Below are 110,891 nucleotides of genomic sequence, written 5' to 3'. Positions count from 1 at the left end.
TCCGAAACGCGGAGCGCTCTTGGCTGGGACAAGCAGGTCCCTGACGAATTCGCCGTGGTCTCGCGGGCGCCGCTGGCGCTGCCGCCCGATTACAGCTTGCGTCCGCCGGCTCCCGGGGCGGTGCGCCCGCAGGAAGGCACGGCGCGGGACATGGCCCGCCAGAGCCTGCTCGGCCGTTCCCTGGGGCCGACCACCCAGATCGACCGTGCCGGGCGTTCCGCAGGCGAGATCGTGCTGCTGCGCCAAGCCGGTGCCGACCGTGCCGATCCGGAAATCCGCAGCTTGGTGAACCGCGAATCCGCCGCCCTGGCAGCCGCCAGCGAAAGCTTTACCGACCGCCTGCTCTTCTGGCGTGACCCCGCCCCCGCTGGCGTCGTGGTCGATGCCGCCGCCGAAGCCCGTCGCCTGCGCGAGAACCAGGCCCTCGGCCGTGCCGTCAACGAAGGCGACACTCCGATCATCCAGCGCCGTCAGCGCGGCCTGCTGGAAGGTCTGTTCTAACAGGCTGTCCTGCACCGCATCGTCACCCCCGCGAAAGCGGGGGTCCATGTGGGGGCTTGTAGAGATGCGAGCCGCTCAATACCGATGCCGCGGCAGCATGGATTCCCGCTTTCGCGGGAATGACGATGAAAGCAGGAGTTTTTCTGCATCAGGTTTCGTGATCACGGCAGGGTGACGTTTGCAGCGTTGCCCAGCCGCCGTCTTCACCTTATATCCCGGCAAACATCACCGCCGGGAGGATGGGATGATCCCCAGTTTGCTTGCCCGCGTGGTTCTGCTGGCGACCCTTGTGGTCGGTCTGGCAGGCGCCGCGCGTGCCCAGGTCTTCAACCCCGAAACCTTCACCTTGGATAACGGCATGCAGGTCGTGGTGGTGCCCAACCACCGCATGCCGGTCGTCAGCCACATGGTGTGGTATCGCGTGGGCTCAGCCGACGAAGAGCCGGGCAAGACCGGGTTGGCGCATTTCCTCGAACATCTGATGTTCAAGGGCACCGAGGAGGTCCCCTCGGGCGAGTTCTCCCGTATCGTGGCCCGCCATGGCGGGCGCGATAACGCTTTTACCAGCTACGACTATACCGGCTATTTCCAGAACATCGCCGTCGAGCATCTGGAAATGGTCATGCGGATGGAAGCCGACCGCATGACCAATCTGCGCCTGGACGAGAACGAGGTGCTGACGGAACGGGACGTGGTGCTGGAAGAGCGCCGCTCGCGCACCGACAACAATCCCAGCGCCCTGCTGTCCGAGCAGAGCAACGCCGCCCTCTATCTGCTGCATCCCTACCGCAATCCCATCATCGGCTGGGAGCGCGATATCCGTGGTTTGAGCCGCGAGGATGCGCTGGCCTTCTATGAACGCTGGTATGCCCCAAACAACGCCATCCTGGTGGTGGCCGGCGACATCACCGCCGAGCAATTGCGCCCCCTGGCCGAACGGACCTACGGCCGCATTCCGGCGGGCGAGGTGCCCGAGCGCATCCGTCCCAGCGAGCCGCCCCATCTCACCGAGCGGCACCTGGTGATGCATGATGAACGCGTGCAGCAGCCGTCCTGGTCGCGGCGCTATATCGCGCCCAGCTACAATACCGAAGACAGCGACCTCGCCTATCCCCTGCAGGTCCTGGCCGAGGTGATCGGCGGCGGCAGCACCAGCCGGATCTATCAGTCGCTGGTGGTGCAGCAGGGCTTGGCCGTCTCGGCGGGGGCCTGGTACAACCCGACGGCGGTGGATACCGGCTCCTTCGGCGTCTTCGCCAGCCCGCGCCCGGGCATTGAGATGGACCAGCTGGAAGCGGCCATGGACGAGGAATTGCGCCGCATCCTGGTCGAGGGCCTGCCCGACGGTGAGATCGAGCGCGCCAAGACCCGCCTGCGCGCCGCCGTCGTCTATGCCCGCGATTCCCTCCATACCGGTGCCCGCGTCCTGGGCGAGGCCCTGGCGACCGGCCAGAGCGTCGAGGATGTGGAAGCCTGGCCCGAACGCATCGCCGCCGTGACCGACGAACAGGTGATCGAGGCCGCGCGCCGCGTTCTCGAACCGACCCGTTCCGTTACCAGCATCCTGCTGCCCGCACGGGCGCAGCAGGCCGGCGAAACCGATGAACAGGGCTGAGGGAGGGATGACGATGTTGAAGAAAGCCTTTTTCGCCCTCGTCCTGCTGTTGCTGCCGGTGCTGCCCGCCCAGGCCGCCGTCCAGGTGGAACGTGTTACCAGTCCCGGCGGCATCGAGGCCTGGTTGGTGCGCGACCATACCAATCCCATCATCGCCGTCGAGTTCGCCTTCCGCGGCGGTGCGGCGCTGGATCCCGAGGAGAAGGCCGGTTTGGCCAATATGGTTTCCGGCCTGCTCGACGAAGGCGCGGGGGACATGGATTCCCTGGCCTTCCAGCGCCGCCTGGAAGACCTGGCGGTGCGTCTCGGTTTCTCGGCGGGGCAGGATAATTTCACCGGCCGCTTGCAGACGCTGACCGAGAACCGCGACGCCGCCTTCGAGATGCTGCGCATGGCCCTGACCGCGCCGCGTTTCGATGCCGAGCCGGTCGAGCGCATCCGCAACCAGATTCTGGCCGGGCTGCGCCGCGAATTGCAGGACCCGAATACCGTGGCCTTCCGGGAATGGTACCGCGTCGTCTTCCCCGGCCATCCCTATGGCCGCCCGGTGCGCGGCTCGCCGGAAACCGTGCAGGCCATCACCGCCGACGACCTGCGCCAGTTCGTCAGCCGCCAGTTCGGCCGTGACAATCTGGTCATCGGCGTGGTCGGCGACATCACGCCCGAGGATCTGGGGCCGCTGCTGGATGCCACCTTCGGCGACCTGCCGGCCGAGGTCAGGCCCGCTTTGGCGCCGGAGGTCGAGCCGCAGCTCAGCGGCGAGGTGACGGTGATCCAGCGCAACATCCCGCAAAGCGTCGCCGTCTTCGGCGAAGAGGGGATCGACCGCCAGGACCCGGACTTCTACACCGCCTATCTGCTGAACTACGTCATGGGCGGCGGCAGCTTCTCGTCCCGCCTGATGGAAGAGGTCCGGGCCAAGCGCGGTTTGGCCTATTCCGTCTACACCTATCTGCAAAGCATGGACCGGGCGGCCATCATGGGCGGCGCCGTCGCCACCGCCAATCCGCGTCTTGCCGAATCCATCGACCTGATCCGCCAGGAATGGCAGCGCATGGCCGAGCAGGGGGTGAGTGAAGAGGAACTCGAGAACGCCAAGACCTACATCAAGGGCTCCTTCCCGCTGCAACTGGACAGCACCGGCAGCATCGCAAGCATGCTGGTCTCGATGCAGATCGACGACCTGGGCATCGACTACCTGGAAAAGCGCAACGAATATTTCGATGCCGTCACCCTGGACGACATGCGCCGAGTGGCCCAGCGCCTCTATCAGCCCGAACGGCTGACGGTGGTGGTGGTGGGCGACCCGGAAGGCCTGTCCGCCGCCGCGCAATAACGGCAGAAGAGGGGCGGGCCTTGCGGTCTCGCCCCTCTTTCGGAGCGATCCGAAGAAAAAATCGCAGCCCTTGCGAAAAGGGCTTGTGGAGGGCAAATGGCCTTGGTATAAGGCGCCTCCCTTGCACGGGGGTGTAGCTCAGTTGGTTAGAGCGCTGGCCTGTCACGCCAGAGGTCGCGGGTTCGAGCCCCGTCACTCCCGCCACTTTCCAGGCCTTGCTGGCTCAAGGCTCGTTGCATGCAACTCCGGCCGTTGGCCCCGCCGCTGCGCCCGTGCTATGTAGACGGCTGCTTTCCGCCGATACACTGACAGCACCTTGAGCAAAATTCCTCTGGACCATTCCACGCATCTTCTGGTGCGCCGCCTCTTCGCCGAGGGCATCCGCCCTTATGTCGGCAAGATTCTCCTCGCTTTTCTGTGCATGGCCCTTGCCGCCGGTTCGACCGCGGCCACGGCCTGGCTGATGGACCCGGTGGTCAACAAGGTCTTCGTCGAGCGCGACGAGGCCATGCTGTGGCCCGTGGGCGGGGCGGTGATCCTCACCTTCCTGATCAAGGGCCTGTCGACCTACGGCCAGTCGGTCCTGATGTCCCAGGTCGGCCTGCGCATCATCACCGACATGCAAAAGCGGCTGTTCAGCCATCTGCTGCAGATGGATCTGGCCTATTTCCACGCCACGGCGACGGGCAAGCTGATCGCGCGCCTGACCAACGACATCAACATGATGCGCGGCGCCGTCTCCAATTCCCTGACGGGGCTGGGCAAGGACGCGCTGTCGGTGATCTTCCTGGTCGCCGTGATGTTCTACCAGGACTGGGCGCTGGCGGCCGTCAGCTTCTTCGTCTTCCCGCTGGCGATCCTGCCGATCCAGCGCCTGGGCCGCCGCATGCGCCGCGTCACCGCGAATACCCAGGAAGAGGTCGGCCGCTTCATGACCGCGCTGGAGCAGAGCTTCCAGGGCATGCGCGTGGTCAAGGCCTATGGCATGGAAGCCTATGAGCGCAGCAAGGTGGGGTCGCTGATCGACACCATCTTCAAGCTGACCTATCGCGCCTCGCGGACCCGTGCCGCGTCGAGCCCGATCATGGAGACGCTGGGCGGGCTGGCGGTTACCGTGGTCATCGTCTATGGCGGCAGCCGCGTCATCGCCGGAGAGACGTCGGCGGGTGCCTTCTTCTCCTTCGTTACCGCGCTGATGCTGGCCTATCAGCCCCTGAAGTCGCTGGCCAACCTCAACACCAGCCTGCAGGAAGGCCTGGCCTCGGCGCAGCGCGTCTTCGAGATGCTGGACCTGAATCGGAACATTACCGAGAAGGCGGATGCCAAGCCCCTGGTGCTGAAGGGCGGGGCGGTTTCCTTCCGCGACGTCTATTTCGGTTATCGCGGGGCGGAGGACGAGCGTCCGGCCCTGAACGGCCTGTCTCTCGAGGTGCCGGCCGGGCGCACCGTGGCCCTGGTGGGGCTGTCGGGGGCGGGGAAGTCGACCGTCCTCAACCTCATTCCGCGCTTCTATGACGTCAACAGCGGTTCGGTGACCATCGACGGCCAGGACGTGCGCGACGTCACCCTGAACTCGCTGCGCGAGGCCATGGCCCTGGTCAGCCAGGAAATCACCCTCTTCGACGATACCGTCCGGGCCAATATCGCCTATGGCCGCCCCGGGGCGACGGAGGCCGAGATCGAGGAGGCCGCCCGCCATGCCGCCGCCCATGACTTCATCATGGCGCTGCCCCAGGGCTATGACACCATGGTCGGCGAGAAGGGCATCAACCTCTCGGGCGGCCAGCGCCAGCGCTTGGCCATCGCGCGCGCCATGCTGCGCAACGCGCCGATCCTGCTGCTCGACGAAGCGACCTCGGCGCTGGACACCGAGTCCGAGCGCCATGTCCAGGCGGCCCTGGACGCCTTGATGAAGGGCCGCACCACCATCGTCATCGCTCACCGCTTGTCCACCGTGGTCGGCGCCCATATCATCCACGTGATGGATCAGGGCCGTGTGGTGGAAAGCGGCAATCACGAGGAATTGCTGGCCAAGGGCGGCGTCTATGCCCGCCTTTACTCCCTGCAATTCGCCGCCGAACCGGCTCCGTCGGAGGGCTGAGCCGTGTTGAAGAGGATGCTGAAGACGTTCACGCGCTCGGACGGCGTTCGTGCCGCCTTGTGCTGGTTGGGCTCGCTGTATATCCGGCTGGTCATGAAGACGGGGCGCTGGGAGGTGGTGAACGGCCATATCCCCGCGGCCTATTGGGATGCGGGCAAGCCCTTCATCCTGGCTTTCTGGCATGGCCGCATCTTGATGATGCCCTATAGCTGGCGCCGGGGCGTGCCGATCAACATGCTGATTTCCCAGCATCGCGACGGCCAGCTGATCGCCCGCACCGTCTCGCATTTCGACATCGACACCATCGCCGGTTCCAGTTCCAAGGGCGGCAGCGGCGCCTTGCGCGCCATGCTCAAGGCGCTGAAGGCCGGGCAATGCGTGGGCATCACGCCCGACGGTCCGCGCGGGCCGCGCATGCGGGCCTCGGCGGGGATCGTCAATATCGCCAAGATGGCGGGCGTTCCCATCATCCCCGCGACCTTCTCGGCCAAGCGCAGCCGCGTTCTGGGCAGTTGGGACCGCTTCATGGTGGCGCTGCCCTTCTCGAGGGGCGTCTTCGTCTGGGGCCGTCCGTTGGAGGTGCCGCGCGATACCAGCGAGGCCGGGCTGGAAGCTCTGCGCGAGGAGGTGGAGGGACGGCTCAACGCCATCACCGCCGCGGCCGACCAGCGGATGGGGCATGAAGCCGTCCTGCCCGCCGAGAAGGTGCAAGAGGCCGGAACGTGATCCTGTCGCTCTATCGCGGCTTGACGGAATTGGGGGCGCCGCTGCTCTCCCTCTACCTCAACCGCCGTCTGGCGCGGGGCAAGGAGGATGCGGCACGTTTTCCCGAAAGGCTGGGCCAGCCAAGCCTGCCGCGCCCCGAGGGGCGGCTGGTCTGGCTGCATGCCGCCAGTGTCGGCGAAAGCCTGTCGGTGCTGCCGCTGATCGAGCGCCTGACGGCCGAGCGTGGCCTTTCGGTGCTGATCACCACCGGCACCGTGACCTCGGCCCGGCTGATGGCCGAAAGGCTGCCTGCCGGGGCACTGCATCAATATATTCCCGTGGACCGGCGCGCCTATGTGGCGCGTTTTCTCGATCATTGGCGGCCCGACCTGGCGCTGTGGGCGGAATCCGAACTGTGGCCCAACATGTTGGCCGAAGCGCGCGCCCGTCGCCTGCCCATGGTGCTGATCCAGGGGCGGATGTCGGCGAAATCCTTCCGCAACTGGCGCCGTGCGCCTTCCTTCGCCGCCGAGATGCTGTCGTCCTTCGCCCTGTGCCTGGGGCAGACGCCGGAAGACGCCGCCCGCCTGCGCGAGCTGGGCGCGCGGGAGGCCGATTGCGTCGGCAACCTGAAACATGCCGCCCCGCCCTTACCGGCCGAGGAGGGGGCGCTGGCGGAGGTGCGGCGCCTTCTCGGTGGGCGTCCGGTCTGGCTGGCGGCCAGCACCCATGACGGCGAGGAGGCCCTGGCCGCCCGCGTTCATCGCCGCCTCGCCGCCCGTCATCCCGGCCTGCTGACGGTGGTGGTGCCCCGTCATCCCCAGCGCGGCCCGCGCATCGCCGAGGACTTGGCGGCGCAAGGCCATGCCGTCGCCCTGCGCTCGTCCGGCGCGGCCGTGGAGGCGGGGACGGAAGTCTACCTGGCCGATACCCTAGGCGAATTGGGCCTGTTCTACCGCGCGGTGAAGCTGGTCTTCGTCGGCAAGAGCCTGGGGGCGTCCGGCGGGCAGAATCCGCTGGAACCGGCACGTCTGGGCTGCGCCGTGCTGTTCGGCCCGAACATGGGCAATTTCGCCCCTGCGGTGAAGCTGCTGCTGGACCGGGGGGCGGCCTGCCAAGTGGCGGACGAGGCGGCCCTGGCCGAGGCCCTGGACCGCCTGCTGGCCGACCCGACGCAAGCCGCGGAGATGGGCGAGCGCGGCCGCGAGGCCGGTCTTGCCGAGGCCGGGGCGCTGGACGCCCTGCTGGCCCGGCTGTCGCCCTGGCTCGACGGCCTGGAGGAAAAGGCGGTCCATGCGGGCACCTGACTTCTGGGCGCGTGACGGCGCCTTGCCTCGCCTGCTGTCGCCGCTGGGCTGGCTTTATGGAACCGCCGGGGCCCTGCGCCAAGCGTCCGCCACGCCCCTGCGCCTGGACGTTCCGGTGATCTGCGTGGGAAATATCACGGCCGGCGGGGTGGGCAAGACACCCGTCGCCCTTTCCCTGGCGCGTCTGCTAACGGATTCGGGGCGGAGGCCACATTTCCTCTCGCGCGGCTATGGCGGGCGTCTGGCCGGGCCGGTGCGGGTCGATCCACAAATCCATGGCTATCGCGATGTAGGCGACGAACCGCTGTTGCTGGCCCGTGCAGCCCCCTGCTGGATTTCCCGCGACCGCGCCGCCGGAGGCCGCGCCGCCCAGGAAAACGGGGCGGGCGTGGTGATCATGGATGACGGCTTCCAGAATCCGTCCCTGGCGAAGGACCTGTCTCTGGTGGTGGTGGATGGTGCCACGGGCTTCGGCAATGGGCGGGTGATTCCCGCCGGTCCCCTGCGCGAGCCGGTGGCGCGCGGCTTGTCCCGTGCTTCCGCTTTGGTGGTGGTGGGACCGGACCGCTGCGGCCTTGCTGCCCTGGCGCGGCATGCCGGGCTGACGCTGCTGCGCGCCGGCATGGTGCCGGGCCCGGAGGCCGCGGCCCTGGCGGGCAAGCGCGCCGTCGCCTTCGCAGGGATCGGCCGCCCGGCCAAGTTCTTTGACACCTTGCGCGGACTGGACGTCACGCTATTGTCCTGCCATGCCTTCGCCGATCACCATCCCTTCACCCGTGCCGAGATCGAGACGATCCTGGAGGAAGCCCGCAGCCAGGAGGCCATCGTCTTGACCACGGCCAAGGATTTCGTGCGCCTGCCTCAGGATCTGCGCCCGCATGTGGGGGTGCTGGGGATCGAACTGCGCTGGGAAGACGAGGCGGCATTGCATCATGTGTTGAGGAAAGCCTGGGAGAGAGACGGGAATGAATAAGGGCGGCTTGCGCAATTTCATGCTGGCCGTGCTTGGGGTCGTGGGCTATGGGCTGTTCCGCATTCTGCCGCTGGACTGGGCCTCGGCCCTGGGATCGGCCATCGGCCGTCATATCGGCATGCGGATGAGCGTGACCCGGCGCGCGCGGCGCAATCTGGCGCGCGCCTTTCCCGAGAAAAGCGAGGCCGAGCGCGAGAAGATCGTGCGGGATATGTGGGACCATCTCGGCCGCTGCCTGGGCGAATTCTCCCAGATCGATCGCATCCTGAAATCCGACCGGGTCGAGATCGTCGGGGCGGAATATCTGGAACAACTCCGCGACGACGGCAAGCCGGGGCTGATCGTCTCCGGCCATATCGGCAATTGGGAGGTGGGCGCCAACCTGCCTCACCAGCGTTACGGCCTGCGTCTGCATTTCATCTTCCGGGCGGCCAACAACCGCTGGGCCAAATGGCTCTACGAGCGCCGCACCGTGGAAGATGCCGGCGAGATGATTCCCAAGGGATCGAGCGGGGCAAGGCGGGCGGTGCAGCTGCTCAAGCAGGGCGAGCATATCGGCATGCTGGTGGACCAGAAGATGAATGACGGCATTCCCGTTCCCTTCTTCGGCCGCGACGCCATGACCGCCCCGGCCCTGGCGCAGTTCGCCTATAAATTCGATTGCCCGATCCTGCCCGCCCGCATGGAACGCCTGGGCGGCGCCCGTTTCCGCTATACCATCTTCCCGCCCATGGACCTGCCCCATAGCGGCGACCGCCATGCCGATATCCTGGCGGCCATGACCCAGGTCAACGCCACGCTGGAAAGCTGGATCCGGGAGCGCCCGGATCAATGGCTGTGGCTGCACCGCCGCTGGCCGGATTGAGGTCTCCGGAGAGGAGCCTTGGATCCCTTCTCGCCCATGGTCCGTATCCGCAAGGCGCGTCCCGCAGACGCGGAACGGCTGCCCGAGGTGGAACGTTCGGCCGGCAAGGCTTTCCTGGCCATCGCCGATCTGGCCTGGATCGCGGATGACGAGGTGCAGTCGGCCGAGCGGCATCTGGAACTGATCGCCGGGGGCTTTTCATGGGTCGCGTTCGACGGGGAGGATGTCCCGGTCGGTTTTCTGAGTGCCGAGAAGTGCGGGAACCGGCTGCATCTCTGGGAGCTTGCCGTCGCACAGCGGCATCAGGGACAGGGGATCGGCCGCAGGCTGCTCCAGCAGGCAGTCGAGGCGGCAAGATCAGATAGCCTCGAAGCCGTGACCCTGAGCACCTTCCGGGACGTTCCATGGAACCGGCCCTTCTACGAAAGGCTCGGCTTCCGGACATTGGAGGCGGGCGAGATGCCTGCCGCCCTTCAGGCCGTTCTCGACGAGGAAGTGGCGCGCGGTCTTCCCGGCGAAAGACGATGCGCCATGATGCTCGCCCTGCGCTAGGTCCCCTGTTTCCCTAATGGGTGGCGGGGGAAGGGAGATACTGGCCGATATCCACCTCGTCGATCTGTTCGGGGGCTAGGAATTTCTCCGCATATTCCTTATAGACGCCGGAGGTCAGGAACAGCGCGAACAGGTCCGGGTCGATATGCTGGTCCTTGCACATGAAGGACATGATCCGGATGCTTTCGCTCAAGGTCTTGGCCTTCTTATAGGGGCGGTCGGCGGCGGTCAGGGCCTCGAAGATGTCGGCGATGGCCATGATGCGTGCCGGGATGGAAAGCTGCTCGCGGGTCAGGCCCTTGGGATAGCCGGTGCCGTCCATTTTCTCGTGATGGCCGCCGGCATATTCCACCACGCGCTTCATACCCTTGGGGAAGGGCAGTTGGGAGAGCATGTCGATGGTCACGACGATATGGTCGTTGATGATCTTGCGCTCTTCATCGGTCAGGGTGCCGCGCGCCACCGACAGGTTCTTGACCTCGTCCTCGGTCAGCAATGGGGCTTCTTCGCCATCCGGACTAGTCCAGCGCAGGGCGGCGATGCGATTCAGGCGTTCCAGCTTGTCGGGGGCCATGAACTCGCCGCCGATATTGATGGTCCGCAGGAAAGTGCAATCTGCCTCCAACTCGGCCAGATGGGTTTCCAATCCGGCCTTCAGGGCTTCGGCATCGCCGCCCTGGGCGAGGGCTTTCCAGTATTCCGCCTCGGCCCGGGCCTTCAGCACCTCGAAGCGTGTGGCGACCTCGTGAATGCGGTCGTGGACGGTTTCCAGCTTGGTGGATTTGTCCATGACGTGGTTGGGGGTGATCAGCTTGCCGCAATCGTGCAGCCAGCCCGCGATATGCAGTTCGTACCAGCCTTCGGCGTCCAGGTCGAAATCGGCGCAGAGCCCGTCCTTGGCCTCGACGGCGGCGCGGGCCAGCATCTCGGTCAGTTGCGGCACGCGCTGGCAATGGCCGCTGGTATAGGGCGACTTGGCGTCGATGGCGTGGGCGATGACCTGGATGAAGGAATCCAGAAGGTCGCGCTGCCCCTGGATCAGGTATTGGTTGTCGAGTGCCACGGCGGCTTGCGAGGACAAGGCTTCGATCAGCGGCACGAAGGCGGGGTCGAAGGGAATGACCCGGTCGAATTCGTCGCGTGCATTGATCAGCTGAAGGACGCCGATCACTTCGTTCTTGTGGTTGCGAAGAGGCACGGTCAGGAAGGATTGCGAGCGGTAGCCGGTGCGCTCGTCGAAGGCCTTGGTTCCCGAGAAGTCGAAATCCTCGGCCGAATAGGCATCGGCGATGTTGACGGTCTTGCCGTTCAGCGCCGTATGGGTGGCGACATTGTGATGGTTGGGTCTGCCCTCGGCATCGAACAGGGACAGGGGCGGGTAGGGGATCTCGGCCCCCGTGGTCCCGCCCATGGCGATATTCAGGCTGTCGTTGCGCATGATGGCGAAGCGCAGCCCCTGCTCGTCGTCCGTGCGAAGATAGAGCGTGCCGCCGTCGGCCCGCGTCATCTCCTTGGCGCCCATCAGGATCGTCTCGATCAGGCGGGCCTTGTCGCGCTCGGCGGAGAGCGCGATGCCGAGTTCGATGACCTTCCGGTAATGCTGGTCCGGATCAAGAAAAAGCCGCGCCTGTGCCGTCATGCCCCCAGTCCCCCCTCTGCAAACCCTGGAGAGGAAGAGTAGCGTCAAAAGTGAGGAACAGGAAGCCACCTAGAGATGATAGTTTCGCCGCATCAATGGCTTGACGGCGGCGGCTATCGCCGCTTGATTGGCGCGGGAACAAGAGAGCGGATTTTTCCATGCCCTATTCTTCGCTGCGCGACTTCATCGACCGTCTTGAGCGGGATGGCCGTCTGGTCCGGGTTTCGGCGCCGGTCTCGCCGGTGCTCGAGATGACGGAAATCCAGACGCGCCTGCTGGCCGAAGGCGGCCCGGCGGTGCTGTTCGAGGATGTGCGCCGTCCCGACGGCAGCGCCTATGACATGCCGGTCCTGGTCAACCTGTTCGGCACGGTCGAGCGTGTCGCCTGGGGCATGGACCGCGAGCCGCATCAGTTGCGCGAGGTGGGCGAGACCCTGGCCTTCCTGAAGCAGCCCGAACCGCCGGGTGGCTGGCGCGAGGCGGTGGAGATGCTGCCGCTGCTCAAGACCGTCATGTCCATGCGGCCCAAGACGGTGTCTTCCGCGCCCTGCCAGGAAGTGGTGCTGACCGGCGACGACGTGGATCTGTCGCGCCTGCCCATCCAGAGCTGCTGGCCGGGCGAGCCCGCGCCGCTGATCACTTGGCCGCTGGTGGTGACGCAAGGCCCCAATCCCAAGGGCAACCGCTCGGACGCCTTCAACCTGGGCATCTACCGCATGCAGGTGACGGGGCGCAACACCACGCTGATGCGCTGGCTGAAACATCGCGGCGGGGCCCAGCATTACCAGCGCTGGGCCAAGGAAAAGCGCGAGCCCTTGCCCGCCGCCGTGGTCATTGGCGCCGATCCGGGCACCATCCTGGCGGCCGTCACGCCGGTTCCCGATACCTTGTCGGAATACCAGTTCGCGGGATTGCTGCGCGGCCGCAAGGTCGAGCTGGTGGATTGCAAGACGGTGCCGCTGAAGGTGCCCGCCACCGCCGAGATCGTGCTCGAAGGCCATGTCATGCTCGACGAGTTCGGCGACGAGGGCCCTTATGGCGACCATACCGGCTATTACAACTCGGTCGAGCCCTTCCCGGTCTTCCGCGTCTCGGCCATCACCATGCGCCGCAAGCCGATCTATCTGTCCACCTTCACGGGCCGTCCGCCGGATGAGCCCAGCGTGCTGGGCGAGGGACTGAACGAGGTCTTCATTCCGCTGCTGACCCAGCAATTCCCGGAAATCGTGGATTTCTGGCTACCGCCGGAGGGATGTTCCTACCGCATAGCGGTGGTCTCCATGAAGAAGGCCTATCCCGGCCATGCCAAGCGCGTGATGATGGGGGTGTGGTCGTTCCTGCGCCAGTTCATGTACACGAAATTCGTCATCGTGGTGGATGACGATATCAATTGCCGCGACTGGAAGGAGGTCATGTGGGCGGTCTCGACCCGCATGGACCCGGCCCGCGACATCACGGTGATCGAGGGCACGCCCATCGATTACCTGGATTTCGCCTCGCCGGAATCCGGGCTCGGCGGCAAGCTGGGCATGGATGCCACCAACAAATGGCCGCCCGAAACCCATCGGGAATGGGGCGAGAAGATCCGCATGGACCAGGATGTGATCGACGAGGTCAGCCGCAAATGGTCCAGCTATGGTTTGCCCGGCAGCGGCAAGCCGATCTGGAAGGATTAGAAAGTGGCCGCCCGGCGGGAGGCGTGATACCGTCGGGCGTTCAGTTTCCTCTCTTGGGCAACCACCAGTCCTGCGGCCCGATGGCTCTGGTGCTGTTGCATTTCCTGTTCGGGTCCTAACCTATTTTCGGAATGGAAGGAGTCCGAGACATGAGCGCCGATTCGCTGAACCTGCTGACCGACCTGATTGCCAAGGCCCGCGCCCGGGGCGCCGATGCCGCCGATGCGGTGCTGGTCAATTCCGCCTCCATGTCCCTGGCCTGGCGCCTGGGCAACATGGAACGCCTGGAACGGGCCGAATCGGGCGATTTGGGCCTGCGGGTCCTGATCGGCAAGCGCCAGGCCATGGTATCCTCGTCCGACCGCTCGGCGGCGGCCCTGGACGAGCTGGTGGACCGTGCCGTGGCGATGGCCAGGACGGTGCCGGAAGACCCGTTCTGCGGCTTGGCCGAGCCCGAGCAATTGGCCCGCGACCTGCCCGACCTGGATAGCTGCGATCCCCACGAGCCCTCGGCAGAGGAATTGGTGGAATGGGTGCGCACGGCCGAGGATGCCGCCCGCGCCGTGCCCGGCGTGACCAATTCGGAAGGCGCCGAGGCTGGCTGGGGCCGCTCGAACGTGGCCGTGGCTGCCAGCAACGGCTTCGCCAATGCCTATTCCGTCTCGTCCTGTTCCTACAGCGTCTCGGTGCTGGCCGGCGGCGGCGAGCAGGGGATGGAGCGCGATTACGACTATTCCGGCGCCGTCTATGCCTCCGACCTGCGCGACCCGGAAGAAGTGGGGCGCAATGCCGGACATCGCGCCGTGCGCCGCCTGGGCGCGCGCAAGATGAAGACCTGCACCGTGCCGGTGGTCTACGACCCGCGCGTGGCGCGCGGCCTGCTGAGCCATCTGTCCGGCGCCATCAGCGGTTCTGCCATCGCGCGCGGCACGTCCTTCCTGAAGGACAAGCTGGGCAAGAAGGTCTTCTCGGACCTGATCACCGTGGTCGATGATCCTCACCGCAAGCGCGGCCTGCGTTCGAAGCCCTGCGACGGCGAAGGCCTGCCCAACAAGCGGCGCAACATCATCGAGAAGGGCGAGCTGACCACCTGGCTGCTGGATCTGCGCTCGGCCCGCCAATTGGGCATGGAAAGCACCGGCCATGCCTCGCGCGGCACTGCCTCGCCGCCTTCGCCCTCGCCGACCAATCTCTATTTCGAGCCCGGTCAGGTGACGGTGCAGGAATTGATCGAGGATATCGCCCAAGGCTTCTACGTCACCGAATTGTTCGGCATGGGCGTCAACGGCCTGACCGGCGACTATTCCCGGGGCGCGGCGGGCTTCTGGATCGAGAATGGCGAGATCGTCTATCCCGTCAGCGAGGTCACGGTGGCGGGCAACCTGAAGGACATGTTCCTCAACATGTCGGCGGCCAACGACCTCGTCTTCCGCTATGGTTTCGACAGCCCGACGGTGCGCATCGAATCCATGACGGTGGCGGGGCTGTAGAGTTCCGGCTGGATAGAGAAAGGGGGGCGGAAAATTTCCCGCCCCCCTTTTTCATGGGTCGCCGCGCCAGCGGCGTCTCGAAGCTTGGGCAAGCGCCCGGGCTATTCCTTCACGGCCTCTTCGCTGCGGGTCCGGGCCCAAACGCTGTCCTCATAGGCGATGTAGCAGTCGATCATGGCGCGATAGATCGCTTCCATCAGGTCCGGATCGGCCTTGTGGCTTTCCGCCAGGCCGCGCACGCGGGTGGCGATGGCTTCGATGCGTTCGGGGACCACCACATTGGCGCGCGTTTCCTTGAAGCCGGCGGCCTGATGGACATAGCCGCTACGTTCGGACAGCAGCGCGACGATCTGGTCGTCCAGACGGTCGATATTGTCGCGAATCTCTTGCAGGCTGTTGCAGATCTTGGCGTTGCCGGGGGCGGCCGTCATGGGGCGGTCTCCTTTGGGGTCAGTAGGCAAGTTCGCGGAAGACGGGATCGACGCTTTCGTTCCAGCGGCCTTTCCAGGCTTCGATCAGTTCTTCGGCCGGGGTGATGCCGGTTTCGGCGGTGTGGCGCAAGGTCTTGAGGAAGACGGTCTCGTCGCGGTCGGTGCTGTTGAGGCGGTTACGGCGGCGCAGGCCTTCTTCCGAGATGTCCAGCACGCGCAGGGCGATGTCCTTCAGGCTGCCGTTGCGGAAGGGCGTCTGCAGGGCGCGGCGCGGAACCTCGCGGCGCAGATGGTCGTGCTCTTCCGGCGTCCAGTCCTTGACCAGGTCCCAGGCGGCGTCCAGGCAGTCCTGGTCGTAGAGCAGGCCGACCCAGAAGGCGGGCAGGGCGCAGAGCTTGCGCCAGGGGCCGCCGTCGGCGCCGCGCATTTCCAGGTATTTCTTCAGCCGCACCTCGGGGAAGACGGTGGTCAGGTGGTCCGCCCAGTCGCCCAGGGTAGGGATTTCGCCGGGCAGGCCGGGCAGGCGTCCTTGCATGAAGTCGCGGAAGGACTGGCCCGAGACGTCGATATATTTCCCGTCGCGATAGACGAAATACATCGGCGTATCGAGGACGTAGTCCACATAGCGCTCGAAGCCCATGCCCTCTTCGAAGACGAAGGGGATGATGCCGCAGCGGTCGGGATCGGTGTCGGTCCAGATATGGCTGCGATAGCTGAGGAAGCCCGACGGCTTGCCCTCGAGGAAGGGCGAACTGGCCCACAGCGCCGTGGCGATGGGCTGCAGGGCCAGCGAGACGCGGAACTTCTTCACCATGTCCGCTTCGGAGGCGTAATCCAGGTTCACCTGCACGGTGCAGGTGCGCAGCATCATGTCCAGTCCCAGCGAGCCGCGCTTGGGCATGTAGTCGCGCATGATCTTGTAGCGGCCCTTGGGCATCCAGGGCGTGTCCTCGCGCGTCCATTTCGGCTGAAAGCCCATGCCCATCAGGCCGATATTCAGGGGCTGGGCCACGGCCTTGATCTGGCGCAGATGCTCGTTCACCTCGCGGCAGGTCTCGTGGATGGTTTCCAGCGGCGCGCCGGAGAGCTCCACCTGACCGCCCGGCTCCAGCGTGACCGAGGCACCGTCGGGGCGGGTCAGGGCGATGGGATTGCCGTTCTCGAAGACGGGTTCCCAGCCGTATTGGCGCAGGCCTTCCAGCAGCGCCCTCACGCCGCGCTCGCCCTCATAAGGCAGCGGACGCAGGTCGTCCAGGGTATAGGCGAACTTCTCGTGTTCAGTGCCGATGCGCCACGAATCCCGGGGCTTGTTGCCCGATTCCAGGTATTCGACGAGTTGCGCCTTGCCGGTGATGGGCTCACCGCTCGGTTTGGCCGGTGCGGACATAGGGGTGCAAAGACCTGTCTTATTGCGATCAGCGGAAAGCGGGACGATCACGCCAGTCGCCGCACCAGGCCTGGAGACAGGCCAAAGCCGCGAGGGCAGCGGTATCGGCACGCAGAATGCGCGGTCCCAGACCGACCGCGGTAGCAAAAGGCAGATCGCGCAAAGCGTCAAGCTCGGATTTGGCGAAGCCCCCTTCGGGGCCGACCAGGACGGCCAGGGATTGGCCGTCCAGCCCGCTTGCCACCTCCGCAATCGGGGCGCCGCCGCCGGTTTCGTCCATGTAGAGAAGGCGGCGCGTGGGGTCCCAATCCGCCAGCAGCTTTTCCAGGGATTCGGGAGGCAACAGCCTGGGAATGCTCAGCCTTTCGCATTGTTCGGCGGCTTCCCTGGCATTCGCAGCCAGACGCTCGGAATTGACCCGCTGGGCGACGGTGTGGCGGGTGAAGACGGGCCCCAGGGCGGAGACGCCGAGTTCGGTCGCCTTCTCTACCACGAAATCGGTCGCATCCTTCTTCAACGGCGCGAAAAGCAGCCACAAATCGGGCTCGGGGCGCTGGGGGCGCAATTGCTCGGCCGGGTGCAGGCTGCCGCCCGATTTCGTCAAAGCGGCGATCTCGGCCCGCCATTCGCCGTCGCGGCCGTTGAAGACCGCCACCTCTTCCCCGGCCTTGGCACGCATGACGGTGTTCAGCCAATGGGCCTGGTCGCGCCCCAAGGCCACTTCCATCCCTTCGGAGAGGGGGGTATCGACGAAAAGACGAAGTTTTGGAGAGGTCTGTGCCATTGGTATCGCTTGAGCCGGTTGCGGAGCCTCCGCTATGTATAGCGTCATGAGCGGCACAAGAACATTGCGCGGCGACATGCCGCTGGACGGCTGGGTCGACCGCTGGGCGCCCGCGCCCCTTCGCCCCTATCTGAAACTGATGCGCCTGGACCGGCCCATCGGGACATGGCTGCTGCTGTTTCCCTGCTGGTGGAGCATCGCCCTGGCCAGTCAGGGAATGCCGGATCTGTGGCTGATGGCCCTGTTCGGCATCGGCGCCCTGATCATGCGCGGCGCCGGCTGCGTCATCAACGACATCGCCGACCGCGATTTCGACGGCAAGGTGGAACGCACCGCCGCGCGCCCGATTCCCAGTGGCCAGGTTTCGGTGAAGCAGGCGCTGGCCTTCCTCGTCCTGCTGCTGCTGCTGGGCTTGCTGATCCTGGTGCAGCTCAACCCCTTCGCCATCGCCCTGGGGGCGGCTTCGCTGCTGCTGGTGGTGCCTTATCCCTTCATGAAGCGCATCACCTGGTGGCCCCAGGCCTGGCTGGGCCTGACCTTCAACTGGGGTGCCCTGCTGGGCTGGGCGGCGGTGACCGGCGGGCTGGGCTTTGCGCCGCTGCTGCTTTATATTGCTGGCCTCTTCTGGACCCTGGGCTATGACACCATCTATGCCCATCAGGACAAGGACGACGACGCCCTGATCGGCGTGAAGTCCTCGGCCCGCAGGTTGGGCGAGGCGACCATGCCCGCCGTCACCGTCTTCTATCTGGTGGCGCTGGCCCTGATCGCCGCCGCCGGCTGGGTTGCCGGGCTGTCCTGGGTCTTCTTCGTCTCCCTGGCGCCCGCCGCCGCCCAGCTGATGTGGCAGGCGCGTACCATGAAGATCAACGATTCGCCCGATTGTCTGGCGAAGTTCAAATCCAACCGATTGTTCGGCTGGCTGCTGCTGGCGGCCATCCTGGCGGGGAGCCTTATTTGACCATTGCCGATCCGGCGGAGTTCATCCGCAGCCATACCGTCGTGCTGGCGCCGCCGGCCGTGCCCGAGATGCGCCTGCATCTGGCGACCGAGCTTACGCCCCTGTGGCTGGCGACCGAAGAGGAGATGGAGACCCAGGGGCTGCCGCCGCCCTATTGGGCCTTCTGCTGGCCGGGAGGGCAGGCCCTGGCCCGGCATATCCTCGACCATCCCGAACTGGTGCGCGGGCGCAAGGTGCTGGACTTCGCCGCCGGCGGCGGGGTCTGCGGCATCGCCGCCGCCCTGGCCGGGGCCGACCGCGTGGATGCCGCCGAGATCGACGGCTTCTCCGTCGCCGCTTTGCGCCTGAATATGGCGTTGAACGACGTGAAGCTGAACATCCTGGCGCAGGATGTGATTGACCAATGGGGAAGCTGGGATGTCATCCTGGCCGGGGATATCTGCTACGAGCGTGCCTTGGCCGACCGTGCCATTCCCTGGCTGCGCAGCCTTGCGGCGCGCGGCGTGCCGGTGCTGCTGGCCGATCCCGGGCGGGCCTATCTGCCCCATCAGGGGCTGGTCGAGCTGGGGCGCTATGCCATTCCCACCAGCAAGGAAGTGGAAGACCGCGAAGTTTGCGACACGAAGGTCTATCGCCTGATGCCGTGACCGTTCGGGGCGGTTGTGACAAAAGGCGGGCATGGCTTGACCCTGGGCCCTTTGTCATCAAAATCGTGGTTCATTTATTCCTTAGAGGAAGCACGATGACCTTGTCCAAGCGCGTTACCGCCCCCCTGGCCGCTCTCTCTCTGCTGGCCCTTGGTGCCTGCTCGAACATGAGCGACATGGAACAGCGGATGTTGTCCGGCGGTGCCCTGGGCGCGGCCGGCGGCGCCGCCGTTACCGCTGTGGCCGGCGGCAGCCTGGTGGGCGGCGCCATCGTCGGCGGTGCCATCGGTACGGCGGCCGGTTACCTGACGGCACCGAAGAACCAGCGCCGCTGAGAATAGGATGCCGAGGGCTCTGCCCTCGGCGCTCCCGTCAAGAGGCATGGCCTCTTGGAATTCCTTAAATCTATTCGTCACCCCCGCGAAAGCGGGGGTCCATGCTGCGGCGCAATGGATTCCCGCTTGCGCGGGAATGACGACTCAAAAAGGGGATACAAGGGCCGAGGCCCTTGGCGGGCCTGGGCAGAGCCCACATTTTTCCGCTTACTGTCCCACCACCGGCAGGACGTCCAGCACGGTTTCCGGGTCCAATCGGACATCGCCCAGGGTCACGCCCCAATGCAGATGCGGTCCGGTGGCGCGGCCCGTGGCGCCGATGGCGCCGATGACCTCGCCGCGCGCGACATGCTGGCCTTCGGTAACAGTGATTTCCGAAAGATGGGCATAGACGCTGTTCAGGCCCTGGCCGTGATCGATCAGCACGGTCATGCCGGTATAGAACAGGTCGGGATGGGCCATCATCACCACGCCGGGGGCGGCGGCGAGGACCGGCGTGCCGGTGGGGGCGGCGATGTCGACGCCGGAATGGGGCGCGCGGGGTTCGCCGTTCAGGATGCGCTGGCTGCCGAAGACGCCCGACCGGCGGCCCTCGGCGGGCTGGGCGAAACCTTCCTGCCAATAGGCGGTATCGACGCTTTGGGCGCGGGCCTTGGCGACCAGGGCGGATTCCGCGCGGATGCGCTTCAGCAATTCGGGATCGGGCGTCACCTGGGATTGCGGCAGGCCGTCGATGCGCTGGATGTCCCAGTCCCGTTTGGCGATGGTCAGTTCCACGCGTTCGGGCGGCTGGCCGGGAGGGGTGATTTCCAGCACGGCCTGGGGCGCGGCATCACGGGCGAAGCCCAGCAGGAAACGGCCGTCCGGCCCCACCGTCACGGGTTTGCCGTCCAGATGGACCTGGGCGGCGGGATCGGTCTGGCCCACTAGCAACCCGCCCTGCTCGGCCCGCCCTTCCAGCACGGGGGCCGCGAAGGCGGGCGCGGCGGCGAGAAGGGCGAGGAGTGCAAGGCCGGTCGTCTTCATCATAAAAGGCTTCCCTGATCGTCGTCCGAGGATGTGCTGCTCTTGCCGCGCCGGGGCCGCTTGAGCGGCGCCGAGGACTGGACCAGGACCGGCAGCGAACCGTCGCTGAAATGGACGGTCAGCGCCGAACGGCTTCCGGCATCGGCCCGTGTGGTCACGGCCTGACCGTCGTTATCTTCCACATAGGCGAAGCCACGCGCCAGCACCCCTTTGTAGGAATAGCTTTCCAGAAGTTTACCCACGCCCGAAAGCGCGGCCTCTCTGTCCGAAAGAAGGCGCCGGGGGCTGTTTTCCAGCCGCCCGCCTAACTGGTCGAGATGCAGGCGGAAGCGTTCGATATAGGCCTCGGTGGCGGCGCGCTTGGCCTTCAGGGCGGCATCCATGGCCGCCGACAGGCGTTCCAGCTTGTGCGTCGCCTCGGCCAGCTGCTCGCGCGGATGCTTCAGGTGGGCGCCCAGCCGCTCGACCTCGGTCTGGCGGCGTTGCAGCAGGTTGGGCATGGCATTGGCCAGGCGTTCCGTGCGATCGTCCAGGCGCTGGGCCATGTCCTCGATGATGCGGCGGGGATTGGGCAGGCCGCGCGCCAGCCCTTCCACCCTCAGGCGCCGCTGGTCGAGGCCGCGTCCCATGCCGCCGGTCAGCCGCGCGCCCAGGTCGCCGACCTGGGCCAGCAATTCCAGCCGCACCGGCACCGCCTTTTCCGCCGCGCCGGTGGGCGTCGGGCAGCGCAGGTCCGAGGCGAAGTCGATCAGCGTGGTGTCGGTCTCGTGCCCCACGGCCGAGATCAGCGGGATCTCCGATTCGGCCGCCGCCCGCACCACCACTTCCTCGTTGAAGGCCCACAGATCTTCCAGGCTGCCGCCGCCGCGCGCGACGATCAGCACATCCGGACGCGGCACCGCGCCGCCCGGCGGCAGGGCGTTGAAGCCGCGGATGGCGGCGGCGACCTGTTCCGCCGCGCCCTCGCCCTGCACGGCCACCGGCCATAGCAGCACATGACGCGGGAAGCGGTCGGCCAAGCGGTGCAGGATGTCGCGGATCACCGCCCCGGTGGGCGAGGTGACGACGCCGATGACATTGGGCAGGAAGGGCAGGGGACGCTTGCGCGACGGGTCGAACAGGCCTTCGGCGGCCAGCTTGCGCTTGCGTTCCTCCAGCAGCTTCAGCAGCGCGCCTTCGCCCGCCAGTTCCATGCTCTCGATGACGAGCTGGTATTTCGAGCGGCCGGGATAGGTGGTCAGGCGGCCCGTGACCACCACCTCCATGCCGTCCTCGGGCTTCAGCCCCAGCCGCATGGCCTGGCCGCGCCAGCAGACGGCGTCGATCACCGCGTCGGCGTCCTTGAGGCTGAGATAGAGATGGCCCGAGGAATGGCGCTTGAAGCCGGAGATTTCCCCGCGCACGCGGACATGGGCGAAGCGGTCCTCGACGGTGCGTTTCAGCGCCTGGGACAACTCGCTGACGGAAAGGGCCGGCTGGTTGTGCTCGGCCTGGGAGGGGATTTCATTTCGGGTCATGATCTCGCCCATATTTATGGTACAAACCGCCCGAGCGATACAATGGAGTTCCTGGGATGAAAGTGCTGGTGGTCGGTTCGGGTGGCCGTGAACATGCCTTGTGCTGGGCGATCAAGTCCTCGCCCCTGTGCGAAGAATTGTTCTGCGCCCCCGGCAATGCCGGCATCGCCGATGTCGCCACATGCCTGCCGGTCAAGGCCGAGGATGTGGACGGGCTGGTCCGTCTTGCCAAGGACAAGGCCATCGATTTCGTCGTCGTCGGCCCCGAGGCGCCGCTGGTCGGCGGCCTGGTGGACCGGCTGGAGCAGGAAGGCATCAAGGCCTTCGGCCCGCGCGCCAATGCCGCCATCCTGGAAGGCTCGAAGGGCTTCACCAAGGACCTTTGCGCCAAATACGACATTCCCACCGCCGCCTATGGCCGTTTCGACAGCGCCGAGGCCGCCAAGGATTTCATCCGCCGGAAGGGCGCGCCCATCGTGGTCAAGGCGGACGGCCTGGCTGCCGGCAAGGGCGTGATCATCGCCCAGAATGTGGACGAGGCCCTGGCGGCGGTGGATGCCATCATGACCGAACGCAGCTTCGGCGAAGCCGGGGCGGAAGTGGTGGTCGAGGAATTCCTGGACGGCGAGGAGGCCAGCTTCTTCGCCATCGTGGACGGCGAGACGGCCCTGCCGCTGATCGCCGCCCAGGACCACAAGCGCGTCGGCGACGGCGATACCGGCCCCAATACCGGGGGCATGGGCGCCTATTCTCCGGCGCCGGTGGTCGACGACGCCATGCAGGCCCGGATCATGGACGAGATCATCCTGCCGACCGTGCGCGGCATGGCGGCCGAGGGGCGCCCCTTCAAGGGCGTGCTGTTCGCCGGGCTGATGATCAACGACCAGGGGCCCAAGCTGATCGAGTTCAACACCCGCTTCGGCGACCCGGAATGCCAGGTGCTGATGGCGCGGCTGAACTCCGACCTGCTGCCGGTTCTGATCGCCGCCGCCGAGGGCCGCCTGGGCGAGGTCGAGCTGAGCTGGTCCGAGCATGTGGCGTTGGTGGTGGTGATGGCCGCCAAGGGCTATCCCGGCAGCTATGAGAAGAACACGGTGATCGGCGGGCTCGACGCCGCCGGTGCGGTCGAGGGCGTGACCGTCTTCCATGCCGGTACGGTGCGCGGCGAGGACGGCTCCATCCGGGCCGTCGGCGGGCGTGTCCTGGGCGTGACCGCGATCGCTTCGACCGTGGCCGAGGCCCGAGAACAGGCCTACAAGGCGGTGGACCTGCTCGACTGGCCGCAGGGCTTCTGCCGCCGCGATATCGCCTGGCGCGCTTTGGAGCGCGACCGGGGCTAAGGATTCAGGTCCTTCTGCATCGCCCAGAGATGGGCGGCGATGAGGGCGCGCCAGGGGGTAAAGGCGGAGAGCCATTCTTCCGCCTGATCCTGGGTGATCTTTTCCGGAGCCCCCAGCAGCGCCTGCAGGTTGCGGCGGACGGCGACATCGCCGTGCAGCGAGCCGTCCAGCCAGCCGAAGCCGCGCAGCAGCGCGTAATTGATGGTCCAGGGACCGATACCGCGCAGGAGCGAAAGCTGCGCGCGGATTTCCTCGACGGGCAGATGACGGAGCCAGCGATCCAGGGGCAGCGCTTCGTCGCGGACCCCCTGGCTGAGGGCCAGCAGCGTCCTGGCCTTGGCCTGCGAATAGCTGGCCTGGCGCAGGTCTTCCTCGCTCATCGCCGCGATGTGGACGGCGTCGGGATGACAAAGCAATCCGCTCGAATGCCGCAGGCCGGCGCGCTGGATCAGCTTGCGGCGGAGCGACAGCGCCGCGCCGACGCTGATCTGCTGGCCGGAGATGGCCCAGGTCAGGGCCTCGAAGGGCGTGGCGGCAAGGGGGACCCGCAGCCCGGCATTGCGCGCGACCAGGGGACCGATCTGGGGATGGGCGCGGAAGGTCGCCTCGAAGTCCTCGACCCGCTGCGTCAGGCCCAGCATGCGCCGGACCATGCCCTCCAATGCCGCCGGGTCCTCGTCCCTGGGCGGGCCGTCGACGGACAGTTCCGCCTCGGCCTGATCGGGATGTAAGCGGATCGTCAGGCAGGCGGGCCGTCCGGTCCAGGTCAGGCCTTTCCGCAGGACGTCCCCGTCGACCCTCTCGGCCAGCATGAGCGGGTCCCGCCTGTGAAAGGCGAGGATGTCGTTCGGGCGGAAGCCCGGCGGAAGCTCGACGGTTATTCTCATCCCCGTGCCTTCTATTCCTCGGCTTCCCGTTCCAGCAGGCTGCGCTTGCGCTCGACGCCCCAGCGATAGCCTGACAATTCGCCGTCGTTGCGTACCACGCGGTGGCAGGGAACCGCCACCGCCAGGGGATTGGAGGCGCAGGCGCTGGCGACGGCCCGCACCGCCTTGGGCGCGCCGATGCGTCGGGCGAGTTCGGTATAGCTGACGGTTTCGCCCGGCGGAATATCCCGCAAGGCCTGCCAGACGCGCTGCTGGAAGGCGGTGCCGCGCAGATCCAGCGGCAGGTCGAGGCCGAGCCTCGGGGCCTCGACGAAGCCCACCACCCTGGCCACCACCTCCGCGAAGGCCGGATCATCCCCGGTCAAATGAGCGAAGGGGAAGCGGTCTTGAAGATCGCGGGCCAGGGCATCGGGGTCGTCCCCCATCAGGATGGCGCAGATGCCGCGCTGGCTCTGGGCCACCAGGATCGCGCCGAGGGAGCATTGCGCGATGGCGAAGCGGATCTGCATGTCCCGTCCGCCGTCGCGGTAGCGCCGGGGCGTCATGCCGAGGATCCGGTCCGCTTCCGCATAGAAGCGACCGCTGGAATTATAGCCCGCATCATAGATCGCCTCGGTCACCGTGCCGCTCCGCCCCAGTTCCGCCTGGAGGCGTTTCTGGCGGGCCGCCGCCGCATAGGCCCGGGGCGTCAGTCCCGTGACGGCCTTGAAGAGGCGGTGGAGATGGGACGGGCTCATCGCGGCCTGTTTCGCCAGCTCCGCGAGGCGGGGCATCTCGTCCGCCGCTTCGATCCGCCGGCACAGCGCGGCGATCCGGGCGGCCTGCAGGGCGGATAAGGGGGGCTGATCCGGGCGGCACCGCTTGCACGGGCGGAAGCCCGCGGCCTCGGCCGAAGCGGGCGTCGGATGGAATTCCACGTTCTCGGGCCGGGCCGGGCGCGCCGTGCAGGAGGGGCGGCAATAGATACCCGTCGTCCTGACGGCATAGACGTAGCGGCCGTCCGCCCCCGGATCGCGGGCCATCACTTCCGCCCAGCGGGGATCGCTGCTGGTCTGCGTAGCGCGGCTTTCGCTTCTCTGGGCCATGGTCTTGCGTCCTTCCAACCTTCAGGGAAATCACCAGGGAAAGGCTAGCCCGCCCGGACGCCGGGGACACTCCGAATCTTGCTTTCTAATCCGGCCGTGGCCGCCGTCTTGCCCCCAAGCGGGGAGCGGTCATCTTAACCTTTCGTGAAAATGGTTTTTTATCCACTCCATTTGTACGGTTTTGCTTTTCCATAATGTCTCTAAGGTCTATCCTAAGGGTGCGGGGGTCCCCGCCCATCCTGACCATTCCGGCTATTCCGAACCGGCAGGATCAGGAACCCGAAGGTCATTTCCTCCCTAGGCCTTTGGATTAAGAGGAGATCGAAATGAGACACCTGATCGCATCCTGTCTCGCCATGGTGATTGCCTTCCCGGTTGCGGCCTATGCGCAGCCGGATTTGCGGGCCCAGGCACAGGATTTCTTTGAACCGATTCCGACCTCCCTCCCGGAAGTGGCTGGCAATGCCATGACCCCCGAGAAGGTGGAACTGGGGTTGAAGTTGTTCTTCGAGCCGCGCCTGTCGCGTAGCGGCATCATCAGCTGTAATACCTGTCATAGCGTCGGCACCGGCGGCGCCGACAACGTGCCGACCTCGATCGGCCATGGCTGGCAGAAGGGGCCGCGTAACGCCCCGACCGTGCTGAACGCCGTGTTCAACACCGCCCAGTTCTGGGATGGCCGCGCCGAGGACCTGCGCACCCAGGCCGCCGGCCCGATCCAGGCCAGCGTCGAGATGAATTCCACCCCCGAACGGGTGATCACCACGCTGAAGAGCATCCCGGCCTATGTGGAAGAATTCTCCCGCGCTTTCCCGCGTGACAAGGACCCGGTGAACTTCAATAACGTAACCGTGGCGATCGAGGCCTTCGAGGCCACCCTGATCACCCCCAATGCCCCCTTCGACCTCTGGCTGAAGGGCGACGACAACGCCCTGACCGACGAGCAGAAGCAGGGCCTGGCGCTGTTCATGGATCGCGGCTGCGTGGCCTGCCATGCCGGCATCAATGTCGGCGGCGACGGCTACTTCCCCTTCGGCGTGGTGGAACGGCCCGGTGCCGACATCCTGCCGCCGGATGACCGCGGCCGCTTCACCGTGACGGAAACCGCTGATGACGAATACGTCTTCCGCGCTCCGTCGCTGCGCAACGTTGCCCTGACGGCTCCCTACTTCCACAGCGGTGGGGTCTGGGATCTGGAACAGGCCGTTGCGGTGATGGCCTCCGCCCAGCTGGGCACCGAGCTGAATGAAAACGAGATCAAGCAGATCACGGCTTTCCTGCACAGCCTGACCGGTGATCAGCCCCGGGTCGTGTATCCGGTGCTGCCCCCCAGCACGCGGGATACTCCCCGTCCGGAATAAGCCCCAGGCTTAGATCGGGAGAAGAGAGGCGGTGGCTTTGGCTGCCGCCTCTTTTTCTTTTTGTTCCCGCTGCCAGGACTGGATCACCGCGACGGCGGCGCGGATGGCCTGCTGCTCGATGGCGATGGCTTCGTGGGTAGGCAGGAAGGCGGTGGTGGCCAGTTTCAGGCGGCCTTCATTGCTCATGGTCAGGCGGAAGACCGGATCGACGCCCGGAATGTCCAGCCCGGCCCGTTTCTCGATCAGCGCGTTATAGCGCCGCGCCACCTCGATATGCGGCGCCATTGCCGTGTCCAGGGCCTGGCGGATGGCGCCTTCGACCTTCTCCGGGGGCAGCCCGCCCTCGAAGACCACGGAGAAGCTGTGGAAGACGTAGCGCTTGAAGAAATTCTCGTTGCGGGCCGGCGCGGTCAGGAAATTGCTGTTGGGGATGACCACGGTGCGGCCGGTGAATTCATAGGACGAACCGTCGGAATAGACTTCCTGCACGGTCACGGACAGCAGGCTCTGGTCGATCACTTGGCCGCGCACGCCGCCCACCTCCACCCAGTCGCCGACGGAAAAGGCGTTGGACGAGGTGCGCAGGATGCCGCCGCTCAGGCACAGGATCAGTTCCTTGGTGGCGACGATGAAGGCCACCACGAAGGCCGTCAGCGACAGGGCGAAGGTGCGCAACTCCGGCGCCCAGATCAGCAGCAGCCCGAAGGCCAGGACCAGCGACAGGGCGTTCTTGACGTTGGACAGGACCCGCCGCCGGTGGTCCGAGATGAAGTCCCCGCCCGAATGCATGGCGCGTATGACCAGACGGCGCAGGACCAGGATCACAAGCGTCAACAGGGCCGAGGCGACCAGGGCATTGGCCGCAACCTTCGAGATCAGGTCGGGGACATACATGATTTCGCCAAGCATGGTGGAAATGCCTTCGTGACTAATCGAACGGTCTTGCCATTCCTTTAATGACAGGACTGCGAAAAAGGGGAAAGCCTCAGCGCCGCGCCCGGAAGAAGGTCCGCAGGATTTCCGCCGCCTCGGCCTCGGCGAAGCCGCCATAGACCTCGGGGCGGTGATGGCAGGTGGAGCGCTCGAAAATGCGCGGCCCGTGGTCGATGCCGCCGCCCTTGGGATCGTAGGCGCCGAAATAGACCCGCCGCAGCCGGGCGAAGGAAATGGCGGTGGCGCACATCGGGCAAGGCTCCAGCGTCACATAGAGGTCGCAGCCTTCCAGCCGGGGCGAGCCCGCCAGGCGCGCGGCGGCGCGCAGCACCAGGATTTCGGCATGGGCCGTGGGATCGAACAGTTCCTCGACCCGGTTGCCGTCTTGCGCGATGACCCGGCCGTCTTGCACCAGCACGGCGCCCACGGGCACCTCGCCGCGCGCGGCGGCGGCGCGGGCTTGCTCCAGGGCCAGGGTCATGAAGGACGAATCGGACATGCAGGCTGTTTACCCGATCCTCATCCCGCTCGCCTAGCATGCTTATTCGGGCGTTGCCCCTGATCCCGTCGCATCGTAGAGTTCGGCCATCATGACAAGCCTCCCTTTGATCGGCATCACCCTGGACAGCGAAGAACCCGGCGGCTACTCGAAAATGCCGTGGTACGCCCTGCGCCAGAATTACTGCGATTCCATTTCCCAGGCCGGCGGCCTGCCGGTGGCCCTGCCCCATGAACCCGATCTGGCCGAGGCCTATCTCGACCGGATCAAGGGCCTCGTCATCACCGGCGGGGCCTTCGACGTGGACCCGGCTTTGTTCGGCGCCGAGACGCGCCACGAGACGGTAAAGCTGAAATCCCGCCGCACCGCCTTCGAGCTTGCCATCGTGCGCGGCGCGGTCGAGCGCGACATGCCGGTGCTGGGCATCTGCGGCGGGCAGCAATTGCTCAACGTCGCCCTGGGCGGCACGCTGATCCAGCATATTCCCGATGAAGTGGCCGATTGCCTGGCCCACGAGCAGCCCAATCCGCGCACCGAGCCCGGCCATGACGTGGTGGTGACGGAAGGCACGCTGCTGCACCGTATCGCCGGAAAGACCCGTATTCCGGTCAATTCCGCCCATCACCAGGCGGTCAAGGCCGTGGCGCCGGGGGCGGTGGTCGATGCCGTCGCCGATGACGGCGTGATCGAAGGCATCGAAATGCCGGGCAAGCGTTTCTGCCTCGGTGTGCAATGGCACCCGGAATACCATATCTCTCCTGCCGATACGGCGCTGTTCGACGCCTTCATGAAAGCCTGCCGCGAATGAGCGAAGACAACGCGTCCCAGGACAAAGGCGCCCAGGAGAAGGGAGAGCGCATCGCCAAGCGCATGGCCCGGGCCGGGCTGTGCTCGCGCCGCGATGCCGAACGCTGGATCGCCGAGGGCCGCGTCGCGGTCAACGGCAAGCGCCTGGACAGCCCCGCCGTGGTGGTCGATGACGGTGATATCGTCACCGTGGACGGCAAGCCCGTCGCCGCGCCCGAACGCACGCGCCTGTTCCGCTATCACAAGCCGGCGGGTCTCGTGACCTCGCACAAGGACCCGCAAGGGCGTCCCACGGTCTTCGACGAATTGCCCGAAGGCCTGCCGCGCCTGATCTCGGTGGGGCGTCTCGACCTCAATTCCGAAGGCCTGCTGCTGCTGACCAATGACGGCGAACTGGCGCGCAAGCTGGAATTGCCCGCCACCGGCTGGATCCGCCGCTATCGCGTGCGCGTCTTCGGGCAGGTCGATCCGGAAAAGCTGGCCGAGCTGGAAAAGGGCATCACCGTCGATGGCGTCAGCTACGGCTCGATCCATGCCACGCTGGACCATCAGCGGCCGTCCAATGCCTGGCTGACCGTCTCGCTGCGCGAGGGCAAGAACCGCGAAATCCGCCGCGTGATGGATTTCCTCGGCTGGCGGGTGACGCGTCTGATCCGCGTCTCCTACGGTCCCTTCCTGCTGGGCGCGCTGGAGCCCGGCATGGTCGAGGAGGTTCCGCCCCGTGTCCTGCGCGAGCAGATCGGCCTCGGCGCCGACAAGACGCCCGAGCAGAAGCGCGCCGAGCGCCTGGCCCGCGAAAAGGCCGCCCAGCCCGAAACCCCGGCCAAGAAGGTCCGCCCCTCGACCCCTTCGGCCAAGCGCGCGCTGAAGCTGATCGAGGAAAGCGAGACCAAGGGGCGGCGCGACCGTCACAAGGACCGCGCCAAGTCTTCTTCTCCAGGCGGCAAGCCCCATGCGAATCGTCGGCGGCCGTCATAAGGGACGGGCGCTGACCGCCCCGCAAGGCATGGAGACGCGCCCGACCTCGGACCGGGCGCGGGAATCCCTGTTCAACATCCTGGCCCATTCCGGCGAGACGCCGCTCCAGGGCGCGCGGGTGCTGGACGCCTTCGCGGGATCGGGGGCCTTGGGCTTCGAGGCCCTGTCGCGCGGCGCGGCCCAGGCGATCTTCCTCGACACCGCCCCGGCGGCCCTGTCGGCGATCCGCGCCAATGCGGCCACGCTGAAGGAAAGCCCGACCATCCTGCGCGTGGATGCCACCAATCCGCCGCCCGCCCCGGCGGCCTGTGACCTGGTCTTCCTCGACGCGCCCTATAACAAGACCCTCTCCGAACCGGCCCTGGCCTCCCTGGCCGCGAAAGGCTGGATCGCGCCCGATGCCGCCTGCATCGTCGAGGTCGCCGCCCGCGAGGATTTCTTCGCCCCGCCCGGCTTCGAGGAATGGGACCGGCGCAGCTACGGCGCGGCGAAGGTGATCTTCCTGCGCTGGGTTGGGGTGTGACAGAGGGATAGAGAGGATCTGGGCTCCGCCCAGACCCGCAAAGGACCTCGGCCCTTTGATCCCGCTTGTTTCGTCACTCCCGCGAAAGCGGGAGTCCATCTCGACGCCGGAAGATGTTGAGGCAGGATGGATTCCCGCTTTCGCGGGAATGACGAAGACATCGAGAGACTCTCTTGAGGGTGGTCAGCGCCCGGCGGAACCCATGTCTGTGCCCCCAAAATCTCTTCCCCTTATCGGCAGGGCCCCCGTCTCGCGCATGTCGCTCAGATAGGCGATGACGGCCTCGATCTCGCGGGCCGACAGGGTCAGCGGCGGCATGCCGCCATGGGGGCGGGCGAGGAAGGCGCGGATTTGTGCGTCGCTGCGGTTCTGGGCGATCTGGGCGAAGGTGGGGGCGGCGTCGGTGCCTTGGGCGGGCTGGCGCAGCACATGGCATTGCACGCACCAGCGCGCGGCGATCTCGCCCCCTTCGACGGCCAGCAGGCTGGGCGAGGGTGTCCGTTCCTGCGCGGCGGCGGGCAGGCTGCCAACGAATCCCCCCAGGATCCCCAGGGCCAGAAACAGAAATTTCATCATTCTTCCATCCTAAAGCCTCAGGACAGGCTTTCAACGGAGCAAAGGAAAGCTATGCTGGAAGGATGAGCAGCATCATTTTCGCCAGCAACAGTCTGGACCGCGCGTCCCATCTCCGTCCCCAGGCCGACCGCCTGATCCATGATCCCCAGGCCCGTATCCTGCCGTTCTGGCAGCTGAAGATCCCCTTGCGTGACGGCATCCTACAGTGGCTGCCGCCCTCCGAGGTGGCGGAGCAGGGCTTGGCGGTCTTCCTCGGCATGGCCGAGGGGCGGCCCCATTTCGCCGTGGAGATTCCAGGCGAGACGCCACCGTCCTGGGGCGAATGGACGGAAGTCCGCATGGCCAGCAGTCAGGTCCGCGCCGACGAGGCGGGCATCCTGGCCCAGGCCCGCGCCCTGCTGGCCTGGCATCAGCGCCACCGCTTCTGCGCCAATTGTGGCGTCGCCACCGATCCCAGCGAAGGCGGCACCACCCGGCTTTGCTCGGCCTGCGGCACCCGGCACTTCCCGCGCACCGATCCGGCGGTGATCATGTTGGTGACCGAGGGCGACCGTTGCCTGCTGGGCCGTTCGGCGAGCTTTCCGCCCGGCCAGTTCTCGGCCCTGGCGGGCTTCATGGAACCGGGCGAGACCATTGAGGCGGCGGTGCGTCGCGAAGTCTGGGAGGAAGCGGGGGTGACCGTGGGCGAGGTGAAGTATTTCGCCTCGCAGCCCTGGCCCTTCCCGGCCTCGCTGATGATCGGCTGCTTCGCCCAGGCCCTGGACGCCACCATCAGCCTGAACGACGCCGAACTGGAACAGGCCATCTGGGTAGACCGCGCCCAGGCCGCCGAAATGCTGGCCCGCGCGGGCAGCGAAGAGTCACCTCGGCTTCCCAACGCGACCGCCCTGGCGTATCATATGGTCAGGGCTTGGTTGGAGCCTTGAACTGCAAGGAAGGAGGACGGGCCATGACCGACTTCATCCGCACCATCGACGCCAAGGGCAGCACCAGCCAAGCGAAATTCGTCAACGAACGGGAAGCCGAGTTCTGGGTGCGTGCCCGTCGCAACCGCCTGCTGGCGGAATGGGCCTGCGGCCTGACCGACGAAAGCAGCCAGAACTATCTGAAGGTCCTGCTCGACATCGATTTCGCGAAGGCCGGGGATCACGACCGCGAGGATTTCCTGCTGGTCAAGATCCGCAACGACCTGATGGGCTTCGGCGTTTTCCTGCCCCTCAGCGAGATCCGGGACATGCTGGAACGCTTCGAGGAACAGGCGCGACGAGAGAAATCAGAGGCCGCCCTGGCCGCCTGAACGGCCTTTGAGCTTGAGCGGACGGGGCCGCAGCGCAGTCACGAGGTTTCGCGGGGCAGCCTGTCCCCCGGCCCGAGGCTGCGCTGCATCAGCACGGTATCGAGCCAGCGCCCGTGCTTCCACCCGACCGAGCGCAGGGTGCCGATGGGCTCGAAGCCCATGCTTTCATGCAGCCGGATCGAGGCGAGATTGGCCGAATCCCCGATCACCGCGACCATCTGGCGGAAGCCGCGCGCCTCGGCCTCCTCGATCAGGCGCGCCATCAAGAGCCGGCCGAGGCCCAGCCCCTTGCAATCCTCGCGGACATAGACGGAATTCTCGACCGTCGCGCCATAGGCCGGGCGCGGGCGATAGGGACCGGCATAGGCGTAACCGGCCACTTCCCCCGCCAGCTCGGCGACGCAGTAGGGATAGCCGCCTTTCAGCAGGGCGGTGCGCCGTGCCTCCATCTCCGTCTCGCTCGGGGGATCGAGTTCGAAGGAGGCGGTGCCGGTCCGCACGGCATGGGCGTAGATCGCCGCGATGGCGGGAATGTCCCTGGCTTCGCAGGGACGCAGGACCGGAACTTCGGAAACGGACATGGGAGGCAGCCTCGGCCGGATGGAAAGGCCGGTATCATGCAATGCCCGCGTCCTGCGGAAAAGCCTCTGCTTCATGGGCGAGGAAGACTGCCGAGTGCTTGCCTGCCCTGCGGAGAAGCCGTGCCCGGCATGCTGTGGGTTTATATTTGCCCTCGCCGGGCGGGCGCGTCCGCGGCCTCAACGGCCGCAGGTCGCAGCATCCGTCACATTTGACGAATGCCGCTCCAGTCATGGGCGCGGCGGATGATGCGCATCCAGTTGCGCGCGGCCTGGAAGGCGCGGGCGCGGGCGGCTTTCCCCTGCTGCCGGTCCGTCACGATGCTGAGGTGATAGAGCAGCGCCCCGGCCAGGGCGTTCGAAGCGCCCGCCGTCCAATAGGCGGCGCGGATGTCCGGTGTAAGGCTGCGTTCCATCCCGAAAGCCGAGAGATAGGTGGCGAACAGCCGGTCATGGATGCGTTGCGCCTCGGCGTCCCAGAAGCAGAGGGATTGCAGCCAGGAACTGACATCCTCCAGCGGCGAGCCCGGACGTGCCCGGCCCCAATCGATGAGGATCGCCTGGAAACCGCCATTGCGCTGGCGCAGCAGGGCATTGCCGGGATGCACGTCGCCATGGATCGGCCTGCATCCGAAGGGCTGCTCGCAGAGAAGCTGGCGGCGCAAGGCCGGCAGGGCCAGGATGACCCGCTCCAGCGCGCGGATGTGGCGGCCCAGCGCGGCATATTCGGGATCACGGCGGCATTGGTCGAGCACGGTCCAGGTGGTCTCGGCCATGTCCGCGAGTTCCGCCTCGTAATTCCAGGCCGGCAGGGCTTGCGCCGCATTCCTGGTGGCGGCATGGAAGCTGCCCAGGCGGTGCATCACATCGGCGCTGGCCGCTTGATCCTGCCAGGGCCAGGCCCTGATCCGGCGGATGGCTTCGAGGAAGATCAGCGCGGAATCCGGCCCCAGCGACTCGACGGCCAGCAGTTCCGGCGCGATCTGCACGGCATGCGCCGCCACCAGCCTTTGATAGACCAGGGCCTCGCGTGCCGCCCGGCCGTCCAATTGCTTGACCACGACACGCAGCATGGTGGGGCGGTTCCGGGGAGTGCGATAGCGCGCCGTGACCAGGGCGACCTCGGTCGCTTCCGCCCCGCCGCCAAGGCGTTGTCGGTCGATGATCAGGTCCTGCGGAAAGCTGCCGGAGCGGGCGGCGATGATGTCTCCGACGGTCTGGCGGATTGTCTCGTCGATATCCATGCTCTTGGAGTCTGGAAAGGCCCGGAGCGTATTCAAGGCCGTTTCCCTTTTCGGGCGCCCTACCGCGAAAGTTGAACTTCTGGGGCAGCGTCATGAACCGTCCCGTGCGGTCTAAATTTCGCCTCAGTTGAAGGTTTTGCGCCATATTTTTCACACAAGGTTGGGCGACGAGGAAGGGCCTGCCCGACAGGCCGGATGACATGGAGACAGACAGGAATGACTTTCGAGATTTCGCGCCGTGCCGCCCTTGCCGCCCCCTTGCTTGCGTTGCCCGTCCTGGGGGCCGGGCAGGCGGTGGCGCGTGAATTGACCGCCCCCGAGATCCAAGCCCTCTTCGCCGAACTCGAGAGCCAGCATGGCGGGCAGCTGGGGGTGATGGTGCATAATCTGGGCACGGGCGCGACGGCCTGCTATCGCGAGGATGAGCGTTTCGCCATGTGCAGCACCTTCAAGGTGCTGGCCGCCGCCTATGTCATGGCCCGCGTCGATCGCGGGCAGGAAAGCCTGGACCGGCGGGTCGTTTTCTCGCAGGAGGATATCGTGAGCTGGTCGCCGGTGACCGAGAAGCGCGTGGGCGGCGAGGGTATGACCATGGCCGAGATCTGCGACGCTTCGATGACCATCAGCGACAACACCGCCGCCAATCTGCAACTCGCCAGCTTCGGCGGCCCCTCGGCCCTGACCGCCTATCTGCGCAGGCTGGGCGACAATGTGACCCGGCTCGACCGCTTCGAGACGGAGCTGAACGAGAATGCCCCCGGCGATCGGCGCGACACCACCACTCCGGCGGCGATGGCCGAGACCTTGCGGAAGATCTTCTTCGAAGACGTGCTGTCCAAATCCTCGCGCGCGCAACTGGCATCCTGGTTCATCGCCAACAAGACCGGCGACAAGCGCCTGCGCGCGGGCTTCCCCGACACCTGGCTGGTCGGCGACCGCACCGGCACCAGCGGCAACGGCGCCGCCCATGCCGTCGCCATCGCCTGGCCCACCGATCGCGCGCCGGTGATCGTCACCTCCTACTACAACAATCCCTCATCCACGGATGAAGTCTGGAATGCAGTGCATGAGGAAGTCGCCCGGATCGCGGCGACGGTGTAGGGGGGCTTTCGGTAAGAGGAAATAAAGGTCCACGGATGGGCACAGATATATGTGTCCATCCGTGTCTCATGAATAAAAGAATGATCGCGGATGGGTGGCATTATATTTTCCTCTAATGCCGCCTGAACGGCTTCTTGGTATCCGGCAATTCAAGTTCGAGGTAAGCCGAGCGGTTATGGCGGATATCGGCCAGCACAAGTGCTGAAAGTTCCGCAGATCACGAAATATGGAAGGTCCCGGATGGATACCGGCATCTTCCTGGACCTTTCCTGCGGGCGGCAAATTCAGCGCATTTTTGCGCTGGCTCAAAGATGGCGCATCTTTTTTCTCTATACTGCCGGTTATGAATGACACAGCTGCCTTCATTCCTCTGCCGGCCGGTATTCGGTTCCTTCTGCTGCCCTTGCCGCTTCCGCCTCTTGGCCTGCTTTTACGGCAAATGGCGACGAGTGTGGGGCGGCGGCAGCCCGGACTCTTTGCCAGGCTAGGCGTCCACGCCGAGAAGAGCTTCCTTCTCGATGTCACCGACCTTCCCTTCGTCTTCCGCCTGGAGCCCCGCCGCGACCGCCCGCATATCGAGCCGCGCCGCCGCGAGGATGCCGGCGCATGGGACGCGCGCATCGCCGGGACATTGAGTGCGCTTCTCGGCCTGGTCCATGGGGCGGCCGATGGCGATGCGCTGTTCTTCTCCCGGGACATCGTCATCGAGGGCGACATGGAGGCCGTGCTGGCATTGCGCAACGCACTCGATGACGCCGAACTCGATCTTTCCGTCGAAGCCGCCGCCGCTTTCGGTGCGGCGGGAGCCGCAGCCGAGCGCATCGCCCGGCGCATTCTGCCGATGGCCTCCCGTGTGACGGGCCTCGCGCTGACGCGCCGTGACAGGAGTTGACGATGGGAAACAAGCTCGAACTCGTGTGCCCCGCCGGTACGCCTGCCGCGCTCCGCACCGCCGTGGATGCCGGTGCGGACAGCATCTATTGCGGCTTCCGCGACGAGACCAATGCGCGCAATTTCCCCGGCCTCAATTTCTCGCCCGAGGAAATGGCGCAAGGCGTCGCTTATGCCCATGCGAAGGGTGCGCGCGTGCTCGTCGCCATCAACACTTTCCCGCGGGCGGGCGCCGCCGAAATCTGGCACAGGGCCGTGGACGAGGCGGCTCGCGCCGGGGCGGATGCCCTTATCCTCGCCGATATGGGCCTCCTCGCCTATGCCGCCGAGCGGCACCCGCAGTTAAGGCGCCATCTCTCCGTGCAGGCGGCGGCGGCGAATGCCGATGCGATCCGCTTCTATGTCGAGGAATTCGGCGTGAAGCGCGTGGTGCTGCCGCGCGTTCTCACCGTGGCCGAGATCGCCGCCATAAACCGCGAGGTGCCATGCGAGACGGAGGTCTTCGTCTTCGGGGGGCTGTGCGTCATGGCCGAGGGACGCTGTTCGCTTTCTTCCTACGCCACGGGCAGGTCGCCCAACATGAACGGCGTCTGCTCGCCCGCGAGCCATGTCCATTACCGCGAGGAAAGGGGCGAACTCGTCTCGCGGCTTGGCGAATTCACCATTGACCGCGTCTCGAAGGGCGAGCCCGCGCCCTATCCGACCCTGTGCAAGGGCTGCTTTTCCGTCAGCGGCAAGCGCGGCCACGTCTTCGAGGACCCGGTGAGCCTGGATGCCGCGACGTTGATCCCCGAACTCGCGCAGGCCGGTGTGACGGCGCTCAAGATCGAGGGGCGCCAGCGCAGCCGCTCCTACATCCACGACGTGGTGGCAAGCTTCCGCCGTGCCGTGGATGCGCAGGCCGCGGGCAATCCCATCCCGGCCGGCGAACTCCGGCGCCTGAGTGAAGGCCAGACGACGACCGCCGGCGCTTACCGCAAGACCTGGCGCTGAGGGAAAGAACTTACATGCCGGAACGTCCCACCATCACCCTCGGCCCGCTGCTCTTTAACTGGTCGGCCGATCAATGGAGCGACTTCTACGCCCGCATCGCCGACGAGGCGCCGGTCGACCGCGTCTGCCTCGGCGAGGTGGTCTGCTCCAAGCGGATGCCGTTCTATGTCGACAGGATACCCGATACCATCGAACGGCTTCACAGGGGCGGCAAGGAGGTGATCCTTTCTTCGCTCGCCCTTGTCACGTTGAAGCGTGAGCGGCAGATGTGCGCGGATCTGGCGGCCAGCGGCGAGTTGGAAATCGAGGTCAACGACCTGACCATGCTCGCCCATCTGCCCAAGGGGCGGCCCTTCTCCATCAGCCCGCTGATCAACGTCTATAATGAAGGCACGCTCGTTCACCTCGCGAAACGAGGCGCGACCCGGCTTTGCCTTCCGCCCGAGTTGCCGATGCCGTCCATCGAGACGCTGGCCCGAGCCGCCGCATCCAGCGGCGTGGTGCCGGAAGTCTGGGCTTTCGGCCGTGTGCCGCTTGCCATTTCCGGCCGCTGCTACCACGCCCGGGTTCATGGCCTTGCGAAGGATAATTGCCAATTCGTCTGCGGCAAGGACCCGGACGGCCTGAAGGTGGAAACCCTCGACGGCGAAGAGTTCCTCACCATAAACGGTGTGCAGACCCTTTCCTTCACCCATTGCAATCTGCTCGGTGATCTCGGACGCCTGCGCGCCGCCGGCATCACGTCGTTCCGCATTTCGCCGCATAGCGGAGACATGGTGGGCGTTGCCGACCTCTTCCGACGGGTTCTGGATGGGGACCTCGAAGACAGCGAGGCGACCGCTAGGCTGGCTGCCATGATGCCCGAAGTCATCTTCGCGAACGGGTTTCTGGCGGGCGCCTGCGGCGCCGATTTCGTCCCTAGCAGACGGAGTAGCCCCGCGGATATCCGCGCTTCCTGATCCGCGCGAGCCGGTTCGGCGCGGGCGCACCGACCGCGCGCCGGTGTAGGGAAGCTGGCGTTAAGAGGGAATAAAGGTCCACAGATGGACACGGATAAACACAGATATCTGTGTCCATCTGTGTCTCATCAATAAATCAATGATCGCGGATGGGCGGGCGTTATACTTTGCCCTACCGCCGCCCGAACAATTTCTCGATATCCGCCAGCTTGAGTTCGACGTAAGTCGGGCGGCCGTGGTTGCATTGGCCGGAATGGGGGGTGGCTTCCATTTGGCGGAGCAGGGCGTTCATTTCCGCCGTGTTGAGGGCACGCCCCGCACGGACGGAGCCGTGGCAGGCCATGGTACCGCAGACATGGGCCAGGGCGTCCTTTAGCGCCAGGGCCTCGCCCAGTTCGGCCAGTTGGTCGGCCATGTCGCGCACCAGCCCTTGCACGTCGCAATCGCCCAAAAGCGCCGGGACTTCGCGCACCACCACGGCGCCGGGGCCGAAGCTTTCGAGGATCAGGCCGAGATCGGCCAGTTCGGCGGCACGGGCAACCAAGCGGTCGGCATCGGCCTCGTCCAGTTCCACCACTTCGGGCAGCAGCAGGCCCTGGCGCTTCACGCCCTGTTCGGCCAGCGCCTGTTTCATGCGCTCGTAGATCAGCCGTTCATGGGCGGCATGCTGGTCGACGATGACGATGCCGGTGGCGGTCTGGGCGACGATATAGGTGTTGTGCAACTGGCCGCGCGCCACGCCCAACGGATATTGCTCGGGCGCGGCTTCGGGCATCTCTTCCGCCGGGCGGGCGGCGGGCGGGGCGGTGAAGCCGGGAAGCTGGGACCAGGCGTGATGCTGCGGCGCGCCGCCTTCCTGAAGGCCACCCGTCAGGCCCAGCGGCGCCTGCATCTGGGCGGCGGCTTGCGACAGGGCGGCGGAGAGATGCTGCGGACGCTGGGGATAGGCGGGGCTCCAGCCGCTATGGGGGCGCAGGCTGCCCAAAGCGGCATCGGCCACGGTGGTGGCGGCGCGATGCCCAGCTGCGGTCAAGGCATGTTTCAGGGCCGAGACGATCAGGCCGCGCACCAGCCCGGCATCGCGGAAACGCACCTCGGCCTTGGCGGGATGGACGTTCACATCCACCAGTTCCGGCGGCACTTCCAGGAACAGGGCCAGGACCGGATGACGGTCGGAGGCCAGGAAATCTTGATAGGCGCCGCGCACCGCCCCTTGCAGCAGGCGGTCGCGCACCGGGCGGCCGTTGACGAAGAGATATTGCGACTGGGCATTGCCCTTGTTCAGCGTCGGCAGGCCGGCATGGCCGTAAAGCCGCAGCCCCTCGCGGCTGGCATCGATGGGCAGGGCGTTGGCCTCGAAATCCCGCCCCAGCACGCCCGCCAGCCGGGTCAGCCGCGCCGTCTCGTCATCGCCCGAGGCGGCGGGCAGCTTGACCACGGTCCTTGTGCCGTCGCTCAAGGAGAAAGCGATGCGCGGATGGGCCATCCCCAAGCGTTCGACCACGTCCACGGCATGGGACAATTCGGTGCGCGGGGCTTTCAGGAATTTCAGCCGGGCCGGTGTGGCGTAGAACAGGTCGCGCACCTCGACCCGCGTGCCGGGCGGATGGGCGGCGGGTTCCGGCTGGCCCTTGACGCCGCCTTCGACCAGCAGCGCCCAGGCCGTCTCGGCCCCCTTCAGGCGCGAGGTGATGCGCAGCCGCGCGACCGAACCGATCGAAGGCAGGGCCTCGCCGCGGAAGCCGAGATGGCTGATATGGAACAGATCGTCATCGGGCAGCTTCGAGGTGGCATGGCGCTCGACCGCCAGTGCGATGTCCTCGGGCGCCATGCCGGAACCGTCGTCGGTCACCGCGATCAGGCTCTGGCCGCCATCGGCCAGCACCACATCAATGCGGGTGGCCCCCGCATCGATGGCATTCTCCACCAATTCCTTGACCGCCGAGGCGGGACGCTCAACCACCTCGCCGGCGGCAATCTGGTTGATCAGGTTCGGTGGCAGAAGGCGGATGCTCATGAACTTCGGAAATCCTTGATGGCGTTGATCAGGCCGTTGGTCGAGGAATCGTGGCCGGTGACCTCTTTCCCGCTTTCCAGTTCCGGCAGGATCGTTTTGGCCAGCTGCTTGCCAAGCTCGACCCCCCACTGGTCGAAGGAGTTTACACCCCAGATCACGCCCTGGACAAAAATCTTGTGTTCGTAAAGAGCAATCAGCCGCCCGAGCGTGCGCGGGTCGAGGCGGCGGTAGAGGATGGAATTGCTGGGCCGGTTGCCGGGGAAGACGCGATGGGGCAGCAGGGTCTTGATGGCCTCTTCCTTCATCCCCGTCTTTTCCAACTCGGCGCGGACCTCTTCCTCGGTCTTGCCCAGCATCAGGGCCTCGGTCTGGGCCAGGAAGTTGGACAGGAGCAGGATGTGATGCCCCGTCATCCCGTCCCGGGCCATCTCGTTATGGCTTTGCGCGGCGGCGATGAAATCGCAAGGAATCAGCCGCGTGCCCTGGTGGATCAATTGATAGAAGGCGTGCTGGCCGTTGGTGCCGGGCTCGCCGAAGATGATGGGGCCGGTATCGTAATCCACCGCCTCGCCCTCGCGGGTGACGCGCTTGCCGTTGCTCTCCATGTCCGCTTGTTGCAGATAGGCGGGCAGGCGGGCGAGATACTGGTCGTAGGGCAGCACGGCATGGGCCGGGGCGCCCAGGAAATCGCCGTACCACACCCCCAGCAGCCCCAGGATGACGGGCATGTTCCGCGGCAGGGGGGCTGTGCGGAAATGCTCGTCCATGTCATGGGCGCCGGCCAGCATCTCCTCGAAATTGTCGGGGCCGATGGCGATGGCGATGGACAGGCCGATGGCCGACCACAGCGAGTAGCGCCCGCCGACCCAGTCCCAGAACTCGAACATGTTGGCGGTGTCGATGCCGAATTCGCTCACCGCCTCGGCATTGGTGGACAGGGCGACGAAATGCTTGGCCACCGCCCCCTCGCCCAGGGCCCCGGCCAGCCAGTCCCGCGCCGAGCGGGCATTGGCGATGGTTTCCTGGGTGGTGAAGGTCTTGGACGCGATGATGAACAGCGTGCGGGCGGGGTCGAGGGACTTGATCGTCTCGGCCAGATGGGTGCCGTCGACATTCGAGACGAAATGGACGGTCAGGCCCTTCTGGTGATAGGGCGTCAGCGCCTGGGTCGCCATCACCGGCCCGAGGTCGGAGCCGCCGATGCCGATATTGACGACATCGGTGATGCGCTCGCCCGTAGCGCCGGTCCAGGCGCCGCTGCGGACGGCCTCGGCGAAGCGGCGCATCTGCGCCAGAACGCGCCGGACCTCGGGCATCACGTCCCGGCCGTCGACCAGGACCGGACGGTCCGAGCGGTTGCGCAGTGCCACATGGAGCACCGCGCGGCCTTCGGTATTGTTGATCTTTTCGCCCGCGAACATGCGGTCGCGCCAGTCTTCCAGGCCGCGTTCGCGCGCGAGGTCGCAGAGCAGCGAGACGGTCTTCTCGGTGATGCGGTTCTTGGAATAATCGAGCAGGAAATCGTCCAGCCGCAGCGAGAAGCGCTGGAAACGCTCGGAATCTGCGGCGAAGAGGTCGCGCATGGAGGTATCGGCAACCTCCTGGGCATGGGCGGCGAGAGCCTTCCAGGAGGACAGCGAGGTCAACGAAGACATGCGAATTCCCTTGGCGGCTTCATGGGGGCGGGAAGATTAGCAGAGCCTCCGCCCCCCGGCCATCCCCGCCTAAAGGGGAGGTTTCCTACGCCAAGGAGGTATCAACCAAAGCTTTGCACCAGCGAGCCCGAGATCAGGTACCAGCCGTCCACCAGCACGAAGAAGATCAGCTTGAAAGGCAGGGCGATCATCACCGGCGGCAGCATCATCATACCCATGGACATCAGCACCGAGGCGACCACCAGGTCGATGATCAGGAAGGGCAGGAAGATCAGGAAGCCGATCTCGAAGGCGCGGCGCAATTCGCTGATCATGAAGGCCGGGATCAGGGCCTGATAGGGCACGTCCTCCGGCCCGGCCACTTCCGGCGCACGGGAGATGTCGAGGAACAGGCGCAAATCCTCGTCGCGCACATGGCGGAACATGAAGTCGTGGAAGGGCTGGGCGGCCAGTTCCATCGCCTCCATCTCGTCGATGCGTCCCTCGACCAGGGGCTGGATGCCCTGGTTCCAGGATTGCTCGAAGGTCGGCATCATGACGAAGGCGGTCAGGAACAGCGCCAGGCTGATCAGCACCATGTTCGGCGGCGCACTTTGCGTGCCCAGCGCCTGGCGCAGGAAGCTCAGCACCACGACGATGCGGGTGAAGGAGGTGACCATCACCAGGATCGACGGGGCGATGCTGAGCACCGTCAGCATCAGCACCAGCTGGATGATGCGGGCCGCCGTCGACCCGGTGGGATCGCCGAAATCCAGGGTGAATTCCTGCGCCGATGCGGGCAGGGCGGCAAGGCTCAGCAGCAGGGCGGCGAGGCCCAGTCTGCGCAGGGGCAGCCTGCGCCAGTCAAGCGGGCGGGTCATTCGCCGTCTCCGGTCTTGGCGGCGGTCTCGCCGCCCAGGCTGGCGCGGAAGCCGTCGGTGATGCCTTGCTCGACCACGACGTCGTTGCCGCCGCCGATCAGCAGCAGATGTTCCTTGTCGTCGCGGCGGACCAGCACCAGGCGGCGCTTGCCGTCGATCATCATGGTTTCCACCAGGGCCAGGCGCTTGCGCTTGCCGCCGCCCGCCAGGCGCGGCCCCATGCCGAAACGGCGGGCCGCCCAGGCGGCGACGGTGATCAGGCCCAGGACGAAGACCAGGGCCAGCATGAAGCGCATGTAAGTGTCGAGGTCCATCGGGATCTTTCTACGTCTGATCCTGGTCCCGGCCGGAGGGGCCGGAGGAAGGCGGGGCGGGGGAGGCCGTGCGGGCTTCCAGGCGGCTCTGCTGGGCCTGCAGGTCCTTGCCCAATTCGTCGAGCGAGGCCAGCAGCGCTTCCAGCGCGGGCAGCAGCGGACGGGCGTGGTCGGGCGACAGCAGGGCGGCGATGGCGCAGACATGGCGCATCTTGCCCTCCAGGGCCGAGAGGTCCACGCTCTTGTCCGAGGCCAGCAGGCGGCGCGCGGTTGTGACCAGCGACGAGATCTTCTGCACTTCGTTGCGCAGGTCGTCAGGCGTGTAGTGATGGGCGACGGGGGGCATCAGGGTTCTCCCGCCCGGCCGGGGGGCGTCGAGTCGGCCATGGCATTGGCCTTATAGACATAGGCCAGGATTTCCGCCACCGCGGCGAAGGCCTCGACGGGGATTTCGCTGTCGATATCCAGGGCAGCCAGGATTTCCGCGAGATCGGCATCCTGGCGTACCTTGACGCCGTTGGCGAAGGCGATTTCCAGGATCTGCGCGGCCACGCTGCCGCGTCCCGAGGCGACCACGCGGGGGGCGCTGTCTCCCTCGGGGTCATGGGCCAGGGCCACGGCGATGCTGCGCTGCTCGATGTTACGCTGCTCTGGGCTGCTATGGCTGGCGCTGTCGCTCAAGCGGGCCTCGGGAGACATGGTGGTCCGGGATCTCGGTTGTGCCGAGGCGCAGCCTCGGCTAGGTTGACGATAGTCTTATGCCCCGTGGGCTTAACAAAGGGTAAAACCGCCCCTTTTGTGACACGGCTTTACGCTTTGTTAAAGGCTGGGGCGCCAAAGTAGCGTGGCGGCGGCGTGCTGCCGCGAACAGGTGGAAAAAGCAGATGCTCAACAAGCTCACACTCTTCCAGATGGCGCGGACGCGGATGGACTGGGTGGCCAAGCGTCAGGAAGTGCTGGCCCAGAACATCGCCAATGCCGATACGCCGAAATACCAGCCGCGCGACGTCAAGGCGCTGGATTTCAAGAGCCATCTGGGCCAGCAGCCGCAGGTGGCCGCGGCGGTGACCAATCCGCGCCATGTGGTGTCCGAGCCCCTGATCCATCGGGTGGCCGAGGTCCGCAAGGACGGCAGGCCCTATGAATCCACCATCGACGGCAACGCCGTGGTGCTGGAGGAGCAGATGGTCAAGCTGAGCGAGGCCAAGGGCGCCTACGACCTGGCCGCCAACCTGTTCCAGAAACACGTCAAGATGATCCGCACCGCCCTGGGCAAGGGTCAGGGCTGATACGGGGGAATTAGGGCATGGATGATCTGAAGCGGGCGCAGATGATCGCCACCTCGGGCATGAAGGTGCAGTCGCACCGTCTGCGGGTGGTGTCGGAAAACCTGGCGAATGCCGATTCGCTGCCGCAGATGCCCGGCGAGGACCCGTACCGGCGCAAGGTCATCAGCTTCAAGTCCGAACTGGACCGCGCCTCCGGGACCCAGCTGGTCCAGGTCGACAAGGTGCGCGGCGACATGTCCGATTTCACCAAGAAGTTCGATCCCCGTCATCCCGCCGCCGATGCCGAGGGTTATGTGCTGACCCCCAACGTCAACCCGCTGATCGAGTTGATGGACATGCGCGAGGCTCAGCGCACCTATGAAGCCAATCTCAATGTGGTCATGACCTCCAAGGCGCTTTTGTCGCGCACGGTTGAGATGCTGCGCTAAACGCCTGCAAGGAAGCTATAGATGATCAAGATTTCCGACGCCGTCGCCGCCTATGCCGCCGTTGCCCAGGCCCCGGTGACCCAGACTTCCGATGCCGGTCAGGCCGCCGGCGGCGGCTTCGCCGACATGGTCAAGGATGCCGCCCGCACCGCCGTGGATAACGCCAAGGAAGGCGAGCGCATGAGCCAGCAGGCCATCGCCGGCAAGGCCGATATCCGCGAAGTGGTCAATGCCGTGACCAATGCCGAGCTGACGCTGGACACGGTCGTCGCGGTGCGCGACAAGGTGGTCACCGCCTATAAGGAAATCATGCAGATGCCGATCTGACGATCGGCAGCATGACCTCGTTTTTCTAGGCGCTGCAGGGCGGCCACATGACGGAAGCCGAAGTCCTCGATGTCGCCCGCCTGGCGATCTTCACCATGCTCAAGGTCAGCGTGCCGGTGCTGCTGACCGGTCTGGTCGTGGGCTTGATCATCGCCCTGTTCCAGGCGCTGACCCATATCCAGGAAATGACGCTGACCTTTGTGCCGAAGATCATCCTGATCTTCGTCTCGTTGATGCTGTTCCTGCCCTTCATGCTCCATACCATGGTGGAATTCACCATGCAGATGATGGACCGGGCCATCGCCGGAGGCTGACGGCGATGTTGACCGAGCTCATCGAGGTCAATCTCTTCCAGTTCCTGCTGGTCTTCGTCCGCATGGGCTCCGCCCTGATGACCTTTCCCGGCTTCGGCGGACGGCTGGTCAATGCCCGCGCGCGGCTGAGCTTGGCCCTGTTGATTAGCCTCGTGGTGCTGCCCGCGGTGCAGTCCGGTCTGCCGCCCATGCCGGTCACGGTGCCCGGCCTGCTGCTGCTGATCCTGCGCGAAGCCGCCATCGGCCTCTTCTTCGGCCTGCTGATGCAGGTGATGATGGGGGCGCTGGTATTTGCCGCCCAGGTCATCTCCATGCAGGCGGGCCTGTCCAACGCCCTGAGCTTCGACATCATCGCCGAACAGCAGGGAGCGGTGCTGTCGAGCTTCCTGACCAATCTCGCTTTGGTGCTGATCTTCGCCCTCAACCTGCATCACCTGATGCTGCTGGCGGTGATCGACAGCTATACCCTGTTCCTGCCCGGCCAGGGCCTGCCCTGGGGCGACGCGGCGGATATGCTGGCGAACATGGTCAATACCAGCTTCCGCATCGGGCTGCAGATGGCGGCGCCGGTGATGGTGGCGGTGCTGGTCTTCTTCGCCGGTCTGGGCCTGCTGTCGCGTCTGATGCCGCAGATGCAGATCTTCTTCATCGCCTTGCCCTTGCAGAACATCCTGGGCCTGGGGCTGCTGATGATGGCGCTGTCGGCGATGATGCTGGTTTTCTTCGACTATTTCGAGTCCACCTTGATGTCCTTCATCGAATAGGGCGCGGACGATGGCCGAAGAGGACAAATCTAGTAAAACGGAAGAACCGACAGCCCGAAAGCTGGAGAAGGCGCGTGAGGAAGGCCAGGTCCCGGTTTCCCAGGAAGTCAAGACGTGGTTCATGTTTCTCGCCGCCCTGGGGATCGTCGGGCTGATCCTGGGCTGGATGACTTCGCGGTTGGGCGGCATCCTGCAAAAATTCATCGAACGTCCCCACAGCTTCGGTGCCGATGGCCCGGCCTTGCGGGTGATGGCCACCGACCTGCTGCTTGATGTGGGGCTGGTGATGGCGGTGCCGCTGGGGATGGCGGTCTTGATCGGTATCATTGCGAATCTGGTGCAGGTAGGGCTGCTGTTCACCCCTAAGAAAATTCAGCCGAAATGGAGCAATATTAGTCCCTTGGCGGGCTTCAAGCGGCAGTTCTCGTCACGCTCGCTGATGGAATTCCTCAAGGGCGTGCTCAAGATCGTCATCGTCGGTGCTATCGGCGCGGCGCTGGTCTGGCCGATGATGGCCAATGTGGAATTGCTGGCGGGCATGGACCTGTGGGGCATGCTCGCCTATCTGCGCGACACGGTGCTGGTGCTGATCGGTGCGGTATTGGGGGTGATGACCTTCATCGCCATCGCCGACTGGGCCTATCAGCGCTATAAGCACGGCGAGGATCAGCGCATGACCAAGCAGGAAGTGCGCGACGAGCACAAGCAGCAGGAAGGCGATCCCATGGTCAAGGGGCGCCTTCGGCAATTGCGTATGGAAAAATCCCGGCAGCGCATGATGCAGGCCGTGCCCACGGCCGATGTGGTGGTAATGAACCCCACCCACTATGCGGTTGCCATGAAATACGATTTGGACAAAATGAACGCGCCGGTCGTCGTCGCCAAGGGGTTGGACCTGGTCGCCTTGCGCATCCGCAAGCTGGCCGAGGAAAACGACGTGACCGTGGTGGAAAACCCGCCGCTGGCCCGGGCCCTCTATGCGGCGGTGGAGATCGACCAGGAGATTCCGGCCGAGCATTACCGCGCCGTGGCCGAAGTCATCGGCTATGTCATGCGCCTGAAGGGAAAATTGGACCATTAGGAAAAGCTTCTCTGATCCGCTGGCCTGGGGGCTGGCCGCCGCCATTGCAGCCTTGGGGGGACTGGCGCTGGCAGGTCGTGATGACGCTCTGGTGCCCGTGGTGCTGGCGGTGGTGCTTGGCCTGGCGGCCGGCGTGCTTCTGCTGCTGCGCCAACGCCGTCAGGCCGCCGCCGAAACCCGCGCCTTCGCCCTGGCCCGTACCCTCGATTCCGACCGCATGGGCCGCCTGCTGGTCGGAGCGGAGGGGCAGGAGATCTACCGCAATGCCCCGGCCCGGCGCTTCGGTCTCGCCAGCGACCCGCTGGCGCCGTTCGCCCCGCTGGTCGAAGGGGATGAGCGCGCCCAGCATGAACTTGCCCGCCTGCGCAGCGCCGCCCTGGTCGGCGAATCCTATCGCGCCGAACTGGCCCTGACGGCGCCGGGCGGCGAGCGGGAATGGCTGCGCTTCCTGGTGCGTCCGGTCGAGGGGCTGCCGGGGGCGCGGCTTTGGGCGATGGAGGATGTCTCGGCCCGCCGCGCCATCGACGAGACGCTGCGCCGCGAATATGAAAGCCTGACCGACTTCATCGACTTCCTGCCCGTCGGCTGCTATTCCGCCGATACCGACGGGCGCATCCGCTATGCCAACCAGCGTTTGGCCGACTGGCTGGGGCGCAGCCCGCTGGACCTGATCGGGGCGGACCTGCGCGAGGTGCTGGGCGCCGTGCCCAATCCCGAGGAGGACCGCAGCGAGATGCGCCTGAAAGGGCGCGGCGGCGAGATCTTCCAGGCCTTCCTGACCCATACCGTCTTCGACGAGGGCGGCGAGACCTTCACCCGTTCGGTGGTGGTGCGCGACCTGATGCCCGAGCGCCAGTGGGAACGCGCCCTGCGCACGGCCGAACGCCGCTTCCGCTGGCTGTTCGACGACGCGCCGGTGGGCATCGCCCTGGTCGATCTCGACGGCACCCTGGCCCTGTGCAACCCTGCTTTCCAGGACATGCTGGGCCTGAAGGGCGACGACGTGGCGGGCCGCCCCGTGGTGGACGTGCTGGTCGAGGAAGACCACGCCGCGGCGGAGGAGGGGCTGTCGCGGGTGCTGATGGGGAGCAGCCGGACCGAACAATTGGAAGTCCGCCTGAAAGGCCCGCGCGGCCTGATCTGCTCGCTCTACGTCAATCCGTCGGTGGAGGAGGGCGAGGTCTCGGGGCTGGTGCTGCATTTCATCGACACCACCGAGCGCAAGAACCTGGAAATCCAGTTCGCCCAGTCGCAGAAGATGCAGGCCATGGGCCAGCTCGCCGGGGGCGTGGCGCACGATTTCAACAACCTGCTGACGGCCATGATCGGCTTCTGCGACCTGCTGCTGCAGCGCCACGGCGCGGGCGATCCGTCCTTCGCCGACATCATGCAGATCAAGCAGAATGCCAATCGCGCCGCCGCCCTGGTGCGCCAGCTCCTGGCCTTCTCGCGCCGCCAAGCCTTGCAGCCGCGCCTGCTTGACGTTACCGATGCTCTGGCCGATCTGTCCAACCTGCTGCGCCGCCTGCTGGGCGAGACCATCGAGTTGCGCATGGTTCATGGGCGCGGGCTCGGACTGGTGCGGGTCGATCCCGGCCAGTTCGACCAGGTCATCATCAATCTGGCGGTCAATGCCCGCGATGCCATGCCCGGCGGCGGCATGCTGACCATCCGCACCGGCGGCGTGGCGGTGGAACGGCCGGTGCAGCGCGGGGCGGAATGCATGCCGCCCGGTGAATACGTGCTGATCGAGGTTTCCGATACCGGCACCGGCATCCCCAAGGATTTGCAGGAACGCATCTTCGAGCCCTTCTTCTCGACCAAGGAGGTCGGCGCGGGCACCGGGCTGGGCCTGTCCACCGTTTACGGCATCGTGCGCCAGACCGACGGTTACGTCTTCGTGGACAGCGCGCCGGGGCAGGGGGCGACCTTCTCGATCTATCTGCCCCGTTCGGAAGCCGAGGCGGGCATGTCCGGCGTGACCGGACGGGCGCCGCGCCCGAACCTGGCGGCCGAGCCGCCGGCGGCGGGCGACCTGACCGGCGCGGGCACCATCCTGCTGGTCGAGGACGAGGACGCGGTCCGGTTGTTCGGCTCGCGCGCCTTGCGCAACAAGGGCTATCGCGTGCTGGAGGCCAGCGACGGCGAGGCCGCCCTGGACGTGCTGCGCGCCGAAGACGATATCGACGTGCTGATCTCGGACGTGGTGATGCCCGGCATGGACGGCATGACCTTATCCAGGCTGGTCCGCATGGAGCGGCCGTCCATCCAGATCATCCTGATTTCCGGCTATTCCGAGGATGTGGCGCGCGGCGAGCTGGCCGGGCTGGATGGCGTCGCCTTCCTGCCCAAGCCCTTCAGCCTGAAGCAGCTTGCAGGCGCGGTGAAGGAGGCCATGGCGGGGTGCGGGTGATCCTGACGGCAGGAGCCGTGTGTGGGGGGGCGTCTCGAAGAACGGGGCCAAAGCTCTAGCAGGCTGCAGAAATGCCGGTTCTGCCTGCAGCACATCGTCACCCCCGCGAAAGCGGGGGTCCATGCGGGGGCTGGTGGAGATGCGAACCGCTCAATACTGCTGCGGCGGCATGGATTCCCGCTTTCGCGGGAATGACGATGAAAACAGGAGTCTTCCGCAGCCAGCTGGATCCTCTGGGCTCCGCGATTCCGGTAGGCCGTATTGATCCGCCTGCATGGATGTTCTACCTGTTTGTCCGCCGCCTGCCTTACCCCCAAATCTTGGAACATAGTGAGAACATTTTTCTTGCGGCGGATGGAACATATCGCGTACATTCTGCTTCATTGCATGGTTCGATGGCCTGTGGAATAAAGGGGCTTCGTGATGTCGCAGACCGCGTTACGCCTGGTGGACAAGGATACGATGGATAAGCAGAAAGCACTGGAAGCAGCCCTCGGCCAGATCGAGCGCGCCTTCGGCAAGGGCTCGATCATGAAGCTCGGCCAGAAGGACAGCGCCGTCGAGATCGAGACGGTCTCCACCGGCTCGCTGGGCCTGGACATCGCCCTGGGAGTCGGCGGCCTGCCCAAGGGCCGCATCATCGAAGTCTACGGCCCGGAAAGCTCGGGTAAGACCACGCTGGCCCTGCAATGCGTCGCCGAGGCGCAGCGCAAGGGCGGCACCTGCGCCTTCATCGATGCCGAACACGCGCTCGATCCGGTCTATGCCCGCAAGCTGGGCGTCAATCTGGACGACCTGCTGATCTCGCAGCCCGATGCCGGTGAACAGGCGCTGGAAATCGCCGATACCCTGGTCCGTTCGGGCGCCATCGACGTGCTGGTGGTCGATTCCGTCGCCGCCCTGGTGCCGCGCGCCGAACTGGAAGGCGAGATGGGCGATTCCCATGTCGGCCTGCAGGCCCGCCTGATGAGCCAGGCCCTGCGCAAGCTGACGGCCACGGTGGCCAAGTCGAACACCATGATCATCTTCATCAACCAGCTGCGCATGAAGATTGGCGTGATGTTCGGCAACCCGGAAACCACCACCGGCGGCAACGCGCTGAAGTTCTATGCCTCGGTGCGCCTGGAAATCCGCCGCATCGGCGCCATCAAGGACCGCGACGAGGTGGTCGGCAACCAGACCCGCGTCAAGGTGGTCAAGAACAAGGTCGCCCCGCCGTTCAAGCAGGTCGAATTCGACATCATGTATGGCGAGGGCGTCTCGAAGACCGGCGAATTGCTCGATCTCGGCACCAAGGCCGGTCTGGTCGAGAAGTCGGGGTCGTGGTTCTCCTATGGCGGCCAACGCATCGGCCAGGGCCGCGAGAATGCCAAGAATTTCCTCAAGGAAAACCCGGTGATGGCCGCCGAGCTGGAAACCGCCATCCGCCAGAATGCCGGCATCCTGTCCGATGTCCTGGCCGGCGGGCCCGGCGACCTGGACGGCGCCTCGGTCGATGATTGAGGCCGCCTTCTCCTGATCCGGAAATGCCCGTCTTCGAGAAAAAGGCGGGCTTTTTCCTTTTCTGGACAGTTTTGGGGCGGCAGGCTAAAAGAGCCGATGCCCGGAAACCGGCCGGATGTCGGGAAGTTGCGTCTATTGCATGCTTCTTTTGACGGATCGGCCGCATGCTTACATTAGAGGCCATGCAGACCGTAAACGACATCCGAAGCGCCTATTTGGGCTTCTTCGCCAAGAACGGCCACGAGATCGTGCCCTCCAGCCCGCTGGTGCCGCGCAACGACCCGACGCTGATGTTCACCAACGCCGGCATGGTGCAGTTCAAGAACGTCTTCACCGGCGTCGAGAAGCGCGACTATGTCCGTGCCACCTCTTCGCAGAAATGCGTGCGTGCCGGGGGCAAGCATAACGACCTCGACAACGTGGGCTATACCGCGCGGCATCACACCTTCTTCGAGATGCTGGGCAACTTCTCGTTCGGCGACTACTTCAAGGAACGCGCGATCGAGCTGGCCTGGACTCTGGTCACCAAGGAATTCGCGATCCCGAAGGACAAGCTGCTGGTCACGGTCTATCATACCGATGACGAGGCGGCGAATTTCTGGAAGAAGATCGCGGGGCTGAGCGACGACCGCATCATCCGCATCCCCACCTCGGACAATTTCTGGGCGATGGGCGATACCGGTCCTTGCGGCCCCTGTTCGGAAATCTTCTACGATCACGGCGACCATATTCCCGGCGGCCCGCCCGGCAGTCCGGACGAGGATGGCGACCGCTTCATCGAGATCTGGAACCTCGTCTTCATGCAGTACGAGCAGATCACCCCGGACAAGCGGGTCGATCTGCCGCGCCCCTCGATCGATACCGGCATGGGGCTGGAGCGCGTGGCCGCGCTGCTGCAGGGCAAGCACGACAATTACGACATCGACCTGATGCAGGCGCTGATCCATGCCTCGGCCGATTTCTCGAACGCCGATCCGAACGGCCCGCATCGCGTCTCGCATCGCGTCATCGCCGACCATCTGCGCTCTTCGTCCTTCCTGATCGCCGACGGCGTGCTGCCGTCGAACGAGGGACGCGGCTATGTCCTGCGCCGCATCATGCGCCGCGCCATGCGCCATGCCCAGCTGATGGGCTGCCAGGAGCCCCTGCTGTGGCGTCTGGTCCCGGCCCTGGTCGCGCAGATGGGCCAGGCCTATCCGGAACTGGTCCGCGCCCAGGCGCTGATCCAGGAGACGCTGAAGCTCGAGGAAACCCGCTTCAAGCAGACGCTCGACCGCGGTCTGCGCCTGCTCGACGACGAGACGGCCAAGCTGGGCAATGGCGGCGTACTGCCGGGCGAGGTGGCCTTCCGTCTCTACGACACCTACGGCTTCCCGCTCGACCTGACCCAGGATGCGCTGAAGGGCAAGGGCATCGGCGTCGATCTCGACGGCTTCACCGCCGCCATGGAGCGCCAGCGCGCCGAGGCCCGCAAGGCCTGGGCCGGTTCGGGCGAGGCGGCGACGGAAACCCTGTGGTACGAGCTGCGCGAGAAGCTGGGTGCCACCGAATTCCTGGGCTATGACGCCGATCAGGCCGAAGGCAAGATCACCGGCTTGGTGGTGGACGGCAAGGAGGCCCAGGCCGCCCAGCCCGGCCAGGAGGTGGCGCTGATCGCCAACCAGACGCCCTTCTACGGCGAATCCGGCGGCCAGATGGGCGACCATGGCGTCATCCGCGTCCCCGGCGGCGGCCGCGTCGTGGTCCGCGACACCACCAAGAAGGTGGGTGACCTGGTGGTCCATCTCGGCGTGGTCGAGGACGGCGTCGTGGCGGTGGGCGATATCGGCGATTTCCGCATCGACGTGGAACGCCGCCTCAACCTGCGTTCCCACCACTCCGCCACCCATCTGCTGCATGCCGCCCTGCGCCGCCGCCTGGGCGACCATGTGACCCAGAAGGGCTCGCTGGTGGCGCCGGACCGCCTGCGCTTCGACATCAGCCATCCCAAGGCGCTGACGCCCGAGGAAATCCGCGATGTGGAAGCCGAGGTGAACCGTCAGGTTCGCCTGAACCGGGATGTCGGCACCCGCCTGATGTCGCCGGACGAGGCCATCGAGGCCGGGGCCATGGCCCTGTTCGGCGAGAAATACGGTGACGAGGTCCGCGTCGTCTCCATGGGCGGCGACGAGTCCGGCCAGAACTTCTCGGTCGAACTCTGCGGCGGCACCCATGTCGGCCGCACCGGCGATATCGGCCTGTTCAAGATCATCGGCGAAAGCGCCGTGGCCGCCGGTGTCCGCCGTATTGAGGCCGTCACCGGCCAGGCCGCCGAACGCTGGGTGGCCGAGCAGCAGGATATCCTGGCCCGCAGCGCCGAGGCCCTGAAGGCGACCACCGCCGACCTGCCCGGCCGTATCGCCGGATTGCTGGAGGAACGCCGCAAGCTGGAGCGCGAGATCGCCGATCTGCGCCGCCAGATGGCCACCGGTGGGGGCGGCGGTGCCGCCACCAAGACCGTGGCCGGCATCACCTTCGCGGGCCGCAAGCTCGACAACATGCCTGCCAAGGACCTGAAGGGTATGGCCGACGAGATGAAGAAGCAGATCGGCTCGGGCGTCGTCGCCCTGGTCAGCGTGATGGACGGCAAGGCCTCGCTGGTCGTCGGCGTCACCGAGGACCTGACCGGCAAGGTCAGCGCCGTCGATCTGGTCCGCGCCGGGTCCGAGGCGGTGGGCGGCAAGGGCGGCGGCGGCCGTCCCGACATGGCCCAGGCCGGCGGTCCCGACGGCAGCCGCGCCGAGGATGCCCTCGCGGCCATCGAGAAAGCCATCGAAGCCGCCTGATCCTTCGGGCCTCTTCAAGAACGAACGGCCGCACCGGGCTTTCCGGTGCGGCCGTTCTGCTATCCGGAGGAGGGCCGGGCTTACTTCCCGCGCCGTTTGCTCGCCCGCCGTGCCATCATGTTCAGGGCCTCGACCAGGGCGGAGAAGGCCATGGCGGCATAGACATAGCCCTTGGGCACATGGGCGCCGAAGCCTTCGGCGATCAGCACGGTGCCGATCAGCAACAGGAAGCCCAGGGCCAGCATCACGATGGTCGGGTTCCGGTGGATGAAATTCGCCAGCGGGTCGGCGGCGAGCAGCATCACCGTGACGGCGACGACGACGGCGATGACCATTATCGGGATATGCGGGGTCATGCCGACCGCCGTGACGATGCTGTCGATGGAGAAGACCAGGTCCAGCAGCAGGATCTGGATGATGGCGGAGCCGAAGCCGATCTCCGCCGCTTTCTTGTCGAAGACGTTGGGAGCCGGGTCGGGATCGACATGGTGATGGATTTCCTTGGTGGCTTTCCACACCAGGAACAGCCCGCCCGCGATCATGATCAGGTCGCGCCAGGAAAAGCCGTGGCCGAAAAGTTCGAACAGGGGCGTCGTCAACTGCACGATGAACGCCACCGTGCTCAGCAGGACCAGGCGCAGGATCAGCGCCAGGCTGATACCGATCCGCCGCCCGCGCGAGCGCTGATGGGGCGGCAGCTTGTTGGTCAGGATGGAAATGAAGATCAGGTTGTCGATCCCCAGCACCACTTCCATGGCGATCAGGGTGACCAGGGCAGCCCAGGCGGCAGGATCGGCGGCAAGAGCGAGCAGATAATCCATGATATGCTCCGGACAGAGGCTATCGGGACGGGACCATCACTGACTCACGGGGGCTCGCTCCTCCTCGTTCACTCGGGGGCGAAGACGGTGACCGCGGCCCGGCGGATGCGGAAATGGGCCGGGGTGGTGGTCACCAATTCGCCATCGGCGTTGACCTCATGGGGGCGGCGGGTGTTGAGGATCACTTCCGTGGTGCCGAAGGCGCGGACATTCTTCCAGCGGCCATGGGTGCCGCGCCGCAACGCGGGCAGCAGGGCGAGAAGCTCGCTCCAGTGCTTCACTTCCAGGCTGTAGACGTCGAGGCGGCCGTCATCCGGCTGGGCGGTGTTCTCGACCGTCATGCCGCCGCCATAGAAGCGGCCGTTGCCGACCGAGACCTGGACCGTCTTGGCCCGCTCGATCTGGCCGTCATGCTCGATGGTGACGGTGAAGGGGCGGCTTTCGGCCAGCAGGCGCGAAGCGGCGACGGCATAGCCCAGGACGCCCCAGCGCTTCTTGGCCTCGGAGGTGAGATTGCGCGCCAGATGGGCGCTGAAGCCGATACTGGCGACATTGAAGAAGAAATGCCCGTTGACCTCGCCTAGGTCCAGGCGGCGCGTATGGCCGTTCAGGATCACCCGCATGGCGTCGATGGGCGAGACGGGCAGGCCCAGCGTCCTCGCCAGGTCGTTGGCCGTGCCCAGGGGCAGGATGCCGAAGGGCAGGCCGGTTTCATGCAAGCCGGCGGCGGCGGCATTCATGGTGCCGTCCCCTCCGCCCAGGATGACGAAATCGACCTCTTGCGCATGGGTCCTGATGGCCTCGCTCAATCCCTCGCGTCCCATGACCTCGGGCTCGATCAGGGTGACCCCGGCATGGGCCAGCAGGTCCAGGGCGTCGGTGATGGACGAGCCCCCGCGCCGGGCGCGCCGGTTGACCAGGATCAGGGCGCGTTTGGGGCGGCGGGCGCCATTGTCGTAAGTCTGCATGGACGAAGATGAAGTAGCTGCGAGAGCTTCTGACCTAGGGTGGAGGAGGGCGGAAAACAAGCGGCGCGCGGGGGTTCGCCCTCTCTTCCGGCAAGTTCGGGGGCACTCCAGGGCGGAGATGGCCTAGTGCTTTTTCGCTATGCTGCGCTGCAACAAAACACTTTCCTTTTCGGTGGAAAGCCCTTATGATCCACGTATGTTGCAATGCAGCATGACGGCAGAAGCGGGAAAGGATATCAGGATGATCAAGAGCTACGAAGAGATCATGGCCTTCGGGAAGGGCAATATCGAAGCGATGGTCAAGAGCAGCACTCTGGCTGCCAAGGGCTTCGAGGAAATGGGCAAGGCCTATCAGTCGCTGGCCGGCCAGTCCGCCGAGAAGGCCCAGGCCGCCGCCAAGGCCCTGGCCGCGTGCAAGACCCCCCAGGAACTGATCGAAGTGCAGACGAAGCTGACGCGCGAAGGCATCGAAACCGCCGTCGCCGAAAGCCGCAAGTTCGCCGAGATGACCAGCACGGTGATCGCTTCCTCGATGGAGCCGCTCAACGCGCGCATCGCCGCTTTCCAGAGCCTGGCGAGCAAGGCAGCCTAACGGCGCCGAGACGGAAGCCAATGCCCATGGCCCGGCGGGGAGACCTGCTGGGCCATTGTGCTTTGGGACGGGTTGCAAGCCCATGCCCGCTCGGCCTACCCTCGCGGAAGGCGAATCAACGGCGGACAGAGGGTGATGAAGTTCCAGGGGACCGAAAGCTATGTGGCGACCGAGGATTTGATGGTCGCCGTCAATGCCGCGATCACCTTGCAGCGGCCGCTGCTGGTCAAGGGCGAGCCCGGCACCGGCAAGACAGTGCTGGCCCAGGAAGTGGCCCATGCCATCGGCCGTCCGCTGATCCAGTGGCATATCAAATCGACCACCAAGGCCCAGCAGGGGCTTTACGACTACGACGCCGTCTCGCGCCTGCGTGATTCCCAGCTTGGCGATCCGCGCGTCCACGACATTTCCAACTACATCGTCAAGGGCAAGCTGTGGGAGGCCTTCGAGGCGCCCGAGGCTCCGGTGCTGTTGATCGACGAGATCGACAAGGCCGATATCGAGTTCCCCAACGACCTGCTGCTGGAACTCGACCGCATGGAATTCCACGTCTACGAGACGCGCCAGACCATCAAGGCCCGCCAGCGCCCCATCGTCATCATCACCTCGAACAACGAGAAGGAACTGCCCGACGCCTTCCTGCGGCGCTGCTTCTTCCATTATATCCGCTTCCCCGAGCGCGAGGTGATGCAGCGCATCGTCGATGTCCATTTCCCCAATGTGCGCCAGGATCTGGTGCGCGAGGCTCTGACCCTGTTCTACGACCTGCGCGAGGTGCCGGGCCTGAAGAAGAAGCCCTCGACCTCGGAACTGCTCGACTGGATCAAGCTCTTGATGGCCGAGGACCTGACGCCCGAGCAGCTGCGCGCCAGCGATGCCCGTAGCGTCATTCCGCCGCTGCATGGCGCCCTGCTGAAATCGGAACAGGACGTCCATCTCTTCGAGCGCCTGGCCTTCCTGGCGCGGCGGGACGGACGATAGGCGGCGGGGCGATGTTCCTCACCTTCTTCTACGAATTGCGCAAGGGCGGCGTGCCGGTCACGCTGCGGGAATATCTGACGCTGATCGAGGCGGTAGTGGCCGGGGTGGCGGGCTATAGCGTCGACCATTTCTATTACCTGTCCCGCTCCGCCTTGGTGAAGGACGAGCGCCATATCGACCGTTTCGATCGCGTCTTCGCCCAGGTCTTCCAGGGGCTGGAGGGCGCCGGCGGGTCCGTGGAAGAGGTGCTGGCGCAGATCCCCGAGGAATGGTTGCGCAAGCTGGCCGAGCGCCTGCTGACCGAGGAGGAGAAGGCGCAGATCGAAGCCCTGGGCGGCTTCGAGAAGATCATGGAGACCCTGCGCCGGCGCCTGGCCGAGCAGAAGGAACGGCATCAGGGCGGCAACAAATGGATCGGCACGGCGGGCACCTCGCCCTTCGGCGCCCATGGCTACAATCCCGAGGGCGTGCGCATCGGCCAGACGGAAAGCCGCCACCGCCGTGCGGTCAAGGTCTGGGACAAGCGGGAATTCCGCAATCTCGACGATTCCGTCGAACTGGGCACCCGCAACATCAAGATCGCCCTGCGCCGCCTGCGCCGTTTCGCCCGCGAGGGTGCGGCCAGCGAGCTGGATATGGACGACACCATCCGCTCGACCGCCCATCACGGCGGCATGCTCGACATCCGGATGCGGCCCGAGCGCCACAACAAGGTCAAGGTGCTGCTCTGCCTCGATGTCGGCGGTTCGATGGACGATCATGTCGGGATGTGCGAGGAGCTGTTCTCGGCGGCGCGGGCGGAATTCAAGCATCTCGAACATTTCTACTTCCACAACTGCCCCTACGAGGCGCTGTGGAAGGACAATCGCCGCCGCCATGACGAAGCGCTGTCCACCTGGGACGTGATCCATACCTATCCGCCGGACTACAAGCTGGTCTTCGTCGGCGATGCCTCGATGAGCCCCTACGAGATCACCTATCCCGGCGGCTCGGTCGAGCATTGGAACAAGGAGGCCGGGTCGGTCTGGCTGCAGCGGATGCTCCAGGCCTGGCCGCACGCCGTTTGGTTGAATCCGGTGCCGCGCGAATCCTGGCGCTGGACCGAATCGGTCGCCATCATCTCGCGGCTGATGGAAGGGCGCATGTTCCCCCTGACCCTGGAGGGGTTGGATCAAGCCATGCGGGAATTGAACCGCTGATTGCTGTGGCCTTGCCGTCTGCGTGGTTTACGGATTGCACCCGCCGGTCTAGGGTGCGCTGATTTTCGTCTTCCCCTGGGCCGTCCATCATGAACAAATCCGTTTTCATTGCCGCAGCCTTCTTGCTGGCCGCCGTGCTGTGGCTGGCGTCCGGCCTGATATGGCACGAGGAGCAGGCCGCGACGGACGGCACCGCCCCCGATGACGCGCCCGCCCTGGCCCAGGTGCGGGTGATGGACATGCGGGCCCAGGAGATGACCAACAGCCTGTCCGTCCAGGGCCGGACGAGGGCCGAGCGTTCGGTGATCCTGAGGGCCGAGATGACGGGGCAGGTGGCCGAGATCCAGGGCCGCAAGGGCAGCCGTGTCGAGGCCGGTGCCGCCGTGGTGCGGCTCGACGCCGAGGATCGCCGCGCCCGCCTGGCCGAGGCCCGGGCCCTGGTCGAACAGCGCCGCATCGAGTTCCAGGCCGCCGAACGCCTGGCCGCGCGCGACTTCGCCAGCCGGACCCGCCTGGCGGAAGCCCGCGCCCGCCTGGACGAGGCGGAAGCGCGGCTGGCGACGGCCCAGACCGAATTGCAGCGGACCCAGATCCGCGCGCCTTTCGCCGGGGTGCTGGACGATACGCTGGTCGAGGTGGGGGATTACGTCTCGCCCGGCAGCGATGTGGCGCGGCTGCTGGACCTGTCGACCATCGTCGTGCTGGGCGAGGTCAGCGAACGCCAGGCAGGCTCGCTGGCCATCGGGGCGACGACCGAGATCCGCCTGCTGGACGGCCGCGTGATCCAGGGCAGGCTGCGCTGGATCGGCTCGGCGGCGCGCGAGGCGACCCGCACCTTCCCGGTCGAGGTCGAGGCGCCCAATCCCGACGGCTCCATTCCCCATGGCATCACCGCCGAACTGCGCTTGCCCTTGCGCACCGTGCCCGCCCATCGCGTCTCGCCCGCCGTCCTGACCCTGGACGAACGCGGCGCCGTGGGGGTCAAGACGGTGAACGAGGAGGATGTGGTCGAATTCCATGAAGTGACCATCATCTCCGACGGCCCCGACGGCATCTGGCTGGGTGGATTGCCCGAGGCCGTGCGGATGATCGTGCTGGGCCAGGACTGGGTGCGGGCGGGCGACAAGGTGATCCCCGTCCTCGCCCCTGTGGTCGGGGCGGAGGTCCGTCCATGAGAGCGATCATCCACGCCGCGATCTCCCATGCCCGCACCATCCTGACGACGCTGCTGCTGGTGCTGATCGCGGGGTCCGTCGCCTGGGTGCAGATCCCCAAGGAATCCTCGCCTGACGTCAACATTCCCTATGTCTTCGTGCTCATGAGCCATAGCGGCATTTCGCCCTCCGATGCCGAGCGCCTGCTGGTCCGGCCGATGGAACAGCAGGTCCGGGTGATCGAGGGACTGAAGGAAATGCGCGCCACTGCCTATGAGGGCGGGGCCAATATCATCCTGGAATTCGACGCCGGTTTCGATGCCGACAAGGCCCTGCGGGATGTGCGCGAGAAGGTGGACCGGGCCAAGTCCGACCTGCCGCCCGACACCGACGAGCCACTGGTGCAGGAACTCAATTTCAGCCTGTTCCCGGTGCTGAGTGTCGCCATCCATGGCAGCGTGCCCGAACGCACGCTGCTGCGCATCGCGCGGGAATTGCAGCGCAACCTGGAAGGTCTGCCCAATGTGCTGGAGGCCGATATCGCCGGCGACCGCGAGGAGCAGGTCGAGATCATCATCGATCCGGTGATGGTGGAAAGCTATGGCCTGAACGCCAACGACATGGCCAGCTTCATCCAGCGCTCGAACCGTTTGGTCGCCGCCGGGGCGATGGATACCGGCCAGGGGCGATTCGCCGTCAAGGTGCCCGGCCTGATCGAGAATGTGCAGGAGATCATGGCGCTGCCGGTGAAGGTGGAGGGCGACGCGGTGGTGCGCCTGTCCGACATCGCCACCGTGCGCCGGGGCTTCAAGGACCCCGAAGGCTTCGCCCGCATCAACGGCCAGCCTGCCCTGGTGCTGGAAATCTCGAAACGCATCGGCGCCAACATCATCGAGACCATCGAGCAGGTGCGCGCCGTCGTCGAGGCAGAGCGGACCCAGTGGCCGGCCAATGTGCAGGTGAGCTATCTGCAGGACCAGAGCAGCGATATCCGCACCATGCTCTCGGACCTCCAGAACAACGTGGTCGCCGCCGTGCTGCTGGTCATGGTGGTGGTGGTCGGCGCCCTGGGCCTGCGCAGCGGCCTGCTGGTGGGCGTGGCCATTCCCGGTTCCTTCCTGATGGGCATCCTGGTCATCGCTGCCTTGGGCCTGACCGTCAATATGGTGGTGCTGTTCGGCCTGATCCTGGCCGTCGGCATGCTGGTGGACGGCGCCATCGTGGTCACCGAATATGCCGACCGGAAGATGAGTGAGGGCATGAGCCGCCGTGCCGCCTATGCCCTGGCCTCGACCCGGATGTCCTGGCCGGTCATCGCCTCGACCGCCACGACGCTGGCGGCCTTCCTGCCGCTGCTGTTCTGGACCGGTATGGTCGGCGAATTCATGAAATACCTGCCGATTACCCTGTTGGCGACGCTGACCGCCTCCTTGCTGATGGCGCTGATCTTCGTGCCCACCTTGGGTGCGGTCTTCGGCAAGGCGGGAACGGCCGATCCGCGCACCATGAAGGCCCTGGCGGCGGGCGAGACTGGCAATCTCGACGACCTGCCGGGCCTGACGGGGATCTATACGCGCAGCCTCCGGGCTTCGCTGCGCCATCCCGGCAAGGTGGTGGCGGCTGCGCTGCTGGGCCTGGTCGTGGTGCAGGCCGCCTATGGCATGTTCGGCCGGGGCGTCGAGTTCTTCCCCTCTGTGGAGCCCGAGAATGCCGTGGTCCTGGTCCATGCCGGCGGGGGCAATCTTTCGGCCTGGGAGCAGGACGCGCTGATGCGCGAGGTGGAGGAGAGGGTCCTCGACCTCGACGGCATCACCGCCTTCTACACCCGGACCGGGCGTGGCGGCGGGGCGGGGCGCGAGGCTTCCGAGGACCAGATCGGCTCGATCCAGCTTGAATTCGCCGAATGGGACACGCGGCGTCCGGCGCGGGAAATCCTCGCCGACCTGCGCCGCCGCGTCGCTGACCTGGCGGGATTGCGCATCGAGGTGCGCGAACAGGAATCCGGCCCGCCGGTGGGCAAGCCGGTGCAGATGCAGATTTCCGCCCGCGACCCCGATGTGCTGCCACAGGTGGTCGAAACGCTCCGCCAGGGGCTGGACCGCATCGGCGGTTTCGTCGATGTGGAGGACACCCGCCCGGCACCGGGCATCCAGTGGGAAGTGGTGGTGGACCGCGCCCAGGCCGCCCGTTTCGGCGCCGATGTCAGCGCCGTCGGCGATGCCGTGCGGCTGGTCACCAACGGGCTGAAATTCACCGATTACCGCCCCGACGATGCCATCGAGGAAGTCGATATCGTCGCCCGCTTCCCCGAGGAATACCGTACCCTCAACCAGCTCGACCAGTTGCGCCTGAACACGGCCGCGGGCAGCGTGCCGGTGGGCAATTTCGTCCAGCTTCAGGCTCAGCCCCGGGTCGGCCAGATCGAGCGCGTGGACGGGCGGCGCGTGATGTATGTGCGCGCCGATGTCGAACCCGGCCTGCTGCCCAATGACAAGGTCCAGGAAATCCGCGCCTGGCTGGCCACGGTCGAACTGCCCCAGGACGTGACCATCCTCTTCCAGGGCGAGGACCAGGAGCAGGCGGAATCCGCAGCTTTCCTGAGCCAGGCCTTCAGCGTGGCCCTGTTCCTGATCGCCATCATCCTGGTGACCCAGTTCAACAGCTTCTATTCCGCCTTCCTGATCCTGTCGGCGGTGGTGATGTCCACGCTGGGCGTGATGCTGGGCCTGCTGGTCACCGGCCAGCCCTTCGGCATCGTCATGAGCGGTATCGGCGTCATCGCCCTGGCCGGGATCGTGGTCAACAACAACATCGTGCTGATCGATACCTATGACCGCCTCCGCCGCGACATCGCCGATCCGATGGAGGCCATCCTGCGCACCGGCGCCCAGCGCCTGCGCCCGGTCCTGCTGACGACGGCGACGACCATCCTGGGCCTGCTGCCCATGATGGTGGGGATGAATATCGACTTCATCGGGCGCGAGGTGGAAATCGGCGCGCCCTCGACGCAATGGTGGCAGCAGCTTTCCACCGCCATCGTCTTCGGCCTGGCCTTCTCGACGGTGCTGACCCTGATCGTCACGCCCTGCGCGCTGATGCTGAAGGCCAATATCGGCGCCTGGCGTAGCAGAAGGAGGACGGCACAGAACCCAGCCGGGCTGGAGCAGCCGGGAGTGGCGGAATAGAGGGATTGGGCTCTGCTCAAACCCGCAAAGGGCCTTGCGGCCCTTTGATCCCGCTAGCTCACCAGGGACAGGTCCATCTGTACCTCACGGACCAGGACCTGGGGCGTGACCGCCCCGCGTTTGCCCGGCACCAGCTTGACGAGCCCGTATTGGCTCATGGTCTTCAAGGTACGAGACAGGTTGCTGACCTTGCGGCCTGTCAGCGTTTCCAATTCGGCCAGGGAAGAGGGATGCTGCTCATCGATGATGCGTAGCAATTGCCGATTGGGCTCCGACAGGACCTTTGCCAGGGAGTCCAGCGAGGTAAACCAGATTTTCGGCTCATCGGGATGGCGGCGGCGTTCGCCGCGCGCAATCTGAAGGGCGCGTTCCCGAAGCTCGTCATGGCTTGCGATGCCGATCTTGATCTTATCCTTCATCGGCTTGCTCCTTCAAAATACGCTCGATCTCGTTGAAGAAGTCCGAAACCAGCTTTTCGGCGGTGACGAAGGGATAAGGGCGGCCTTCATCCGTTTCGTCACGGTGCCAATGGTCGAAGGCGGCTTGCCGCCCGATGAACTTACTGCCCCGATGCGGAACGCCATGGGCATTGTCATATCCCATGAGGCGGCGCCCGTCTGCGGCATGAAAAGTCAGGGAATAAGAAATCCCATGCGGCTTTTCTGCGCTCACTTCTACTTGTTTGACTTTGAACTTCGCGACATACCCGCCGTCATAGACGATCTCCTCTCCATCGAGGTCGAGAAGATAGGCAAGGGATCGGTCTGCATCGGACATGCTTTAACCCATATCAGTTAGTGATAGGAGTTGGCAAGCGCAAGCGATCCGGCCATAGAAAAAGGCCCGCAGGATTGCTCCGGCGGGCCTCTTTTTCGGGCGGACCTGATTTAGGCGGCCATGGCCTTCTTCAGGTTCTCGTCCAGCTTGTCCAGGAACTGGTTGGTGGTCATCCAGGGCTGATCGGGGCCGATCAGGATGGCCAGGTCCTTGGTCATGTAGCCGGCTTCCACCGTCTCGATGCAGACGCGCTCCAGGGTTTCGGCGAACTTCGCCACTTCCGGGGTGTCGTCGAACTTGGCGCGGTAGATCAGGCCGCGGGTCCAGGCGAAGATCGAGGCGATCGGGTTGGTCGAGGTTTCCTTGCCCTTCTGGTGCTCGCGGTAGTGGCGGGTCACCGTGCCGTGGGCGGCTTCGGCCTCGACGGTCTTGCCGTCGGGCGAGAGCAGGACCGAGGTCATCAGGCCGAGCGAGCCGAAGCCCTGGGCCACGGTGTCGGACTGCACGTCACCGTCGTAGTTCTTACAAGCCCAGACGAAGCCGCCGGACCACTTCATGGCCGAAGCGACCATGTCGTCGATCAGGCGATGTTCGTAGGTGATGCCCAGCTTGTCGAACTCGGCCTTGAATTCGTTGTCGAAGACTTCCTGGAACAGATCCTTGAAGCGGCCGTCATAGGCCTTCATGATCGTGTTCTTGGTCGACAGATAGACCGGCCAGCCCTTGTTCAGGCCGTAGTTGAAGCAGGCGCGGGCGAAGCCCTTGATCGATTCGTCCAGGTTGTACATGCCCATGGCGACGCCAGAGCCGGGGAACTGGAAGATTTCGTATTCGATCGGTTCGCCGCCGTCCTGGGGCTCGAACTTCATGGTCAGCTTGCCCGGGCCGGGCACCTTGAAGTCGGTGGCGCGGTACTGGTCGCCGAAGGCATGGCGGCCGATGACGATCGGCTGGGTCCAGCCGGGAACGTAGCGCGGCACGTTCTTGCAGATGATCGGCTCGCGGAAGACGGTGCCGTCGAGGATGTTGCGGATGGTGCCGTTGGGCGACTTCCACATCTTCTTCAGCTTGAATTCCTCGACGCGGGCCTCGTCGGGGGTGATGGTCGCGCATTTCACGCCCACGCCATACTGCTTGATGGCATTGGCGGCGTCGATGGTCACCTGGTCGTTGGTTTCGTCACGGTACTGGACGCTCAGGTCGTAGTACTTCAGGTCCACGTCCAGATAGGGCAGGATCAGCTTGTCCTTGATGAACTGCCAGATGATCCGGGTCATCTCGTCGCCGTCGAGTTCGACGATCGGATTCTTGACCTTGATCTTGCTCATGATTCGATCCCGATCCTTGAAGTTTACACTGCGAGATGTCCGCAGGGGTGCGCCCCAGGCATGTAGACCGCTTCCGCAGACAAGCGACGGACTGCGGGAAGATACCACCCTCGCGCCGGAAGGCAAGTCCCGGAAAGCCGCTCGACACCTGGACGCAAGATAGTTGCTAGAACCTTCCGGAATCGCTGGCCGCCAGTCCGGCGGCGGCGACGTCCAGCACGTCTTCGGCATCGGCGACCACCTCGTAGAGGCGGGCGACGTCGCTATGGGCGAAGCCCTGGGCGATGATGCTGTCGATCAGCCCCAGCAGCGGGTCGAAATAGCCGTTCTGGTTGACCAGGATCACCGGCTTGTCGTGCAGGCGCAGCTGCTTCCAGGTCAGGATCTCGAAGGTCTCGTCCATGGTGCCCAGGCCGCCGGGCAGGACGCAGAAGGCGTCCGAGCGGTCGAACATGGCCCGCTTGCGGGTATGCATGCTGTCGACCACCAGCAATTCGGTGATCTCGCGATAGGCGGCCTCGGCGCGCACCAGATGTTCGGGAATGATGCCGACCACCTCGCCGCCGCCATCCAGCACCGCATCGGCCACGGTTCCCATCAGCCCGACATGGCCGCCGCCATAGACCAGCCGGATGTTCCTGGCCGCCATGGCCGAACCCAGCCGCCGCGCGGCCTGGAGGTGGGCCGGATCGCTGCCGGTCGAGGCGCCGCAGAAAACGCAGAGGGAACGAAGGCGGGTCAGGTCGGTCATGCGGGTCCTCCGGGGAAAAAGGGGATATCTGCCATGGTTTTTAAACTTGCAGCTGTTGGCGCGGAAGGGTAGTCCTAAGGGGTACTTTAAGGTTTTCCTAATATAGGAGAGAGCATGAGCCGCTTTGCCAAGTTTGCTGCCGTCGGCATGGCCGCTGCCATTGCCCTGAGCATCGGTCCCGCCTCCGCCCAGGATGCCAAGCCCGAAGAAATCCTCAAAATGCGCCAGGGCATCTTCCAGGCCGTGCGCATGAATTTCGGCCCGCTGGGCGGTGTCGCCCGCGGCAATACCGCTTTCGGCCCGGAAGCGGTGGAACGGGCCGAGGCCCTGGCGGCGTTGGCGAAGGTGGCGGCTCAGGGCTTCCCCGCCGGCAGCGACAACATCCCCGGTTCCAACACCAAGCCCGCCGCCTTCCAGGATGCCTCCTTCGGCGAGAAGATGGAAGCTTTCGGCGCCGAGGCCGCCAAGCTGGCGCAGCTGGGCCAGGCGGGCGACGAGGCCGGCTTCAAGGCCCAGATCGCTGCCGTCGGCGGTTCCTGCAAGGCCTGCCACGACAGCTTCCGCAATTAAGCCTGTCGGCGGACAAAAGCAGAAGGGCGCGGCCAAGGCCGCGCCCTTTTCGTTTGCGGATCGGGGTTCTGCTGTTACGGCAGCAGCGTCACCACCGCCCAGATCACCGCAGCGGCGAGGGCCAGGGCAGCCAGGGCCAGCAGTGGATGGACGAATCGTCCTTGTGCCGGGGCGGGCTGGTCCGGCGGAAGGGTCTTGTAGCCGGTGATCATCGCCTTGATCAGGTTGTCGCGCTTGACCAGCAGGTAGAAGAAGGCGGCGGCGACATGCAGGCCGACCAGGATCAGCAGGATGTCGACGGCGGTCTTGTGGATGCTGGTCATCTGGCTGACGGTCGCGCTCGAAACCAGCGGGACCAGCGGGCCGTCCGTCCAGATGTCGTCGCTGGCGAACAGGCCGGTGACCCCCTGCACCGTCAGGATGCCCAGCAGGGCCATCACCATCCAGCCGCCGATGGGGTTGTGGCCGGCGACGAAGCCTTGGCCTTTCAGATAGTTGCGGACGGCGTAGGGGCCGCGCAGGAAATCGGCGAAGCGGGAATGGGTGCTGCCGATGAAGCCCCACAGGATGCGGAACAGCACCAGGGCCAGCACGGCATAGCCCAGCAGCATGTGGTGGTCCATGTGCAGCAGGCTCGTCATCTGCTTGCCCGAGAGGAAGAGCAGGACCACCAGCACGACAAGGGTCCAGTGGAAAAGACGGGTCGGCAAGTCCCAGACGCGCAGCTTGCGTTCCGGGGCCGCCTGTTTCTTGGCGCCGCTATCGGCCGTGGTGATCGTCGACTGGGCCATGGTCTTTCCTCTACATATTAGTCGCGCGTAATATACTGTCGCGGCAGGAGGGGCGTCAACCAAGGATGGTGCCTAGCTGCCTGTCTAATCCCCGCGCATAGGTGCATGGCAAAGGAGAGGGGGGCGGCTTGCGTGGCGCAAGGGAATGCCCACGCTTCCCCTTATCCCGTAACGCTGAGGTTTCTGCCATGAAACTCGCTGCCAGTTTCGCGTTTATCGCCGTCGCCTTGCTGCTGCCCCTGGCGGCGCAGTCGCAACAGGAACCCGGACGGCCGTCCCAGCCCGTCCAGCCCGATCCCGCCGCCGAATCGGTGAAGATGCGCCAGGGCCTGATGGCCGCCGTCCGCTGGCAATTCGCCCCCATCGCCGCCTTCGCCCGCGACCGCTCGGCCGAGCTGACGCCGGAACTGGTGGGGCGTATCCGCTTTCTGGCCAATCTGGCCGAGATCGCCCCGCAAGGCTTCGTCGAGCCCTCGGCCGATGTGGAGGGCAGCAATGCCCTGCCGGCGGTCTGGGAACAGCGCGAGGAATTCGCCCGGCTGATGCACAATTTCCAGGCCGAGACCGCGCGCCTGGCGGAACTGGCGGCAGCCGGGCAGGGCAACGAGGTGCGGGGGCATTTCGCCCGCGTCGCGGAAACCTGTTCGGCCTGCCATGAGACCTTCCGCCGGGAGATGCCCCGGTGACGCCTGCGCTCTGGCTTCTGGCCGCCTTGCTCCTGGCCGTTCCCGGCTGGGCCCAGCAGCCGGAGCAAGAGCAGCAGCAGGAAGCCGCGCCGGAGCCCGAAACTCCGTCCCCTATGGCGGACTCGGCGGTGCTGCGCGGGGAATACGTCTTCCGCGCCGGGTCCTGCAACGACTGCCATACCCGGCAAGGCGGGCCTTTCCTGGGCGGCGGCGTGGCGCTGGAGACGGATTTCGGCACCTTCTACGGCCCCAATATCTCCCCCGATCCGCAACACGGCATCGGCAATTGGAGCAGCGAGCAGTTCATCGCCGCCTTCCGCGAGGGGCGGGCGCCGGACGGACGGCATTACTATCCGTCCTTTCCCTATACCTCCTTCACCCATGTCACCGACCAGGACCTGCTGGACCTGCGTGCCTATCTGATGGCCCAGGAGCCGGTGCCGGAAGCGGCTCCGCCGCATGAGCTGAACTTCCCCTTCAACTGGCGCTTTCTGATGGTGGCGTGGAAATGGCTGTTCTTCGAGCCCGGCGTCTATCAGGCCAATCCGCAATGGGACGAGCAGCGCAACCGCGGCGCCTATCTGGTGCTGGGACTGGGCCATTGCGGCGAATGCCATACCGACCGCAACCGCTTCGGCGCGATGGACCGGGACAGGCATCTGGCGGGCACGGTGAACGGCCCGGATAACCGTCCCGTTCCCAACATCACCCCCGATCCGGAAACCGGCATCGGCCACTGGACCGAGGACGACATCGCCTTCTTTCTGTCCACGGGCGTGCTGCCCGATGGCGATGTGGTGGGGTCGATGATGGCCCGGATCGTGCGGGAATCCACCGCCCATCTGACGCCCGAGGACCAGGATGCCATCGCCGCCTATCTGAAGGAGGTCCCGCCCATCCAGCAGCGGATCGGGGGGAATTAAGCCCGCGGCGGCGTGTGGCAAAATTCCGACCGGCTTGCTCCCTTTCTCCCCGGAAGTTACAACGGACGGCCTGAAAGAGAGTGGGTCTTGTCCGTGCCGCAGGTCTTTTCGCTGTCCAATCCTTGGTTTCTCTACCTTCTCGCCTTCCTGCTGTCCTGCGCGGTGGCGGGGGTGGCGCGGCTGGCTGGCGGGCCGGGCCGTGGAGCGGTGCTGGCGGGCAGCGGCATCTCCATCGGTTTCCTGGGCGCCTGGCTGGCGCTCTACGGCATGCCGGCCGGGCTGCCCCGCAGCCTTTTCGAGCAATTGCCCTTCATCGCCCTGGCCGGCTGCATCCTGGGCCTGCTGATCGACGCCTTTTCCCTGCGCAAGGGCGCGCGGACCGCCGCGCTGGTGGTCTGCGCGATCCTCGCCGCCTGGACGGCCCTGCGCTGGCCGCTGTCCTGGTCCTGGCCGCTGGCCCTGAAGGGCGGGCTGTTGCTGGCGGCCTGGGTTTGCCTGCTGCTGCGCCTGGACAGCCGCCCCTATAACGAGCCGGTGGCGCCGGTCATGCTGCTGATGGCCGCCTTGGCCCTGGCGGCCATGGCCTGGATGGTGGGGCAGGCGGGATGGATGCGCCTGGGCGGCCTGGCCGCGGCAGCGACGGCGGGGGTGCTGGTCTGGGCCTGGGCCATCGGCCTGTCCTTCTCGGCGGCGGCCCTGCTCGGCGGGGGTGGGCTGGTGATGGGCATCGCCCAGGCTCTGGGCCTTGCGCAGATCATATCCCCCTTCGCCCTGGCGGTGCTGCTGCTGATCTTCTTCGCCGATGGAACGGCCCAGCGCCTGGTCCTGGGCTCGGGCCTCCTGCGCCGCCTGTTTCAGCCGCTGGGCCTGGCGCTGGTCTGCCTGTTTCCCATTGCCCTGGCGCTGGCCGTGGCCTATGTGGCGGCGGAAATGCGGCTATAGGCCGGGATGCCCTTCCTGTTTACCTATTTTGTCCCCGCCGGGTGCGGCCGTCCGGCCGCAGATCGCAGCTTGCATCCTTCTTGACTGACGTAAGCTGCTCTAAAAGGCGGAAAAAATGCTGCGACTGAACTTATTCGTGAACTGTCAAGAGGTGCGAGCGGTTGCAGTAAGGGCAAAGTAGGATTAGTCTGCCCGCGGATTTTCATTCCTTTTCATCTTGAGAGGTGCCGTGAAACGGCCTTCCGTGCTGATCCTTGCTGGCGCGGCCGTTCTGGCCGTGGCCGTGGCTTTGAGTGTGTACCGTGCCGGCGAAGAAGAGACCGAGCCCGTGACCGCGACCGTTCAACCCGCCGCTCCCCTCCAGGCCGAGCCCACCCCGGTCGAGGAAGCGGTGGACAGCGCTGCGCCCAGCTTCGACGTGGTGCGGGTCAATCCGGCCGGTGATGCGGTGATGGCAGGGCGCGCCCAGCCCCATGCCGAGGTCACCATCCTGGATGGCGACCAGGAGATCGGCAGCGTGACCGCCGACCAGCGGGGGGAATGGGTCTTCGTGCCCGACGCGCCGCTGCCGCCGGGGTCGCGCTCGCTCGGCTTGCGTTCGGTGGATGTCGACGGCACGACGCATGAGGCCGAGGCCCGCGTGGTGCTGATGGTGCCGGATTCGCCGAATGCCGATACCGCCCTGGCGGTGCGTATCGGCCCCGATGGCGCGCGGCTGCTGCAAGGCCCGGCCGGGCAGGAGGACAGACCGGAAATCAGTATCGAGGTCATCGACCGTCAGGCCAGCGGCAATCTCGCCTTGGGCGGCAAGGCCAAGCCCGGCAGCGGCGTCCATGTCTATCTGGACAACCGCTTCGTCGGCCGGGCCGAGGCCGATGCCGAGGGGGAATGGAGCATGGCCGCCGCCATGCCGGAAGGGCAAGACCCCTCGGTCCTGCGCGGCGATCAGGTGGCCGCCGACGGCAAGGTGACGGCGCGGGTCGAACTGCCTTTCCCCCGCGCGCCGAGGCAGTCGGGCGGCGAGCGCCCGGCGGCGGACCGTACGGTGGTGGTCGAGGCGGGCGCCAGCCTGTGGCAGATTGCCCGTCAGGCCTATGGCCGCGGCTTCGACTATACCGTCATCTATCAGGCCAACCGCGAACAGATCCGCGACCCCAACCTGATCTATCCGGGCCAGGTCTTCAAGCTGCCCTCCGGTCAGGAATAGATGATCTGAACCCGGCCTGCCTTGCGGCTGTTCCCTTCGATGACGGGGGCGGCCCGAAGGCGGTCTGTTGTCATTTGGGTGAAAAACCTTCGACATCGGTGCGCCCATATGGCATTGCCCGGTGGAGCGGTGTCATGCCGCCCCGACTGCGAAAGGACGAGTCTCGTGAAGGTGCATGAAGTATCCCTGTTGAAGGTCGTGATGGTGCCCATCAACCGGGCTGGATGGCCGTTCATCGCCATCTTTGCGGCGGTGACCCTGGTGCTGTTCCTGATCTGGCAGCCGCTGGGCTGGCTGGGCGTGATCCTCACGGCATGGTGCACCTATTTCTTCCGGGACCCGCGCCGCATCACGCCGACCCGCGAGGGGTTGGTGATCTCGCCGGCCGACGGCATCGTGCAGATGATCGGCCGGGTGCCGCCGCCCAAGGAACTGGACATGGGCGACGAGCCTTTGATGCGCGTCTCCGTCTTCATGAACGTCTTCAACGTCCATGTGAACCGCATTCCCATGGATGGCGAGATCACCAAGATCAGCTATCGCCCCGGCAAGTTCGTCAACGCCTCGCTGGACAAGGCCAGCGTGGACAACGAACGCATGTCGATCCGCATGAAGACCAAGGAAGGTCCCGATCTGGCCTTCGTGCAGATCGCCGGTCTTGTCGCCCGCCGCATCAAATGCGATATCGTCGAAGGCCAGCCGGTCAGCGTGGGGCAGCGTTTCGGCCTGATCCGCTTCGGCAGCCGTGTAGACATCTTCCTGCCCGACGGCGTCGAGCCGCTGGTGGTGTGCGGCCAGTTGACCGTCGCCGGGGAAACGGTGATTGCCGACTTCCGCTCGCAGGAAAAACAGCGAGAAGGAGTGGCGCAGTAAGATGTTTCGCCCCCGTCCGGTCCCCCGCATCAAGGGATTGTCCTTCAACCGGATGATCCCCAACATCCTGACGCTGCTGGCCCTGTCCGCCGGCCTGACCTCGATCCGGTTCGGCATGCATGACAATTGGCAGGCGGCCGTGGTGGCGATTTTGATCGCCGCCATCCTGGACGGGCTGGACGGGCGCGTGGCACGCATGCTGCGCGGCACCAGCAAATTCGGCGCCGAGCTGGATTCGCTGGCCGATTTCATCAGTTTCGGCGTGGCGCCCGCGGTGCTGCTCTATTTCTGGATCATGCATACGGCAGGCGGCATCGGCTGGGCGCTGGTGCTGCTGTTCGCCATCTGCTCGGCCCTGCGCCTGGCCCGCTTCAACACCATGATCGGCCAGCCCGACATGCCGCCCTGGGCCTACAATTTCTTCACCGGCGTGCCCGCCCCGGCGGCGGGCGGACTGGTGCTGATTCCGATGATGCTGAGCTTCGAGGCGCCGGGCTTCTTCGCCCAGCCCGTCGTGGTCGGCATCTTCCTGGTCGGCGTGTCCTTCCTGATGGTCAGCTCGATCCCGACCTTTTCGGGCAAGAGCTTCAAGGTGCCGCACAGCTATGTGTTGCCGCTGATGGTGGTGATCGGCCTGCTGGCGGCCTTCCTGGTGACCGAGCCCTGGCTGACCGTCAGCGTGCTGGGCTTCATCTATCTGGCCACCATCCCGATCAGTGTCCGCCGCTTCCGCAAGCTGTCGCGCCAGGCCGAGAAGATGATGGCCGCCGAACCCGCCGCCGCAACAGACGAAACCCCCAAGGGCGAGGAGCCCCCTAAGTGAGCCAAGACGTTTCCAACGACAAGGACCGGGACGACCCGGTGGCGCAGTGCATTCTCGAGGCCGTGGCGCAGAAGCCCGATGTCTCGCCCGAGGATGTCGCCCGTATTTTCGCCGAGTCCAAGCGCCGTCCCAACGCCCATCAGCCCCGCGACGCCTGGCGCCGTTACCTGATGGCCGTGCGCCAGCAGGCCATCCATCTCGCCCGTCAGGGCCGTATCGAGATCACGCGCCGTGGCGAAACGGTCGATCCCGACGACTTCAAGGGCGTCATCCGCCTGCGCCTGCCGCGCGGCGGCGAATAAGGGAACCTGCCCTCACACCAGCAGGTGGAGGTTCGCCAGCGCCGGAACGGTGAGCAGGGCGCAGCCGGCCATCCAGACATAGAGCGGGATGGGGCTGCCCTTGCCGCCGGCCAGGACGGCGCGGCAGAGAAGGGCGGGAACGGCGCCGGCCAGCAGGGTCAGGCCGGCCGTCACCATCATTCCCACGAAAAAGATCATCGACAGGGTACCCGGCAGCCAGTCCGGGTACCACAGGCCGGACTGGCTGACCACCACGGCCAGCGCCGGCGAAAACACGCCGTTCACCAGGCAGATCATGATGATGCATGCGATCATGGTCCTGGAGTCCACGGGCGGCGATCCCTTTTCAGCATCCTTGCGGGAACGAGCGGACGAAAATCGCCCGATTGCGTCTTGACGCCTGGAACAAGGCCGGGGGGGAGGGGGTTGGACGGCCATTGTCCTTGAAGGGAGGCCGTCATGAACCCCAACCGTGCCGTGCCGGACCAGCAGGCCATGATCGAGGTGGATTTCGGCGCGCAGGGGCCGGAGGTCCATCTGTCGACCGGTGGATGGCTGATTCTGGTGCTGCTGGCCGTGGTGGTGCTTGTCATGCTGGTGGCTTTGCTGCGCTTCATCTTCCGGCCCCGCCGTCATGGGTCCGGCCATAGATGAAATTTTCTCAATGCCTGGACATTATCCAACACGTTGGGCAACCTTGAGTTAAGCTCCTCTTTCGTATAGAAGGCGGACTAATTCGGGTAATGCCAAACGTCATGAAAGGCGTTGAGATGCGTCTCTTTTCTGGAATCCTGGCGGCCAGCCTCGTCGCCGGTACCGCTTTTGCCGCCCAGGCTCAATCGCTGGGCGAGCCTGTCTCCATTCCCACCGGCTGGTACATGGGCGCCCAGTGGGGCGCCAATTGGCTGCGCGAGCAGGATCTCCGCACGCCTGCGGGCGATCTGTCCACCGATTACGATCTCGGCTGGGGCGTACTGGGCCAGGTGGGCTACGATTTCGGCCCGCTCGGTTTCGGCCGTCTGCGCAGCGAGGGCGAACTCGGCTGGCGGCAGAACGGCGTGGACAAGCTCGAGGGCACGTCCGCTTCGGGTGATATCAACGCCCTCAGCCTGATGGCCAATCTCTATTACGACATTCCCACCGGCACCGCCCTCACGCCTTATATCGGCGCGGGTCTCGGCGGCGTTTACGTGGATGTGGATGGCGTTTCGACGCCTACGCTGGGCCCAGCCAACCACAATTCCTGGAAGCTGGGCTATCAGGGCATTGCCGGTCTGGCCTATGCGCTGAACGAGAATCTGTCCATCAAGGGCGATTACCGTTATTTCGCCACGGAAGATGTCCGCTTCAATGTCAACGGTGAGAGAGTGAAGCTGCCCTATGCCAACCATTCGGTGATGGTCGGCTTCAACTGGCGCTTCGGTGCCGTGCAGGAGCGTCCGGTGGAAGCGGCTCCAGCGGTGGCTCCGGCTCCCGCCCCGGCTCCGGCGGCTCCCGCCCCGGCGCCCCAGGTGCAGCAGCAGCGTCTGCCCTCCAGCTACATGGTCTTCTTCGACTGGGACCGTTCCGACATCACGCCGGAAGCCCGCGAAGTGATCGAGCGTGCCGTCCAGGCGGCCCGCGAAGGCCAGACCGTGCGCGTCGAACTGACCGGCCATGCCGACCGTTCGGGCCCCGATGCCTATAACATGCGCCTGTCGCAGCGCCGTGCCGAGGCGGTCAAGGCAGTGATGGAAGGCCTGGGCGTGCCCGGCGATGCCGTGGGCGTGGTCGCCAAGGGTGAAAGCGAGCCGCTGGTGCCGACCCCCGATGGCGTGCGCGAGCCGCAGAACCGCCGCGTCGAGATCGTGATCCCCTGATCGGGTGATCCCGGTTTGAAGCGAAACGGCCTCCCGGAAGCATCCGGGAGGCCGTTTTCTTTTGCGGCAGGTCCTAAAAAGGATTCAGCGGCGCGTCTTGGCGCAGGGGGCGACGGCGGTTTCGGCCTTGACCGTGCGGGCCGCGAAATCCTCGATCTCGCGCGGGCCGAGGGAGGAGACGGCCTCGTAGAGTTGATAGGCCGATTCGCAATAGGTGGCTTCGCCGACGCTGCGGACCGAGGCTTCGTTGGCCAGGGCGGTGATATAGGAATCGAAGCGCCGCGCCTGTTCGGAACCGTAATTCCGCGAGAAATGGGTGCGCAGCACCTTGGCGTTGTCGTTCAGGTTCTTCCCGAATTTATGCACAAAGGCGTTGTACTTCTCGCGGAAGCCCAGATCGGCATGATTGCAACTCAGCGCCGCGACCATCAATTCGGTCTGAAGCTGCCGCAATTGCGAGGCGCGGACTTCCGTGGGGGTATAGCAACTGCCCACGCCTTCGGGCGAGGCGGCGGCCGCGGGAAGGGCCGAGGAGGCGGAAAAAGCCAGGGCGAGAGCAGCGAGAGAAAAACGGCGAAGTTTCACGATGGGCATCCCATGGCTGCCTGGGTTTCGCCCGGATAGTGCTGCAAACCTACCCTTAAGATCAAGGCCTTCCCCAGTTCGTTGCGCAACTCGGGAAGGGATGGGGCGTGAGCGTCCGCTGTCATCCATCATGGCGTGAATCCTCCCTGCTGGCTTGATCCCGGGAATTCCGGCTTAAGCCATTCAAGTCTTCGCAAAATCGTGGGAACGCGCCCAACTCGATGGTCACGTCCTTCGCAGATCTTGAAGGTGGGGGTCCCATGACAGCCTTGGTATTCTGCCGGAAGCATCTGCCCGGCGATTTTTCGACCTATTGTAACTGGGGGTGGTCATGACTGCCGTTCTGGTGGCAGGCGGTGCCGGCTATGTCGGCAGCCATGCGTGCAAGGCCCTGGCCGCGGCGGGGCATCGGCCCATCGTCTATGACAATTTGTCCACCGGCCATCGCGCGGCGGTGCGCTGGGGGGATTTCGTCGAAGGCGACCTGTGCGACGGCGAAACCCTGCGCGCGGTGATGCGCCAATACAAGATAGGCGCGGTGATGCATTTCGCCGCCAGCGCCAATGTCGGCGAGTCCATGCGCGACCCCGCGCTCTATTTCCGCAACAACGTGGCCAATACCCTGACCCTCCTGACGGCCATGCAGGAGGAAGGGGTGAAGGCCATCGTCTTCTCCTCGACCTGCGCCTGCTACGGCACGCCCCTGCGGCTGCCGCTGGACGAAACCCACGGCCATGATCCCGTCAGCCCCTATGGCGAGAGCAAGGCCATGGTGGAGCGAATGCTGCGCTGGTTCGGCGAGATCCACGGCCTGCGCTGGCTGGCCTTGCGCTATTTCAATGCCGCCGGTGCCGACCCGGATGGCGAGATCGGCGAGGACCATGCGCCCGAAACCCATCTCATTCCCCTGGCCATCATGACCGCCATGGGGCGGCGGCCGGGGCTGGACATCCTGGGCACCGATTATCCCACGCCCGACGGCACGGCCATCCGCGATTACGTCCATGTCAGCGATCTCGCCCAGGCCCATCTGCGCGGCCTCGACCATCTGCTCGACGGCGGCGCGAGCATGGCCCTCAATCTCGGCACCGGCCGAGGACACAGCGTGCGCGAAGTCGTGGCTGCCGTCGAAGCCCAGGCCGGCGCGTCCCTGCCCATAAGGCTGGCCGACCGCCGTCCGGGCGATCCGCCCATCCTGGTCGCCGATCCCCGGCGCTCGGCCGAGGTGCTGCAATGGCGCCCGCAGATGTCGGAACTGGCCGGCATTGTGGAAACGGCCTGGAACTGGCACATCCGTCGTCACAACGTGTGACAAAATAAGTAACTATCTAGCTGTAGTAGAGCGGAAGAAGAAGTTGCCGAGCTTGCCTGTGAACATCAAATACAAGCAAGCGAAGACAGGGCTTCTCTTTGGTGTTGCTCCTTTTTAGGATTTGCGACCACCCGCCTGGACGTTTCACTGTTCCGCGAGGAGGACCGCATGCGATTACTTGGAGGTGGTAAACCGGTGACGGAGAATGCGGCGCGGCGGGCGAGTATTCCCCCCCTTCGCTCACCCTCCGCCCCTCCGGCACCGCCTTTGATCGACCGCGACGCAGGTCCCGGCCGTCGCCTCGGCATTGCGGCCCGGCTTTGGGATGCGCTGGCGGTGGCTGCCGGGGGCTTGTTTGCGTCCGTTCTGGTGGGCGACGGAGCGGGCAATCTGCTGCTGCCCCTGGTCGCCCTGCAGACATTGCTGGCGGTCAATCTGTTCACTCTGACGGGGCTCTATCCGCCGCGCAGCGATGCCGCGCAGTCCAGCTGGCCCTGGCGTCCGGCGGCCTGGCTGCTGGCGGCCATGGCCGTGCCGGCGGTGCTGCTCGCCGCCACGCAGCCGCCGCCGAACTGGCCCTGGCTGGGGGCATGGTGGCTGACTTCCTCGGCGATCATGGTGTCGGGCCGTTCCGGGCTGGTCGCCCTGTGGCTGCAGATGAAAAGCTCGCCGCGCTTCATGCGCCGGGTGCTGGTGGTCGGCGACCTGCCGCGCAGCCAGCAGGTGCTGCATTTCCTGGCGAGCAACGGCGACGGCTGGCATAGCGTGGCCGGGGTGCTGATCGACGGCCATCGCCCGGCGCTCAGCGAGGCGACGCGGGAAGGCTTCATCGGCCGCCTGGACGATCTCGAGCGCGTGATGCGCACCGAACGGGTCGACGATGTCATCGTGGCCCTGCCCTGGGCCGAGGTGGAGCGCATGGATGCCTGCCTGGCGCGGCTGCGCCAGTATCCGGTCGACGTGCATCTCTTCCCCGATCGTCCGGAAGCCTACATGTCCGGCCATCGCGGCCTGTCCGTCTGGCGCGGCATGCCCCTGGTGCGTCACGCGGTGCGCCCCATCGGCCCGGTCGGGCGGATGGTCAAGAATATCGAGGACAAGCTTCTGGGCGGCCTGATGCTGCTGTTCTTCGGGCCGCTGATGCTGGTGATCGCGGTGCTGATCAAGCTCGATTCCCGCGGTCCCGTCCTGTTCCGCCAGGAACGTTACGGCTACAACAACGAGATATTCCACTGCTTCAAATTCCGCAGCATGCATGTCCATCAGCCTGAGGCGGTGGTCGAGCAGGCGAAGCGGGATGACCCCCGCGTGACGCGGGTCGGGCGCTTCCTGCGCCGCACCAGCCTGGACGAGTTGCCGCAACTCCTGAACGTGATGAACGGCACCATGTCCCTGGTGGGGCCGCGCCCCCATGCGGTGTCGCACCAGAATTATTACGAGAAACTGGTGGACGATTACCGTTGCCGGCATCGCATGAAGCCCGGCATCACCGGCTGGGCTCAAGTCAACGGCTTGCGCGGCGAGACCTCGAAGGTCGAGCAGATGCGCCGCCGGGTCGAGCACGACCTCCATTACATCGACAACTGGAGCCTCTGGCTCGATCTCAAAATCCTATTTCTCACTCCCGTCGTTTGTCTGCGAGGTGACAATGCCTATTGATGCGAATTCCCGCCATCGCCTGGTCCGGATCGCCCCTGCGGTCCTGGCCGGAATGGTGATGGCCGCCTGCTCCGCCCCGGTGGTGGAGAATCCCACCCCCGTCTCGGCGCTGCCTCAGGTCACCGCCCAGAACGGCTATGTGATCAATCCGGGCGACGTGTTGAACATCAAGTTCTTCTTCAATCCCGAACTGAACGAGGAAGAACTGGTGGTGCGCCCCGATGGCCGTATCTCGCTGCAGCTGATCGGCGAGCAGCAGGTGGCGGGGCTGACGCCGGGCCAGCTGGAACAGCGCCTGCAGCAGGCCTATGCCAGCGAACTGCGCAATCCGCAGGTGGCGGTGATCATGGACAGCTTCGCCGGGCAGCGCATCTTCGTGGACGGCCAGGTCGGCACGCCTTCGGAAGTGACGCTGAACGGCCGCATGACGGCGCTTCAGGCCATCGCCTCGGCGGGTGGCTTCACCGACGCGGCGCGGCGCCAGGTGCTGCTGATCCGGCGCGGTGCCGACGGTCAGCCGGTGGTCGCCAACCTGGACTTGCATGCCGCCCTGTCGGGCACCGACCTGAGCCAGGACGTGGCGCTGGAGCCCTATGACATCATCTTCGTGCCGCGCAGCGGCGTGGCCGACCTGAACCTGGCCATCGACCAGTATATCCGTCAGAACATCCCGATTCCGTTCGGTCTCGGCTACAGCATCAACTGACGGAGGCGGTGTGATGACTGCGCGGGGGTTGGCTCACATCCTGTTCCGGCATAAGCGCAAGGCCGGCTTGGTGCTGTTGACATGCCTGATGGCGGGAGTGGCGGCGGTGCTGCTGTGGCCGCCGTCTTATCAGGCCCGGACGACGGTGCTGTTTTCCTCGGCCGAGGGGGCGAGCGCCCAGGCCGGCCTGTTCGCCGGTCCGGCGCTGCAATCCGCCGCGCTCGAGGCCGTGGGCCACCAGATCCTGTATCCCGGCCTGGGCGAGGGCGAGGCCCGCGAGGCCTTTGCCCAGGCGCTCCAGGTCCGGCCGCGCGGTTCCGCCGTCGAGCTTTCCTTCACCCATGGCGATCCCGAACTGGCCGCCCAGGCGCTGAACGCCCTGACCTTGATGCAGACCCAGCGTTTCGAGGCGAGGCGGGAAGGCGCGGGCGTGCCGCAGATGGCGGCGCGGGCTTCCAGCCTGGAACAGCGCCTGCACGAGGCGCAGCAGCGTCTCGCGGCCTGGCGGCAGGAGCATCGGATCTACGACCTGGCCGAACAGCGCCAGTCCCTGATGCGCGAGCAGACCCAGCTCGATACCCAGCTTGCCGCCGCCCGGGTGGAGGCCGGCCAGGCCCAGGACCAGGTGGCCTTGCTGCGCCGCCAGATCGAGACCACGCCGGCGACCGTGCCGCAGGCCGCGCGGGGATCGGCGGTGGCCGAGGACGCGCGGCGCAAATTGTTCGAGCTGCGGGCGGAGGAGCAGAAGCTGCTGGGCAGCTATACGCCGACCAGCCAGTTCGTTACCGCCGTCCGCGCCCAGATCGAGCAGGTGGAACGGGTGCTGCGCGAGGAAGAGGCGGCGGCCCGCGCCAATGCCGCGCCCAATCCCTTGTACCAGCAATTGCGTGGCGACCTGATCCGTGCCGAAACCACCCTGGCGACGGCGGAACGCCGGGCGCGGGAGGTCTCCGCCCGCCTCGACCAGCTTGCCGCCCGCATCGACGCGCTGTCGGCGCGCGAGGCGGAACTGGCGGCGCTGGAGCGCGAGGTACAGGAGGCCGAAGCGGCCTATGAGGCGGCGACCGGGCGTTCGGCCCGCGCCCTGGCGGCGCTGGGCGAGGCCGGCATGGCCGATCCGGCGCTGCCGCCGTCCAGCCCCATCCGTACCCCCTGGGTGATCTTCGCCCTGGCCCTGCTGGGCGGGGTGGTCGGGGCCGTGGTCACGGCCGCCCTGGCCGAATTGCTGACGCCCCGTTTGGCGACCCCCGCCGCAGTCGAGCGCAGGCTCGGCTTGCCCGTCCTGACGTCCATTGCATACGAGCGCTGACATGTATCGTGATTTCTACAATCTGTCGGCGGAACCCTTCCGCATCACCCCCGACCCGGATTTCCTGTTCCTCACGGAGCAATACAAGGAAGCCCTGGCCGCCATCGTCTACGGCATCGAACAGCGCAAGGGATTCGTCTGCATCACCGGCGAGGTCGGCACGGGCAAGACCACCATCCTGCGCTCCTATCTGGAAGGGGTGGACAAGCAGAACATCAAGTTCGTCTATGTCTTCAACCCCACCATGCCCTTCCACCGCCTGCTGCGGACCATCCTGCAGGAGCTGGAGCTGACGCCGGCCAGCGACGACGTCACCGACATGGTCGATCAGCTGCACGAATATCTGATCGAGATGTATCGGCAGAACATCAATGTCGTGCTGTTCGTCGACGAGGCGCACAACATGCATGTGGGCACGCTGGAGCGCCTGCGCATGTTGTCCAATCTGGAAACGGCCAGCGACAAGCTGATCCAGATCGTGCTGGTGGGGCAGCCCGAACTGGAGGACCTGCTGGGCCAGCACGAGCTGCGCCAGCTGAAGAGCCGCATCGCCGTCAAGGCGCGGCTCAACCCCATGAATGTCAATGAATGCATCGAATATATCGAGCATCGCCTGCGGCTGGTGGCGCAGGATGAGAAGCCGATTTTCACCAAGGGTGCCATGGCGCTGGTGGCCCGCCATGCCCAGGGCATCCCACGCATCATCAACGTGACCTGCGACAATGCCCTGATCACCGGTTTCGGCTATAAGCGCCGCCCGGTGACGGAAAGCATCGTGCGCGAGGTCATCCGCGATACCGGCGAGAAGCCGCCCAGTCGCTTCAGCCTGCCCGGCATGGCCATGGCGGCGGGCGTCGCCGGTCTCGCCCTGGCCGGCGGTTTCGGCTGGTGGGCCTTGCAGGACCGGGGCGAGGGCCAGGCCGTGGCCGCCGCCATGGAGGAACGCCTTCTGCCCGAGACCGCGGTCGGGGCCGATCTGGCCGAGGCGCCGCGCGAGACGGCGGCACCGCCCCAGGTCGCCGCGTCCGCCGGTTGGCGCAGCGAGATCCCGCGCATCGAAGGCGTACTCGAGGAACGTTTCGAGGAAAGGGCGGTCGCGTCGGCGCCCCTGGAGCGTCCGGTGGCCCGCCCCCTGTCGGCCAGCCTGCCGAGCCTGCCCACGCGCGGCGACGAGGTGCGTCCCGCCGCCGACAGCGTTCCGGTCTTCGAGGAGACGGTGCTGCGCGTGGTCGAGCCGGGCGATACCTTGTCGGGCCTGATGGTGGAGATCTATGGCCGCTGGGACCGTCCCCTGCTGGAAATGGTGCGCAACCGCAATCCGCAGATCATCAATGTGGACCGGCTGATCGTCGGGCAGGTACTGCGCTTCCCACCGGCTCCCATGGATCTTGCCAGCGCCGGGGACGGCGAGGAGAACGCCCGATGAGCCGCCTGTACGACGCCTTGCAGAATGCCCGCACCCAGGCGGGCGGTGTCGGCGCCCTGCCGCGCGGCCCCATCGTCGCCAAGCGCCCCATGCCCTCGACGGCGGGCAATGCCGCCAACATGGACAGCATGCGCCTGTACCAGTCCATCGAGGCCGCTTTGGCGGGGCGGCCGTCGAAGGTCGTGCAGATCATGGGATGCCGGGGCGGCGAGGGGGCATCGACCGTGGCTTCGCGGCTGGCGCAATTCGCCTCGTTGCGCATGGGGCGCAGCGTGCTGCTGCTCAATACCAGCGGACGGGCGCCCAGCAACCAGTTGCGCCTGACGGGACCCGGCGGCAGTGGCGGCGGCCAGACCGGGGAAGTGCTTCCGCCTGCCGAAGTGGCGGTGACCGAGGGCGGCAACGGCCTGTTCACCGGCAGCCTGCCCATCCAGGGCGGCCCCGGTGACCTGCATGCCCTCAATCCCGCGCTGCTGCACGGCTATTGGAACAAGTTGCGCGAACGCCTGGACATGGTCATCCTGGATTCGCCGCCGGCCTTGTCCTCGCCTTACGGCCTGGGCATGGCCGCGACGGTGGACGGCGTGGTCCTGGTCATCGAGGCCGAACAGACCCGCGCGCCCGTCGCCCAGGCGGCCCGCGACGCCCTGGTCAAGGCCGGGGCCAACGTGCTGGGCGTGGCGCTGAACAAGCGGCGTTTCTATGTGCCGCAATTCCTCTACGACCGTCTGTAGGAAAAGCGGACCTGAAGAGCAGGCCGTCCCGGAAGGGGCGGCCTTTTTCATGTCTGCGGCCGGGCTCAGCCTTTCCGCATCATTCCGATGAAGTCGCGGAAGGCGGCAAGCTGGCCCTGGCTGAAATCGCGGGTGGCGGTATCGGTGACATTGCCCTGGTCGTCGATCTTGCCCATCACCTGGCCGACCATCACTTCCGGGCGCGGCAGGACATAGGCGTCCAGGAAGACGAGGACCTGGCGCAGGTGATACTGCATGCGCGCCCCGCCGAAGATGCCCGGCGAGGCGCTTTGGATGGCCACCGGTTTTTTGGCGAAGGGCTGCTCGGGCAGCCGGGACAGCCAGTCCAGGGCATTCTTCAGCACCCCGGGAACGGAATAATTGTATTCCGGCGAGACGATGACCACGCCATCGGCTGCGCGGATGGCCTCGGCCAGGGCGGTCACTTCCTGCGGAAATCCCCGGTCCTGGAGGTCGGCGTCGTAAAGCGGCAGCGTGCCGATGGAGGGCAGGGGGTGGATCTCCACGCCCTCCGGCGCCCAGCCCGGCAGGGCTCGGGCGAGAGCGGCATTGTAGGAGCCCTTGCGCAGGCTTCCCACCAATGTGACGAGGCGGATGTTCTGGCTGGACATGGTGCCTCCATGGGGCAGGGGGTTATCTGCGGGTGACCTGGTTCTTGGCCCGGCGGTACAGCCAAGTCCCGCCTGCGGCGATCAGGGCCGCAAGGATCAGCACCAGCAGCAGGATGAAACCGACGGCGCCAAGCAGGGCTTGCAAGGTCTCCCCGAAGCCGAAAGTCGCAATCAGGGCAACCAAAAGAATGAGGGCGAGTAGCGGCATGTCGGCCCCATGAGTTGATCTTGAATATGGAAGAAGGAACAGGGTGAATGCTCCGTTGGTTCCCCCCTCCAACTTTCTGCTAGCGCAGAAGAAACATCTCCCTCGCTTTGTTGTTACGCGAGGAGAAAGTTATTGGAGGTGCTGACATGAAATTCCTCAAACCAAGACACTTTGTCCTCGTTGCGGCGGCGGCGACGCTGGCTGCCTGTGGAACCTATGAACCGCCTCAGGGGCCGCTGGCCAGCGCGAACCAGGCCATTCTTTCGGCGGCCAATGTCGGTGCCGACGATCTGGCGCCCTTGGAAATGCGGATCGCCCGCGAACGCCTGCTCGCGGCGCAATCGGCGGATAACGACGAGAGTGTCCAGCGTTACGCCGCCGAGGCCATGGCCAGTGCGGAACTGGCCCAGTCTCGGGCGGAAGCGCAGCGCTATAACACTGCGCTCGATACCTTGGGCAGGACCTCGCAGTATTTCGAGGGTCAGACGGCGCGGAGCCCGATGGTTCAGGGCCAAGGTCAGGGTCAATTGCAGGGCCAGGGCCAAATCCAGAGCCAGCCGCAGGGGCAACTCCAGAACCAGCCGCAGGGTCAGTTCCAGGGTCAGGCCCAGCCGCAGTTTCAGGGCCAGACTCCGGGCCTGACGGCCCCCGCCCAGCCTGCCCCCACTCAACCAATTCGTTGATCGGAGACAGAAATGATACGTCCTGCCGCCATCGCCCTGCTTGTCGGCTCTCTTGCCGCCTGCGCGGGCGTCACTGCGAACGAAAACCCCGAAAGACTGTCGGCCTTGCGGGCCCAGATCCAGCAGGCCCAGGCCGATCCCGCCGTCAACCGCCATGCCCCGGTGGAATTGCGCGAGGCGGCCCAGGCCCTGGCCCAGGCCCAGAGCGCCACGGACGAGGAGGCCTTCCGGCACTGGGCCTTCATGGCCGAGAGCCGCTTGGCCCTGGCGCAGTCCCGCACTTCGGCGGAACAGGCGCGCCAGCAGACCCAGACCCTGGCCCAGCAAATGGAGATCGAGGGCGAAGTCCAGCAGCGTCTCCAGATGGAGGGGGCGCGGCAGACCCAGGACGGCACCACCGTGGTGAGCCTCGGCGACGTGCTGTTCGAGGTCGGCCGGGCGGAGCTTCAGCCCGGTGCCTTCAACCGCTTGCAGCCCCTGGTCAACCACCTGCGGAACAATCCCAACCAGTATGCGGTGATCGAAGGCCATACCGACTCGACCGGCAGCTCGGAACTGAACCAGCGTCTGTCCCAGGAACGGGCCGAGGCGGTGCGCCAGTATCTGATCACCGCCGGTATCCAGCCCGACCGCATCGTGGCGCGCGGCCTGGGGCAGGATTTCCCCATCGCCAGCAATGAGACCAGTGCCGGACGTCAGCAGAACCGGCGTGTCGAAGTGCAGATCAGCGAGGCGCCGGAATAAGGGCAGTCTTTCTTTTGATGATTACTGCCCGGCCCCGCGCCTCTTCATGGCCGGCTACCGGGCCGGAGAGGCGCGGTTCGGCGGAAGGAAGGCTGGAAGCGCCTGATGCGAAGGCATGGCTTGCGGCGGAAGCAAAGGTGGTTCGTCGCAAGCCATGGGGGCAAGGCAAAGGGAGGCCTTTCTTGTCTCTTTTGAAAATGGCCTTCGGAATGGTCTTATGTCCTGCGCCTTTTGCGGATCAATCCTCGGTATCTCGCGATGACCGGGATAGAGGCCTTTACTTGGTGCCTAGCCGTCTTGCACTGTCCGGCCTATGACGCATCGTTAAATAGTAACTTTTATCTCCCTCCGTGTGCTTCCTCTCTACCTCTCCTGCAGGGATTGAGACGGGCCGATCTCGTCCCGACACTTTGCAGCAGGCGCGAAGATGTTCGGCGTCTTGATCGCGAAAAGAAGAGGTCGCTGGGATGAAGATCGCCGTCATCGGCTCACGCGGCATGGATTCCGATTACGGTGGCATCGAAAGGATGCTGCGTGAGATTTGCCCGCGTCTCGTCCGTCGCGGCCATGAGGTCCATGTCTATTCGGAACGCCGCGGCCGGGGGCGCCGCATGGTCGACGGCGTGCATGTCCTGGGGGTTCCGGCGCTGCCGGGAAAATATACCGAGACCTTGACCCGCGCCGCCCTGTCCACCTTGCTCAGCCTGACCCGCCAATACGACGTGGTGCAATTCTGCGCCGAGGGGCCGGGTATGTTCGCGGCCCTGGCGCGGCTGGCCTCGCGCCGCTGCGTGGTCAGCATCCATTCAATCGACTGGGCGCGCGATAAATGGCCCCTGCCGGCCAAGCTGGCGCTGCGCGCCGCCGAAGGCATCGCCTTGCGCAGCGCCCACCGCATCGTCGTCGCCTCGCGCAGCCTGCAGCATTACATGCGCCTCGTTCATGGCCGCGAGACCGTATACATCCCCAATGGCACGGTCATTCCCGCCTTGCCCCCCGATCCCGCGCCGCTGGCACGCCTGGGCGTGACGCCGGGAAATTTCGTGCTGTTCGCCGGACGGCTGGTGCCCGAGAAGGGCTGCCATCACCTGATCGCGGCCTTCAACGCCCTGCCGCAAGACCGGTTGAAGCTGGTGATCGCCGGTCATGGCCGCTATGAGGCGGCCTATGTCGAAAAGCTGAAGGAAATGGCGGACCCGACCAAAGTCATCTTCGCCGGCCAGCCCGACCGGCCGCTGCGGGATGCCCTGTTCGGCCATTGTTATCTCTTTGTCCTACCCTCCACCACCGATGGTCCATCTCCAGCCGTGCTTGAAGCGGTAGGACACGGACGGGCAGTTCTCGTCAGCGACATTCCAGCCCATATCGAGGTGGTTGGGGGCAATGCCTTCACCTGTACCCCCGACGATCCCATGGACCTGCGCCGCCAGCTCTCCTGGCTGATGGACGCGGAGGAGCCGGTCAGGGCCATGGAAAGGCGCAGTGTGGCCGTCGCCCAGCGTTTCGAATGGGAGGCCATCGTTGACGAGTATGAGCGGGTCTTCTCCGCCGCCGCAGCCAGCGGCCGGGTGGACCTATTGAGGCAGAGGGAGGAGACTCGCCCATGAGCGGTATCGCCGGACTGATGAGCCTCTCCTGGCCGCGCGTGGAGAGCGGCTGGGCCGAGAAGATGGCTGAATTGATGGTGCATCGCGGTCCCGCCCGCGAAGGCCGCCACAGCGACCCGGCAGGACGCTGTGCCGTCGCCCTGCGCCAGCATCGCGCCACCCCTGGCCAGGGGGCAAACCTGCCCATCTTCAACGAGCACCGCGATATTTGGGCCGTGCTCGACGGCCAGATCTACAATGCCCGCGCCCTGCGCCACAGCCTGGAATTGGAAGGCCACCTGTTCCGCGACGGCGGCGAGGCCGAGGTGGTGGTCCATGCCTACGAGCAATACGGCCTGAACTTCCTGGAACATCTGCAAGGCATGTTCGGCCTGGCGCTGTGGGACGAGCGTAGCGGCCGGCTGATCCTGGCGCGCGACCGCATGGGCAAGAAGCCGCTCTACTACACCCAGGTCGATGGCTATCTGGCCTTCGCTTCCGAGAGCAAGGCCCTGCTGGGCGCGCTGCCGATCCGCCGCTGCATCGACCGTCAGGCCCTGGCGCAATATCTCAGCTTCGGCTACGTCATGCCGCCGCTGACCCTCTATGACGGCATCTTCAAGCTGGCCGCCGGGGAAGCGCTGATCTGCGAGCGCAAAGGCGGCATGCGCCGCACCACCTGGTGGAAGCCCCTGCGCGACCATCGCCGCACCCAGGCGGTGCAGCGCCTGGACGAGGAAGTCCATGTCGCCAATATCCGCACCCTGCTGGAAAGCGCCGTGGCCGACCGCCTCTATGCCGAGCCGCCGGCCGGGGCCTTCCTGAGCGGCGGCCTCGACAGCGCCTGCGTGGCGGCTTTGATGCAGCGCCTGCTGGGCCGCCAGATCGATACCCTGACCATCGCCCATCCCCAGGCGCCGGAGGCCGACGAGGCCGCCTATGGCCGCCTCGTCGCCAAGACGCTGGGCACGCGGCATCACGAACTGGCGGTGCAGGAAGCCCACGGCATCGCCAGCCTGACCGATTACGTCTATCACATGGACGAGCCGCTGGCCGATCCCTGCGCCATCAACAGCTGGTGGGCGTCCAAGCATTTCCGCGATATCGGCCTGACGGTGGCGCTGTCGGGCGACGGTGCCGACGAGGTGCTGCTGGGCGATCCCTCCTATCTGCGTTATGGCAAGCATGCCCGCGCTTGGCGTCTGCATTCCCGCCTGCCGCGCACCTTCTGGGGCCTGCTGCCGAGGCTGTTCTCCATGATGGGGCGTGGCCTGCCCGAGGACCTGCTGAGCCGGGCGCGGCGCGGCGACGTGATGTATCTCGGCAGCGAACTGCCCTTTGGCGAGGACGAGCACCGCCTGTCCATCCTGGGGCCGCAATTGCGGGAGGATTATGCCCGCTTCTCGGCCTCGGACGTCACCCGCCAGGTGCAGCAGAGCCTGCCCGAATGGCTGGACGACGACGCCCTGGCGCTGATCTCCTGTACCGAGACGCGCATGCGACTGGCGGAAAAGGTGCTGATGCGCCTGGACAAGATGAGCATGGCCCATGGCGTCGAGGCCCGGACTCCCTTCGCCGACCATGCCCTGGCCGATTACTGTCTCGCCATTCCCGGCAATCTCCGCGCCGGAGAGAAGGAAACCAAGCGCCTGCTGCGCCGCGCGGTGGCCGAACTGGTGCCCGATGCCATCCTCGCGCGTCCGCGCCGCGCCAGCTCCGCCGCGCCGGTGGCCCGCTGGCTCAAGGGAGACTTGGGCCGGGTGCTGGAAGAGAAGATGCAGCTTTCCGGCCTGTTCCGTCACGGCATCCTCGACGCCCAATACTGCCGTAAGCTGCTGGGCCTGCATCATGCCGAGAAGGGGCGCCATCACCAGAAGCTCTGGGCGGTGCTGCTGCTGGCGGAATGGTACGATCAATCCGGTATGGACGGCATGGCCGTGGACGCCAATCCGGCCAACGACCTGATACCGCTGTCCCAGGCGGTGCAGGCGGCGGAATAGGAGGATGCGTTCGCGGCAGGTTCTGCTGGCCCTGGCAGCGGTATTGATCCTTGTCGGGGCCGGGGCCGGACGCAACGTGGGGGATTGGCTGCGCCGCCAGCAGGACGCCGCCCATTGGAATGCCAGGACCGACCAGCACCTGCCGGGGCTGTTTTCCGCCGTCGAGACGGTTTCCAGCGATCCGGCGGCGGAACGGCCCTATCGCCATCTCTTCGCCTATTTCGTCACCGGCTATCTGCATTACGCCTCGGCCGATGGCGCCACGGCCCGCCTGCCGGGGCAGCCGGGGCGGCATGGTGCCAAGCGCGATGGCCTGCGCGCCTTCGCCCGCACCGCGCCGATGGTCGCGGCCTGGCTGGCCTCGGGACGTCCGGCGGAGATCCGCGACCTGACGGGCCTGCCCGTCCGGCTGGATGCCTTTCTGCAGAACGCCATCCTGGCCGGTACTCATCCCAAATCCCCTTCCTATTGGGGCGAGATCGTCGATTTCGACCCGGCCATCGACGATGCCGCCGGGATCGCCGTCACGCTATGGCTGCTGCGCGACCGCCTGTGGGCGCGGCTGCCGGAGGGCGAGCGGGACCAGATCGCGGCCTGGCTGGGCCAGGTCGGGGGGCTGGAGGTGGCGGACGACAAGGCGCATCTGGCTCCGGTCCTGGTCAATGCGGTGCTGGCCGAGCTGGGATATGCCGACCGCCCGGAAGAGGTTCCGGCCCATTGGCAGCGCTTCAAATCCTTCTATCGCGGCGAGGGCTGGTTCAGCGACGGGCCGGGCGAAGTCTTCGACTTCGCCAATGCCTGGGACATCCAGTACCAGCTTTTCTGGCTGGACCTGATCGCGCCGGGCCTGGATCACGATTTCATCGCCGCCACCCAGATCCGTTTCGCCGAGGATTACAGCCATCTCATCTCGCCGCTGGGCCTGCCCATCCTGGGGCGCGACGTCTGCAACCGGCTGGCCGCCCCGGTGCCGCTGATCGCCGCCGCGATGCGCCAGGGCGGCCCCGCGCCGGGCCTGGCACGGCGGTCCCTGGATGCGGTCTGGGAGAATTTCCTGAAACGGGGGGCGGTGGCCGAGGGCGTGGTGACGCAGGGCTATTGCGGCGCCGATCCCGGTGCCGCCGGAAATGGCGGACCCGCCGATTGCTTGGCCTCGCTGCGCTCACTGACCCTGGCCTTCCTCAATCCGCCCCAATCCGCCTTCTGGCAGGCGCCGCCCGAGCCCCTGCCGATCGAGCGGGGCAGCTTCCGGCTGGCCTTGCCGAGTCCGGGATGGATCGTGGTGGGGGATGCCGCGGATGGCGATATCCGCATCCAGCGCCTGGCCCTGATGACCGAGTCGGAGGTGCCTCCGGCTCCACAGCCTTGGGAGGCGGCCTATTCCAAGCTCCTGACGGTGGCGGAAATCGCCTTCGGCCGGGCCTTGCGCGATCCGCCGGACGGCTTCTCGCAGATCGCCTTCTCGGCCCGCCATCCCTTCTGCGGCTGCGTCGAAAAGCTGACCGCGCCGCCGATGCTGGAAGCCTCGGCGCAGTGAGGGCTCTTCTTGGCCCGCCTCCCCCTTCGAGACGCCGCCAAGGCGGCTCCTCAGGGTGAGGCGACTTCCTGGTTTTATTTCAATAAGGTAAAACCTCATGCTGAGGAGGGCCGGAAGGCCCGTCTCGAAGCATGGCGGGTGCTTAGGAGGCCTTCAGTTCGAGCGGAGCGCGGAAGGTGAAGTTTTCCGGGGCCTTGGCGATTTCGGCGCGGGCGCGTTCGAGCATCCGGCGCAGATTGGCCGGGGCCTTGTCCACGCCGCCCGAGGCCCGGGCGATCTCGACCACCGAAGGCATGCCCTTCTCGCCGCCCGTGATGGTGTAATCATGGGCTTCGGCGGTGGCGACGATGGCGCGGATCAGCTCCTTCTTGGCCTTCTTCACCATCTCGATGGCTTCTTCCAGCGCCGCCTCGCTGCCTTCCGGGGCGATCAGCGTGACACGGTGATGGGGGTCGATGCCCATCGGGTTGAGATGGCCATAGGCCGCCAGCGTCACTTCGACCCGGCCTTCCATGGCCTTGCGCACCTCGCGGATCTCACGGCGGTAATCGTCATAGGCCGACAGCACGCAGGCGATGGCCGAGATGTCGCGCGGCACGGCCACGTTGATGTCGGTCGAGGTGGTCCAGGGACGCAGCTTGCCCGGCTGCACCACGCGGGCATAGGTTCGGGCCAAGTCGGGGGCGCCTTCGCGGATGGCGCGGAAGGACTCCATTTCCGACCCCGAGGAGAAGCCGACGCCGAAATCGATCTGCACGCCGCCGATGGTTTCGGTTTCCTCGTCCAGCAGGATACCCAGGACCTCGTCCACCGAGACGTCCGACCAGCCGGTCAGGCAGGCCAGCATGTCGGCCCCGGCATATTCGCAGCTTTGCAGCAGCCCCTGCGCCTTGCTCCTGGCCGGATCGGCGGCCTGGGCGATGAACTGTTCCAGCGAATCGCGGCTGACCAGCTCGATGCCGTTCAAAATGGTGTTCTCGGGATGCTGGGCCGCCAGATGGTTGCCGGTGGCCGGGGGCTCGATGGCGGACCAGGAATGCAGGTAGTTCAGCAGGTCGGCCATGGCGTCGATATCGGTGCTCTGGATCGGCAGGACGAGGCCGAATTCCAGCATGGGCACGTCGAAATAACGCATCCGCACGGCGGTGGTCATGCCGGTCCAGCCCTGCATGCCCTCGAAGGCGGTGATGGCTTCCCTTCCTTCCAGGATGATCGGCTGGGGGCCGCCGTCGGTGATGCAGACGGCTTCGCAGGTCATCGAGGGACGCACGCGCATCGGGCCCATGCCGCCGGTCGCGATCACGCCGCCGACCAGGGCCGAGCCGACGCTGGTCAGGTCCACCAGCACGCGGGCATTGGGGCCGACCTCTTCTTCCAGGACGCGGTTGACCTGGGCAAAGGTGATGCCGGCGCCGGCCGTGACGGTGTGGCGGTTGCGGTCGATGGCGATCTGATGGGACAGGATCTGATCGATGGGCGTGGCGGGATCGACCTGTTCGGGCGTCATCGTGCCCTTGGGACGGATCGCCACCACGTCGCGGAAGCGCGGATTGAGCGCGGCGCGGTCGTACAGGAAGGAGCCGATGGCGCTGGTCAGGCCACCTGCGGGCATCACCGCGTAATCCTGGGCGACGGCCTGTCGGGCGGCGTCGGCCAAGTCGGCGGTGGTCAGCAGCAAGGCATCAAGGCGCTTGCCGCCGTCGTCGCTCACCTCTGCGCGGGGCAGGGAAGCAAAATCAATAACCTGCCCGTGGGCCAGCATCGAGTGGTTTGTCATGCCTGGAGGACGATCACAGCAAAGCCGTTGAAATTGCCTTTGCCGATCGGCCGAGGGAGAAACGCCCATCGCCGGAGGTCGCCAGGGGCCTCCGCTCTCTCATATCTCGGCACTCACGGCGGGTTCGATCTCGCATCGCTGGAAGCGTGGTCGGCCAGAGATATGGCATCTTCAGGCCGGAATTGAAAGAAAAAACGCCCATCCTGTTCCGCCGCGCGTTCCCCGCATGGCTGGCCTTCGCTTATTGCACTGCACAAATTTTGCGGTGCAGCATAAGGTGGAGGCAATGGAAAACAGGATTTGGGGGTAAAAGCGATGAATACGGTTTCCAAGCTGCTTCGCCTGACCGCCCGTTCGCTGATTTGCGCGCGTATGCGCCAGGCTCGGGCTCAGCTCCGGGCCTACAACAACGGCACCGGACAGTGGCTGATCGACTGAAAACGGTCTGATCGGCAGAGAAGGATGCCCGCCGGAGACGCCGTCTCCGGCGGGTTTTCGTTTTTCAGGGGATCGCCAGGAACATCAGCCTTTCGCCGCGCCGCACCTGCAACAGCATGGGGCGGTCGGGGCGCTGCTGCGCGATGGCGTGCAGTTCCTGCGGGCTGGTGACGGGGCGGCGGTCGATGCCGAGGATGATGTCGCCGTCGCGCAGGTCGGCGCGGGCCGCCCGGCTGCCCGGCGCCACCTGCTGCACCAGCACGCCCCGGACTTGGTTGTGCAAGGGATGGTCCACGGGGATCTCGGATAATTGCACGCCGCCCAGGCGCCCGCCATTGGCCGAGGGCTGTTCGGGCGGGGCGGCCTGGGCCTGCTGCTGGCGCTCCAGCTGGGCCTGGACCTGCTGCTGCCTGCCGTCGCGCAGGATGGTCAGGTTCACCTGGGTATTGGGCTGCATCAGCCCGACCATGTTGCGCAGCTGGGCGCTGGTCTCGACCTCGCGGCCGTCGATGGCGATCACCACGTCGCCGGGCTGCAGGCCCGCCTGTTCCGCCGGACTGCCGGGCGTGACCTGCGAGACCACCGCGCCGCCGGTGCGGTCCAGCCCCATGGCCTGGGCGATGTCGCTGGTCAGGTCCTGGATCAGCACGCCCAGCTGGCCGCGCCGCACCTCGCCATGTTCGATGATCTGCTCGGCCACATAGCGCACCATGTTGACCGGAATGGCGAAGCCGATGCCGATATTGCCGCCGCCGCGCGCCAGGATGGCGGTGTTGATGCCCACCAGGCGGCCTTGCTGGTCGACCAGGGCGCCGCCGGAATTGCCCGGATTGATGGAGGCGTCGGTCTGGATGAAATTCTCGTATCCCTCGATGCCGAGCCCGGTGCGGCCGACGGCGCTGACGATGCCCAGCGTGGCGGTCTGGCCGATGCCGAAGGGATTGCCGATGGCGACGACGAAATCCCCCACCTGCAATTGTTCGGAATCGCCGAACGGCACCGAGGTCAATCCTTCCGGATTGTCCACGCGCAGCAGGGCGATGTCGGTGTCCGGGTCGGTGCCCACCATTTCGGCGGTCAACTGCCGCCGGTCGGCCAGTACGATCTCGATCTGGTCGGCATCGGCGATGACATGGCGGTTGGTGACGACATAGCCGTTGACGGCGTCGATGATGACCCCCGACCCCACGCTTTGCGTCATGCGTTCGCGTGGCATCTCCTCGCCTTCCGGCAGGTCGAAGAACCGTCTGAAGAAGGGATCCTGGAACAGGGGATGTTCCTGCGTCTGCGTCCTGCCCCGGACGGAGATGTTGACGACGCCGGGGGAAACCCGCTGGAGCATGGGCGCCAGCGAGGGCAGGGCCTGCGCATTGGTCTGCGCCAGTGCCGGGGGCGACGGCAGCCCCCAGGCCAGGGGAAGGGCGAGCAGCGCGGCAGCAAGGAAGGTCGAACGCATTGCGGGGTCTCCCGAACCATATCCTTAACCTATTCCTGCACAGGTAAGGTGGGAACAGCCGTTGGCAAAGCCATTCTGGCCCATTGCCCGCTATGGTGGACATGGGTCGGCCTTGCGGGTGGGAGGGCATATCCCTTGGGGATAGGGCGTTCTTCCATAGGGAGGTGGCGGCGTGACGCGCCTGGACGCCATCACGCCGCCGCATCGCCCGCCTGGGCGTGGGGCCCAGGCGGGGTTCCCGGCATCACACCAGGAAGGAGCCGGAATCCGACTGGTCTTCGAACAGGCTCTGCTGCGTGGAGCCGCTACCGCCGGCCGACGAGCCGGTGAGGGCGGTCGCCTCGCTGCCGTCGAAGCTCCAAAGGCCGGTTTCGCCCTGGTTGTCCGTGCCCCTGAACAGCAGGGTTTCGTCGTCGTAGCTGGTCAGGGTACCGGAGATCGGCGTCACGTCCGCCCCCAGGTCCACCTGGGTGACCTGGCTGCCGTCGAAGGCGAACATTTCGTTGTTGTCGCCGAGGAAGTACAGGTTATCGCCGACAGCGGTCAGGTCTTCCTCCACCCCGTCTTCCAGATCGGTCAGCGGGATCGCCTGGTCGTCCTCGATCCGCCATAGCTGCCGTTCGGAACCGTCATCGGCCGTGAAATAGGCCTGGTTCTGGAGCATGGTCAGCGAAGCCGGGTCGGAACTGTCGTCGCCCGAGCTGACGTCATAGAGCATCAGCGTGTCGCCTTCCTCGTTGATGCTCCACACTTCCCGGCCGGTATCCTCGGTGGTGGCGGTCAGGAATACTTCCCCGTTCACCATGGTCAGGTCCTCGGGAGAGGAGGAAGCGCTGCCGGAGGCGATGTCGACCCACAATTCGGATTGTTCGCCGTCCCAGCGCCAAAGTTCAGCGCCGGTGTCTTCCTCATAGCCGACGAAGTAGACGGGGCCGCCGGGCTGGCCGGTGAAATAGGCTTCGGAATCCGCCTCGGCCGGACCCGGGCCGACGGCTTCGAAGGTCTGGCCGTCGAAACGCCAGGTCTGCACGCCGCTGCCGGAATCGGCGGTGAACCACAATTCATCGCCGATCGCCGTCAGGTTGGCGGGGTCCGAGCCCTCGCTACCGGAATTGATGTCGAAGCGGGTTACCTGTTCTCCCTCGACCATCAGCAACTCGGTGTCGCCGGACTGGCCAGACGGCGCCGCGCTGAACCACAGGCGGTCGCCGACGACGGCCATGTCATCGAAGCCGTCGGCGCTTTCATAGACGGTGGTGAAGTCGTTGCCGTCCAGCCGCCACAGCGTCGTCTCGTCGGCCACATAGGTGGTGTTGCCGACGATATGGATCTGCTGGGCGGTGACGTCATCGGGCAACTGGGCGACAGGAGAGACCGAGCCGTCGTTGCCCTGGGTCCACAATTGCGACGTGCCGTCGGAACGGGTGCCGACGAAGGCCAGTTCCGGCGATTCCGGCCCCGTCATGGCGCCGATGTCGACGCTGCCGCCCGTGGTTCCGGACCCGCTCGTGGTCCCGGTGCCCGTCGTGGTTCCGGTGCCGCCGGTCGTGGTGCCGGTTCCCGTGGTGGTCCCAGTCCCGGTTCCGGAGGTCGTTCCGGTCCCGCCGGTCGTGGTGGTGGTGCCGAAATCGGTGGTCGTTCCGGTGCCTGTCGTGGTGCCGGTACCCGTGCCGGTTCCGGTCCCCGTGCCGAAGCCGGAGGTGGTTCCGGTGCCGGTCGTCGTACCGGTGCCGCCGGTCGTGGTGCCGAAGTCACTCGTGGTTCCGGCGCCCGTCGTGGTTCCGAAGCCGCTGGTCGTTCCGGTGCCCGTGCCCGTACCGGAGGTCGTGGTGCTCAGGCCGGAATCGGCGTCGAGGCCCGTCGTATTGGCGGTCCCCGACCCCGTGGTCGTATCGGTCACAAGACCGCTGCTCGGGGTGGTCGTGTCAACCGGTTCCACCCCAGTCGTGGATGTACTTGTGTCATTCAAGAAACTACTAAAGGCCATGAATGCCTCCCATCTGTAGGGTTTCCTGTCTCATTGGAAACGCCTCACGCGCGCATTTGGCTCTGCACGCTGATGGGGGAGGGGGGCCTAGCCCAGCAGCAGGGCGTCGTCGTCGATCTGCTGGCCGCGTACTTTCTCGAACATATGAAGCAAATCCTCGACCTTCATGCCTTTACGCTCGCTGCCCGCGACGTCGAGGACGACACGGCCTTCATGCAACATTACCGTGCGATGACCGTGATCCAGAGCCTGGCGCATCGAATGGGTAACCATCAGCGTGGTCAGCTTGCCGTCCTGGACGATGCGGTCGGTCAAATCCATGACGAAGGCGGCGGTCTTGGGGTCCAGGGCTGCGGTATGTTCATCCAGCAGAAGGATTTTCATCGGGTTCAGCGTCGCCATCACCAGGGTGATGGCCTGGCGCTGGCCGCCCGAAAGCAGCCCCATGCGGTCGCCCAGGCGGTTTTCCAGCCCCAGCCCCAGCAGGGCCAATTTCTCGCGGAAGATGTCCCGCAGGTCGTTAGTGACCGCCCGGCCCAGGCCCCGGCGATGGCCGCGCGACCAGGCCAGCGCCATGTTCTCCTCGATCGTCAGCCCCTCGCAGGTGCCGGCCATGGGGTCCTGGAAGACACGGGCCACCAGCGGCGCGCGCTTGGGCGTCGGCCAGCGCGTGACATCCTGCTCGTCGATGGCGATGCGGCCCGTATCGGGAAAGACCTCGCCCGACAGCACGCCCAGCATGGTCGACTTGCCGGCGCCGTTCGAGCCGATGACGGTGACGAACTCGCCCGCCGGGATGTCCAGCGACAGGCCGCGCAGGGCGCGCGTCTCGACCGGCGTGCCGGGATTGAAGGTGACGTGGACGTCGGAAACCGAAATCATGCCTTTACCCGTTTCAGGAATTTACCACGCATGCCGGGCAGGGTCATGGCGATGACCACCAGCAGGGCGGTGATGAGCTTCAGGTCCTGGGCCTGCAGGCCGATGAAATCGGCATTCAGCGCCAGCGCAACGGCCAGGCGATAGAGGATCGAGCCGATGACGCAGGCCAGAGTCGCCAGGATGATGACGCGGGTGGACATGACGGCCTCGCCCATGATCACGGCCGCCAGGCCGACGACGATGACCCCGACCCCCATCGAGACGTCGGCACCGCCCTGGGCCTGGGCGAACAGGGCTCCGGCCAGCGCCACCAGGGCATTGCTGAGCGCCATGCCCAGCAGCACCATCGCCTCGGTGCGCACGCCCTGGGCGCGGGCCATCCGGGCATTGGCGCCGGTGGCGCGCATGGCAAGGCCGATCTGCGAGGACAGGAACCAGTCCAGCATCAGCTTGATGACCAGGGCGACCACGAAGAACAGGATCAGGCTGGTGACGTAGAAGGGCAGGCCGAAGGCTTCCAGCGGCGTGAACACCGTCTCCTCGCCCAGCAGCGGCTGGTTGGGGCGGCCCATGATGCGCAGGTTGACCGAATAGAGCGCGATCATGGTCAGGATGCTGGCCAGCAGATGCAGGATCTTCAGTCGCACGTTCAGCCAGGCCGTGACCAGCCCGGCCATGGCGCCGCCGAGCATGGCCATGGCCGTGGCGATCCAGGGATTCCAGCCCAGCACGATCAGCGTGGCGGCGACGGCGGCGCCGAGCGGCAGGCTGCCGTCCACCGTCAGGTCCGGGAAGTTCAGGACGCGGAAGCTAAGGAAAACTCCCAAAGCCACCAGGCCGAACAGCAGTCCGGTCTCGATGGCACCAAGAAAGGCAATCAGACTCACCTTACTGCACCACTTCGGCACGAGAGAGCACGGCTTCGGGCAGGGTCACGCCCATGCGTTCGGCCGAGGCGGGATTGACCGACAGGGTGACGGTCTCGATGCCCTGGACGGGGATTTCCCCGGCGGGCTTGCCGCGCAGGATCTCGGCGACGATCTTGCCGGTCTGGCGGCCCACGTCGTAATAGTCGAAACCCACGGCGGCAATGGCGCCGCGCGGCACCGAGGCGGTGTCGGCGGCCAGCACGGGCAGCTTGGAATCCTGGCCGACCTTGACCACGGCCTCAAGGGCCGAGACGACGGTGTTGTCGGTGGGGATGTAGATGGCGTCCACGCGGCCAACCAGCGAACGGGCGGCGCCGAGCACGCTGTTGGTGTCGGGGGCCGAGCCCTCGACGACCTGGATGCCGCGCGCACCGGCCGCTTCCTTCAGCGACGCCACGGTCGAGACGGAATTGACCTCGCCGGGATTGAACAGCACGCCCAGCCGCTTCAGGTCGGGCAGGATTTCCTGGGCGAGGTCGAGATGACGTTCCAGCGGCAGGGCGTCCGAGACGCCGGTGACGTTGCCGCCGGGTTCTTCCCAGCTTTTGACCAGGCGGGCGGCCACCGGATCGGTGACGGCGGAGAACACCACCGGGATGGAGCCGCGCGCGGCGGCGACGGCGGCCTGGGCCGAGGGCGTGGCGATGGCGACGATCACGTCGGCCCGGTCGCCGACGAATTTCCGGGCTATCTGGGCGGCGGTGCCGGTATCGCCCTGGGCGCTTTGATATTCCCAGCGCAGGCCTTCACCGGCCTTGAAGCCTTGGGCTTCAAGCTCGTCCCGGATGCCATCGCGGGTGGCATCCAGCGCCGGATGTTCCACGATGGAGGTGACCTTGACGGATTTGTCTGCCGCTTGGGCAGTGAAGGGCAGGGCCGCCAGCAGGGCGGCGGCGACGGCTTTCTGGGCGAGCTTCAGCATCTGGACCTCGGCAGTCTGGGACGAACGGATAGTTGTAGCCGGGTCCCGTGTTACTCCTCAATCCCTTTCGGTGGCGGCGACGATGGTCCAGAAGGCTTCGGCGGCGGGGCTGAGGCGTTCGCGCGGCCGGAAAATGCGGATATCGGCGGCGACCACCCAGTCTTCGCCGCCCACCGGCACCAGGATTCCGGCGGCTAGGTCTTCCTCGATCAGGCTCAGCGGCAACCAGGCCATGCCGCGCCCGTCGCGGGCCATGGCGCGCAGGACGGTGGCGAGATGCGAGGTGAAGACCCGCTCCAGATGAGCCGGCCGGGTGCGCGCCAGCAAGGCCGCATCGATAGCCCGCCCGACGCCCGAGCTTTCCGAATAGGCCAGCCAGGGCAGGGGCGCCTCTTCCGTTCCCGGCAAGGGAGCGATGCCCGGTGCCGCCACCGGCACCAATCGGTCATGGCCGACGATGGCTGAACGGAAATGCTGGGCATCCAGACGTGTCGCCGCGCCGGGGGCATGGTGGCAGAGCAGGAACTGGCATTGCCCCTGGACCAGCAGGTTCTCGCAGGCGGCCATGTTGTCGGAATCGAGGCGGATCGAGGCGGGGCGGGCGTTTTCCTCGAGTTCCCGCAGCCAATTGGGAAAGAAGGTCAGGGACAGGCTGTGGGTGGCGGCGAAGCGCAGGGTCTGGGCCTGGGTGGAATGGGCATGGCGGGCCGCCTCCCGCCCCTGATGCAGGCGGCGCAGCATCTCGTCGGCGACGGGCCGGAAGACGGCTCCGGCGGCGGTGGGAACCACGGGCTGGACGTGGCGGTCGAACAGGGGCACGCCGACCCATTCCTCCAAGGCCCGGATGCGCCGGGAAAAGGCCGGTTGGGTCAGATGGCGCGCCTCGGCCGCCCGCGAGAAATTGCCGCTGTCGGCCAAGGCCAGGAAGTCTTCGAGCCAGCCCAGTTCCATCTCTATGCCGCATCCGCATCAAATGATGCCAATTTGGCATTCGCGGCCCTTCGCGTCCACCGATACCCTTCTCGCACCAGAAGGAGGGATGTCATGAGAATTGTCGAGATCCGCGAGAAGACCGTTTCCATCGCCTCGCCCATCGCCAATGCCTATATCGATTTCAGCAAGATGACCTGTTCGGTCGTGGCCCTGGTCACCGATGTGGTGCGCGACGGCAAGCGGGTGGTCGGCTACGGCTTCAATTCCAACGGCCGCTACGGCCAGGGCAGCCTGATGCGCGAGCGTTTCCTGCCGCGCCTGCAAGAGGCCGATCCGAAGACCCTGGTGGACGAGAAGAACGACAATCTCGATCCCTTCGCCATCTGGAAATGCCTGATGACCAATGAAAAGCCGGGCGGCCATGGCGAGCGCTCGGTGGCCGTCGGCGTCATCGACATGGCGGTCTGGGATGCCGTCGCCAAGATCGAAGGCAAGCCGCTCTACCGCCTGCTCGCCGACCGCTATCGCGGCGGCAAGGCCGACGACAAGGTCTGGGTCTATGCCGCCGGGGGCTACTACTATCCCGGCAAGGACAATTCGGCCCTCCAGGACGAGCTGAAAAGCTATGTCGATCGTGGCTATTCGGTGGTGAAGATGAAGATCGGCGGCGTCGATCTGGCCGAGGACATTAAGCGCATCGAAGCGGCGCTGGAGGTGGTCGGCGGTGACGGCCAGCGGCTCTGCGTCGACGCCAATGGCCGCTTCGACCTGGACACCGCCATCGCCTATGCCGAGGCGATTCGGCCCTATAACCTGCGCTGGTACGAAGAAGCGGGCGATCCGCTGGATTATGCGCTGCAGGCCGAGCTGTCCAAGCATTACGACCTGCCCATGGCGACCGGCGAGAACCTGTTCTCGATGCAGGATGCGCGCAACCTGATCCGTCACGGCGGCATGCGCCCCGACCGCGACGTGCTGCAATTCGACTGCGCCCTGTCCTACGGCCTGGTCGAATATCTGCGCACGCTGGAGATGATGGAGCAGAACGGCTGGTCCAGCCGCCGCGTCGTTCCCCATGGCGGCCATCAGATGTCGCTGAACATCGCCGCCGGGCTGCATCTGGGCGGCAACGAATCCTACCCGGATGTATTCAAGCCCTTCGGTGGATTTGCGGATGGCACGGCTGTCGTGGACAGCTATGTTGGCCTGCCCGACGTCCCCGGCGTCGGTTTCGAGGCGAAATCCGAACTTTACGCTGTCATGCAGGAGCTGGCCCAATGAGCAAGTCTTATCGTATCGCCGTCATCCCCGGCGACGGCATCGGCAAGGAAGTCGTGCCCGAGGGGCTGCGGGTCCTGGAGACCATCGGGCGCAAATTCGACATCTCCTTCCAGTTCGACGAACTGGACTGGAGCTGCGAGCGCTATCACAAGACCGGCCGCATGATGCCCGAGGACGGCCTGGAACAGGTCCGTCACCACGACGCCATCTTCCTGGGCGCCGTGGGCTTTCCCGGCGTGCCGGATCATGTCTCGCTGTGGGGCCTGCTGATCCCGCTGCGCCGCCAGTTCCGCCAGTACGTGAACCTGCGTCCGGTGCGCCTGTTCGAGGGCGTGCATTGCCCGCTGGCGGGCCGCAAGCCCGGCGATATCGACTACATGATCGTCCGCGAGAACAACGAGGGCGAATATTCCGAGATCGGCGGCCGCCTGAATGCCGGGACGGAAGACGAGATGGTGGTGCAGGAAACCGTCTTCACCCGCAAGGGCGTGGACCGGGTTCTGAAATTCGCCTTCGACCTGGCCCAGTCCCGTCCGCGCAAGCAGCTTGCCTCGGCCACCAAGTCCAACGGCATCATCCACACCATGCCCTTCTGGGACGAACGCTTCGCCGAGATGGCCAAGGCCTATCCCGAGGTCGGGACCAGCCAGTTCCACATCGACATCCTGACCGCGCATTTCGTGCGCAATCCCCATTGGTTCGACGTGGTGGTGGGCTCGAACCTGTTCGGCGACATCCTCTCCGATCTCGGCCCGGCGACCACCGGTACCATCGCCATCGCGCCGTCGGCCAACCTGAACCCGGAACGCGACTACCCCTCGATGTTCGAGCCGGTCCATGGCTCGGCCCCGGATATCGCGGGCAAGGGCATCGCCAATCCCATCGGCCAGATCTGGTCGGGGGCGATGATGCTCGACCATCTGGGCCACAAGGATGCCGGTGCGGCCATCGTCTCGGCCATCGAGAAGGTGCTGGCCGCCTCCGATATCCGCACCCCGGACATGGGCGGCAAGGCCACGACGGCTGAATTCGGCGAGGCGATCGCCCAGGCGATCTGAGCCGAATTGGGTCCGTCCGTCAAATCGTCACCCCCGCGAAAGCGGGGGTCCATCTCGTTTCCTGTTCACATGCGATAGCGCAGGTATAGATTCCCGCTTTCGCGGGAATGACGGGGGAAGAGGTGGCCGCTCGCTACACCTCCCGCACCACCCGCGCCGGATTGCCGACAACGACCGAGCGGGGGGGCACGTCCTTCGTCACGACGCTGCCCGCCGCGATCACGCTGTCGTCGCCGATGGTCACGCCGGGCAGGATGATGGCGCCGCCGCCGATCCAGACATTGGTACCGACGCGGATGGGCAGGGCATATTCCTGCCCATCCCGCCGCAAACCGGGGTCGAGGGGATGGGTGGCCGTATAGAATTGCACCGCCGGGGCGATCTGGGTGAAGTCGCCGATCTCAATGGCGGCGCAATCCAGGAAGACGCAATTGAAATTGATGAAGACGTTGCGGCCGATCTTGATATTCTCGCCGTAGTCGCAGCGGAAATCCGGCCGGATCACGGTGTTTTCCCCCACCGAGCCGAGAAGCTCCCGCAAGATTTCCTCCCGCCGGTCTTCCGGGGCGGCGTTGAAGGCGGCCATCAGGCGGTCCGCGCGGCTTCGCCCGGCGACGAGTTCGGGGGCGGCGGCGTTATAAAGGTCGCCGTCGAGCATTTTCTGCTTTTCGCTTTTTCCGGTCATTGCGGCTTTCCGTCTGGCGCTTCGGTTGCTGATAGAGTGAAGGAAAGATGATGTTGCCTCAATCCCACTACGTCTTCTGCGCCGGGCGGGAGATCCATGTATCCGTTTGGGGAGAGGGCAATCCCGAGACGGTCGTCTGCTGGCATGGCTTGGTGCGGACGGGGCGGGATTTCGACATCCTGGCCGAACATTTGTCGCGGCGTTTCCGCGTGCTTTGTCCCGATGCGCCGGGGCGGGGGCTGTCGCAATGGGCCGAGGAGCCGGCGGCGGAATATTGCTTCACGGCTTATCAGCGCGTGGCGCTGGACCTGCTGGCGGCATTCGCCGTCGACCGGCTGCGCTGGGTCGGCTCTTCGATGGGTGGGGCCTTGGGCATCCGGTTGGCCGGTGGCGTGTTGAAGGACCGCATGGAGCGGCTGTTGGTCAACGATATCGGCCCGCAACTGCCCCCTCCCGCCGTCGAGCGGATTCTCGCTTATGTGGGCAATCCGCCCGCCTTCGACAGCATGGCCGAGTTGGAAGCTTATCTGCGGCTGGTCTACAAACCCTATGGCGCCATGACGGACGGCGAATGGCGTCGCATGGCCGAGACATCCTGCCGCCGCCGCGACGACGGCCGCCTGACCCTGCATTACGATCCCGCCGTCATCCGCCAGTTCAGCGATCATCCCCGCGACTACGATCAATGGCCGGGCTGGGAGGCCATTACCGCGCCGGTCCTGTTGTTGCGCGGGGAAAGCTCGGACCTGCTGCCGCCGGACTGGGCCGCCGAGATGACGCGCCGCAATTCCCGGACGCGCCTGCTGGAGGTCAAGGGCTGTGGCCATGCCCCGGCGCTGAACGTGCCGGAACAGGTGGACGCGGTGGCATCCTTCCTGGAGTGAAAAGGGCGCGGAGAGTGATCTCCGCGCCCTTCGAATGCCGTCTCGGCCTTTTTCCCGTCACTTCCGCTTTCGCGGGGCGAAGGCGGTTTGCTTGCGCTTCGAGCAGAAAGCCTTTTACAGGGCCAGCCGGCTGGCGATCTGGTCGTAGCTTTCCACCTTGCCCAGCGGGCCGATGGCGGCCACGGTGGGGCGGGAGGAAAGGATGCGCCGGGCGGTGCGCTTGACGGCGGCGGCATCCACGGCTTCGATCTTGGCGACTACTTCCTCGACCGGAATGGGGCGGCCGAAGGCCATGATCTGGCGGGCCAGCTGTTCGCAGCGCGAAGACGTGCTTTCCAGCGACATCAGCATGCTGGCTTTGAGCTGGGCACGGGCGCGGCGGACTTCCTCTTCCGTCACGTCCTCCGTCGAGCGCAGCATCTCCTCGCAGGCCACGGGGATCAGTTCCGCCACCTCGTTCTCGCCGGTCCCGGCATAGACGGCGAACATGCCGCCGTCGTGATAGGACGAGGCGTAGGAATAGATGGAATAGACCAGACCCCGCTTCTCGCGGATTTCCTGGAACAGGCGCGAGGACATGCCGCCGCCGAGCACGGTGGAATAGACCGAGGCGGCATAGAAGTCCGGATCGTCGTAGGCCACCGAGTCGAAGCCCAGCAGCACATGGACCTGTTCCAGGTCGCGCTCCTCGCGGAAATCGCCGCCACGGTAATTGGCGGGTTCCTCGGGCAGGTCGGCCTCGGCGGGCAGGGTGTCGAAGGCCTTGTGCGCCATCTCGACGATCTGGTCGTGATCGACGCGTCCGGCGGCGGCCAGGATCATGCGGCTGGCCGAATAGTTCTGGCTCATATAGCCGTGAACCACGTCGCGGTTCATGCCGCGCACCAGTTCCTCGGTGCCCAGCACGGGACGGCCCAGCGCTTGGTCGGGATAGGCGGTTTCCTGGAAGTAGTCGAAGATGATGTCGTCGGGCGTGTCGATGGCCTGGCTGATCTCCTGCACCACCACCGCCTGTTCGCGGGCCAGTTCCTCGGGATCGATGACCGAGTGCTGGAGGATGTCGGAAATGATGTCCAGCCCCAGCGCCACGTCTTCTTTCAGCACCTTGGCGTAATAGGCCGTCTGCTCGCGCGAGGTATAGGCGTTGAGATGGCCGCCCACGGCCTCGATCTGCTCGGCGATATCGCGGGCGGAACGGCGATGGGTGCCCTTGAAGGCCATATGTTCGAGCAGATGCGAAACGCCGTTGATCTCGGGGCGTTCGTGGCGCGTGCCGACATTGACCCAAACGCCCATGGACACGGATTCCACCGTGTCCATGGGGTCGGTCAGGACGCGCAGGCCATTGGGGAGGACGGTTTCACGGATACGGGTCATGCGGGCACCTTGGCGACGGCAGCGCGGACATAGGCCTTTACCGCCTCGACATCATTGGGTGCAGAATCCAAACGTTCGGTCCTTTCGAAAAGATCGCCCAGCCAGGTGGGCAGGCCGGGGCGCAGGCCCGAGGCCTGTTCCACCGCATCGGGGAACTTGGCCGGATGGGCGGTGGCAAGGCTGACCAGCACCGAGCCTTCCGGCCGTCCGCAATCGCGGCCGGCGGCGACGCCGATGATGGAATGGGGCTCGAGCAATTCGCCGCTGTCACGATACAGTCCGGCGATGCGAGTGCGGGTGGCGTCGTCGTCATAGCGACGTCCCTCGAAGAGCTGGCACAGGGCGCGCCATCCCCCCTGGGGCATTTCCATGCGCCCGGTCTCGCGGAATTCCTTCATCATGGCATCGACGGTGGCGCCTTCGCGGTCCACGTAGTCGAACAGCAGGCGCTCGAAATTGCTCGACACCTGGATGTCCATGCTGGGGCTGATCGAGGGTTCGACGCCTTCGATGACCATCGAGCCCGAATTCAGGAAGCGGGTCAGGATGTCGTTGCGGTTCGATCCCACCACCAGCTTGTCGATGGGCAGGCCCATGCGGCGGGCGGCATAACCGGCATAGATGTTGCCGAAATTGCCCGTCGGCACGGCGAAGGTGAAGGAACGCTCGGGCGCGCCGAGCGACAGCCCGGCCCAGAAATAATAGACGATCTGGGCCATGATGCGGGCCCAGTTGATGGAATTGACCGCCGACAGGCTCATCTCGTCGCGGAAGGCCTCGTCGTTGAACATGGCCTTGACCAGGTCCTGGCAATCGTCGAAGGAGCCTTCGATCGCCAGGTTGCGCACGTTCGGCGACAGCACGCTGGTCATCTGGCGGCGCTGCACTTCGGAGACGCGGCCCTTGGGGTGCAGGATGATGATGTCGATGGACTCGCGGTCGCGGCAGGCCTCGATGGCCGCCGAGCCGGTATCGCCCGAAGTGGCGCCGACGATGCAGACGCGCTGGCCGCGCTTCTTCAGCACATGGTCGAACAGGCGGCCGAGCAGTTGCAGCGCCACGTCCTTGAAGGCGAGCGTCGGGCCGTGGAACAGTTCCAGCAGCCAATCATCGGTGCCGATCTGCTTCAGCGGCGTCACCGCGGGATGACGGAAGGAACCATAGGCGTCAGTCACCATCGCCCGCAGTTCGTCCTCGGTGATCGAGCCTTCGACGAAGGGCAGCATCACCCGCACCGCCAGTTCCTGATAGCTCAGGCCGCGCATTTCGCGCAGTTCGCTGGCGGTGAAGAAGGGAAATTCTTCCGGCACGTACAGGCCGCCATCGCGGGCCAGACCGGTCAGAAGAACGTCGTCGAATTCGAGGACAGGGGCGCGGCCCCGGGTGCTGACATACTTCAAGTCGAACTCCAACAGGCGCTCATAAGAAAAGCGCGCCACGATAGTACATGCAGTCGGTGCGGGACAAGGTCGCCGCACCGCATATCGGCTGAACTTCGATATTCTTAACGGAAATTACGCCAGATAACGCCGCCGCAAGTGGTCCTTGAAGACCTGCGGGTCAAGGGGGCGGCCCGTCGCCTGGGTCAAGAGGTCGCGGGTCGAGAGCAGCGAGCCCTTTTCATGGACATTGGCGCGCAGCCAGGTCAGCAGCGGGCCGAAATCTCCCCGGCCGATGGATTCGGGGATCGAGGGCACATCCCGGCGGGCGGCGTCGAACAGCTGGGTGGCGGTCATGGCGCCCAAAGTATAGGTCGGGAAATAGCCCCAGGCGCCGTCGAACCAGTGGATGTCCTGTAGGCAGCCGCGCCGGTCGTCGGGCGGGGTGATGCCCAGCAGCGTCTTCATCCCCTCGCTCCAGGCGCCGGGCAGGTCGTTCACTTCCATCTCGCCCGCGATCAGCGCCTTTTCCAGGCGATAGCGCAGGATGACATGGGCGGGATAGGTGACCTCGTCGGCATCGACGCGGATGAAGTCGGGCTGCACGCGGATGCCGCGCCGATACAGGCTTTCGGCCTCCCATTCCGGGCCGCTGCCGCCGAAGGCCTGGCGCATCAGGGGCGCGGCGAAGGTCATGAATTCGCGCGAGCGGCAGGCCTGCATCTCCATCAGCAGGGACTGGCTCTCGTGCAGGCTCATGCCGCGCGCCTGTCCCACCGGCTGGCGGCGCCATTGCTTGGGCAGGCCCTGCTCGTAGAGGGCATGGCCGGTCTCGTGCAGCACGCCCATGATGGCGCTGGTGAAGTCGTCCTCGTCATAGCGGGTGGTCATGCGGATGTCGTCGGGGATGCCGCCGCAGAAGGGATGGAAGCTCTCGTCCAGCCGCCCGCGTTCGAAATCGAAGCCCAGTACGCCCATCAGCTTGCGGCCCAGTTCCTTCTGCGTCGCGGCGGGGAAGGGGCCCTTCGGGGCGGGCGGCTCTGCGCCCTGGTGTTCCAGCACCTCGCCCAGGAAGCCGGGCAGGAAGGCTTCGAGATCGGCGAAGACTTCATCGATTTCCGCCGATCGCCCGCCCGGCTCGTATTCGTCGAGCAAGGCGTCATAGAGCGAGCAGCCCAGCTTCGCGGCCTTGGCCTGGGCGGTCTGGCGGATCAGGTTCAGCACCTCGGCCAGCAGCGGCGCGACGGCGGCGAAGTCCGAGGCGGCGCGCGCCTCGCGCCAGGTCATCTCGCAGGCCGAGACGGCGCGGCTGGTGGCCTCGACCAGATCGCCCGGAACGGCGGTGGCATGAACGTATTCGCGGCGGAATTCCCGCAGATTGGCGCGCTGCCAGTCGTTCAGGCCGTCCTGCCGGCTTTCGGCCTCGTCCAGCCATTCGCCCACCTGCGGGGCGGTCATCAATTCATGATGCAGGCCCTTGAGCGCGGCCAACTGCCCGCCGCGCGCCTCGGCGCCGTCCGCGGGCATCATGGTGGACATGTCCCAATGCAGGAGTCCGATCGTTTCGGACAACACGCCCAGACGTTCGCACAGACGTTCCAGTTGCTCATAGGCCGATGCCATCTTGTCACTCCTTCTAGGCTAGTCCTCACCATATAGGGCCGCCATCTGCCCAGCCAGCTTTGCCGAACAGCATATTGCGGCGCAACCGTGCTGGCCGTAGCTTCAAAAAACTCTTTCTGACTGTAAGGATTCTCCAACATGCGCAAAGTCGCGGTCGTGCTGTCGGGGTGTGGCGGGCTGGACGGGTCGGAGATCCGTGAAGCGGTGCTGACCCTGCTGGCGATCGAACGGGCTGGCGCCCGCGCGGATTGTTTCGCGCCCGACATGTCCCAGGAAGATGTCGTCGACCACCTGTCCGGCCAGCCCATGGTCGAGACGCGCAACGCCCTGCGCGAGGCGGCCCGCATCACGCGCGGCCGGGTGCGCCCTCTGGGGCAACTTCATTCCAGTGATTATCATGCCTTGATGCTGCCCGGCGGGCTGGGGGCGGCCAAGACATTGTCCAGCTTCTTCCGCGACGGCACCGATTGCACGGTCCTGCCGGAACTGGCCCGGGCCATCAAGGATTTCTCGCGTGCGGGCAAGCCCATCGGCGCCACCTGCATGGCGCCGGTCCTGCTGGCCCGCGTCCTCGACCGGATCGAGATCACCATCGGCAACGACCTGGGCACGGCCTCGGCCATCAAGACCATGGGCAGCATCCACCGCCCGGCCGCCAGCGATCAGGTCGTCGTGGACCACAAGGCACGCATCGCCACGGCCGCCTGTCACATGCTCGACGCCACCCTGAGCGAGATCGCCACGGCCACCGAGGGCGTGGTCCATGCCTTGCTGCATATGATGGAATGCCCGGAATCCTGCTGCTGAGGAGGAAGGGGAGGTGCACAGGATCATGCTTCGGGACGGCCCTGCGGGGCTCCTCGGCATGAGGTTCATCTTCTTGAGATAAAACACGGAACGAGCCTCGTCCTGAGGAGCCGCGAAGCGGCATCTCGGAGGACGGCGCAGGCCGAAAATCCGCCTATCCCGTCGCCACGAAACCCGCCATGGCCTGGACCTCCGCGGGCGTCTTGCCAGATTCGCGCAAGGCCTGCAGGGTCAGGGACTTGTCGCGCTTGGCGAAGCGGCGGCCGGTCTCATCGGTGAGCAGGCGATGGTGGTGCCAGTCGGGAACGTGCAGCCCCAGCAGGGCCTGCAGCAGGCGGTGGATATGGGTTGCCTCGAACAAATCCTCGCCGCGTGTGACCAGGGTGATGCCTTGAAGGTAGTCGTCCACGGTGACGGCCAAGTGATAGCTGGTGGGCACGTCCTTGCGGGCCAGCACCACGTCGCCGAAGATTTCCGGCGTCGCCACGATCTCGCCCTTGCCCCGGTCGTGCCAGGTCAGGGGACCGGCGGCCGCGATGGCCGCATGCATGTCCAGGCGCAGGGCATAAGGCTCGCCCGCCGCCATGCGCGCATCGGCTTCGGCGCGCGGCAGGGCGCGGCAGAGGCCGGGATAGAGCGGGCCGTCCGGGCCGTGGGGGGCATGCCCGGCGCGGGCGATTTCCTCCTGGATGTCCTTGCGCGTGCAGAAGCAGGGATAGAGCAGGCTCATCTCGTCCAATCGTCCCAGGGCGCGGGCATAGTCTTCCATATGTTCGGACTGGCGGCGGACCGGCCCGTCCCAGGTCAGGCCCAGCCAAGCGAGGTCTTCAAGGATGCCTTCGGCGAATTCGGGGCGGCAGCGCACCGGGTCTATGTCTTCCAGGCGCAGCAGGAATTGTCCCCCCGCCTGCCTGGCCGCCAGCCAGCCGAACAGGGCGGAATGGGCATGGCCGAGATGCAGCCCGCCCGTCGGGCTGGGGGCGAAGCGCGTGACGATGGGGGAGGCGGGCATGAAGGGCTCTGTCGTCAGGGGTAGCATTCGCGGGGGTGACAGGGGGATGGCTTCGGGTTAGGACTGTGGCGCGACAGTGAAGAAGGAGCCATTCCATGTCCAATCCCGCGCTTTCCGGTCCGTCCGTTCCTCCGGCCTCGGGAGGCAAGCCGAAGCAGTTGGTGATCTTTCTGCATGGCGTCGGCTCGGATGGCAACGATCTGATCGCCCTGGCGCCCTATTTCGCCCAGGCCTTGCCCGATGCCGAATTCCTGTCGCCCAATGCCCCTCAGCCTTTCGACATGGCCCCATTTGGCTTCCAGTGGTTCAGCCTGCAAGACCGCTCGCCCGAGGCCATCGGGGCCGGGGTGCGCCAGACGCTGCCGGTCCTCAATGCCTTCATCGACGCCGAGCTGGAAAAGCGCGGCCTGACCGATGCCGACCTGGCGCTGGTGGGGTTCTCGCAAGGCACCATGATGTCCCTGCATGCCGCCCTGCGCCGTCCTCGTGCCTGCGCGGTAGTCGTGGGCTATTCCGGCCTGCTGGCTGATCCCGAATCGCTGCCGGGCGAGATCAAATCGCGCCCGCCGGTGTTGTTGATTCATGGTGAGGCTGATGATGTGGTGCCGTTCGGCCTGCATCCCGCGGCCGTCGAAGCGCTGGAACGCGCGGGCGTGCCGGTGCTGGCGATGACCCGCCCCGGTCTCGGCCATTCCATCGATCAGGAAGGGCTGGTGGCGGGAATCCGCTTCGTGGCGCAGTCTTTCGGTGCCGCCCGGCAGGAGCAACAGGAGTAACTCTGTAAAGGGAGGGGTGGCGCCGGGAGTAGCGGCTGCCCCTTTTCCCGTGTTATCTTGGCGGTCCGCTGGCAAGGCGGTTTCATAGAACTGTTATGAATGCTTGATGTGTTTGACGAGATAATAGAGTCCTGAAGTCAACCCAGGGAGGGAGGCGATGGCCACGGCTTTACAGTCCTGTCCTGCGCTGGTGCTGAACGCCGATTTCCGGCCGCTCAGCTACTTCCCCTTGTCTCTATGGTCCTGGCAGGAGGCGATCAAGGCGGTGGTCGCCGACCGGGTCAACGTGGTTTCGGAATATGACCGCGTCGTCCGCTCTCCCAACTGGGCCTTCCGCCTGCCCAGCGTCATCTCGCTCAAGGAATATGTGCCGGCGGCGCGCCATCCGGCCTTCACCCGCTTCAACCTGTTCCTGCGCGACCGCTTCGTCTGCCAATATTGCGGACATCCCTTTCCTGTCCACGACCTGACCTTCGACCATGTGATCCCGCGTTCGCGCGGGGGGCAGACGACTTGGGAGAATGTCGTGGCCGCCTGCGGGCCATGCAATCTGGTCAAGGCGAACAGAACACCGGCGGAGGCGGGAATGCCGCCGCTGATGAGGCCGTATCGGCCGACGTCACATCAGCTTCAGCTCAACGGACGATCCTTCCCGCCAAATTTTCTGCATGAAAGTTGGCGGGATTTTCTTTACTGGGATTCGGAACTGGAGCCGTTCTAAAACGTGGTGCAGGAAATCTGCATCACGTTTTAAGTTTATACTCTTGCCCTCTGCCTTGGCGCAGCCGTGGGGGGCGTCGGCAAAGCCGGTTCCGCTTGCATCAATCCGTCACCCCCGCGAAAGCGGGGGCCCATTCGGCCCGGGAAGAATCAGTGGCGGCATGGATTCCCGCTTTCGCGGGGGTGACGGGAAAAGCGGGGCTGGAGTTCCGTGCCTTTAATGAGCATCGCGGTTTGACTTGATATGAGCCCTCGCCCGGGCCCGCCTCATGCTTCGAGACGCCGCCGGGGCGGCTCCTCATCCTGGAGACCTTTGCACGGAAGGCATGATTGTGATTCGATAGCGGCCTGTTCGATCAGCAGGAGAGGCCGTCATGGCACGCAAGCGGATTGGTCAGTTAGGCTGGGCCGATGCGGCAGTT

At 65.8% G+C, this 110,891-nt stretch carries 109 protein-coding genes and 1 tRNA gene (1 of these 110 running past the window's edge); 68 read left to right on the top strand and 42 right to left on the bottom strand.

Translation table 11 applies throughout. The annotated features are described in order from the left end of the window. The 10 genes from EPD66_RS07620 to EPD66_RS07575 form a co-directional block, all read left to right on the top strand. Nucleotides 1-501, top strand: the 3' portion of a protein-coding gene (locus EPD66_RS07620; RefSeq protein ID WP_142847899.1) for a DUF3035 domain-containing protein. 72 nt of this gene lie to the left of the window's left edge; 501 of the gene's 573 nt are visible here — the last part of the coding sequence; its start codon lies off the left edge, out of view; its stop codon occupies nt 499-501. Between the two features lie 244 nt (nt 502-745). After that, the gene (locus EPD66_RS07615; protein WP_142847898.1) at nt 746-2,116 is read left to right on the top strand and encodes a pitrilysin family protein; all 1,371 of its coding nucleotides are present in this window, start codon (nt 746-748) and stop codon (nt 2,114-2,116) included. 13 nt (nt 2,117-2,129) lie between these two features. Then, nucleotides 2,130-3,452, top strand: a complete 1,323-nt coding sequence (locus EPD66_RS07610; RefSeq protein WP_142847897.1) for a pitrilysin family protein — start codon at nt 2,130-2,132, stop codon at nt 3,450-3,452. A 127-nt stretch (nt 3,453-3,579) separates the two neighbouring features. Continuing rightward, nucleotides 3,580-3,656, top strand: a tRNA-Asp gene (locus tag EPD66_RS07605). A gap of 112 nt (nt 3,657-3,768) precedes the next feature. After that, complete coding sequence (msbA, locus tag EPD66_RS07600) at nt 3,769-5,553, top strand: lipid A export permease/ATP-binding protein MsbA (protein WP_255448408.1); 1,785 nt, start codon at nt 3,769-3,771, stop codon at nt 5,551-5,553. Between the two features lie 15 nt (nt 5,554-5,568). Next, on the top strand, nt 5,569-6,279 hold the full coding sequence (locus EPD66_RS07595; RefSeq protein WP_142847896.1) for a lysophospholipid acyltransferase family protein: 711 nt from the start codon (nt 5,569-5,571) through the stop codon (nt 6,277-6,279). After that, the gene (locus EPD66_RS07590; RefSeq protein ID WP_142847895.1) at nt 6,276-7,565 is read left to right on the top strand and encodes a 3-deoxy-D-manno-octulosonic acid transferase; all 1,290 of its coding nucleotides are present in this window, start codon (nt 6,276-6,278) and stop codon (nt 7,563-7,565) included. Before EPD66_RS07595 ends, EPD66_RS07590 begins: the two co-directional genes overlap by 4 nt. Next, a complete protein-coding gene (gene lpxK / locus EPD66_RS07585) occupies nt 7,552-8,538 on the top strand; it encodes a tetraacyldisaccharide 4'-kinase (RefSeq protein WP_142847894.1) in 987 nt (328 codons plus the stop codon). Before EPD66_RS07590 ends, lpxK begins: the two co-directional genes overlap by 14 nt. Next, complete coding sequence (locus tag EPD66_RS07580; RefSeq protein ID WP_142847893.1) at nt 8,531-9,403, top strand: lauroyl acyltransferase; 873 nt, start codon at nt 8,531-8,533, stop codon at nt 9,401-9,403. The genes lpxK and EPD66_RS07580 overlap by 8 nt, the downstream gene beginning before the upstream one ends. An 18-nt stretch (nt 9,404-9,421) precedes the next feature. Continuing rightward, complete coding sequence (locus EPD66_RS07575; RefSeq protein WP_255448407.1) at nt 9,422-9,955, top strand: GNAT family N-acetyltransferase; 534 nt, start codon at nt 9,422-9,424, stop codon at nt 9,953-9,955. A gap of 13 nt (nt 9,956-9,968) precedes the next feature. Here EPD66_RS07575 and EPD66_RS07570 read toward each other — a convergent pair whose 3' ends face one another. Continuing rightward, nucleotides 9,969-11,594, bottom strand: a complete 1,626-nt coding sequence (locus EPD66_RS07570; RefSeq protein WP_142847892.1) for an HD family phosphohydrolase — start codon at nt 11,592-11,594, stop codon at nt 9,969-9,971. A 158-nt stretch (nt 11,595-11,752) separates the two neighbouring features. On the opposite strand from EPD66_RS07570, the gene EPD66_RS07565 reads away from it, so the two are divergent. Next, nucleotides 11,753-13,270 (top strand): UbiD family decarboxylase, encoded by a 1,518-nt coding sequence (locus tag EPD66_RS07565; RefSeq protein WP_142847891.1) that lies wholly within the window; start codon nt 11,753-11,755, stop codon nt 13,268-13,270. A 149-nt stretch (nt 13,271-13,419) separates the two neighbouring features. Next, complete coding sequence (locus EPD66_RS07560; RefSeq protein WP_142847890.1) at nt 13,420-14,760, top strand: TldD/PmbA family protein; 1,341 nt, start codon at nt 13,420-13,422, stop codon at nt 14,758-14,760. Between the two features lie 101 nt (nt 14,761-14,861). Here the strand turns inward: EPD66_RS07560 and EPD66_RS07555 are convergent, their stop codons facing one another. From EPD66_RS07555 to EPD66_RS07545, 3 genes are read right to left on the bottom strand one after another with little or no spacing between them, the layout of a single operon-like run. Further along, nucleotides 14,862-15,191 (bottom strand): chorismate mutase, encoded by a 330-nt coding sequence (locus EPD66_RS07555; protein WP_142847889.1) that lies wholly within the window; start codon nt 15,189-15,191, stop codon nt 14,862-14,864. 19 nt (nt 15,192-15,210) lie between these two features. Continuing rightward, nucleotides 15,211-16,578 (bottom strand): glutamate--cysteine ligase, encoded by a 1,368-nt coding sequence (locus tag EPD66_RS07550; protein ID WP_142847888.1) that lies wholly within the window; start codon nt 16,576-16,578, stop codon nt 15,211-15,213. Between the two features lie 28 nt (nt 16,579-16,606). Continuing rightward, nucleotides 16,607-17,362: a 16S rRNA (uracil(1498)-N(3))-methyltransferase gene (locus EPD66_RS07545; protein ID WP_142847887.1), complete on the bottom strand. Its 756-nt coding sequence runs from the start codon at nt 17,360-17,362 to the stop codon at nt 16,607-16,609. Between the two features lie 34 nt (nt 17,363-17,396). Here EPD66_RS07545 and ubiA point away from each other — a divergent pair, with 34 nt between their 5' ends. The 3 genes from ubiA (at nt 17,397) to EPD66_RS07530 (ending at nt 19,305) form a co-directional block, all read left to right on the top strand. Then, entirely contained in the window at nt 17,397-18,323 is a 927-nt protein-coding gene (gene ubiA / locus EPD66_RS07540; RefSeq protein ID WP_370511868.1) for a 4-hydroxybenzoate octaprenyltransferase, read from the top strand. Then, nucleotides 18,320-18,970: a methyltransferase gene (locus tag EPD66_RS07535; protein ID WP_255448406.1), complete on the top strand. Its 651-nt coding sequence runs from the start codon at nt 18,320-18,322 to the stop codon at nt 18,968-18,970. The genes ubiA and EPD66_RS07535 overlap by 4 nt, the downstream gene beginning before the upstream one ends. A 95-nt stretch (nt 18,971-19,065) precedes the next feature. Next, nucleotides 19,066-19,305 (top strand): hypothetical protein, encoded by a 240-nt coding sequence (locus tag EPD66_RS07530; protein WP_142847886.1) that lies wholly within the window; start codon nt 19,066-19,068, stop codon nt 19,303-19,305. Between the two features lie 207 nt (nt 19,306-19,512). Here EPD66_RS07530 and EPD66_RS07525 read toward each other — a convergent pair whose 3' ends face one another. Together EPD66_RS07525 and xseA are read right to left on the bottom strand one after the other, a co-directional pair. Further along, on the bottom strand, nt 19,513-20,334 hold the full coding sequence (locus EPD66_RS07525; protein ID WP_142847885.1) for a M23 family metallopeptidase: 822 nt from the start codon (nt 20,332-20,334) through the stop codon (nt 19,513-19,515). Beyond that, nucleotides 20,331-21,848: an exodeoxyribonuclease VII large subunit gene (xseA, locus tag EPD66_RS07520; protein WP_142847884.1), complete on the bottom strand. Its 1,518-nt coding sequence runs from the start codon at nt 21,846-21,848 to the stop codon at nt 20,331-20,333. The genes EPD66_RS07525 and xseA overlap by 4 nt, the downstream gene beginning before the upstream one ends. A gap of 56 nt (nt 21,849-21,904) precedes the next feature. On the opposite strand from xseA, the gene purD reads away from it, so the two are divergent. Then, on the top strand, nt 21,905-23,188 hold the full coding sequence (gene purD / locus EPD66_RS07515; RefSeq protein WP_142847883.1) for a phosphoribosylamine--glycine ligase: 1,284 nt from the start codon (nt 21,905-21,907) through the stop codon (nt 23,186-23,188). Here purD and EPD66_RS07510 read toward each other — a convergent pair. Continuing rightward, nucleotides 23,185-24,075, bottom strand: coding sequence for a DNA-3-methyladenine glycosylase (locus tag EPD66_RS07510; protein ID WP_142847882.1), 891 nt, complete (start codon nt 24,073-24,075; stop codon nt 23,185-23,187). The two genes, purD and EPD66_RS07510, sit on opposite strands and share 4 nt — an antisense overlap. An 11-nt stretch (nt 24,076-24,086) precedes the next feature. Continuing rightward, nucleotides 24,087-25,160 (bottom strand): bifunctional DNA-binding transcriptional regulator/O6-methylguanine-DNA methyltransferase Ada, encoded by a 1,074-nt coding sequence (ada, locus tag EPD66_RS07505; protein WP_142847881.1) that lies wholly within the window; start codon nt 25,158-25,160, stop codon nt 24,087-24,089. A gap of 326 nt (nt 25,161-25,486) precedes the next feature. Here ada and EPD66_RS07500 point away from each other — a divergent pair, with 326 nt between their 5' ends. Further along, the gene (locus EPD66_RS07500; protein WP_142847880.1) at nt 25,487-26,521 is read left to right on the top strand and encodes a cytochrome-c peroxidase; all 1,035 of its coding nucleotides are present in this window, start codon (nt 25,487-25,489) and stop codon (nt 26,519-26,521) included. Nucleotides 26,522-26,530: 9 nt separating this feature from the next. Here the strand turns inward: EPD66_RS07500 and EPD66_RS07495 are convergent, their stop codons facing one another. Continuing rightward, on the bottom strand, nt 26,531-27,430 hold the full coding sequence (locus tag EPD66_RS07495; protein WP_185961299.1) for a mechanosensitive ion channel family protein: 900 nt from the start codon (nt 27,428-27,430) through the stop codon (nt 26,531-26,533). A gap of 76 nt (nt 27,431-27,506) precedes the next feature. Then, nucleotides 27,507-27,953, bottom strand: a complete 447-nt coding sequence (locus EPD66_RS07490; RefSeq protein ID WP_142847878.1) for a nucleoside deaminase — start codon at nt 27,951-27,953, stop codon at nt 27,507-27,509. A 91-nt stretch (nt 27,954-28,044) separates the two neighbouring features. On the opposite strand from EPD66_RS07490, the gene EPD66_RS07485 reads away from it, so the two are divergent. The 3 genes from EPD66_RS07485 to rsmD are packed head-to-tail and all read left to right on the top strand — an operon-like array spanning nt 28,045 to nt 30,261. After that, nucleotides 28,045-28,761 (top strand): gamma-glutamyl-gamma-aminobutyrate hydrolase family protein, encoded by a 717-nt coding sequence (locus tag EPD66_RS07485; protein ID WP_142847877.1) that lies wholly within the window; start codon nt 28,045-28,047, stop codon nt 28,759-28,761. After that, entirely contained in the window at nt 28,758-29,738 is a 981-nt protein-coding gene (locus EPD66_RS07480; RefSeq protein ID WP_142847876.1) for a pseudouridine synthase, read from the top strand. The genes EPD66_RS07485 and EPD66_RS07480 overlap by 4 nt, the downstream gene beginning before the upstream one ends. Continuing rightward, the gene (gene rsmD, locus EPD66_RS07475; RefSeq protein WP_142847875.1) at nt 29,713-30,261 is read left to right on the top strand and encodes a 16S rRNA (guanine(966)-N(2))-methyltransferase RsmD; all 549 of its coding nucleotides are present in this window, start codon (nt 29,713-29,715) and stop codon (nt 30,259-30,261) included. Before EPD66_RS07480 ends, rsmD begins: the two co-directional genes overlap by 26 nt. Nucleotides 30,262-30,444: 183 nt before the next feature. On the opposite strand, the gene EPD66_RS07470 is transcribed toward rsmD, so the two are convergent. Further along, the gene (locus EPD66_RS07470) at nt 30,445-30,837 is read right to left on the bottom strand and encodes a cytochrome c (protein ID WP_142847874.1); all 393 of its coding nucleotides are present in this window, start codon (nt 30,835-30,837) and stop codon (nt 30,445-30,447) included. A 62-nt stretch (nt 30,838-30,899) separates the two neighbouring features. Between EPD66_RS07470 and nudC the strand changes: the two genes are divergently transcribed. Both nudC and EPD66_RS07460 read left to right on the top strand, forming a co-directional pair. Then, on the top strand, nt 30,900-31,763 hold the full coding sequence (gene nudC, locus EPD66_RS07465) for an NAD(+) diphosphatase (protein WP_142847873.1): 864 nt from the start codon (nt 30,900-30,902) through the stop codon (nt 31,761-31,763). A 23-nt stretch (nt 31,764-31,786) separates the two neighbouring features. Beyond that, complete coding sequence (locus EPD66_RS07460) at nt 31,787-32,134, top strand: ATPase inhibitor subunit zeta (protein WP_142847872.1); 348 nt, start codon at nt 31,787-31,789, stop codon at nt 32,132-32,134. Nucleotides 32,135-32,172: 38 nt separating this feature from the next. Here the strand turns inward: EPD66_RS07460 and EPD66_RS07455 are convergent, their stop codons facing one another. After that, complete coding sequence (locus EPD66_RS07455) at nt 32,173-32,715, bottom strand: GNAT family N-acetyltransferase (RefSeq protein WP_142847871.1); 543 nt, start codon at nt 32,713-32,715, stop codon at nt 32,173-32,175. Nucleotides 32,716-32,918: 203 nt separating this feature from the next. Beyond that, nucleotides 32,919-33,992: an aminoglycoside phosphotransferase family protein gene (locus EPD66_RS07450; RefSeq protein ID WP_142847870.1), complete on the bottom strand. Its 1,074-nt coding sequence runs from the start codon at nt 33,990-33,992 to the stop codon at nt 32,919-32,921. A gap of 180 nt (nt 33,993-34,172) precedes the next feature. Here EPD66_RS07450 and bla point away from each other — a divergent pair, with 180 nt between their 5' ends. The 4 genes from bla to EPD66_RS07430 all read left to right on the top strand — a co-directional run bounded on the left by bla (nt 34,173) and on the right by EPD66_RS07430 (nt 37,900). Further along, the gene (gene bla, locus EPD66_RS07445) at nt 34,173-35,057 is read left to right on the top strand and encodes a class A beta-lactamase (protein ID WP_142847869.1); all 885 of its coding nucleotides are present in this window, start codon (nt 34,173-34,175) and stop codon (nt 35,055-35,057) included. A 439-nt stretch (nt 35,058-35,496) separates the two neighbouring features. Then, nucleotides 35,497-35,949 carry an SCP2 domain-containing protein gene (locus EPD66_RS07440; protein ID WP_221930910.1) on the top strand — a complete coding sequence of 151 codons (453 nt, stop codon included), beginning with the start codon at nt 35,497-35,499 and terminating at the stop codon, nt 35,947-35,949. A gap of 2 nt (nt 35,950-35,951) precedes the next feature. Further along, the gene (locus tag EPD66_RS07435) at nt 35,952-36,941 is read left to right on the top strand and encodes a peptidase U32 family protein (protein ID WP_142847867.1); all 990 of its coding nucleotides are present in this window, start codon (nt 35,952-35,954) and stop codon (nt 36,939-36,941) included. Between the two features lie 14 nt (nt 36,942-36,955). Beyond that, on the top strand, nt 36,956-37,900 hold the full coding sequence (locus EPD66_RS07430) for a U32 family peptidase (protein WP_142847866.1): 945 nt from the start codon (nt 36,956-36,958) through the stop codon (nt 37,898-37,900). Between the two features lie 172 nt (nt 37,901-38,072). Here the strand turns inward: EPD66_RS07430 and mutL are convergent, their stop codons facing one another. The 6 genes from mutL to EPD66_RS07400 all read right to left on the bottom strand — a co-directional run bounded on the left by mutL (nt 38,073) and on the right by EPD66_RS07400 (nt 43,427). Next, entirely contained in the window at nt 38,073-39,917 is a 1,845-nt protein-coding gene (gene mutL, locus EPD66_RS07425; RefSeq protein ID WP_142847864.1) for a DNA mismatch repair endonuclease MutL, read from the bottom strand. Next, nucleotides 39,914-41,572: a glucose-6-phosphate isomerase gene (pgi, locus tag EPD66_RS07420; RefSeq protein ID WP_142847862.1), complete on the bottom strand. Its 1,659-nt coding sequence runs from the start codon at nt 41,570-41,572 to the stop codon at nt 39,914-39,916. The genes mutL and pgi overlap by 4 nt, the downstream gene beginning before the upstream one ends. Before the next feature lie 101 nt (nt 41,573-41,673). Then, nucleotides 41,674-42,432 carry a flagellar type III secretion system pore protein FliP gene (gene fliP / locus EPD66_RS07415; RefSeq protein ID WP_142847860.1) on the bottom strand — a complete coding sequence of 253 codons (759 nt, stop codon included), beginning with the start codon at nt 42,430-42,432 and terminating at the stop codon, nt 41,674-41,676. After that, complete coding sequence (locus EPD66_RS07410) at nt 42,429-42,746, bottom strand: flagellar biosynthetic protein FliO (protein ID WP_142847859.1); 318 nt, start codon at nt 42,744-42,746, stop codon at nt 42,429-42,431. The genes fliP and EPD66_RS07410 overlap by 4 nt, the downstream gene beginning before the upstream one ends. 10 nt (nt 42,747-42,756) lie before the next feature. After that, complete coding sequence (locus tag EPD66_RS07405) at nt 42,757-43,092, bottom strand: hypothetical protein (RefSeq protein ID WP_142847858.1); 336 nt, start codon at nt 43,090-43,092, stop codon at nt 42,757-42,759. Then, nucleotides 43,092-43,427, bottom strand: coding sequence for an EscU/YscU/HrcU family type III secretion system export apparatus switch protein (locus EPD66_RS07400; RefSeq protein WP_255448405.1), 336 nt, complete (start codon nt 43,425-43,427; stop codon nt 43,092-43,094). Before EPD66_RS07400 ends, EPD66_RS07405 begins: the two co-directional genes overlap by 1 nt. A gap of 203 nt (nt 43,428-43,630) precedes the next feature. Between EPD66_RS07400 and flgB the strand changes: the two genes are divergently transcribed. The 9 genes from flgB (at nt 43,631) to alaS (ending at nt 53,690) form a co-directional block, all read left to right on the top strand. Further along, entirely contained in the window at nt 43,631-44,035 is a 405-nt protein-coding gene (flgB, locus tag EPD66_RS07395) for a flagellar basal body rod protein FlgB (protein WP_142847856.1), read from the top strand. Nucleotides 44,036-44,052: 17 nt separating this feature from the next. After that, entirely contained in the window at nt 44,053-44,463 is a 411-nt protein-coding gene (flgC, locus tag EPD66_RS07390) for a flagellar basal body rod protein FlgC (RefSeq protein ID WP_142847855.1), read from the top strand. 21 nt (nt 44,464-44,484) lie between these two features. Further along, a complete protein-coding gene (locus EPD66_RS07385; protein ID WP_142847854.1) occupies nt 44,485-44,790 on the top strand; it encodes a flagellar hook-basal body complex protein FliE in 306 nt (101 codons plus the stop codon). Between the two features lie 47 nt (nt 44,791-44,837). Continuing rightward, nucleotides 44,838-45,104 (top strand): flagellar biosynthesis protein FliQ, encoded by a 267-nt coding sequence (gene fliQ, locus EPD66_RS07380; RefSeq protein WP_142847853.1) that lies wholly within the window; start codon nt 44,838-44,840, stop codon nt 45,102-45,104. A 5-nt stretch (nt 45,105-45,109) separates the two neighbouring features. Then, nucleotides 45,110-45,868, top strand: coding sequence for a flagellar biosynthetic protein FliR (gene fliR, locus EPD66_RS07375; RefSeq protein WP_142847852.1), 759 nt, complete (start codon nt 45,110-45,112; stop codon nt 45,866-45,868). Between the two features lie 10 nt (nt 45,869-45,878). After that, nucleotides 45,879-46,949, top strand: coding sequence for a flagellar biosynthesis protein FlhB (gene flhB / locus EPD66_RS07370; protein WP_142847851.1), 1,071 nt, complete (start codon nt 45,879-45,881; stop codon nt 46,947-46,949). A 91-nt stretch (nt 46,950-47,040) separates the two neighbouring features. Further along, the gene (locus EPD66_RS07365; RefSeq protein WP_255448403.1) at nt 47,041-49,362 is read left to right on the top strand and encodes a PAS domain-containing sensor histidine kinase; all 2,322 of its coding nucleotides are present in this window, start codon (nt 47,041-47,043) and stop codon (nt 49,360-49,362) included. A gap of 423 nt (nt 49,363-49,785) precedes the next feature. Further along, complete coding sequence (recA, locus tag EPD66_RS07360; RefSeq protein ID WP_142847849.1) at nt 49,786-50,865, top strand: recombinase RecA; 1,080 nt, start codon at nt 49,786-49,788, stop codon at nt 50,863-50,865. A 182-nt stretch (nt 50,866-51,047) separates the two neighbouring features. Then, the gene (alaS, locus tag EPD66_RS07355) at nt 51,048-53,690 is read left to right on the top strand and encodes an alanine--tRNA ligase (protein ID WP_142848002.1); all 2,643 of its coding nucleotides are present in this window, start codon (nt 51,048-51,050) and stop codon (nt 53,688-53,690) included. A gap of 80 nt (nt 53,691-53,770) precedes the next feature. On the opposite strand, the gene EPD66_RS07350 is transcribed toward alaS, so the two are convergent. Beyond that, nucleotides 53,771-54,511: a TerC family protein gene (locus EPD66_RS07350; RefSeq protein ID WP_142847848.1), complete on the bottom strand. Its 741-nt coding sequence runs from the start codon at nt 54,509-54,511 to the stop codon at nt 53,771-53,773. Nucleotides 54,512-54,579: 68 nt separating this feature from the next. Continuing rightward, nucleotides 54,580-55,479, bottom strand: coding sequence for a lipid kinase (locus EPD66_RS07345; protein WP_142847847.1), 900 nt, complete (start codon nt 55,477-55,479; stop codon nt 54,580-54,582). 241 nt (nt 55,480-55,720) lie between these two features. Here EPD66_RS07345 and EPD66_RS07340 point away from each other — a divergent pair, with 241 nt between their 5' ends. The 5 genes from EPD66_RS07340 (at nt 55,721) to EPD66_RS07320 (ending at nt 62,590) form a co-directional block, all read left to right on the top strand. Further along, entirely contained in the window at nt 55,721-56,071 is a 351-nt protein-coding gene (locus EPD66_RS07340; protein ID WP_185961297.1) for a phasin family protein, read from the top strand. Between the two features lie 135 nt (nt 56,072-56,206). Then, the gene (locus EPD66_RS07335; RefSeq protein WP_142847845.1) at nt 56,207-57,052 is read left to right on the top strand and encodes a MoxR family ATPase; all 846 of its coding nucleotides are present in this window, start codon (nt 56,207-56,209) and stop codon (nt 57,050-57,052) included. A gap of 11 nt (nt 57,053-57,063) precedes the next feature. Continuing rightward, nucleotides 57,064-58,251, top strand: a complete 1,188-nt coding sequence (locus EPD66_RS07330; RefSeq protein ID WP_142847844.1) for a VWA domain-containing protein — start codon at nt 57,064-57,066, stop codon at nt 58,249-58,251. Between the two features lie 89 nt (nt 58,252-58,340). Beyond that, entirely contained in the window at nt 58,341-59,426 is a 1,086-nt protein-coding gene (locus EPD66_RS07325; RefSeq protein ID WP_142847843.1) for an efflux RND transporter periplasmic adaptor subunit, read from the top strand. Continuing rightward, nucleotides 59,423-62,590 carry an efflux RND transporter permease subunit gene (locus EPD66_RS07320; protein WP_142847842.1) on the top strand — a complete coding sequence of 1,056 codons (3,168 nt, stop codon included), beginning with the start codon at nt 59,423-59,425 and terminating at the stop codon, nt 62,588-62,590. The genes EPD66_RS07325 and EPD66_RS07320 overlap by 4 nt, the downstream gene beginning before the upstream one ends. 53 nt (nt 62,591-62,643) lie before the next feature. On the opposite strand, the gene EPD66_RS07315 is transcribed toward EPD66_RS07320, so the two are convergent. From EPD66_RS07315 to EPD66_RS07300, 4 genes are all read right to left on the bottom strand, one after another. After that, on the bottom strand, nt 62,644-63,009 hold the full coding sequence (locus EPD66_RS07315) for a transcriptional regulator (RefSeq protein WP_142847841.1): 366 nt from the start codon (nt 63,007-63,009) through the stop codon (nt 62,644-62,646). Next, the gene (locus tag EPD66_RS07310; protein WP_142847840.1) at nt 62,999-63,367 is read right to left on the bottom strand and encodes a DUF6516 family protein; all 369 of its coding nucleotides are present in this window, start codon (nt 63,365-63,367) and stop codon (nt 62,999-63,001) included. Before EPD66_RS07310 ends, EPD66_RS07315 begins: the two co-directional genes overlap by 11 nt. Before the next feature lie 110 nt (nt 63,368-63,477). Continuing rightward, on the bottom strand, nt 63,478-64,695 hold the full coding sequence (locus tag EPD66_RS07305) for an NADP-dependent isocitrate dehydrogenase (protein ID WP_142847839.1): 1,218 nt from the start codon (nt 64,693-64,695) through the stop codon (nt 63,478-63,480). A 166-nt stretch (nt 64,696-64,861) separates the two neighbouring features. After that, the gene (locus EPD66_RS07300; RefSeq protein WP_142847838.1) at nt 64,862-65,446 is read right to left on the bottom strand and encodes a TIGR00730 family Rossman fold protein; all 585 of its coding nucleotides are present in this window, start codon (nt 65,444-65,446) and stop codon (nt 64,862-64,864) included. 114 nt (nt 65,447-65,560) lie between these two features. Between EPD66_RS07300 and EPD66_RS07295 the strand changes: the two genes are divergently transcribed. Next, on the top strand, nt 65,561-66,016 hold the full coding sequence (locus EPD66_RS07295) for a cytochrome c (protein ID WP_142847837.1): 456 nt from the start codon (nt 65,561-65,563) through the stop codon (nt 66,014-66,016). A 74-nt stretch (nt 66,017-66,090) separates the two neighbouring features. On the opposite strand, the gene EPD66_RS07290 is transcribed toward EPD66_RS07295, so the two are convergent. Further along, nucleotides 66,091-66,807 carry a cytochrome b/b6 domain-containing protein gene (locus tag EPD66_RS07290; protein ID WP_142847836.1) on the bottom strand — a complete coding sequence of 239 codons (717 nt, stop codon included), beginning with the start codon at nt 66,805-66,807 and terminating at the stop codon, nt 66,091-66,093. 188 nt (nt 66,808-66,995) lie between these two features. Here EPD66_RS07290 and EPD66_RS07285 point away from each other — a divergent pair, with 188 nt between their 5' ends. The 7 genes from EPD66_RS07285 (at nt 66,996) to EPD66_RS07255 (ending at nt 72,563) form a co-directional block, all read left to right on the top strand. Then, the gene (locus tag EPD66_RS07285) at nt 66,996-67,493 is read left to right on the top strand and encodes a cytochrome c (protein WP_142847835.1); all 498 of its coding nucleotides are present in this window, start codon (nt 66,996-66,998) and stop codon (nt 67,491-67,493) included. Continuing rightward, entirely contained in the window at nt 67,490-68,416 is a 927-nt protein-coding gene (locus tag EPD66_RS07280; RefSeq protein ID WP_221930909.1) for a cytochrome c, read from the top strand. Before EPD66_RS07285 ends, EPD66_RS07280 begins: the two co-directional genes overlap by 4 nt. A gap of 87 nt (nt 68,417-68,503) precedes the next feature. After that, nucleotides 68,504-69,358: a hypothetical protein gene (locus tag EPD66_RS07275; protein WP_142847834.1), complete on the top strand. Its 855-nt coding sequence runs from the start codon at nt 68,504-68,506 to the stop codon at nt 69,356-69,358. Nucleotides 69,359-69,587: 229 nt separating this feature from the next. After that, nucleotides 69,588-70,565 (top strand): LysM peptidoglycan-binding domain-containing protein, encoded by a 978-nt coding sequence (locus tag EPD66_RS07270; RefSeq protein WP_142847833.1) that lies wholly within the window; start codon nt 69,588-69,590, stop codon nt 70,563-70,565. Between the two features lie 165 nt (nt 70,566-70,730). Further along, on the top strand, nt 70,731-71,438 hold the full coding sequence (locus EPD66_RS07265) for a phosphatidylserine decarboxylase (protein WP_255448401.1): 708 nt from the start codon (nt 70,731-70,733) through the stop codon (nt 71,436-71,438). A 1-nt stretch (nt 71,439) separates the two neighbouring features. After that, a complete protein-coding gene (gene pssA / locus EPD66_RS07260) occupies nt 71,440-72,261 on the top strand; it encodes a CDP-diacylglycerol--serine O-phosphatidyltransferase (protein WP_142847831.1) in 822 nt (273 codons plus the stop codon). Continuing rightward, nucleotides 72,258-72,563, top strand: coding sequence for a DUF3253 domain-containing protein (locus EPD66_RS07255; RefSeq protein ID WP_142847830.1), 306 nt, complete (start codon nt 72,258-72,260; stop codon nt 72,561-72,563). Before pssA ends, EPD66_RS07255 begins: the two co-directional genes overlap by 4 nt. 12 nt (nt 72,564-72,575) lie before the next feature. Here EPD66_RS07255 and EPD66_RS07250 read toward each other — a convergent pair whose 3' ends face one another. Next, the gene (locus EPD66_RS07250) at nt 72,576-72,878 is read right to left on the bottom strand and encodes a hypothetical protein (protein ID WP_142847829.1); all 303 of its coding nucleotides are present in this window, start codon (nt 72,876-72,878) and stop codon (nt 72,576-72,578) included. Nucleotides 72,879-73,022: 144 nt separating this feature from the next. Here EPD66_RS07250 and EPD66_RS07245 point away from each other — a divergent pair, with 144 nt between their 5' ends. Continuing rightward, nucleotides 73,023-73,217, top strand: a complete 195-nt coding sequence (locus EPD66_RS07245; protein WP_142847828.1) for a hypothetical protein — start codon at nt 73,023-73,025, stop codon at nt 73,215-73,217. Between the two features lie 116 nt (nt 73,218-73,333). Beyond that, nucleotides 73,334-74,422, top strand: coding sequence for an OmpA family protein (locus tag EPD66_RS24015; protein WP_185961296.1), 1,089 nt, complete (start codon nt 73,334-73,336; stop codon nt 74,420-74,422). A gap of 84 nt (nt 74,423-74,506) precedes the next feature. Here EPD66_RS24015 and EPD66_RS07230 read toward each other — a convergent pair whose 3' ends face one another. Further along, nucleotides 74,507-75,007, bottom strand: a complete 501-nt coding sequence (locus EPD66_RS07230) for a hypothetical protein (protein WP_142847826.1) — start codon at nt 75,005-75,007, stop codon at nt 74,507-74,509. A gap of 331 nt (nt 75,008-75,338) precedes the next feature. Between EPD66_RS07230 and galE the strand changes: the two genes are divergently transcribed. From galE to EPD66_RS07200, 6 genes are all read left to right on the top strand, one after another. Further along, a complete protein-coding gene (gene galE, locus EPD66_RS07225) occupies nt 75,339-76,319 on the top strand; it encodes a UDP-glucose 4-epimerase GalE (RefSeq protein WP_142847825.1) in 981 nt (326 codons plus the stop codon). Between the two features lie 168 nt (nt 76,320-76,487). Beyond that, nucleotides 76,488-77,978 (top strand): undecaprenyl-phosphate glucose phosphotransferase, encoded by a 1,491-nt coding sequence (locus tag EPD66_RS07220; protein WP_142847824.1) that lies wholly within the window; start codon nt 76,488-76,490, stop codon nt 77,976-77,978. Continuing rightward, nucleotides 77,968-78,684, top strand: coding sequence for a polysaccharide biosynthesis/export family protein (locus EPD66_RS07215; RefSeq protein WP_142847823.1), 717 nt, complete (start codon nt 77,968-77,970; stop codon nt 78,682-78,684). The genes EPD66_RS07220 and EPD66_RS07215 overlap by 11 nt, the downstream gene beginning before the upstream one ends. A 13-nt stretch (nt 78,685-78,697) precedes the next feature. Then, on the top strand, nt 78,698-79,993 hold the full coding sequence (locus EPD66_RS07210; protein WP_142847822.1) for a hypothetical protein: 1,296 nt from the start codon (nt 78,698-78,700) through the stop codon (nt 79,991-79,993). A gap of 1 nt (nt 79,994) precedes the next feature. Then, nucleotides 79,995-81,419, top strand: coding sequence for an AAA family ATPase (locus EPD66_RS07205; protein ID WP_142847821.1), 1,425 nt, complete (start codon nt 79,995-79,997; stop codon nt 81,417-81,419). Further along, nucleotides 81,416-82,153, top strand: coding sequence for a CpsD/CapB family tyrosine-protein kinase (locus EPD66_RS07200; RefSeq protein WP_142847820.1), 738 nt, complete (start codon nt 81,416-81,418; stop codon nt 82,151-82,153). Before EPD66_RS07205 ends, EPD66_RS07200 begins: the two co-directional genes overlap by 4 nt. Before the next feature lie 65 nt (nt 82,154-82,218). Here the strand turns inward: EPD66_RS07200 and EPD66_RS07195 are convergent, their stop codons facing one another. Further along, the gene (locus tag EPD66_RS07195; protein WP_142847819.1) at nt 82,219-82,785 is read right to left on the bottom strand and encodes an NADPH-dependent FMN reductase; all 567 of its coding nucleotides are present in this window, start codon (nt 82,783-82,785) and stop codon (nt 82,219-82,221) included. 22 nt (nt 82,786-82,807) lie between these two features. Next, a complete protein-coding gene (locus EPD66_RS07190) occupies nt 82,808-82,993 on the bottom strand; it encodes a hypothetical protein (RefSeq protein WP_142847818.1) in 186 nt (61 codons plus the stop codon). A gap of 146 nt (nt 82,994-83,139) precedes the next feature. On the opposite strand from EPD66_RS07190, the gene EPD66_RS07185 reads away from it, so the two are divergent. The 5 genes from EPD66_RS07185 to EPD66_RS07165 all read left to right on the top strand — a co-directional run bounded on the left by EPD66_RS07185 (nt 83,140) and on the right by EPD66_RS07165 (nt 89,543). Continuing rightward, nucleotides 83,140-83,676, top strand: a complete 537-nt coding sequence (locus EPD66_RS07185; RefSeq protein WP_142847817.1) for a DUF4398 domain-containing protein — start codon at nt 83,140-83,142, stop codon at nt 83,674-83,676. A gap of 12 nt (nt 83,677-83,688) precedes the next feature. Beyond that, nucleotides 83,689-84,420 (top strand): OmpA family protein, encoded by a 732-nt coding sequence (locus EPD66_RS07180; RefSeq protein WP_142847816.1) that lies wholly within the window; start codon nt 83,689-83,691, stop codon nt 84,418-84,420. 467 nt (nt 84,421-84,887) lie between these two features. Then, nucleotides 84,888-86,027, top strand: coding sequence for a glycosyltransferase family 4 protein (locus EPD66_RS24570; protein WP_142847815.1), 1,140 nt, complete (start codon nt 84,888-84,890; stop codon nt 86,025-86,027). Further along, a complete protein-coding gene (gene asnB, locus EPD66_RS07170) occupies nt 86,024-88,006 on the top strand; it encodes an asparagine synthase (glutamine-hydrolyzing) (RefSeq protein ID WP_142847814.1) in 1,983 nt (660 codons plus the stop codon). The genes EPD66_RS24570 and asnB overlap by 4 nt, the downstream gene beginning before the upstream one ends. Nucleotides 88,007-88,010: 4 nt before the next feature. Beyond that, entirely contained in the window at nt 88,011-89,543 is a 1,533-nt protein-coding gene (locus EPD66_RS07165) for a DUF2264 domain-containing protein (RefSeq protein ID WP_142847813.1), read from the top strand. 142 nt (nt 89,544-89,685) lie between these two features. Here EPD66_RS07165 and EPD66_RS07160 read toward each other — a convergent pair whose 3' ends face one another. Beyond that, on the bottom strand, nt 89,686-91,254 hold the full coding sequence (locus EPD66_RS07160) for an FAD-binding protein (RefSeq protein WP_255448398.1): 1,569 nt from the start codon (nt 91,252-91,254) through the stop codon (nt 89,686-89,688). A 381-nt stretch (nt 91,255-91,635) separates the two neighbouring features. On the opposite strand from EPD66_RS07160, the gene EPD66_RS24565 reads away from it, so the two are divergent. Then, nucleotides 91,636-91,758: a hypothetical protein gene (locus EPD66_RS24565; protein WP_255448397.1), complete on the top strand. Its 123-nt coding sequence runs from the start codon at nt 91,636-91,638 to the stop codon at nt 91,756-91,758. Between the two features lie 64 nt (nt 91,759-91,822). Here the strand turns inward: EPD66_RS24565 and EPD66_RS07155 are convergent, their stop codons facing one another. The 6 genes from EPD66_RS07155 to EPD66_RS07130 all read right to left on the bottom strand — a co-directional run bounded on the left by EPD66_RS07155 (nt 91,823) and on the right by EPD66_RS07130 (nt 98,885). Then, nucleotides 91,823-93,214, bottom strand: a complete 1,392-nt coding sequence (locus EPD66_RS07155) for a DegQ family serine endoprotease (protein WP_142847812.1) — start codon at nt 93,212-93,214, stop codon at nt 91,823-91,825. Between the two features lie 244 nt (nt 93,215-93,458). Further along, a complete protein-coding gene (locus tag EPD66_RS07150) occupies nt 93,459-95,114 on the bottom strand; it encodes a hypothetical protein (protein WP_142847811.1) in 1,656 nt (551 codons plus the stop codon). A gap of 174 nt (nt 95,115-95,288) precedes the next feature. Then, the gene (locus EPD66_RS07145; protein ID WP_142847810.1) at nt 95,289-96,083 is read right to left on the bottom strand and encodes an ABC transporter ATP-binding protein; all 795 of its coding nucleotides are present in this window, start codon (nt 96,081-96,083) and stop codon (nt 95,289-95,291) included. Next, nucleotides 96,080-96,970 carry an ABC transporter permease gene (locus EPD66_RS07140; RefSeq protein ID WP_142847809.1) on the bottom strand — a complete coding sequence of 297 codons (891 nt, stop codon included), beginning with the start codon at nt 96,968-96,970 and terminating at the stop codon, nt 96,080-96,082. The genes EPD66_RS07145 and EPD66_RS07140 overlap by 4 nt, the downstream gene beginning before the upstream one ends. Nucleotide 96,971: 1 nt before the next feature. After that, nucleotides 96,972-97,934 (bottom strand): ABC transporter substrate-binding protein, encoded by a 963-nt coding sequence (locus EPD66_RS07135; RefSeq protein ID WP_142847808.1) that lies wholly within the window; start codon nt 97,932-97,934, stop codon nt 96,972-96,974. 57 nt (nt 97,935-97,991) lie between these two features. Then, nucleotides 97,992-98,885, bottom strand: coding sequence for a LysR family transcriptional regulator (locus EPD66_RS07130; protein ID WP_142847807.1), 894 nt, complete (start codon nt 98,883-98,885; stop codon nt 97,992-97,994). Between the two features lie 93 nt (nt 98,886-98,978). Between EPD66_RS07130 and EPD66_RS07125 the strand changes: the two genes are divergently transcribed. Both EPD66_RS07125 and EPD66_RS07120 read left to right on the top strand, forming a co-directional pair. Continuing rightward, nucleotides 98,979-100,148: a mandelate racemase/muconate lactonizing enzyme family protein gene (locus EPD66_RS07125; protein ID WP_142847806.1), complete on the top strand. Its 1,170-nt coding sequence runs from the start codon at nt 98,979-98,981 to the stop codon at nt 100,146-100,148. After that, a complete protein-coding gene (locus EPD66_RS07120) occupies nt 100,145-101,206 on the top strand; it encodes a tartrate dehydrogenase (protein WP_142847805.1) in 1,062 nt (353 codons plus the stop codon). The genes EPD66_RS07125 and EPD66_RS07120 overlap by 4 nt, the downstream gene beginning before the upstream one ends. Before the next feature lie 133 nt (nt 101,207-101,339). Here EPD66_RS07120 and EPD66_RS07115 read toward each other — a convergent pair whose 3' ends face one another. Next, complete coding sequence (locus tag EPD66_RS07115; RefSeq protein WP_142847804.1) at nt 101,340-101,891, bottom strand: sugar O-acetyltransferase; 552 nt, start codon at nt 101,889-101,891, stop codon at nt 101,340-101,342. Nucleotides 101,892-101,938: 47 nt separating this feature from the next. On the opposite strand from EPD66_RS07115, the gene EPD66_RS07110 reads away from it, so the two are divergent. Next, entirely contained in the window at nt 101,939-102,775 is an 837-nt protein-coding gene (locus EPD66_RS07110) for an alpha/beta fold hydrolase (protein WP_142847803.1), read from the top strand. 114 nt (nt 102,776-102,889) lie between these two features. Here EPD66_RS07110 and EPD66_RS07105 read toward each other — a convergent pair whose 3' ends face one another. The 3 genes from EPD66_RS07105 to EPD66_RS07095 all read right to left on the bottom strand — a co-directional run bounded on the left by EPD66_RS07105 (nt 102,890) and on the right by EPD66_RS07095 (nt 107,154). Further along, nucleotides 102,890-104,152, bottom strand: a complete 1,263-nt coding sequence (locus EPD66_RS07105) for a pitrilysin family protein (RefSeq protein ID WP_142847802.1) — start codon at nt 104,150-104,152, stop codon at nt 102,890-102,892. Continuing rightward, nucleotides 104,149-105,552 (bottom strand): threonine synthase, encoded by a 1,404-nt coding sequence (thrC, locus tag EPD66_RS07100; RefSeq protein ID WP_142847801.1) that lies wholly within the window; start codon nt 105,550-105,552, stop codon nt 104,149-104,151. The genes EPD66_RS07105 and thrC overlap by 4 nt, the downstream gene beginning before the upstream one ends. Before the next feature lie 114 nt (nt 105,553-105,666). Next, nucleotides 105,667-107,154 (bottom strand): carboxypeptidase M32, encoded by a 1,488-nt coding sequence (locus tag EPD66_RS07095; RefSeq protein WP_142847800.1) that lies wholly within the window; start codon nt 107,152-107,154, stop codon nt 105,667-105,669. A gap of 138 nt (nt 107,155-107,292) precedes the next feature. Here EPD66_RS07095 and elbB point away from each other — a divergent pair, with 138 nt between their 5' ends. Beyond that, a complete protein-coding gene (gene elbB, locus EPD66_RS07090) occupies nt 107,293-107,961 on the top strand; it encodes an isoprenoid biosynthesis glyoxalase ElbB (protein ID WP_142847799.1) in 669 nt (222 codons plus the stop codon). A gap of 154 nt (nt 107,962-108,115) precedes the next feature. Here the strand turns inward: elbB and gluQRS are convergent, their stop codons facing one another. After that, nucleotides 108,116-108,973 carry a tRNA glutamyl-Q(34) synthetase GluQRS gene (gluQRS, locus tag EPD66_RS07085; RefSeq protein ID WP_142847798.1) on the bottom strand — a complete coding sequence of 286 codons (858 nt, stop codon included), beginning with the start codon at nt 108,971-108,973 and terminating at the stop codon, nt 108,116-108,118. 95 nt (nt 108,974-109,068) lie between these two features. Between gluQRS and EPD66_RS07080 the strand changes: the two genes are divergently transcribed. Beyond that, a complete protein-coding gene (locus tag EPD66_RS07080) occupies nt 109,069-109,749 on the top strand; it encodes an alpha/beta hydrolase (RefSeq protein ID WP_142847797.1) in 681 nt (226 codons plus the stop codon). Between the two features lie 157 nt (nt 109,750-109,906). Then, nucleotides 109,907-110,470 carry an HNH endonuclease gene (locus EPD66_RS07075; RefSeq protein WP_142847796.1) on the top strand — a complete coding sequence of 188 codons (564 nt, stop codon included), beginning with the start codon at nt 109,907-109,909 and terminating at the stop codon, nt 110,468-110,470. The last annotated feature ends 421 nt before the right edge of the window (nt 110,471-110,891 follow it).

The sequence above is a fragment of the Telmatospirillum sp. J64-1 genome (assembly GCF_006980715.1).
GTDB classification, from domain to species: domain Bacteria; phylum Pseudomonadota; class Alphaproteobacteria; order Rhodospirillales; family Magnetospirillaceae; genus Oleiliquidispirillum; species Oleiliquidispirillum nitrogeniifigens.
This window is presented reverse-complemented; position numbering and strand designations above follow the sequence as displayed.

Excerpts from the sequence above, each read along its gene's own strand:
- EPD66_RS07250 (WP_142847829.1), bottom strand. The coding sequence starts at position 72,878 with ATGATCGCATGCATCATCATGATCTGCCTGGTGAACGGCGTGTTTTCG.
- nudC (WP_142847873.1), top strand. The coding sequence starts at position 30,900 with ATGAGCAGCATCATTTTCGCCAGCAACAGTCTGGACCGCGCGTCCCAT.
- EPD66_RS07485 (WP_142847877.1), top strand. The coding sequence starts at position 28,045 with ATGACAAGCCTCCCTTTGATCGGCATCACCCTGGACAGCGAAGAACCC.
- EPD66_RS07210 (WP_142847822.1), top strand. The coding sequence starts at position 78,698 with ATGACTGCGCGGGGGTTGGCTCACATCCTGTTCCGGCATAAGCGCAAG.
- EPD66_RS07530 (WP_142847886.1), top strand. The coding sequence starts at position 19,066 with ATGACCTTGTCCAAGCGCGTTACCGCCCCCCTGGCCGCTCTCTCTCTG.
- EPD66_RS07320 (WP_142847842.1), top strand. The coding sequence starts at position 59,423 with ATGAGAGCGATCATCCACGCCGCGATCTCCCATGCCCGCACCATCCTG.
- EPD66_RS07200 (WP_142847820.1), top strand. The coding sequence starts at position 81,416 with ATGAGCCGCCTGTACGACGCCTTGCAGAATGCCCGCACCCAGGCGGGC.
- EPD66_RS24570 (WP_142847815.1), top strand. The coding sequence starts at position 84,888 with ATGAAGATCGCCGTCATCGGCTCACGCGGCATGGATTCCGATTACGGT.
- EPD66_RS07285 (WP_142847835.1), top strand. The coding sequence starts at position 66,996 with ATGAAACTCGCTGCCAGTTTCGCGTTTATCGCCGTCGCCTTGCTGCTG.
- EPD66_RS07080 (WP_142847797.1), top strand. The coding sequence starts at position 109,069 with ATGTCCAATCCCGCGCTTTCCGGTCCGTCCGTTCCTCCGGCCTCGGGA.
- EPD66_RS07495 (WP_185961299.1), bottom strand. The coding sequence starts at position 27,430 with ATGCTTGGCGAAATCATGTATGTCCCCGACCTGATCTCGAAGGTTGCG.
- EPD66_RS07525 (WP_142847885.1), bottom strand. The coding sequence starts at position 20,334 with ATGATGAAGACGACCGGCCTTGCACTCCTCGCCCTTCTCGCCGCCGCG.
- ada (WP_142847881.1), bottom strand. The coding sequence starts at position 25,160 with ATGGCCCAGAGAAGCGAAAGCCGCGCTACGCAGACCAGCAGCGATCCC.
- flhB (WP_142847851.1), top strand. The coding sequence starts at position 45,879 with ATGGCCGAAGAGGACAAATCTAGTAAAACGGAAGAACCGACAGCCCGA.
- asnB (WP_142847814.1), top strand. The coding sequence starts at position 86,024 with ATGAGCGGTATCGCCGGACTGATGAGCCTCTCCTGGCCGCGCGTGGAG.
- EPD66_RS07155 (WP_142847812.1), bottom strand. The coding sequence starts at position 93,214 with ATGCGTTCGACCTTCCTTGCTGCCGCGCTGCTCGCCCTTCCCCTGGCC.
- EPD66_RS07435 (WP_142847867.1), top strand. The coding sequence starts at position 35,952 with ATGGGAAACAAGCTCGAACTCGTGTGCCCCGCCGGTACGCCTGCCGCG.
- EPD66_RS07300 (WP_142847838.1), bottom strand. The coding sequence starts at position 65,446 with ATGACCGACCTGACCCGCCTTCGTTCCCTCTGCGTTTTCTGCGGCGCC.
- fliP (WP_142847860.1), bottom strand. The coding sequence starts at position 42,432 with ATGACCCGCCCGCTTGACTGGCGCAGGCTGCCCCTGCGCAGACTGGGC.
- EPD66_RS07555 (WP_142847889.1), bottom strand. The coding sequence starts at position 15,191 with ATGACGGCCGCCCCCGGCAACGCCAAGATCTGCAACAGCCTGCAAGAG.
- gluQRS (WP_142847798.1), bottom strand. The coding sequence starts at position 108,973 with ATGCCCGCCTCCCCCATCGTCACGCGCTTCGCCCCCAGCCCGACGGGC.
- EPD66_RS07115 (WP_142847804.1), bottom strand. The coding sequence starts at position 101,891 with ATGACCGGAAAAAGCGAAAAGCAGAAAATGCTCGACGGCGACCTTTAT.
- EPD66_RS07455 (WP_142847871.1), bottom strand. The coding sequence starts at position 32,715 with ATGTCCGTTTCCGAAGTTCCGGTCCTGCGTCCCTGCGAAGCCAGGGAC.
- EPD66_RS07135 (WP_142847808.1), bottom strand. The coding sequence starts at position 97,934 with ATGCTGAAGCTCGCCCAGAAAGCCGTCGCCGCCGCCCTGCTGGCGGCC.
- EPD66_RS07545 (WP_142847887.1), bottom strand. The coding sequence starts at position 17,362 with ATGGCACAGACCTCTCCAAAACTTCGTCTTTTCGTCGATACCCCCCTC.
- pgi (WP_142847862.1), bottom strand. The coding sequence starts at position 41,572 with ATGTCTTCGTTGACCTCGCTGTCCTCCTGGAAGGCTCTCGCCGCCCAT.
- EPD66_RS07480 (WP_142847876.1), top strand. The coding sequence starts at position 28,758 with ATGAGCGAAGACAACGCGTCCCAGGACAAAGGCGCCCAGGAGAAGGGA.
- bla (WP_142847869.1), top strand. The coding sequence starts at position 34,173 with ATGACTTTCGAGATTTCGCGCCGTGCCGCCCTTGCCGCCCCCTTGCTT.
- EPD66_RS07500 (WP_142847880.1), top strand. The coding sequence starts at position 25,487 with ATGAGACACCTGATCGCATCCTGTCTCGCCATGGTGATTGCCTTCCCG.
- EPD66_RS07490 (WP_142847878.1), bottom strand. The coding sequence starts at position 27,953 with ATGTCCGATTCGTCCTTCATGACCCTGGCCCTGGAGCAAGCCCGCGCC.
- elbB (WP_142847799.1), top strand. The coding sequence starts at position 107,293 with ATGCGCAAAGTCGCGGTCGTGCTGTCGGGGTGTGGCGGGCTGGACGGG.
- EPD66_RS07095 (WP_142847800.1), bottom strand. The coding sequence starts at position 107,154 with ATGGCATCGGCCTATGAGCAACTGGAACGTCTGTGCGAACGTCTGGGC.
- recA (WP_142847849.1), top strand. The coding sequence starts at position 49,786 with ATGTCGCAGACCGCGTTACGCCTGGTGGACAAGGATACGATGGATAAG.
- EPD66_RS07145 (WP_142847810.1), bottom strand. The coding sequence starts at position 96,083 with ATGATTTCGGTTTCCGACGTCCACGTCACCTTCAATCCCGGCACGCCG.
- EPD66_RS07350 (WP_142847848.1), bottom strand. The coding sequence starts at position 54,511 with ATGGATTATCTGCTCGCTCTTGCCGCCGATCCTGCCGCCTGGGCTGCC.
- EPD66_RS07325 (WP_142847843.1), top strand. The coding sequence starts at position 58,341 with ATGAACAAATCCGTTTTCATTGCCGCAGCCTTCTTGCTGGCCGCCGTG.
- EPD66_RS07075 (WP_142847796.1), top strand. The coding sequence starts at position 109,907 with ATGGCCACGGCTTTACAGTCCTGTCCTGCGCTGGTGCTGAACGCCGAT.
- EPD66_RS07595 (WP_142847896.1), top strand. The coding sequence starts at position 5,569 with ATGCTGAAGACGTTCACGCGCTCGGACGGCGTTCGTGCCGCCTTGTGC.
- ubiA (WP_370511868.1), top strand. The coding sequence starts at position 17,397 with ATGTATAGCGTCATGAGCGGCACAAGAACATTGCGCGGCGACATGCCG.
- EPD66_RS07615 (WP_142847898.1), top strand. The coding sequence starts at position 746 with ATGATCCCCAGTTTGCTTGCCCGCGTGGTTCTGCTGGCGACCCTTGTG.
- EPD66_RS24015 (WP_185961296.1), top strand. The coding sequence starts at position 73,334 with ATGCGTCTCTTTTCTGGAATCCTGGCGGCCAGCCTCGTCGCCGGTACC.
- EPD66_RS07610 (WP_142847897.1), top strand. The coding sequence starts at position 2,130 with ATGTTGAAGAAAGCCTTTTTCGCCCTCGTCCTGCTGTTGCTGCCGGTG.
- EPD66_RS07510 (WP_142847882.1), bottom strand. The coding sequence starts at position 24,075 with ATGAGAATAACCGTCGAGCTTCCGCCGGGCTTCCGCCCGAACGACATC.
- EPD66_RS07180 (WP_142847816.1), top strand. The coding sequence starts at position 83,689 with ATGATACGTCCTGCCGCCATCGCCCTGCTTGTCGGCTCTCTTGCCGCC.
- EPD66_RS07295 (WP_142847837.1), top strand. The coding sequence starts at position 65,561 with ATGAGCCGCTTTGCCAAGTTTGCTGCCGTCGGCATGGCCGCTGCCATT.
- EPD66_RS07440 (WP_221930910.1), top strand. The coding sequence starts at position 35,497 with ATGGCGACGAGTGTGGGGCGGCGGCAGCCCGGACTCTTTGCCAGGCTA.
- EPD66_RS07560 (WP_142847890.1), top strand. The coding sequence starts at position 13,420 with ATGAGCGCCGATTCGCTGAACCTGCTGACCGACCTGATTGCCAAGGCC.
- EPD66_RS07565 (WP_142847891.1), top strand. The coding sequence starts at position 11,753 with ATGCCCTATTCTTCGCTGCGCGACTTCATCGACCGTCTTGAGCGGGAT.
- EPD66_RS07460 (WP_142847872.1), top strand. The coding sequence starts at position 31,787 with ATGACCGACTTCATCCGCACCATCGACGCCAAGGGCAGCACCAGCCAA.
- fliQ (WP_142847853.1), top strand. The coding sequence starts at position 44,838 with ATGACGGAAGCCGAAGTCCTCGATGTCGCCCGCCTGGCGATCTTCACC.
- flgC (WP_142847855.1), top strand. The coding sequence starts at position 44,053 with ATGGATGATCTGAAGCGGGCGCAGATGATCGCCACCTCGGGCATGAAG.
- galE (WP_142847825.1), top strand. The coding sequence starts at position 75,339 with ATGACTGCCGTTCTGGTGGCAGGCGGTGCCGGCTATGTCGGCAGCCAT.
- EPD66_RS07330 (WP_142847844.1), top strand. The coding sequence starts at position 57,064 with ATGTTCCTCACCTTCTTCTACGAATTGCGCAAGGGCGGCGTGCCGGTC.
- flgB (WP_142847856.1), top strand. The coding sequence starts at position 43,631 with ATGCTCAACAAGCTCACACTCTTCCAGATGGCGCGGACGCGGATGGAC.
- EPD66_RS07550 (WP_142847888.1), bottom strand. The coding sequence starts at position 16,578 with ATGTCCGCACCGGCCAAACCGAGCGGTGAGCCCATCACCGGCAAGGCG.
- EPD66_RS07580 (WP_142847893.1), top strand. The coding sequence starts at position 8,531 with ATGAATAAGGGCGGCTTGCGCAATTTCATGCTGGCCGTGCTTGGGGTC.
- EPD66_RS07315 (WP_142847841.1), bottom strand. The coding sequence starts at position 63,009 with ATGAAGGATAAGATCAAGATCGGCATCGCAAGCCATGACGAGCTTCGG.
- EPD66_RS07220 (WP_142847824.1), top strand. The coding sequence starts at position 76,488 with ATGCGATTACTTGGAGGTGGTAAACCGGTGACGGAGAATGCGGCGCGG.
- EPD66_RS07335 (WP_142847845.1), top strand. The coding sequence starts at position 56,207 with ATGAAGTTCCAGGGGACCGAAAGCTATGTGGCGACCGAGGATTTGATG.
- EPD66_RS07205 (WP_142847821.1), top strand. The coding sequence starts at position 79,995 with ATGTATCGTGATTTCTACAATCTGTCGGCGGAACCCTTCCGCATCACC.
- EPD66_RS07190 (WP_142847818.1), bottom strand. The coding sequence starts at position 82,993 with ATGCCGCTACTCGCCCTCATTCTTTTGGTTGCCCTGATTGCGACTTTC.
- EPD66_RS07405 (WP_142847858.1), bottom strand. The coding sequence starts at position 43,092 with ATGCCCCCCGTCGCCCATCACTACACGCCTGACGACCTGCGCAACGAA.
- EPD66_RS07385 (WP_142847854.1), top strand. The coding sequence starts at position 44,485 with ATGATCAAGATTTCCGACGCCGTCGCCGCCTATGCCGCCGTTGCCCAG.
- EPD66_RS07165 (WP_142847813.1), top strand. The coding sequence starts at position 88,011 with ATGCGTTCGCGGCAGGTTCTGCTGGCCCTGGCAGCGGTATTGATCCTT.
- purD (WP_142847883.1), top strand. The coding sequence starts at position 21,905 with ATGAAAGTGCTGGTGGTCGGTTCGGGTGGCCGTGAACATGCCTTGTGC.
- fliR (WP_142847852.1), top strand. The coding sequence starts at position 45,110 with ATGTTGACCGAGCTCATCGAGGTCAATCTCTTCCAGTTCCTGCTGGTC.
- EPD66_RS07430 (WP_142847866.1), top strand. The coding sequence starts at position 36,956 with ATGCCGGAACGTCCCACCATCACCCTCGGCCCGCTGCTCTTTAACTGG.
- EPD66_RS07110 (WP_142847803.1), top strand. The coding sequence starts at position 101,939 with ATGATGTTGCCTCAATCCCACTACGTCTTCTGCGCCGGGCGGGAGATC.
- EPD66_RS07305 (WP_142847839.1), bottom strand. The coding sequence starts at position 64,695 with ATGAGCAAGATCAAGGTCAAGAATCCGATCGTCGAACTCGACGGCGAC.
- lpxK (WP_142847894.1), top strand. The coding sequence starts at position 7,552 with ATGCGGGCACCTGACTTCTGGGCGCGTGACGGCGCCTTGCCTCGCCTG.
- EPD66_RS07125 (WP_142847806.1), top strand. The coding sequence starts at position 98,979 with ATGAGAATTGTCGAGATCCGCGAGAAGACCGTTTCCATCGCCTCGCCC.
- EPD66_RS07195 (WP_142847819.1), bottom strand. The coding sequence starts at position 82,785 with ATGTCCAGCCAGAACATCCGCCTCGTCACATTGGTGGGAAGCCTGCGC.
- EPD66_RS07345 (WP_142847847.1), bottom strand. The coding sequence starts at position 55,479 with ATGCAGACTTACGACAATGGCGCCCGCCGCCCCAAACGCGCCCTGATC.
- EPD66_RS07120 (WP_142847805.1), top strand. The coding sequence starts at position 100,145 with ATGAGCAAGTCTTATCGTATCGCCGTCATCCCCGGCGACGGCATCGGC.
- EPD66_RS07185 (WP_142847817.1), top strand. The coding sequence starts at position 83,140 with ATGAAATTCCTCAAACCAAGACACTTTGTCCTCGTTGCGGCGGCGGCG.
- xseA (WP_142847884.1), bottom strand. The coding sequence starts at position 21,848 with ATGACCCGAAATGAAATCCCCTCCCAGGCCGAGCACAACCAGCCGGCC.
- mutL (WP_142847864.1), bottom strand. The coding sequence starts at position 39,917 with ATGAGCATCCGCCTTCTGCCACCGAACCTGATCAACCAGATTGCCGCC.
- EPD66_RS24565 (WP_255448397.1), top strand. The coding sequence starts at position 91,636 with ATGAATACGGTTTCCAAGCTGCTTCGCCTGACCGCCCGTTCGCTGATT.
- EPD66_RS07310 (WP_142847840.1), bottom strand. The coding sequence starts at position 63,367 with ATGTCCGATGCAGACCGATCCCTTGCCTATCTTCTCGACCTCGATGGA.
- EPD66_RS07470 (WP_142847874.1), bottom strand. The coding sequence starts at position 30,837 with ATGATGAAATTTCTGTTTCTGGCCCTGGGGATCCTGGGGGGATTCGTT.
- rsmD (WP_142847875.1), top strand. The coding sequence starts at position 29,713 with ATGCGAATCGTCGGCGGCCGTCATAAGGGACGGGCGCTGACCGCCCCG.
- EPD66_RS07245 (WP_142847828.1), top strand. The coding sequence starts at position 73,023 with ATGAACCCCAACCGTGCCGTGCCGGACCAGCAGGCCATGATCGAGGTG.
- EPD66_RS07570 (WP_142847892.1), bottom strand. The coding sequence starts at position 11,594 with ATGACGGCACAGGCGCGGCTTTTTCTTGATCCGGACCAGCATTACCGG.
- EPD66_RS07105 (WP_142847802.1), bottom strand. The coding sequence starts at position 104,152 with ATGACCCGTATCCGTGAAACCGTCCTCCCCAATGGCCTGCGCGTCCTG.
- EPD66_RS07340 (WP_185961297.1), top strand. The coding sequence starts at position 55,721 with ATGATCAAGAGCTACGAAGAGATCATGGCCTTCGGGAAGGGCAATATC.
- EPD66_RS07215 (WP_142847823.1), top strand. The coding sequence starts at position 77,968 with ATGCCTATTGATGCGAATTCCCGCCATCGCCTGGTCCGGATCGCCCCT.
- EPD66_RS07130 (WP_142847807.1), bottom strand. The coding sequence starts at position 98,885 with ATGGAACTGGGCTGGCTCGAAGACTTCCTGGCCTTGGCCGACAGCGGC.
- EPD66_RS07290 (WP_142847836.1), bottom strand. The coding sequence starts at position 66,807 with ATGGCCCAGTCGACGATCACCACGGCCGATAGCGGCGCCAAGAAACAG.
- EPD66_RS07410 (WP_142847859.1), bottom strand. The coding sequence starts at position 42,746 with ATGGACCTCGACACTTACATGCGCTTCATGCTGGCCCTGGTCTTCGTC.
- pssA (WP_142847831.1), top strand. The coding sequence starts at position 71,440 with ATGTTTCGCCCCCGTCCGGTCCCCCGCATCAAGGGATTGTCCTTCAAC.
- alaS (WP_142848002.1), top strand. The coding sequence starts at position 51,048 with ATGCAGACCGTAAACGACATCCGAAGCGCCTATTTGGGCTTCTTCGCC.